This is a genomic window from Pseudarthrobacter cellobiosi (assembly GCF_023913815.1).
Taxonomy (GTDB): domain Bacteria; phylum Actinomycetota; class Actinomycetes; order Actinomycetales; family Micrococcaceae; genus Arthrobacter; species Arthrobacter cellobiosi.
This window is the reverse complement of the sequence record NZ_JAMXBK010000017.1, coordinates 1-112,918: the sequence shown is the minus strand read 5'-3', so window position 1 is coordinate 112,918 and position 112,918 is coordinate 1. Positions and strand designations below refer to the sequence as shown.

The 112,918-nt window shown below is 65.8% G+C and carries 101 protein-coding genes and 8 pseudogenes (1 of these 109 cut by a window edge); 55 read left to right on the top strand and 54 right to left on the bottom strand.

Features of this window, described 5'->3' with window-relative positions; genetic code table 11:
* Positions 1-206 carry the end of a diacylglycerol/lipid kinase family protein gene (locus NG701_RS03435; protein WP_252564561.1) on the top strand. The gene continues 712 nt to the left of window position 1, outside the view, so the window shows 206 of its 918 coding nt (coding positions 713-918); its start codon lies beyond the left edge, outside the window; its stop codon occupies positions 204-206.
* A gap of 73 nt (positions 207-279) precedes the next feature.
* On the opposite strand, the gene NG701_RS03430 is transcribed toward NG701_RS03435, so the two are convergent.
* On the bottom strand, positions 280-1,119 hold the full coding sequence (locus NG701_RS03430; RefSeq protein WP_252564559.1) for an ACT domain-containing protein: 840 nt from the start codon (positions 1,117-1,119) through the stop codon (positions 280-282).
* Between the two features lie 148 nt (positions 1,120-1,267).
* Here NG701_RS03430 and NG701_RS03425 point away from each other — a divergent pair.
* Positions 1,268-2,350, top strand: a pseudogene (locus NG701_RS03425) (FUSC family protein).
* Between the two features lie 61 nt (positions 2,351-2,411).
* On the opposite strand, the gene NG701_RS03420 reads toward NG701_RS03425, so the two are convergent.
* The 6 genes from NG701_RS03420 to purB form a co-directional block, all read right to left on the bottom strand.
* Positions 2,412-3,038: a thymidine kinase gene (locus NG701_RS03420; RefSeq protein WP_252564557.1), complete on the bottom strand. Its 627-nt coding sequence runs from the start codon at positions 3,036-3,038 to the stop codon at positions 2,412-2,414.
* 136 nt (positions 3,039-3,174) lie between these two features.
* Positions 3,175-3,609 carry an acyl-CoA thioesterase gene (locus NG701_RS03415; protein WP_082575848.1) on the bottom strand — a complete coding sequence of 145 codons (435 nt, stop codon included), beginning with the start codon at positions 3,607-3,609 and terminating at the stop codon, positions 3,175-3,177.
* 76 nt (positions 3,610-3,685) lie between these two features.
* On the bottom strand, positions 3,686-4,189 hold the full coding sequence (locus NG701_RS03410; protein ID WP_252564554.1) for a GNAT family N-acetyltransferase: 504 nt from the start codon (positions 4,187-4,189) through the stop codon (positions 3,686-3,688).
* 96 nt (positions 4,190-4,285) lie between these two features.
* The gene (locus tag NG701_RS03405) at positions 4,286-9,175 is read right to left on the bottom strand and encodes an NAD-glutamate dehydrogenase (protein ID WP_252564552.1); all 4,890 of its coding nucleotides are present in this window, start codon (positions 9,173-9,175) and stop codon (positions 4,286-4,288) included.
* A 115-nt stretch (positions 9,176-9,290) separates the two neighbouring features.
* Positions 9,291-9,962, bottom strand: a complete 672-nt coding sequence (locus NG701_RS03400) for a histidine phosphatase family protein (protein ID WP_252564551.1) — start codon at positions 9,960-9,962, stop codon at positions 9,291-9,293.
* 218 nt (positions 9,963-10,180) lie between these two features.
* Complete coding sequence (gene purB / locus NG701_RS03395) at positions 10,181-11,623, bottom strand: adenylosuccinate lyase (RefSeq protein WP_252564549.1); 1,443 nt, start codon at positions 11,621-11,623, stop codon at positions 10,181-10,183.
* A gap of 490 nt (positions 11,624-12,113) precedes the next feature.
* Here purB and NG701_RS03390 point away from each other — a divergent pair, with 490 nt between their 5' ends.
* Positions 12,114-13,631: a hypothetical protein gene (locus tag NG701_RS03390; RefSeq protein ID WP_252564547.1), complete on the top strand. Its 1,518-nt coding sequence runs from the start codon at positions 12,114-12,116 to the stop codon at positions 13,629-13,631.
* Positions 13,632-13,675: 44 nt separating this feature from the next.
* Here NG701_RS03390 and NG701_RS03385 read toward each other — a convergent pair whose 3' ends face one another.
* Complete coding sequence (locus tag NG701_RS03385) at positions 13,676-14,104, bottom strand: phage holin family protein (RefSeq protein WP_252564545.1); 429 nt, start codon at positions 14,102-14,104, stop codon at positions 13,676-13,678.
* 83 nt (positions 14,105-14,187) lie between these two features.
* Between NG701_RS03385 and NG701_RS03380 the strand changes: the two genes are divergently transcribed.
* The 5 genes from NG701_RS03380 to NG701_RS03360 all read left to right on the top strand — a co-directional run bounded on the left by NG701_RS03380 (position 14,188) and on the right by NG701_RS03360 (position 19,883).
* Complete coding sequence (locus NG701_RS03380; protein ID WP_252564543.1) at positions 14,188-15,306, top strand: histidinol-phosphate transaminase; 1,119 nt, start codon at positions 14,188-14,190, stop codon at positions 15,304-15,306.
* A gap of 149 nt (positions 15,307-15,455) precedes the next feature.
* Positions 15,456-16,736: a thiamine pyrophosphate-dependent dehydrogenase E1 component subunit alpha gene (locus NG701_RS03375; RefSeq protein ID WP_252564541.1), complete on the top strand. Its 1,281-nt coding sequence runs from the start codon at positions 15,456-15,458 to the stop codon at positions 16,734-16,736.
* On the top strand, positions 16,736-17,716 hold the full coding sequence (locus tag NG701_RS03370; protein WP_252564539.1) for an alpha-ketoacid dehydrogenase subunit beta: 981 nt from the start codon (positions 16,736-16,738) through the stop codon (positions 17,714-17,716). Before NG701_RS03375 ends, NG701_RS03370 begins: the two co-directional genes overlap by 1 nt.
* A gap of 58 nt (positions 17,717-17,774) precedes the next feature.
* The gene (locus tag NG701_RS03365) at positions 17,775-19,247 is read left to right on the top strand and encodes a dihydrolipoamide acetyltransferase family protein (RefSeq protein ID WP_252564537.1); all 1,473 of its coding nucleotides are present in this window, start codon (positions 17,775-17,777) and stop codon (positions 19,245-19,247) included.
* Between the two features lie 27 nt (positions 19,248-19,274).
* Entirely contained in the window at positions 19,275-19,883 is a 609-nt protein-coding gene (locus NG701_RS03360; RefSeq protein ID WP_252564535.1) for a phosphatidic acid phosphatase, read from the top strand.
* A gap of 13 nt (positions 19,884-19,896) precedes the next feature.
* Here the strand turns inward: NG701_RS03360 and NG701_RS03355 are convergent, their stop codons facing one another.
* From NG701_RS03355 to NG701_RS03335, 5 genes are all read right to left on the bottom strand, one after another.
* Entirely contained in the window at positions 19,897-20,115 is a 219-nt protein-coding gene (locus tag NG701_RS03355; protein ID WP_252564534.1) for a hypothetical protein, read from the bottom strand.
* 41 nt (positions 20,116-20,156) lie between these two features.
* Positions 20,157-20,585 carry a universal stress protein gene (locus tag NG701_RS03350; protein ID WP_252564531.1) on the bottom strand — a complete coding sequence of 143 codons (429 nt, stop codon included), beginning with the start codon at positions 20,583-20,585 and terminating at the stop codon, positions 20,157-20,159.
* A gap of 54 nt (positions 20,586-20,639) precedes the next feature.
* On the bottom strand, positions 20,640-21,944 hold the full coding sequence (locus tag NG701_RS03345) for an aminotransferase-like domain-containing protein (protein WP_252564530.1): 1,305 nt from the start codon (positions 21,942-21,944) through the stop codon (positions 20,640-20,642).
* A gap of 56 nt (positions 21,945-22,000) precedes the next feature.
* Positions 22,001-22,864 carry a hypothetical protein gene (locus NG701_RS03340; RefSeq protein WP_252564528.1) on the bottom strand — a complete coding sequence of 288 codons (864 nt, stop codon included), beginning with the start codon at positions 22,862-22,864 and terminating at the stop codon, positions 22,001-22,003.
* 195 nt (positions 22,865-23,059) lie between these two features.
* Positions 23,060-23,617, bottom strand: a complete 558-nt coding sequence (locus tag NG701_RS03335) for an NAD(P)H-dependent oxidoreductase (RefSeq protein WP_252564526.1) — start codon at positions 23,615-23,617, stop codon at positions 23,060-23,062.
* 120 nt (positions 23,618-23,737) lie between these two features.
* Between NG701_RS03335 and NG701_RS03330 the strand changes: the two genes are divergently transcribed.
* The 6 genes from NG701_RS03330 (at position 23,738) to NG701_RS03305 (ending at position 31,865) form a co-directional block, all read left to right on the top strand.
* The gene (locus tag NG701_RS03330; protein WP_252564524.1) at positions 23,738-24,346 is read left to right on the top strand and encodes a TetR/AcrR family transcriptional regulator; all 609 of its coding nucleotides are present in this window, start codon (positions 23,738-23,740) and stop codon (positions 24,344-24,346) included.
* A gap of 360 nt (positions 24,347-24,706) precedes the next feature.
* Entirely contained in the window at positions 24,707-25,690 is a 984-nt protein-coding gene (locus NG701_RS03325; RefSeq protein ID WP_252564522.1) for an ABC transporter permease, read from the top strand.
* Between the two features lie 2 nt (positions 25,691-25,692).
* Positions 25,693-26,667 (top strand): ABC transporter permease, encoded by a 975-nt coding sequence (locus NG701_RS03320; RefSeq protein WP_252564520.1) that lies wholly within the window; start codon positions 25,693-25,695, stop codon positions 26,665-26,667.
* The gene (locus NG701_RS03315) at positions 26,664-28,895 is read left to right on the top strand and encodes an ABC transporter ATP-binding protein (RefSeq protein ID WP_252564519.1); all 2,232 of its coding nucleotides are present in this window, start codon (positions 26,664-26,666) and stop codon (positions 28,893-28,895) included. The genes NG701_RS03320 and NG701_RS03315 overlap by 4 nt, the downstream gene beginning before the upstream one ends.
* 49 nt (positions 28,896-28,944) lie before the next feature.
* Entirely contained in the window at positions 28,945-30,663 is a 1,719-nt protein-coding gene (locus NG701_RS03310) for an ABC transporter family substrate-binding protein (protein ID WP_252564517.1), read from the top strand.
* Between the two features lie 143 nt (positions 30,664-30,806).
* The gene (locus NG701_RS03305) at positions 30,807-31,865 is read left to right on the top strand and encodes a Gfo/Idh/MocA family protein (protein ID WP_252564515.1); all 1,059 of its coding nucleotides are present in this window, start codon (positions 30,807-30,809) and stop codon (positions 31,863-31,865) included.
* 72 nt (positions 31,866-31,937) lie between these two features.
* Here NG701_RS03305 and ald read toward each other — a convergent pair whose 3' ends face one another.
* Positions 31,938-33,056 (bottom strand): alanine dehydrogenase, encoded by a 1,119-nt coding sequence (gene ald, locus NG701_RS03300; protein ID WP_252564513.1) that lies wholly within the window; start codon positions 33,054-33,056, stop codon positions 31,938-31,940.
* Positions 33,057-33,289: 233 nt separating this feature from the next.
* Between ald and NG701_RS03295 the strand changes: the two genes are divergently transcribed.
* On the top strand, positions 33,290-34,507 hold the full coding sequence (locus tag NG701_RS03295; protein ID WP_252564511.1) for a PucR family transcriptional regulator: 1,218 nt from the start codon (positions 33,290-33,292) through the stop codon (positions 34,505-34,507).
* A 75-nt stretch (positions 34,508-34,582) separates the two neighbouring features.
* Here NG701_RS03295 and NG701_RS03290 read toward each other — a convergent pair whose 3' ends face one another.
* From NG701_RS03290 to ptsP, 4 genes and pseudogenes are all read right to left on the bottom strand, one after another.
* Positions 34,583-34,978 carry a helix-turn-helix domain-containing protein gene (locus tag NG701_RS03290; RefSeq protein WP_252564509.1) on the bottom strand — a complete coding sequence of 132 codons (396 nt, stop codon included), beginning with the start codon at positions 34,976-34,978 and terminating at the stop codon, positions 34,583-34,585.
* A 269-nt stretch (positions 34,979-35,247) separates the two neighbouring features.
* Positions 35,248-35,990: pseudogene (locus NG701_RS03285) on the bottom strand (DUF8817 family protein).
* Positions 35,991-36,105: 115 nt separating this feature from the next.
* Complete coding sequence (locus NG701_RS03280) at positions 36,106-36,384, bottom strand: HPr family phosphocarrier protein (protein WP_056341927.1); 279 nt, start codon at positions 36,382-36,384, stop codon at positions 36,106-36,108.
* A 67-nt stretch (positions 36,385-36,451) separates the two neighbouring features.
* Positions 36,452-38,137: a phosphoenolpyruvate--protein phosphotransferase gene (gene ptsP / locus NG701_RS03275; RefSeq protein WP_252564505.1), complete on the bottom strand. Its 1,686-nt coding sequence runs from the start codon at positions 38,135-38,137 to the stop codon at positions 36,452-36,454.
* A gap of 161 nt (positions 38,138-38,298) precedes the next feature.
* Here ptsP and NG701_RS03270 point away from each other — a divergent pair, with 161 nt between their 5' ends.
* From NG701_RS03270 to NG701_RS03255, 4 genes are all read left to right on the top strand, one after another.
* Entirely contained in the window at positions 38,299-39,027 is a 729-nt protein-coding gene (locus tag NG701_RS03270; protein WP_252564503.1) for a TetR/AcrR family transcriptional regulator, read from the top strand.
* Positions 39,028-39,076: 49 nt separating this feature from the next.
* A complete protein-coding gene (locus tag NG701_RS03265; RefSeq protein ID WP_252564499.1) occupies positions 39,077-41,149 on the top strand; it encodes a PTS mannitol transporter subunit IICBA in 2,073 nt (690 codons plus the stop codon).
* Positions 41,149-42,312 (top strand): mannitol-1-phosphate 5-dehydrogenase, encoded by a 1,164-nt coding sequence (locus NG701_RS03260; protein ID WP_252564498.1) that lies wholly within the window; start codon positions 41,149-41,151, stop codon positions 42,310-42,312. The genes NG701_RS03265 and NG701_RS03260 overlap by 1 nt, the downstream gene beginning before the upstream one ends.
* 131 nt (positions 42,313-42,443) lie before the next feature.
* The gene (locus NG701_RS03255; RefSeq protein ID WP_252564496.1) at positions 42,444-42,965 is read left to right on the top strand and encodes a GNAT family N-acetyltransferase; all 522 of its coding nucleotides are present in this window, start codon (positions 42,444-42,446) and stop codon (positions 42,963-42,965) included.
* A gap of 18 nt (positions 42,966-42,983) precedes the next feature.
* Here the strand turns inward: NG701_RS03255 and NG701_RS03250 are convergent.
* The 3 genes and pseudogenes from NG701_RS03250 to rraA form a co-directional block, all read right to left on the bottom strand.
* Positions 42,984-44,444, bottom strand: a pseudogene (locus tag NG701_RS03250) (sugar porter family MFS transporter); the annotation flags it as partial.
* A 392-nt stretch (positions 44,445-44,836) separates the two neighbouring features.
* Positions 44,837-46,498, bottom strand: coding sequence for an MDR family MFS transporter (locus NG701_RS03245; RefSeq protein ID WP_252564492.1), 1,662 nt, complete (start codon positions 46,496-46,498; stop codon positions 44,837-44,839).
* 140 nt (positions 46,499-46,638) lie between these two features.
* Positions 46,639-47,130 carry a ribonuclease E activity regulator RraA gene (gene rraA, locus NG701_RS03240; protein ID WP_252564490.1) on the bottom strand — a complete coding sequence of 164 codons (492 nt, stop codon included), beginning with the start codon at positions 47,128-47,130 and terminating at the stop codon, positions 46,639-46,641.
* 138 nt (positions 47,131-47,268) lie between these two features.
* Between rraA and NG701_RS03235 the strand changes: the two genes are divergently transcribed.
* The 6 genes from NG701_RS03235 to NG701_RS03210 all read left to right on the top strand — a co-directional run bounded on the left by NG701_RS03235 (position 47,269) and on the right by NG701_RS03210 (position 52,851).
* Positions 47,269-48,573: an MFS transporter gene (locus tag NG701_RS03235; protein WP_252564488.1), complete on the top strand. Its 1,305-nt coding sequence runs from the start codon at positions 47,269-47,271 to the stop codon at positions 48,571-48,573.
* A gap of 104 nt (positions 48,574-48,677) precedes the next feature.
* Positions 48,678-49,286: a TetR/AcrR family transcriptional regulator gene (locus NG701_RS03230; RefSeq protein ID WP_252564486.1), complete on the top strand. Its 609-nt coding sequence runs from the start codon at positions 48,678-48,680 to the stop codon at positions 49,284-49,286.
* A gap of 287 nt (positions 49,287-49,573) precedes the next feature.
* Positions 49,574-50,773, top strand: a complete 1,200-nt coding sequence (locus NG701_RS03225) for an NAD(P)-dependent malic enzyme (protein ID WP_252564484.1) — start codon at positions 49,574-49,576, stop codon at positions 50,771-50,773.
* 118 nt (positions 50,774-50,891) lie between these two features.
* Positions 50,892-51,392 carry a DUF456 domain-containing protein gene (locus tag NG701_RS03220; RefSeq protein ID WP_252564482.1) on the top strand — a complete coding sequence of 167 codons (501 nt, stop codon included), beginning with the start codon at positions 50,892-50,894 and terminating at the stop codon, positions 51,390-51,392.
* A gap of 35 nt (positions 51,393-51,427) precedes the next feature.
* Positions 51,428-52,393, top strand: a complete 966-nt coding sequence (locus tag NG701_RS03215) for a hypothetical protein (RefSeq protein WP_252564480.1) — start codon at positions 51,428-51,430, stop codon at positions 52,391-52,393.
* Positions 52,394-52,473: 80 nt separating this feature from the next.
* Positions 52,474-52,851, top strand: coding sequence for a nuclear transport factor 2 family protein (locus NG701_RS03210; RefSeq protein ID WP_252564478.1), 378 nt, complete (start codon positions 52,474-52,476; stop codon positions 52,849-52,851).
* A gap of 44 nt (positions 52,852-52,895) precedes the next feature.
* Here NG701_RS03210 and NG701_RS03205 read toward each other — a convergent pair whose 3' ends face one another.
* On the bottom strand, positions 52,896-53,549 hold the full coding sequence (locus tag NG701_RS03205; RefSeq protein ID WP_252564476.1) for a LysE family translocator: 654 nt from the start codon (positions 53,547-53,549) through the stop codon (positions 52,896-52,898).
* A gap of 104 nt (positions 53,550-53,653) precedes the next feature.
* Between NG701_RS03205 and NG701_RS03200 the strand changes: the two genes are divergently transcribed.
* Positions 53,654-54,109 (top strand): Lrp/AsnC family transcriptional regulator, encoded by a 456-nt coding sequence (locus tag NG701_RS03200; RefSeq protein WP_082575850.1) that lies wholly within the window; start codon positions 53,654-53,656, stop codon positions 54,107-54,109.
* Positions 54,110-54,140: 31 nt separating this feature from the next.
* Here the strand turns inward: NG701_RS03200 and NG701_RS03195 are convergent, their stop codons facing one another.
* From NG701_RS03195 to NG701_RS03185, 3 genes are all read right to left on the bottom strand, one after another.
* Positions 54,141-54,653 carry a hypothetical protein gene (locus NG701_RS03195; protein ID WP_308291937.1) on the bottom strand — a complete coding sequence of 171 codons (513 nt, stop codon included), beginning with the start codon at positions 54,651-54,653 and terminating at the stop codon, positions 54,141-54,143.
* 137 nt (positions 54,654-54,790) lie between these two features.
* A complete protein-coding gene (locus tag NG701_RS03190) occupies positions 54,791-56,275 on the bottom strand; it encodes a WXG100 family type VII secretion target (RefSeq protein ID WP_252564472.1) in 1,485 nt (494 codons plus the stop codon).
* Positions 56,276-56,373: 98 nt separating this feature from the next.
* Positions 56,374-56,832: an Lrp/AsnC family transcriptional regulator gene (locus tag NG701_RS03185; protein WP_252564471.1), complete on the bottom strand. Its 459-nt coding sequence runs from the start codon at positions 56,830-56,832 to the stop codon at positions 56,374-56,376.
* 323 nt (positions 56,833-57,155) lie between these two features.
* Here NG701_RS03185 and gluQRS point away from each other — a divergent pair, with 323 nt between their 5' ends.
* Both gluQRS and NG701_RS03175 read left to right on the top strand, forming a co-directional pair.
* Positions 57,156-58,037, top strand: coding sequence for a tRNA glutamyl-Q(34) synthetase GluQRS (gluQRS, locus tag NG701_RS03180; RefSeq protein ID WP_252564469.1), 882 nt, complete (start codon positions 57,156-57,158; stop codon positions 58,035-58,037).
* A gap of 72 nt (positions 58,038-58,109) precedes the next feature.
* The gene (locus NG701_RS03175; RefSeq protein WP_252564467.1) at positions 58,110-58,796 is read left to right on the top strand and encodes a phosphohydrolase; all 687 of its coding nucleotides are present in this window, start codon (positions 58,110-58,112) and stop codon (positions 58,794-58,796) included.
* Here the strand turns inward: NG701_RS03175 and NG701_RS03170 are convergent.
* The 8 genes and pseudogenes from NG701_RS03170 to NG701_RS03135 all read right to left on the bottom strand — a co-directional run bounded on the left by NG701_RS03170 (position 58,777) and on the right by NG701_RS03135 (position 66,716).
* A complete protein-coding gene (locus tag NG701_RS03170) occupies positions 58,777-59,043 on the bottom strand; it encodes a hypothetical protein (protein WP_252564666.1) in 267 nt (88 codons plus the stop codon). The genes NG701_RS03175 and NG701_RS03170 overlap by 20 nt on opposite strands.
* A gap of 91 nt (positions 59,044-59,134) precedes the next feature.
* Positions 59,135-59,479 (bottom strand): annotated as a pseudogene (locus NG701_RS03165) (low temperature requirement protein A); the annotation flags it as partial.
* A gap of 392 nt (positions 59,480-59,871) precedes the next feature.
* Entirely contained in the window at positions 59,872-61,188 is a 1,317-nt protein-coding gene (locus NG701_RS03160; RefSeq protein ID WP_252564465.1) for an ATP-binding protein, read from the bottom strand.
* Between the two features lie 207 nt (positions 61,189-61,395).
* Positions 61,396-61,644, bottom strand: a complete 249-nt coding sequence (locus tag NG701_RS03155) for an SCO4226 family nickel-binding protein (RefSeq protein ID WP_252564463.1) — start codon at positions 61,642-61,644, stop codon at positions 61,396-61,398.
* 180 nt (positions 61,645-61,824) lie between these two features.
* Entirely contained in the window at positions 61,825-63,360 is a 1,536-nt protein-coding gene (locus NG701_RS03150; RefSeq protein ID WP_252564461.1) for an amino acid permease, read from the bottom strand.
* Between the two features lie 39 nt (positions 63,361-63,399).
* Entirely contained in the window at positions 63,400-64,854 is a 1,455-nt protein-coding gene (locus NG701_RS03145; protein WP_252564459.1) for an aspartate ammonia-lyase, read from the bottom strand.
* An 8-nt stretch (positions 64,855-64,862) separates the two neighbouring features.
* Entirely contained in the window at positions 64,863-65,963 is a 1,101-nt protein-coding gene (locus NG701_RS03140; RefSeq protein ID WP_374208646.1) for an asparaginase, read from the bottom strand.
* An 18-nt stretch (positions 65,964-65,981) separates the two neighbouring features.
* Positions 65,982-66,716, bottom strand: coding sequence for a FadR/GntR family transcriptional regulator (locus tag NG701_RS03135; protein ID WP_252564458.1), 735 nt, complete (start codon positions 66,714-66,716; stop codon positions 65,982-65,984).
* 216 nt (positions 66,717-66,932) lie between these two features.
* On the opposite strand from NG701_RS03135, the gene NG701_RS03130 reads away from it, so the two are divergent.
* The 3 genes from NG701_RS03130 (at position 66,933) to NG701_RS03120 (ending at position 71,411) form a co-directional block, all read left to right on the top strand.
* Complete coding sequence (locus tag NG701_RS03130; RefSeq protein WP_252564457.1) at positions 66,933-69,758, top strand: PAS domain-containing hybrid sensor histidine kinase/response regulator; 2,826 nt, start codon at positions 66,933-66,935, stop codon at positions 69,756-69,758.
* 145 nt (positions 69,759-69,903) lie between these two features.
* Entirely contained in the window at positions 69,904-70,170 is a 267-nt protein-coding gene (locus tag NG701_RS03125; protein ID WP_252564455.1) for a helix-turn-helix transcriptional regulator, read from the top strand.
* On the top strand, positions 70,167-71,411 hold the full coding sequence (locus tag NG701_RS03120) for a type II toxin-antitoxin system HipA family toxin (RefSeq protein WP_252564453.1): 1,245 nt from the start codon (positions 70,167-70,169) through the stop codon (positions 71,409-71,411). Before NG701_RS03125 ends, NG701_RS03120 begins: the two co-directional genes overlap by 4 nt.
* A gap of 33 nt (positions 71,412-71,444) precedes the next feature.
* Here the strand turns inward: NG701_RS03120 and NG701_RS03115 are convergent, their stop codons facing one another.
* Entirely contained in the window at positions 71,445-72,062 is a 618-nt protein-coding gene (locus NG701_RS03115) for a uracil-DNA glycosylase family protein (protein ID WP_056342023.1), read from the bottom strand.
* 118 nt (positions 72,063-72,180) lie between these two features.
* Between NG701_RS03115 and NG701_RS03110 the strand changes: the two genes are divergently transcribed.
* Complete coding sequence (locus NG701_RS03110; RefSeq protein WP_252564450.1) at positions 72,181-72,687, top strand: hypothetical protein; 507 nt, start codon at positions 72,181-72,183, stop codon at positions 72,685-72,687.
* Here NG701_RS03110 and NG701_RS03105 read toward each other — a convergent pair.
* The 6 genes from NG701_RS03105 to NG701_RS03080 all read right to left on the bottom strand — a co-directional run bounded on the left by NG701_RS03105 (position 72,684) and on the right by NG701_RS03080 (position 78,771).
* A complete protein-coding gene (locus NG701_RS03105) occupies positions 72,684-74,147 on the bottom strand; it encodes an amidohydrolase (protein ID WP_252564449.1) in 1,464 nt (487 codons plus the stop codon). The two genes, NG701_RS03110 and NG701_RS03105, sit on opposite strands and share 4 nt — an antisense overlap.
* 109 nt (positions 74,148-74,256) lie before the next feature.
* Positions 74,257-74,643 (bottom strand): RNA-binding S4 domain-containing protein, encoded by a 387-nt coding sequence (locus tag NG701_RS03100; RefSeq protein WP_252564447.1) that lies wholly within the window; start codon positions 74,641-74,643, stop codon positions 74,257-74,259.
* A gap of 99 nt (positions 74,644-74,742) precedes the next feature.
* Positions 74,743-75,396: a GntR family transcriptional regulator gene (locus NG701_RS03095; protein WP_252564445.1), complete on the bottom strand. Its 654-nt coding sequence runs from the start codon at positions 75,394-75,396 to the stop codon at positions 74,743-74,745.
* Positions 75,397-75,512: 116 nt separating this feature from the next.
* Positions 75,513-76,520, bottom strand: a complete 1,008-nt coding sequence (locus tag NG701_RS03090; protein WP_252564443.1) for a transketolase family protein — start codon at positions 76,518-76,520, stop codon at positions 75,513-75,515.
* A complete protein-coding gene (locus NG701_RS03085; protein ID WP_252564656.1) occupies positions 76,517-77,383 on the bottom strand; it encodes a transketolase in 867 nt (288 codons plus the stop codon). The genes NG701_RS03090 and NG701_RS03085 overlap by 4 nt, the downstream gene beginning before the upstream one ends.
* 50 nt (positions 77,384-77,433) lie before the next feature.
* Positions 77,434-78,771, bottom strand: coding sequence for an MFS transporter (locus NG701_RS03080; RefSeq protein WP_252564441.1), 1,338 nt, complete (start codon positions 78,769-78,771; stop codon positions 77,434-77,436).
* A gap of 187 nt (positions 78,772-78,958) precedes the next feature.
* On the opposite strand from NG701_RS03080, the gene NG701_RS03075 reads away from it, so the two are divergent.
* From NG701_RS03075 to NG701_RS03060, 4 genes and pseudogenes are all read left to right on the top strand, one after another.
* Positions 78,959-79,783, top strand: coding sequence for a sugar phosphate isomerase/epimerase family protein (locus NG701_RS03075; protein ID WP_252564439.1), 825 nt, complete (start codon positions 78,959-78,961; stop codon positions 79,781-79,783).
* A 25-nt stretch (positions 79,784-79,808) separates the two neighbouring features.
* Positions 79,809-80,585: an SDR family NAD(P)-dependent oxidoreductase gene (locus tag NG701_RS03070; protein WP_252564437.1), complete on the top strand. Its 777-nt coding sequence runs from the start codon at positions 79,809-79,811 to the stop codon at positions 80,583-80,585.
* 44 nt (positions 80,586-80,629) lie between these two features.
* A pseudogene (locus NG701_RS03065) lies at positions 80,630-82,354 on the top strand (dihydroxyacetone kinase family protein); the annotation flags it as partial.
* Positions 82,355-82,405: 51 nt separating this feature from the next.
* Positions 82,406-82,915: an RpiB/LacA/LacB family sugar-phosphate isomerase gene (locus tag NG701_RS03060; protein ID WP_305884613.1), complete on the top strand. Its 510-nt coding sequence runs from the start codon at positions 82,406-82,408 to the stop codon at positions 82,913-82,915.
* Here NG701_RS03060 and NG701_RS03055 read toward each other — a convergent pair.
* On the bottom strand, positions 82,912-83,916 hold the full coding sequence (locus tag NG701_RS03055) for an aldo/keto reductase family protein (protein WP_252564435.1): 1,005 nt from the start codon (positions 83,914-83,916) through the stop codon (positions 82,912-82,914). The two genes, NG701_RS03060 and NG701_RS03055, sit on opposite strands and share 4 nt — an antisense overlap.
* An 80-nt stretch (positions 83,917-83,996) precedes the next feature.
* Positions 83,997-84,680, bottom strand: a pseudogene (locus tag NG701_RS03050) (aldo/keto reductase); the annotation flags it as partial.
* On the opposite strand from NG701_RS03050, the gene NG701_RS03045 reads away from it, so the two are divergent.
* Positions 84,663-84,857: a hypothetical protein gene (locus NG701_RS03045; protein WP_252564431.1), complete on the top strand. Its 195-nt coding sequence runs from the start codon at positions 84,663-84,665 to the stop codon at positions 84,855-84,857. The pseudogene NG701_RS03050 and the gene NG701_RS03045 sit on opposite strands and share 18 nt — an antisense overlap.
* A 60-nt stretch (positions 84,858-84,917) precedes the next feature.
* Here the strand turns inward: NG701_RS03045 and NG701_RS03040 are convergent, their stop codons facing one another.
* Positions 84,918-85,682 carry a hypothetical protein gene (locus NG701_RS03040; protein ID WP_252564429.1) on the bottom strand — a complete coding sequence of 255 codons (765 nt, stop codon included), beginning with the start codon at positions 85,680-85,682 and terminating at the stop codon, positions 84,918-84,920.
* Between the two features lie 216 nt (positions 85,683-85,898).
* Between NG701_RS03040 and NG701_RS03035 the strand changes: the two genes are divergently transcribed.
* Positions 85,899-86,300 (top strand): YchJ family protein, encoded by a 402-nt coding sequence (locus NG701_RS03035; protein ID WP_252564427.1) that lies wholly within the window; start codon positions 85,899-85,901, stop codon positions 86,298-86,300.
* Here the strand turns inward: NG701_RS03035 and NG701_RS03030 are convergent.
* The 4 genes from NG701_RS03030 to NG701_RS03015 all read right to left on the bottom strand — a co-directional run bounded on the left by NG701_RS03030 (position 86,297) and on the right by NG701_RS03015 (position 90,113).
* The gene (locus NG701_RS03030; RefSeq protein WP_252564426.1) at positions 86,297-87,088 is read right to left on the bottom strand and encodes a M48 family metalloprotease; all 792 of its coding nucleotides are present in this window, start codon (positions 87,086-87,088) and stop codon (positions 86,297-86,299) included. The genes NG701_RS03035 and NG701_RS03030 overlap by 4 nt on opposite strands.
* 51 nt (positions 87,089-87,139) lie before the next feature.
* Positions 87,140-89,170, bottom strand: a complete 2,031-nt coding sequence (locus NG701_RS03025) for an acyl-CoA dehydrogenase family protein (RefSeq protein ID WP_252564425.1) — start codon at positions 89,168-89,170, stop codon at positions 87,140-87,142.
* 63 nt (positions 89,171-89,233) lie between these two features.
* Positions 89,234-89,536 carry a hypothetical protein gene (locus NG701_RS03020; protein ID WP_252564423.1) on the bottom strand — a complete coding sequence of 101 codons (303 nt, stop codon included), beginning with the start codon at positions 89,534-89,536 and terminating at the stop codon, positions 89,234-89,236.
* 172 nt (positions 89,537-89,708) lie between these two features.
* Complete coding sequence (locus NG701_RS03015) at positions 89,709-90,113, bottom strand: PepSY domain-containing protein (protein ID WP_252564421.1); 405 nt, start codon at positions 90,111-90,113, stop codon at positions 89,709-89,711.
* A gap of 151 nt (positions 90,114-90,264) precedes the next feature.
* Between NG701_RS03015 and NG701_RS03010 the strand changes: the two genes are divergently transcribed.
* From NG701_RS03010 to NG701_RS03000, 3 genes and pseudogenes are all read left to right on the top strand, one after another.
* Positions 90,265-91,725, top strand: a complete 1,461-nt coding sequence (locus tag NG701_RS03010; RefSeq protein WP_252564410.1) for a DUF3375 family protein — start codon at positions 90,265-90,267, stop codon at positions 91,723-91,725.
* 2 nt (positions 91,726-91,727) lie between these two features.
* Positions 91,728-92,528 (top strand): annotated as a pseudogene (locus tag NG701_RS03005) (DUF4194 domain-containing protein); the annotation flags it as partial.
* 281 nt (positions 92,529-92,809) lie between these two features.
* The gene (locus NG701_RS03000) at positions 92,810-96,277 is read left to right on the top strand and encodes an ATP-binding protein (protein WP_252564409.1); all 3,468 of its coding nucleotides are present in this window, start codon (positions 92,810-92,812) and stop codon (positions 96,275-96,277) included.
* Positions 96,278-96,383: 106 nt separating this feature from the next.
* Here the strand turns inward: NG701_RS03000 and NG701_RS02995 are convergent, their stop codons facing one another.
* Positions 96,384-96,929, bottom strand: coding sequence for a TetR/AcrR family transcriptional regulator (locus tag NG701_RS02995; RefSeq protein WP_252564407.1), 546 nt, complete (start codon positions 96,927-96,929; stop codon positions 96,384-96,386).
* Entirely contained in the window at positions 96,926-98,911 is a 1,986-nt protein-coding gene (locus NG701_RS02990; protein WP_252564405.1) for an MFS transporter, read from the bottom strand. The genes NG701_RS02995 and NG701_RS02990 overlap by 4 nt, the downstream gene beginning before the upstream one ends.
* A gap of 212 nt (positions 98,912-99,123) precedes the next feature.
* Between NG701_RS02990 and NG701_RS02985 the strand changes: the two genes are divergently transcribed.
* The 5 genes from NG701_RS02985 (at position 99,124) to NG701_RS02965 (ending at position 104,316) form a co-directional block, all read left to right on the top strand.
* Entirely contained in the window at positions 99,124-100,209 is a 1,086-nt protein-coding gene (locus NG701_RS02985; RefSeq protein WP_252564404.1) for an iron-siderophore ABC transporter substrate-binding protein, read from the top strand.
* Positions 100,210-100,219: 10 nt separating this feature from the next.
* On the top strand, positions 100,220-101,341 hold the full coding sequence (locus NG701_RS02980) for a FecCD family ABC transporter permease (protein ID WP_252564402.1): 1,122 nt from the start codon (positions 100,220-100,222) through the stop codon (positions 101,339-101,341).
* Positions 101,342-101,424: 83 nt separating this feature from the next.
* Positions 101,425-102,462, top strand: coding sequence for a FecCD family ABC transporter permease (locus tag NG701_RS02975; protein WP_252564653.1), 1,038 nt, complete (start codon positions 101,425-101,427; stop codon positions 102,460-102,462).
* Position 102,463: 1 nt separating this feature from the next.
* Positions 102,464-103,279, top strand: coding sequence for an ABC transporter ATP-binding protein (locus NG701_RS02970; RefSeq protein WP_252564650.1), 816 nt, complete (start codon positions 102,464-102,466; stop codon positions 103,277-103,279).
* Positions 103,276-104,316: a siderophore-interacting protein gene (locus tag NG701_RS02965; protein ID WP_252564400.1), complete on the top strand. Its 1,041-nt coding sequence runs from the start codon at positions 103,276-103,278 to the stop codon at positions 104,314-104,316. The genes NG701_RS02970 and NG701_RS02965 overlap by 4 nt, the downstream gene beginning before the upstream one ends.
* Before the next feature lie 220 nt (positions 104,317-104,536).
* On the opposite strand, the gene NG701_RS02960 is transcribed toward NG701_RS02965, so the two are convergent.
* Both NG701_RS02960 and NG701_RS02955 read right to left on the bottom strand, forming a co-directional pair.
* Positions 104,537-104,974 (bottom strand): glycoside hydrolase family 16 protein, encoded by a 438-nt coding sequence (locus NG701_RS02960; RefSeq protein ID WP_256471872.1) that lies wholly within the window; start codon positions 104,972-104,974, stop codon positions 104,537-104,539.
* 205 nt (positions 104,975-105,179) lie between these two features.
* Positions 105,180-105,449, bottom strand: a complete 270-nt coding sequence (locus tag NG701_RS02955; RefSeq protein WP_252564396.1) for a hypothetical protein — start codon at positions 105,447-105,449, stop codon at positions 105,180-105,182.
* A gap of 555 nt (positions 105,450-106,004) precedes the next feature.
* Between NG701_RS02955 and NG701_RS02950 the strand changes: the two genes are divergently transcribed.
* Positions 106,005-106,868, top strand: coding sequence for an SGNH/GDSL hydrolase family protein (locus tag NG701_RS02950; protein ID WP_252564394.1), 864 nt, complete (start codon positions 106,005-106,007; stop codon positions 106,866-106,868).
* A gap of 321 nt (positions 106,869-107,189) precedes the next feature.
* Here the strand turns inward: NG701_RS02950 and NG701_RS02945 are convergent, their stop codons facing one another.
* Entirely contained in the window at positions 107,190-107,477 is a 288-nt protein-coding gene (locus tag NG701_RS02945; protein ID WP_252564392.1) for a YciI family protein, read from the bottom strand.
* 82 nt (positions 107,478-107,559) lie between these two features.
* On the opposite strand from NG701_RS02945, the gene NG701_RS02940 reads away from it, so the two are divergent.
* From NG701_RS02940 to rpsN, 5 genes are all read left to right on the top strand, one after another.
* Positions 107,560-108,051 (top strand): MarR family winged helix-turn-helix transcriptional regulator, encoded by a 492-nt coding sequence (locus tag NG701_RS02940; protein WP_056342119.1) that lies wholly within the window; start codon positions 107,560-107,562, stop codon positions 108,049-108,051.
* A 75-nt stretch (positions 108,052-108,126) separates the two neighbouring features.
* Positions 108,127-108,888, top strand: coding sequence for an SGNH/GDSL hydrolase family protein (locus NG701_RS02935; protein WP_252564390.1), 762 nt, complete (start codon positions 108,127-108,129; stop codon positions 108,886-108,888).
* A 253-nt stretch (positions 108,889-109,141) separates the two neighbouring features.
* Complete coding sequence (rpmB, locus tag NG701_RS02930; protein ID WP_056342125.1) at positions 109,142-109,378, top strand: 50S ribosomal protein L28; 237 nt, start codon at positions 109,142-109,144, stop codon at positions 109,376-109,378.
* On the top strand, positions 109,378-109,545 hold the full coding sequence (rpmG, locus tag NG701_RS02925) for a 50S ribosomal protein L33 (RefSeq protein WP_013602737.1): 168 nt from the start codon (positions 109,378-109,380) through the stop codon (positions 109,543-109,545). The genes rpmB and rpmG overlap by 1 nt, the downstream gene beginning before the upstream one ends.
* Before the next feature lie 4 nt (positions 109,546-109,549).
* Positions 109,550-109,855, top strand: a complete 306-nt coding sequence (gene rpsN / locus NG701_RS02920; RefSeq protein WP_026266887.1) for a 30S ribosomal protein S14 — start codon at positions 109,550-109,552, stop codon at positions 109,853-109,855.
* 613 nt (positions 109,856-110,468) lie between these two features.
* On the opposite strand, the gene NG701_RS02915 is transcribed toward rpsN, so the two are convergent.
* The gene (locus tag NG701_RS02915; RefSeq protein WP_252564388.1) at positions 110,469-110,810 is read right to left on the bottom strand and encodes a YciI family protein; all 342 of its coding nucleotides are present in this window, start codon (positions 110,808-110,810) and stop codon (positions 110,469-110,471) included.
* A gap of 357 nt (positions 110,811-111,167) precedes the next feature.
* On the opposite strand from NG701_RS02915, the pseudogene NG701_RS02910 reads away from it, so the two are divergent.
* The 3 genes and pseudogenes from NG701_RS02910 to NG701_RS21305 all read left to right on the top strand — a co-directional run.
* Positions 111,168-111,723 (top strand): annotated as a pseudogene (locus tag NG701_RS02910) (ISL3 family transposase); the annotation flags it as partial.
* 79 nt (positions 111,724-111,802) lie between these two features.
* Positions 111,803-112,144, top strand: coding sequence for a class I SAM-dependent methyltransferase (locus tag NG701_RS02905; RefSeq protein ID WP_252564386.1), 342 nt, complete (start codon positions 111,803-111,805; stop codon positions 112,142-112,144).
* Positions 112,033-112,401, top strand: a complete 369-nt coding sequence (locus tag NG701_RS21305) for a class I SAM-dependent methyltransferase (protein ID WP_374208648.1) — start codon at positions 112,033-112,035, stop codon at positions 112,399-112,401. Before NG701_RS02905 ends, NG701_RS21305 begins: the two co-directional genes overlap by 112 nt.
* 241 nt (positions 112,402-112,642) lie before the next feature.
* Here NG701_RS21305 and NG701_RS02900 read toward each other — a convergent pair.
* On the bottom strand, positions 112,643-112,918 hold a 276-nt coding region (locus NG701_RS02900; protein WP_252564384.1), incomplete at its 5' end, for a hypothetical protein.

Below are 112,918 nucleotides of genomic sequence, written 5' to 3'. Positions count from 1 at the left end.
GGGGGAAATTCGGGTGGTTCTCCGTAGTGGCCGGCATGATCGGCAAGGGCCGCGGTAAAGACACGTCCGTGGAGTACTACCAAGGCAAGTCCGTGGAAATCACGCTTGAGCACAATGACGATTACCAGCTCGACGGCGACCACGAAGGCGACGGAAAGCACGTCCTGATGACCATTGAGCCCGGCGCGTTGACCATCCGGATATAACCCAACTAGGTAGCGCTATCTGTCGTTTTGAGGCCCTATAACGACAGATAGCGCTACCTACATTGGCTGGGACCTACATGCGGGGTGCTGGCGCCGGCCGGTGGGCCAGGATTTCGGCGAGCTCGGCGAGCCGGTGCGCGCGGGCTGACTCGGCGGGCGTGAAGGGTTCGCCGGGACGGGCGAAGGTGATGGGTCCGTGCCAGGCGGTGGGGATCTTCAGGCGGGTGCCGGCGTCGTCCGCTTCCAGGGTGGCCTCTGCGGGGGTGAGGATGCGGGCACGAAGCAGCTCGGCGACTGCCAGCGGCAGCTCGTCCGGGGCGTCGGCGATCCTGGCCGCTAGGCTCAGCGCCTTCGTCTGACCGTCCGCCATGGCCAGCGCGGTGGTGGGCCAGACCCGCGAACTTGAGCCGCCGCCGTCGTGCAGTGCCTCCAGCAGGTGCCGTTCACAGAGGTTCCCCGGCGCCGAGAGCACAAACTCGTCCAGCACGCCGCCGGCAACAGGGTGAACGTGGATGCTGAGGATATTGGTGTCCAGGCGGGCCAGCGCCCGGGTGATCTTCTGCAGCGAACCCGGGTGGTCCTGCAGTACTGTGCGCGCCCGCCACAACGCCGGTGCGCTGCCCAGCTTCCTGTGGTGCCGGAGCGCCGGCGCGTGCAGCCAGCCGCGGAGCATCCGGGCGGCGGAGGGCTCCGCCACCCAGATCACCAGCACGGTGGCCGTGAGCGTGAGGACCAGCACCTTGGCAAGATACGGCAGGTGCGTTCCCACCACGAGGGCGTGGACCAGCAGTTCGATCGGGAGCATAACGGCCACGTTGGCCAAGGTCAGGCGGGCCTTGGTGGGTTCCGGCATCAGGCCGCAGACTTCACAGCTCAAATCAGCCGCGGCAGGGTTCCTTGCGGTGGGCTTCATGCCTCAAGGATCACAGGGTGGTGTTTCGGCGGCGTTGCCCTGCCGTTCCGATTGTGGGAACAGGCTGCGGCGTAGGATCGATGGGGACGTCAGCGCGGCAGCCCGCCAGTGATGTACCGGTTGCACTGCAGGAAGGCGCCATCAGCACGTGAAGATCCTCGCTGAGATGTTCAGCATCGCTCCCGCCAACAAGGACCACCACCCGGCCCTCCGGTGCGCCGTGGGCGTGTTTGTCCCGCTCCTGGCGCTGGTGCTGCTTGGCCGGCTGGACCTCGCGATCTTTGCCTCTTTCGGCGCATTCACCGGGATCTACGGCCGTGGCGAGCCGCACGGTTCGCGATTCTTCCTTCAACTCCGCGCCGGCCTGCTGATGCTGTTCGTCATCCTCCTGGCCTCGCTCGCGGCCCGCGCCGGCGGTGCCTGGGGACTGGACGGGGTCAGCACCACCTGGCTCCTGGTCCTGGCCACTACCATGGTGGCCGGCGGGTGTTCCGTGGCAATCTCCTGGCTTCGGCTGCGGCCTGCCGGGTCCCTGTTCCACATCTTCGCCTTCGCGGCCATTGCCTCGATCCCCAACCAGCCGCGTCTTTGGGAAGGCATGCTGGTTGCCGTCCTCACCACCGCCCTCTGCCTGCTGATCGGCTTCTCTTCGCGGCTCCTGCCCAGCCACCGCACACGCTGGGTCTGGCCGCGCCCGCTCCGCCGCACTCCGGATGAGCGGCGGACGGCCTGGCTGGAGGGTCTGGGCTATTTCGTGGCGGCCGGGCTGGCCGGTTCGTTGGCCACCCTGGCCGGCCAAAGGCTGGGTTTTGGCCACAACTACTGGGCCATGGTGGCTGCGGTGGTGCCGCTGGTGGGGCACACCACGGTGCACCGTGTCCGCCGCGGCGTCCAGAGGATCATCGGCACGGTGCTTGGACTCGTGGTGCTGGCCGGGATCCTGCTGCTGAACCTGGAACCGTGGCAGACCGTGCTGGTTATGGCTCTGTGACAGTTCGGTGCGGAGTTGTTCATTGCCCGCCAGTACCTGCTGGCGCAGGTCTTCGTGACGCCGCTGGCCCTGATCTCCACGCTCCTGGTGGCGCCGGCCTCGCCCACCAGCCTGCTGCGGGACCGGATCGTCGAGACGGTGATCGGCGCCGCCGTCGGGATCGCCGTAGTGCTGGCACCCGCGCTCTGGCGGCGGGTGCGGCGGGTGCCGGGTTCGGCGGGTTCGCCGGGCGTGAGCTGAGCCGGATGTAGTCCGGCGCCGGGAGGGTTGCCGGGCGGGGGTGCCGGCGCGGCGCCAGGCCTCAGGAGCCCAGCCGGCCGCCGGACTCTTCGAGGTAGCAGGAACCGCAGAGGGATTCGTACCAGACGTCCTGGCCGTCGATGGCGACCTGGTCGCCGTCGAACACCACGTCGTTGCCAACGCGCCGCGTGTTGAAGATGGCCTTGCGCCCGCACCGGCAAATGGTCTTGAGCTCTTCCAGCGTGTGGGCCACCTCCAGAAGCCGGCGTGATCCCGGGAACGCATGGGTCAGGAAGTCCGTCCTGATGCCGTAGGCCAGTACCGGGACGTTGTCCAGGACGGCGATGCGGAACAGGTCATCCACCTGGTCAGGCGTCAGGAACTGGGCCTCGTCCACCAGAAAGCAGGCCACCGGCTTCTGGTCCACGTGCTCCAGCAGCGCATCCGGGTCATCGCCGGCCGCATGGGCGGCGAAAAGTTCGCGCACGGGGGTGGCGGCCGAGAGCAGGAAGTCCACGGACCGTGTCATGCCCAGCCGGGACACAATGTCCGTATCGCCTTTGGTGTCCACGCCAGGCTTGGCCAGCAGGACGCGCTGTCCGCGCTCCTCGTAGTTGAAGGCGGCCTGCAGGAGCCCGGTGGACTTTCCAGAGTTCATGGCGCCGTAGCGGAAGTAGAGCTTGGCCAAGAGGGTCCTTTCAATGGGTCCGGCTATCGATCCTATGCCGTACGCCCCAGGGATCCATCGCAAACGGCCGGCATCCCGGCTGCCGGCACGCCCGCTCGGGTCTCGCCCGCCCCGCGCGGGGCCCGTTCCGCCGGCGTCAGTCCTGAATGAGGGTTTCCGTCAGGTGATGCGTGGGAATCCGGTCCCGCTCATAGGTGATTTCGGTGTAGCCGTGGGGCTCGGGCTTGCCGGCCGGGCTGAGGTTCACAAAGACGATCTCTTCGATGGTGAGGATGCTTTGGCGCGTAATCATGTTGCGGACTTCGGCGCGCATCGTCAATGACGTTCGTCCGAAGCGCGTCGCCGTCAGGCCCATTTCCACAAGGTCTCCCTGCACTGCGGAGCTCACGAAGTTGATCTCCGAGATGTACTTCGTGACCGCACGGCCGTTGCCAAGCTGGAGGATGGCGTAGATTGCGGCTTCCTCATCGATCCATTTCAGCAGGCTTCCGCCGAAGAGGGTCCCGTTGGCGTTCAGGTCCTCCGGCCGGATCCATTTGCGGGTGCGGAAGGTGATGTCAGTGGATTCCATATGGCGAGGTTAGCGTGCCGCGGCGCAGGTTACGTGGTGGCAGTTGTTGTGTAACGGGCCGCCGCCAGGAATTGGCTCAGGCCATGGCAGTGTGGGCGGCGCTGTGCGAGTCAATCGACTTGGCGTAGCAGTACGAGTGCTCCACGCCCACGTAAGCGCCAAAGTTGGGGACGGAATCGAAGCCGGAGTTCTCGTAGAAGTTCCGGCCGTCCGGCTGCGCCGAGCCTGCTTCGGCCTTAATGCGTGTGATGCCCTGCTTGTGCGCCTCCGCTTCGAGGGAAGCCAGGATGGAGCTGGCCACGCCAGAGCCGCGCGTATACGGGAGCACGTAGAGCCGCTTGATTTCGGCCGTGGCGCTGTCCAGGAGCCTGAGTCCGCCGCAGCCCACGGGCTGTCCCGAGCCTTTGTCGTACGCCACCAGGAACACGGCACAGTCAGCGCCCGACGGCGGGATCCCCGGTTCGTGGTCAGGGGTACCGAAGCGGGCGTCCAGTTCCGCCTGCTGGGCCCTGCGCAGATCGGCGCCCACGGGGTTGGCCCAGGTGACCTGCCTGATGTTGAGCCGTGGGTTGGTCTGCATGAGTGCCTCGTTTCGCTGAAGGGTGATGCAGATCAAGCCTACGAAGCCGCGGTTACCGTGGTGTTTCCTTGGCGTAAGCGTCCGGAGAACTAGGGGCTACCGGCGGACCAGGGTTCGCAGCAGCTTCAGGGCGACGGAGATCGAAGCGATGTCCACGTCCCCTGGTTTGGTCACTTCAGCAAACGTGTCCTTAATCCGGGCCAGCTGCTCCTGGTACCCGCGTTCCCAGGCCACGATACGTTCCACGGCATCGACTCCTGCAGCTTGTTGCGGAGTGGACTTCATGACGGACGTGGTCATGTCGGCGGCGGCCGAATAGGCATCGTCGCGCAGCGCCGCCCGGGCAAGGGCTTCCCAGCGGTTCGCCCTGGGGAGGTCCGTTATGCGAAGCAACAACCTGACCACGCCAATCCGCTCGAAGATTGCGAAATGCACGTCGATGATCGCGGTGACGGGCTCCCGGACTTGTTCCGAGATGAGCGAGATGTCCAGGAGAGCGAAGCTTTCCAGCAGATCAGACGCCCGCTTGCCGAGCTCCGCGGGCAGACCGACGCTGTCCCAGTGCGCCAGGCGGTCCTCCACAAGGTCAAGATCGGCCCCGCGCAAGTAGTGCGAGGTCTTGGTTCGCAGGATGTCGAGAGTCGGCTTGATGCGGGCCAAGGCTTCGGAGATCGGCTGGTCCCTGTGGTCATGGGTCACATACCAGCGGGTGGCGCGGTCCAAAAGCCTGCGCATGTGCAGGGCCACCCCGGCGCTTTCCTTGCTGGGGAATTCCGGGGGAAGTGCGGCGAGGGCCGCGACTATCGAATCCAGATCGTAAGCCTCCCGCAGGACCACGAAGGCCCTGGCAACGGCGGCGGCGCTGGCCGTGGTTTCCTCGATGGCGCGGAACGCGAAAGTAATTCCGCCGATATTGACGATGTCGTTGGCCATGACGGTTCCCACGATCTCACGGCACAGCGGATGCCTGTCCAGTTCGGCGCCGAAGCGTTCCACGATCTGGCGGGGGAAATAGCTGCGCAGGGCCTGGTGGAACCAGGGGTCGTCGGCGAGGTCGCTGGCGTTCAGTTCCCGGGCCAGTTCGATCTTGGCGTAGGCGGCCAGCACGGACAGTTCGGGGGAGGTCAGTCCTTCCCCGTGCTCCAGGCGGGCGTGCAGGGCCGCCGTGCTCGGCAACCCTTCGAGGTTCCGGTCCAGGTCGGCCGTGGTTTCCAGCCAGTCCATGGTCCGCTCGAACCCGGGGCTCCAGTTCAGCACGAGCTGCCGCTCGGCCACGAGGAGCGCGTTTTGCTCGGTGTTGTCCTTCAGGACGAGCCTGGCCACCTCATCGGCGAGCGAATGCAGGAACCCGGTCCGCTCCTCCCGGCGCATCAGTCCTGCCGCGATCATCGCATCGACGAAGATCTTGATGTTGACCTCGTGGTCGGAACAGTCGACGCCGGCCGAGTTGTCGATCGCGTCGGTGTTCAGGAGGACTCCGTGCAGCGCGGCTTCGATCCGGCCCCGCTGGGTGACGCCAAGGTTACCGCCTTCGGCGATGACCCGGGCCCGCAGTTCGTGTCCATTGATGCGGATGGCGTCGTTGGCCTTGTCTCCCACCTCGGCCTGGGTTTCGCTGGAGGCCTTGATGTACGTGCCGATGCCGCCGTTGTAGATCAGATCCACGGGGGCGCGCAGGATGGCCTGGAGGAGTTCCTGCGGCGCCATGCTGCTCCGGCCCCTTTCGAGGCCCAGCGCGACCCGGACCGGATCGCTGATCGGTACGGTCTTTGCGGACCGGGGGTAGACGCCGCCGCCCGCGCTGATGGCCCGGGCGTCATACTCGGCCCAGGAGGACCGGGGCAGCCCGAAAAGCCGCCGGCGTTCTGCATAAGAGGTGTCCGGATCGGGGTTTGGGTCCAGGAAGATGTGCCGGTGGTCGAAGGCCGCCACCAGCACGATATGGCGGGAGAGCAGCATCCCGTTGCCGAAGACGTCGCCGCTCATGTCGCCGATGCCCGCGACCGTGAAATTCTCCTGCTGCGTGTCCAGGCCCAGCTCGCTGAAGTGCTGCTTCACCGACGCCCACACGCCGCGGGCCGTGATGCCCATTTCCTTGTGGTCGTAGCCTACGGACCCGCCGGAGGCGAAGGCGTCGTCGAGCCAGAAGCCGTACGCGTGGGCCACCTCGTTGGCGGTGTCCGAAAAAGCAGCCGTCCCCTTGTCTGCGGCCACCACCAGGTAGTAATCGTCGCCGTCGTGCCGGACCACATTCTTGGGGGCCACCACTGTGCCGCCGTTTCCGGAACCAAGGAGGTTGTCCGTGAGATCGAGCATTCCCCTGATGAAGATCCTGTAGCTCTCCTGCCCCTCGGCCATCCATGCGGCCCGGTCAATCGCAGGATCCGGAAGCCGTTTGGCATAGAAGCCGCCCTTGGCCCCGGTGGGCACAATGACCGAGTTCTTGACGTTCTGGGCCTTGACCAGCCCCAGGACTTCGGTGCGGAAGTCCTCGCTGCGGTTCGACCAGCGCAGGCCGCCGCGGGCCAGCATGCCGAAGCGCAGGTGAACCCCTTCCACTCGCGGCGAGTACACCCAGATTTCGAACTTGGGCCTCGGAAACGGTGCGTTGGGGATGGCGGCCGGGCTGAGCTTGAAGCTCACATGGGGCCTGTCCAGGAAGTAGTTGGTTCTGAGTGTGGCCTCGATCAGGTTCATGAACGTGCGGAGCAGCCGGTCGGCGTCGAGGCTGGGGATTTCCTCGATCGCGGACATCAGTTCCTTCCTGGCGGCGGCCGTGTCGTGGAGGCGCCGGGTCCAGTCAATGCCGGGAACGAATTTGGCGTGAAACAGCGCAAGCAGTGCGTGCGTGGCCCGTGTGTTGGACAGCAGGGTGTCCGCCATGAAGCCATAGGAATTCAGGGTGCCCAGCTGCTGCAGGTATTTGGCGTAGCTGCGGAGGACCACGGCCTGGCGCCAGCTGACCGCCTCCCTGATCACCAAGGCATCGAAGCCGTCCGACTCGATGTCTCCGCGCATGGCCGCGCAGAACGAATCCGCCAGCAGCATGCTGGTTTCCAGGGGATCGATGCCGGGCGGGTACTTCAGCCCGAGGTCGTAGAGGAAGAGATCCTGGCCGCTGGCGCGCCGAAGCTCAAAAGGACGCTGGTCCAGCACCTCAAGCCCCAGGTTGTGGAGGAATGGCAGGAATCGGGTGAGGCTCTGGGCGCTGGTCAGGTAGAGGCGCATCCGCGCGTCCTCTGCCGGCGGCCGCGTGGCTTCCGGCCGGACATAGACAGTCAACAGAGGGTTGTCCAGCGCCCGCCCGCCCGTCCCGTCAAGGTCGAATTCCTCGAAGGCGGCGATGTCGCGGACCGCGTCCTCGGCGTCGTGGTCCGCACGGTAGCCGGGCGGAAACGAGCCCTGCCACAGTGTCGAGAGTCGCGCCGCCTCCTCTGCGGTGAATCGGTCACGGAGGGACTCGTCCAGGCCCTCCGTCCACGAGCGGCTTGCCGCCACTACACGCCGCTCCAGCTCCAGGGGGTCGACGTCGGGTGCTGGCGTCCCGGGGCCCAGCAGGATCCGGAAGAACACCCGGGCCATGGGGGAGTCGCCCAGCCGGACCTCGAACTCGATGGACGGGGATTTGAAGGCGTGCCTGAGTTCCTGCTCGATCCTGAGCCGGACCGCAGTGTTGTAGCGGCGCCGGGGAAGGAAAACCAGGGCGGACATGAAGCGGCCGATGCTGTCCGGCCGCAGGAAAAGCCGCGTTTGGCGGCGCTGCTGCAGGCGCAGGATCTCCGTGGCCAGCTGGGCCAGATCGTGCTCTTCCATATGGAACAGCTCGTCGAGTGGAAACGACTCCAGCACCGCCAGCAGTTCCTTGCCCTGGTGCGAGGCAGTCTTGAAACCAAGGTGTTCCTGCACGGCCAGGACCTTGTCCCGGACCACCGGAATGCGGCGTACGGACTGGCCGGTGGCGCCCGGGGCGAGCAGGCCCACAAAGCGCCGCTCTCCGGCCACGGCTCCGCCATCGTCGAGGATCCGAAGACGGATCTCGTCCAGGTAGGCGGGCCGGGGGACGGAGGAACGCAGATCCGAGGTAGCGAGCGTGAGTGCCCGCGGGCTGTGGAGGCTTGCCTCCCCGGGCCCCTCTGTGTGAGGTGCGCCGGAGGCCGGACCGGTCCCGCCTTCCGGACGGTCCTCCCGGAGCAGCCCCAGCCCTGCGCCCGCCCGCACGCGCAGGGCATCCCGGCCGCCCGCCGTCGTGCGCTCATATTCGCTGTAGCCGAGGAACACGAAGTTGCCGTTGTCCAGCCAGAGCAGCAGTTCCCGGAGCTGATCCGGGGCCGGGACCGTGGCGCTGGGGAATCCGTCAACGGAGCCGACGGCGGCCGTCACCTGGGCATGGATGGCTGGGAGGTCTTCGGCGACTGCCTGCACATCGGCGAGCACCCCGCGGAGGTTCGCGATGACTTCCTCGGCGCCCGAGTCCCCAGTCAGCCTGCCGATTTCCACGGCCACCCAGGTCTCCGTGGTCCGCTCCTGGTCCCCACCCAGCTCGTCCGGGCGGACGTCCGGGATTTCCGCGTGGCCCGCGTTCGCCGCTGTCAGCCCAGCCCGCGAAGGCCCATGCGCGACGTCCAGCAACGCATGCGTTTCAGGGTCCCGCCGCACCCGGAATGTCGGGTGGACGAGCAGCCGGATCGACGCGCTCTCCCTGGTCAGCTCGGCTGTCACCGAGTGAACCAGATGGGGCATGTCATTGGCGACCACCATCACGATGCTCGCATCGGTTTCGTTCAGGACCCCGACGACGGACTGTCCGGGAGCGCGGATGCCCGCTAATGCCGCGTGGTACCGAGCCCGCCGGCCCAGGGTCTCCGGACTGTAGTCCAGGAGGTCCTCCGCCGCGACGTGCTCGTAGTAGTCCGCGAAGAAGGAATCGTTGGCCTCGAACGGACCGGCAGCCCCTCCCTGGGCAGCCGGTGCGGTTTCGCGTGACATTCCACTGCGCCTCCACGGCAAGGGCTGGCACCACTGGCCGTGGTCCCCTGGGGAAGCCTCATGCCTGACTTCATCATGGACGCCCCGCTACATGGCGTCCAGTGTTTCCCAGCGGCTACGCGGCGCCGCCCGTGGGGTCCGCGGCGGTCGGATCCGCGAGAGCCAGGCCGCCCACCGGGCTCCCGTCCCAGTGGATCAGCTTCCAACCGGCGCCGGGGTCCCCTTCCAGGGCCACGATGCCCGTGTTGGACAGGACGTGGCGGGCCGCGAACTCATGGTCGGCGCCGGCGGCGCGGAGCCCGGTCCAGATGCGGATGGCAGCGCCGTGACTCACCACGGCCGCGACGGCGGAGCCACCATTGCTGGCCGTGCGCTCGGCAACCCGGTTGATGGCGGCGTCGTACCGTTCGAAAAACTCGTGGCCGTCCGGGCCGGCAGGCATCCTGCGGTCCAGGTCACCGGCTGCCCACGCGAACACTGTCCCCATGTAGCGCATGTGCGACTCGTGGTCGGTCAGTTTCTCCAGTGCCCCTGCTTCGATCTCGTGCAGCCCATCCAGGACTTCAACCTCAAGCCCGTGGAGCCGGGACAGCGGGGCGGCCGTGATCTGGGTCCGCAGAAGTGTGGATGCGTACACGGCGCCTATCTGCTCGTTGGCCAGGGATTGTGCCATGGCCTCGGCCTGGCGTTCTCCCAGCTCGGTTAGCCCCGGCCCCGGGTGGGCGGTGTCCAGCTGGCCGAGTACGTTGCCGGGGGTCTGTCCGTGGCGGATGAGGAGCAGCTTCATGACTCCAGTTTCGCATCCGGCGGCGAGATCCGGCGTCTGCCTGCCGGTCCGACGTCGAGCGTTCCTGCCCAGTTCGTTCCGCCCGAAAGCGGCAGGACACCGCGTGTCGCCCGGAAACGACCGATCCTGATCGAGCAACTGGGCGGGAACAAACAAGCGCCGGGCCCCCTCAGGAGCCCGGCGCCGCCGGCGTACTTCTTGTGCCCGTGCGGACTTGTTTACTTGAGGTGGTCCACCAGCTGGTCCGCGATGCCGGTGTACTTGCCCGGTGTGAGGGCGAGCAGCCGCGCCTCGGCCTCGGGGGAGAGGCCCAGGCTCTGAACGAATTCCTGCATGCGGGCGGCATCCACACGCTGGCCGCGGGTGAGGTCCTTGAGCCGCTCGTACGGGTTTTCCATGCCTTCGACGCCGGCAATCGCCTCGGCGCGCATGACCATCTGGATGGCCTCGCCCAGGACTTCCCAGTTGGTGTCCAGGTCCCCGGCGAGCACGTCTTCGGCAACATCGAGGCGGTCAAGGCCCTTGGCCACGTTGGAGATCGCCAGGAGGGAGTGGCCGAATGCCACACCGATGTTGCGCTGGCTGGAGGAGTCAGTGAGGTCGCGCTGCCAGCGGGAGGTCACCAGGGTGGAGCCCAGCACGTCCAGGAGTCCGGAGGAGATCTCCAGGTTCGCCTCGGCGTTCTCGAACCGGATGGGGTTGACCTTGTGCGGCATGGTGGAGGATCCGGTGGCGCCGGCCACGGGGATCTGGGCGAAGTAGCCGATGGAGATGTAGCTCCACATGTCCGTGCAGACGTTGTGCAGGATCCGGTTGAACCGGGCGACGTCGGCGTAGAGCTCGGCCTGCCAGTCGTGGCTTTCGATCTGGGTGGTCAGCGGGTTCCAGGTCAGGCCCAGGCCCTCGACGAAGGACTTGGCCACGTGCTGCCAGTCAGCGCCGGGAACGGAAGCGACGTGGGCTGCATAGGTGCCGGTGGCGCCGTTGATCTTGCCCAGGTATTCGGTCTTCGCGATCCGGTCCAGCTGCCGAGTCAGGCGGTGCGCGATGACGGCCAGTTCCTTGCCCAAGGTGGTGGGCGTGGCGGGCTGGCCGTGCGTGCGGGACAGCATGGGGACCGCGCGGTTGTCCTCAGCCATCTTGCTGATCTGGGTTACGAGCGCACGTGCGGCGGGCAGCCACACGTCCTCCACAGCGCCCTTGACGCCCAGGGCGTAGGAGAGGTTATTGATGTCCTCGGACGTGCAGCCGAAGTGGACCATGGCGGTCAGGTTCTCGATGCCGAAGGCGGGCAGGCGGCGGCCGATGTAGTACTCCACGGCCTTCACGTCATGGACGGTGACGGCTTCGATTTCGGCGAGCTCGGACACCGAGGCCGAGTTGAATTCGGTGACGATCGCGCGGAGCTTTTCCTGCTGTTCCGCGGTGAGCTGACCTGCGCCGGGAAGGACATTGTTGCTTGTCAGGTGGATGAGCCACTCTACTTCCACGGCCACGCGGTCACGGTTCAGGGCTGCTTCGGACAAGTAGTCAACGAGGGGCGCGACGGCGGACTGGTAACGGCCGTCCAACGGACCCAGGGCGATCTGGTCCGGTGACGCGGCGAGGGCCAGGCGTCCGGAGGGCGTGCGGGTATCAGCTGTGGCGGCAGTTTCAGGCATGTGCTGATTCTTTCATGAACTCTTCAGTGCCGCTTAGCGGTCCGTCTGATGTGAACAGCGGCGTGACTTGTCCACATAGCCGACGGCGGTGCTTCCGCCGTGTGGGCGGCGTTCCGTAGCGTCGGGGTTCAGGAGTTGGCCTTGGCGGACGAGAAGTTCGGGCGGGTATCCGGGAGGGGGGAACGGGCATGGGCAGTGACGTGACGGCAGCCGACATGGCGGCATGCATGTCCCGAGGTTATGAGGTTCAGCAGTTGGCGGCCCGGGTTGACCTTTGCTTGGGGAGGGTGGAAAAGGTTCTCGGCGGCTTTCGCGAGATCCAGCTTTTGGACTGGCAGTCACCTGCCGGGAGGGCGTACAGGAACTCGGTGGCTCTGCAGGAGGTGGCTCTAGGGAGGGCGAGGGTACGGCTCGAGGACGCGCTGGCTTCGGTGAAACGCCACGCGCAGGCGGTGGGAACGTCCGCCGGCAACCCGGCGGGGCGGTACTGATGGCCGAGGTGACGCCCTCCGGCAGCGGCGGCCCTATCCAGCTGACAGGGCCTGCCGTGGACGGGGGCATGGAAATCAGGGGCGGAATTGGCGGCATCGCATTCCAGTTCGAGGAACTCATGGGCGGGGCGGAGAAGCTCGACGCCGCTGCGGGGGAGCTGGCTGCCGTGGAAGTGGAGGTTCGCCACATCTGGGAAGACCTGTGCCCGTACCAGGATGCAGCGCGTCCCACCGGAACGGCGGCCCTGATTGGCGTCGGAGAGGCGCAGTGGAGCGTCCAGGCCGTCCGTGCGGAGCTGCAGGGAATCAGCAGCCAGGTGCGGGACTGCAAAAGGGACTACGAAACGGCGGAAGCGTGGGCGGGATTCTCGCGCGGAATTGGCGGCGGACTGACGAGCCCCGAAACCCTTGGCAGGCAGGCGGTAGACCTCGGCTTGGGTCCGGTTCCCAACAGGGAAGTCACGGAACTCGCCGTGGGACCTATTGCCATAGCTGCCTTGCTGGCAGTCTCCCCGGAGCGCTTTTGGGTAGCGCTCGCGGCAGACCTGGCGGCGGGCAGGCATATTGCGGCGGCCGTACCTTTGCTCGCCGGTGTGTCCGGGCGTTCAAACCGAATCCTTCAGCCGCGTTCGGTCACGTTGGAAAAGAAGGAAACGCTGCCCATTGAATTCGACGGTTCTCCGGCTGCGTTGTTGGAACGGGCACGGATCATCGATGAACGCGGTGAAGGCTACATCGAAGTCGTCGAAGTGGATAACGGGGGACAGAAGGCCTACGTGGTGGTCATTCCAGGAACGCAGGCCGGACGTGAAATTGGCGGCGTGAATCCCTTCGACGAAGCCGGCATCGTTGAAGGGCTGGGCCACAACTCCGCAGAAGTCAACGCAGCGGTGTTGCGTGCCTTGCAGGCTGCCGGCGCGGAAAAGGGGGCACCCGTAGTGGCCGTGGGTTACAGCCAAGGTGGAATCCATGCAATGAACCTTGCGGCCGACGATCTATTCCTTAACGAGTACGACATGAAATATGTCCTCACCGCAGGGTCTCCCGTGGGTGGCATTGTTCCGGACGCCGACGTCACTGCTCTTCACCTGGAGCACAGGCAGGATTGGGTGCCCGGCACTGACGGTACACCGAACCCGGACGCCCGAAACCGGGTTACGGTGACCCTCAACAGCCCAGTAACCACGCCCGAAGGTGGCGAATTCGGTATTGGGCCGGGCCACAATCTCAACAACTACCAGGGAGCCGCGCGGCTCGTCGCAGCAAGCGACGATCCCTCTCTGATGGCGTCAACCGCGGTTCTTGCCGGCGTCCTGGGGGCAGGCGGCACAGCAACGGCCACCCGCTTCGCGCTGTCCCGTTCGAAGCCTCCCGAGACCGCGATGGCCCCTGGGGCGGTGCCAACGCCCATGGCGCAGGCGCCACCTCAGCCGCCGCAACCCTCAGCGCAACCGTCCTCACCCCAGCCGGTGCGACGTGATAGTCCGGGGCCGTCGCCGCAGCCGACACAGCGCTAAATGATGCTGCTAGGCAATCCGGCCGAGCAGATCTGGCTCGCCGGTCAGCGCTTGCCGGCGCCTGTCAGCCGCCCGGCAACCAGCGAAATGAGCGTGATGATGATGGCCGCGAGTACGGCCGTCCAGAAGAACGAGTCGATGGTGAAGTTCACCGGCGTGTAACTGCTGAGCCAGGACGTCAGATACAGCATGGCGGCGTTGATGACGATGGTGAACAGGCCCAGCGTGAGGATGGTAATGGGCAAGGACAGGAAGCTGACCAGGGGGCGGACAAACGCGTTCACCACGCCGAAGATCAACCCGATAAACAGGTACGCGAGAACGACGCCGATGGTCTCCGTGCCCTGCGTGACGCCCGTGGTGGCCACCACCTCGGTAGTGGCGGAAGTTGAGATATCCAGGCCCGGCAGTATCCAGCTGGCAATCCAGAGGGCCAGCCCGTTGATGAGGACTCGAACAATAAAAGAGCGCATACGCCCATGCTGTCACACTGCCCCTGAGCCCCGCCTGTGCGCCCGCCCAACCCCTGCCGTTCAGGCGAAGTAGGCTAGTTTGCATGACTTCATCAGAGATCCTGCCTGGCGAAATCCAGCCGCGCCCCGTGGTTGGCCGGCTACCCCGGTACGCCGCAGGAAAGCCTCCCGTCGCTGTGGACGGGCTGGCCAGCTACAAGCTGTCCTCCAACGAGAACCCCCTACCCCCTCTTCCTGCAGTGCTGGAGGCAATTTCCAACCAGACGGACTTCAACCGCTACCCCGATCCCCTCAGCAGCAAGCTTCGTGCGGCGCTCGCCGAGTTCCTGGCAGTGCCGGCCGAGGACGTGGTCACCGGCGCCGGAAGCCTTGGCGCCCTCAACCAGTTGCTGTCCACGTTCGCCGGCCAGAACGACGACGGCAAAGCGGACGAGGTGATCTATGCGTGGCGGTCCTTCGAGGCGTATCCCATCAGCGTGGGCCTTGTGGGTGCGGAGAGCGTCCGCATTCCGCTGACGGCCGAGGGACGCCACGACTTGGATGCCATGGCTGCAGCCGTAACGGTCCGCACCAAAGTCATCCTGCTCTGCACCCCGAACAACCCCACCGGCCCCATCCTGACCACTGCCGAAACGGAGCGGTTCATCCAGGCGGTCCCGTCCGACGTCGTGGTGGTGATTGATGAGGCGTACCAGGAGTTCGTCCGCGCCAACGATGCCGTGGACGGCATCGCGATGTACCGCAAATACCCGAACGTTGTTGTACTCAGGACGTTCTCCAAGGCGCACGGGCTGGCCGGCCTGCGCGTGGGCTACAGCGTCTCGAACCCTGTGCTGACCCAGTACTTGCGCGTGGCGGCCACACCCTTCGCCGTGTCACAGATCGCTGAAAATGCAGCCATTGTGTCGCTGCAGAATTACCCCCTGGTTGTAGAAAGGGTACAAAGCATCGTGGACGAACGAACCCGCGTAACCTCCGGACTGCGCGAACTCGGCTGGTTCGTACCCGAGGCGCAGGGCAACTTCGTCTGGTTGAACCTGGGCGAAAACAGCTCGGAATTTGCCGAACTGGCGGGCACGCAGGCGCTTTCGGTGCGAGCCTTCGGCGGCGAAGGCGTGCGGGTCAGCATCGGCGAGGCAGAGGCCAACAGCCGGTTCCTCGATCTCTGTGCAAACTATACAAAGGCGCCACGACGTTCCTAGCGCTTAACATGCATCAGGAGCGGCACCTACTGAAGATAAAGTAAGGACCAGTAAGCCAATATATATGCCAACACGGGAATGCATTCCTCTAGCGGCATATATCCCAGCGACATTGCAATGCATCCGCATGCGGCAAGCAAGGAGACGGTATGGGCGCCACACATCTGCCCTCCACCGAGTTCGATGAGACAGCGGCAGACGACCAACTCGAGGCTGAGGCCGAGGCCCAACTGGGCAGTCCCGTCGAGCCTATGGTGCAGCTGCTGGCGCCTGACGGGACCCTGGGGACGGATCCGGTCTTCTCCGCGTATGCGGATCGGCTGGACGGTGAAAAGCTGCGTGGCTTCTACGCTGACATGGCCAAGATACGCCGCTTTGATGTGGAGGCAACCGCACTCCAACGCCAAGGCCAGCTGGCCCTGTGGGTCCCGCTGACCGGCCAGGAGGCCGCGCAGATCGGCTCCGGGCGGGCCAGCCAGCCGCAGGACTACATCTTCCCCACCTACCGCGAGCACGGCGTGGCGCTGACCCGCAATGTGGACCTCGCGGAGCTCCTACGCCAGTTCCGCGGGGTTTCGAACGGCGGCTGGAACCCGAAGGACACCAACTTCCATCTCTACACCCTGGTCCTCGCCGCGCAGACGCCGCATGCCGTCGGCTACGCAATGGGGATCCAGCGGGACCAGAAGGCGGCCGCCGCAGTCGCCGCTGATGGGGCGCAGGACCGGCCGGCCGAGCCCAAGGCCGCGGTGATGGTCTACTTCGGTGACGGGGCCAGTTCCGAGGGCGATGTCCACGAATCCATGGTGTTCGCCGCCTCCTACAACGCGCCGGTGGTGTTCTTCTGCCAGAACAACCACTGGGCCATCTCCGTTCCCAGCTCGGTGCAGACCCGCATTCCGCTGTCCAACCGCGCCAAGGGTTACGGTTTCCCGGGAATCCGGGTGGACGGCAACGATGCGATCGCCGTCCACGCCGTGACCGAGTGGGCGCTCGAACATGCCCGCGAGGGCAAGGGGCCGGTGCTGATCGAGGCGTTCACCTACCGCGTCGGTGCGCACACCACGGCTGATGACCCCACGAAGTACCGGGAATCCGCCGAGGAAACCATATGGCGGGCCAAGGATCCGCTTGACCGCCTGGAAAAGTACCTCCGTGCCCAGGCGCTGGCCGATGACGCGTTCTTTGACCAGGTCAAGGCCGACGGCGACGAACTCGCCGCCTACGTCCGCAAGACCACCTACGACCTCGAGACCCCGGACATCCGGACCGCCTTCGCCAACACCTATGTCGAGGCCCACCCCCTGGTGGCCGAGGAATTGGCCTGGTTTGAGGAGTACAGCGCAGGCTTCGCCGAAACGCCGGAGCACAACAGCGCTGAACCTGGCAGCCCGGACCCGGATGAAGCAGCGACAGGAGTGGCCCGCTGATGACCACCATGACCGTAGCCAAGGCCATTAACGAGGGCCTGCGCGCCACCCTGGACAACAACCCGAGGACCCTGCTCATGGGCGAGGACATCGGGGCCCTGGGCGGCGTCTACCGCGTCACCGACGGCCTCCTCGCGGAGTTCGGCGCGGACCGCGTGGTGGACACCCCACTCGCGGAGTCCGGCATCATTGGCACCGCCATCGGCCTTGCCCTGCGTGGCTACCTGCCCGTCTGCGAGATCCAGTTCGACGGGTTTGTGTTCCCCGGCTTCAACCAGATCACCACCCAGCTGGCCAAGATGCACGCCCGCAGCAACGGCAACCTCACCGTTCCCGTCGTTGTGCGGATCCCTTACGGCGGCGGCATCGGCTCCATTGAGCACCATTCGGAATCACCCGAGGCGCTGTTTGCCCACACCGCAGGCCTGCGCATCATTACACCGTCCAACGCCCACGACGCCTACTGGATGATCCGGCAGGCCGTGGAGTGCCAGGACCCCGTGATCGTCTTCGAACCGAAGCGCCGCTACTGGCTCAAGGGCGAGGTTGACACGGAGTCGCCCGGCGCGTCGGCCGATCCCTTCAAAGCTCACGTGCTCCGCGAGGGCACGGACGCCACCGTGGTGGCCTACGGCCCGCTCGTGCCGGTCGCCCTTGCCGCAGCAGACGCCGCGGCCGAGGACGGCCACAGCATCGAAGTCATCGACCTGCGCTCCATTTCGCCGATCGACTTTGACACCGTCACGGCGTCCGCCAAGAAGACAGGCCGGCTCGTGGTGGCGCATGAGGCACCGACCTTCGGCGGCATCGGCGGCGAGATCGCGGCCCGGATCAGCGAACGGGCATTCCTCTCACTGGAGGCGCCCGTGATCCGGGTGGGCGGCTTCCACATGCCGTACCCGGTGGCCAAGGTCGAGGAAGACTACCTCCCCGACATCGACCGCATCCTCGAGGCGCTGGACCGCGCCCTGGCCTACTAGGCGCAGGCACCTTCCCCGCCCACGCATCCCGCTCACGCTTGCCGCGAAAGAGGACATCATGACTCTGAACAAGTTCAATCTGCCCGACGTGGGCGAAGGCCTTACCGAGGCGGAAATCGTCGCCTGGAAGGTCAAGCCGGGGGACACCGTTGCCATCAACGACGTTCTGTGCGAGATCGAGACCGCCAAGTCGCTCGTTGAGCTGCCGTCCCCCTTCGCCGGCACCGTCACCGAGCTGCTGGTTCCCGAGGGCGTGACCATCGACGTCGGGACCGCCATCATCAGCGTCTCAGACGCCGTCTCCGGTGACCCGACGCCGGCCGATGTCCCGGCCCCTGCAACTCCGGTCCAGCCGTTGTACGGCAAGCTTCCCGCGGACGACGACGGCACTTCAGGCAGTGCCCTGGCCGGCGGTCCGCTGGTGGGATCGGGCCCCAAGGCCGACGCCGTCAAGCGCCGTCCCCGGAAGGCGGCACCTGCCGCCGAGGCCCGGTCAGCACCGGTCCCGGCGATTTCGACAAGCTCAATCACCGAAAACCCGGTGGTCGAGCCTGTCGAGACCCAGACGAGCTCAACCACCGGAATGGTCGATGACCGGCCCACTCTCGGCGGAACGATCACGGGCCTCGTGAACCGCGTCCTGGCCAAGCCTCCCGTCCGCAAGATCGCCCGGGATCTGGGGATCGATCTCGCCGATGTGGTGGCCACCGGCTCCCGCGGCGAAGTCACGCGCGAGGACCTGGTCAGCTACCAGTCCCAGCGCGATGCAGAGCTGGACCAGGCCGAGGGCTTCTGGGGCAAGGCAGGCAAGCCGCAGGACCAGCGGATTGAACGGATTCCGGTCAAGGGCGTCCGCAAGGCGACGGCCAAGGCGATGGTGGAGTCGGCTTTCTCCGCGCCGCACGTGAGCATCTTTGTTGATGTTGATGCCAGCCGCACCATGGAATTCGTCAAGCGGCTGAAGGCTTCACGCGACTTTGAGGGAATCAAAGTCTCACCGCTGCTGATCCTTGCCAAGGCCGTCATTTGGGCTGCAGCCAGGAACCCCAGCGTCAACGCCACCTGGGTGGACAACGTGGACGGGACCGATGCCGCGGAGATCCAGGTCAAGCACTACATGAACCTCGGCATCGCCGCAGCCACCCCGCGCGGGCTGATGGTTCCCAACATCAAGGACGCCCAGGACCTGTCGCTCAAGGAACTGGCACTGGCCCTGAACAACCTGGCCACCACAGCCCGGGCGGGCAAGACCCAGCCCGCCGAAATGCAGGGCGGAACGCTCACCATCACCAACATCGGTGCGCTGGGCATTGATACCGGAACGCCGATCATCAACCCGGGTGAAGTGGCCATTGTTGCCTTCGGAACCATCAAGCAGAAGCCCTGGGTCCTGGATGGAGAGGTCATCCCGCGCTGGATCACAACGCTCGGCGGCTCGTTTGACCACCGCGTGGTCGACGGTGACCTGTCCGCCCGCTTTATGGCCGACGTCGCCGCGATCCTTGAGGAGCCAGCGCTCCTGCTGGATTAGGACGCCGGGACTAAGAACATCAACACTGTGAACCAAGCCGCCATTCGGTCCAGGAACCGCACAGCCAGATGGCTGACCGAGGTGTTCCAACCGCCGGTGGTGGTGACGCTTCAGCTGCTTATCAGCCCTGTGGTCGAGGCCGGATTCCCAGGCACCATCGGCTATGGAGCCTTGGCTGCGCTGTTTGTGTGCATACTGCCGCTCATCGTGCTCCTGGGGCTCGTAAGGCTGGGCAAGGTCACGGACCACCACGTCAGCAACCGCAAACAGCGGGCACCCGTACTGCTCATGGCGCTGGCCTCCGTGGTCGCCGGCCTGATGGTGCTGCAAGCTGCCGGTGCACCGCGAAGCGTGATGGTTATGGTGCTGGCCATCGTCGGCGGCATCATTGTCTTGGCCGCCGTGAGCCCCTTCTGGAAGATCAGCGGTCACGCGGCGGGGGTGTCGTTGGCGGCAGTTATTTCCGTCCTGATGCTCGGTCCGGCCTCGCTGCCGTTACTCCTGTTGGTTCCCGCCGTCGGCTGGTCCCGGGTGGTGCTCCGCGCGCACACCCTGGCGCAGGTGGTGGCCGGTTCGCTGTTCGGCGGGATAGTGATGGCAGTCCTGTGGTGGCTTCTGCGCGGCTGGCTCCTCTAGCGGAAGCCTAGTGTCAGTAGCCGTAGGCGGAGTAGGCGGTCATCATCTCGACCATCTCGGGATTACCCGCCATGGCGCCAGCCAAGGCAGGCAATGTGGCGAACATCAGGCCGCCCAGAACCAAGGCAATGCCTGAGAGGGCCGCGAAGAATTTCCAGTCGCCGCGCAGCACGCTCTCCAGGGTCTCCGGCAGGAGCAGCCCCGGCGCGATGAGGTTGGGGGCGCTGTCCACGGAACCGTCATTCAGCAGCGCAATGACGCGACCGTTGCCAGTTAGTCGGCGTCGTAGGTGTTGGCGATGTAGACGTCGCACGGGGCGTTGTGGGCCACGCTGTTGGCCACGCTTCCCAGGACCCGGCCAATGCCGCGCATCCGCCGGTTGCCCACCACGATCATCTTGGCGTCCAGGCGCTCGGCTTCCTTGATGAGCGCTTCGGCAGGCTTGCCGCGGGCGGCCGAGTAGGTCACCTTGATGGAGCCGGCCAGGGCCTCGGCCACTGTCTTGGCAACATGCTCGGCACCGTCGGCGTCGGAAACGATCCACTGGTCGCTGCCCGTGCCGAAGATCTCGGTGCGGTCGCTGTCGAAGGCTGAGACGACGTGCAGCGAGGCGCCCACGGCGGCGGCGAGATCCCGGGCCGATTCGGCGGCCTTCTTGGCGGTGCCGCTGCCGTCAACCCCGACAACAATAATTCCGCTCATGCTTTGTACTCCTTGTTCGGTATGAATTCTTGGCCACACTCAGTCCGGCCAACGTTACAGCGCTGTAAGGGCCTCGCGCAGTACCGGGGCCAAGCGGCGGACACCTTCCTTGATGGCGTCGGGCGGCACCGCGCTGAACGCCAGCCGCAGCTTATTGGACGGCGTATCTGACGAGGTGAAGGCAGCCCCCGGGATAAAGACGACGCCGGCGTCGATCGCCTTCTGCAGCAGGGGATAGGTGTCCACGCCCTCCGGCAGCGTGACCCAGACGAAGAAGCCGCCCTCCGGGCTGGTCCAGCTGGTGCCCGCAGGCATGTGTTCGTCCAGGGCCGCGAGCATGGCCGTGCACCGTTCGGCGTAAAGCCCGCGGTAGGTCTCGATCTGGCCCCTCCAGTCATAGTCCCGGAGGTAGGCGGATACCAGCATCTGGTTCAGGGTCGGAGGGCACAGTGTGACAGATTCGGACGCCAGATAGTAGCGCCGCTGGAGGTGCTCCGGGACCAGAGCCCAGCCGATGCGCAGACCAGGGGCAAAGATCTTGGAGAAGGACCCCATGTAGATGACATCAGCCGGGTTTGCCGCGCGGAGCGGTGCCAGCGGCTCCCCGTCGAACCGGAGGAGCCCATAGGGGTTATCTTCGAGAACCAGAATATTCGCGTTCCGGCATATATCAACAACCCGCTGGCGGCGTTCCTGTGCCAGCGTGATCCCTGAGGGGTTGTTGAAGTTGGGGATGGTGTAGAGGAACTTAATGTTCTTCCCGGCTGTCTGGAGGGCGGCGATCCGGGCCTCCAACAGCTCAGGCACCAGGCCGTCGTCGTCCATCTCCACGGTGGCCACCTCCACCTGGTAGGCCTCAAAGGTATTGAGGGCGCCCACATAGGTGGGGTTTTCCACCAGCACCACGTCCCCCGGGTTGCAGAAGACCTTGGCGGCCACATCCTGGGCCGACTGGGAGCCTGCGGTGATCACCACATTCTGCGGGAGCGCGTCCAGAATTCCTTCTGCCGCCATCACCTCGCAGATCTGGGTGCGCAGTTCTTCCGTGCCCTGCCCGCCGCCGTACTGCAGGGCCGTGAGCCCTTCGTCGGCGATGATGCTTGCAGCCGTGGCGGCCAGCCGCTCAAGCGGAAGGGATTGCAGGTACGGACTGCCCCCGGCAAGGGACACCAGCCCGGGGCGCATCGAGATGTCAAAAACGTCCCGCACTGCTGACTGCTTAATGTTGGCTGCGCGCTCCGAAAACAGCGCCTCGTGGGGATGGGCGGCGCGGTGGGCGGACGTGGCCGCGCGCTCGATGGCATCAATGGCTTCGGCCGGTAACTGCACTGCGCCGGCATCAAGTGTTTCGTGGGTCACATACTCAGGATACAGCCAGCAGTTGCCGATCAGGCAACATCTGTTGATCAATGGCGCTACTTGAGGCGTAGTGCGTCGGCGAGCCTCACGCCGTTGACGTAGACCTCGGCGCGGATGGCGCCCACCGAGGCGATGGCAGTCTGCGTGAGTTGGGCCTCGATGCGCGGGATGTCGCACACCCCCGCCGGTCGGATCGAGCCGGACAGGTAGACCGTCACGGCCGTGCCGTCGAAGGTGCCGGACAGGAACGTCAGGGTTGAGCTGGACAGGGAGTTGTACAGGCCGGGGGCAGGTTCTGCGGCGCTGTCCAGCAGGGCGCGCATGGCGTTGGCCAACGGTTCCGCGGATCCGGCCACGGTGCGGCGGGCGCCGGCCAGGCTGTCGTTGCAGCCAAAGCGCACACCTCCCGCCCCGCCGTCGTCGAGCAGTACGTAGTAGGCAGTCACCGTCTGGGATCCGCCGGACTGGACAGGGTCCGGCTGGGCCGGGGGCGGCGCCGAGGGCTCGGGGGCCGGCGAGGGGCTTGCTCCGACGGCACCAGTCGTACCGGATGCCGCGCCGACTCCGGGCGAAGCCGTTCCGGACGAGGGGGTGGTGCCGGAGCTCTGCTCGGGTGTTCCGGGCGTCCCGCCGGAGGCGTGGCCCGAGGGCTCGGGGGGCGAAGCGGCGGACGGGCCGGTGGTTTCGGCGGGCACAGCGGTGACCGGCGGGGGTGCCTGCGGCTGGGGAATTGGAACCAAGGGCGGCTGGGCGCGGTCGGAGTGTTCAATGGTGGTTGCGCCGGGCGCGACACTGCTCCCGGCAGACGGGTTGGGGGTGGGGGCGCAGCCTCCCAGCCACAGCGGAAGCGTAAGTGCTGCCGCCGTCGCCATCAGCCTTCCGGCGCTCCGCCTGCCTGACATGTCCGCACCGCGTTCCATCCCCGAATGCTTTCCGTGCATTAACGTTACGGCGGTCTCTCAGCCCTGAAAATGCCCGCGAGGTACCGGTTGGAACAAGACTTGGTCACACGTACGGGCGTGAGCGCCAGTCCGCTCACGGTGCGATAACAAATGCCCCGGCCACCATGCGGTGCCGGGGCATTTGGCTGCTTGGCGCTGCTGCGTGCGGCTGCCTTACGCTGCCGGCTGGGCGGCGGCGAGTGCGTCGAAGACGCCCTTGATCTGCTCCACTACCTCGGCATCGTCCTTCGGGTGCAGCTCGGCAAAGCGGACCATGGAGCCAGGGACGGCGAGCTTGACGTCCTCGAGCACCTGGGCGCCGGCAATGCCCACTGCCTTGCGGGCTTCGTCCTGTGCCCACACGCCACCGAACTGGCCAAATGCGGTACCGACGACGGCGGTGGGCTTGCCGGAGAGGGCGCCGGCACCGAAGGGGCGGGACAGCCAGTCGATGGCGTTCTTCAGCGATGCGGGCACGGTGCCGTTGTGTTCCGGGGTCACCAGGAGAATGGTGTCGGCGTCGTTGGCGGCTGCGCGGAGGGCGGCGGCAGCGGCAGGAACCTGGCCCTCGACGTCGATGTCCTCGTTGTAGAACGGGATGTTGCCCAGGCTTTCGTGGATGACCACGTCAACCTGGTCGGGAGCGTTCAGCTGGATGGCTTCGGCGAGCTTCTGGTTGGTGGATTCGGCGCGCAGGCTGCCAACAAGGGTAAGGACGGTGCTCTTCGACATACGGACTCCTTTAGTGGGCCGCGGCGGGACCGCTGGCCGGTGGAAGGGTGGAGGCTTGGTGCCTTCATGGACTAAACGGACCGTAGTCCGATTATTATTCCCGGGGCTAGGATATGGACTGTGAGCTTTATCCCGCTGCTGCCCGGTTCGCTCTCCGGCCCGCCCGCTGAGCGCAGTGATGCTGCCCGGAACCGTGAGCGGCTGTTGGGCGCGGCGCGGGAGCTGATTGCCGAGTGTGGCCCGGACGCCCTGACCATGGACAGGCTGGCCGAGCGGGCCGGCGTGGGCAAGGGCACCGTCTTCCGCCGATTCGGCAGCCGCGCCGGGCTGATGATGACTCTGCTGAGCGATTCCGAGGCCGCATTCCAGGCCCGCTTTATGTTCGGCCCGCCGCCCTTGGGGCCGGGCGCCCCGGGCCTGGAGCGGCTGATCGCCTTCGGTGCGGAGCGGATCGCGTATGTGATGGAGCATGGGGACCTGGCGAGGGCGGCCGAGGCTTCGGCCCGTAGCCGCTACGAGGTCCCGGCAGTCAAGCTGTGGCAGCGCCACATCGAGCTCCTCCTCCGGGAGGAGGGCCTGGATGCGGATCCGCTGCTGATGGCCATGTCGCTGACCGCAACACTGGATCCGGACCGGCTCCTCCACGCCGTCCGTGTCCAGGGCCTGGCGCCCGAACGGCTGACTGACTCCTGGCGGGAACTTGTCACGCGGGTGGTCCGCGGGCGGTAGGATACGCCTAAATCCAGTGGCTCGTCCAGTCAAATCAATTCCACTGAATTATTCATAACAATCTGATACGGAGCGCACGGATTCCGCGCAGGCGCCCGCATTTCGGACGCTACTCTGTGGTAGTTTCCTCTGGAATGTGACCCGCAACATAGTCCACCCGGACTTGCTCTGCGCTGGTCGCGGGAGGCCGGCTACACGCTGGTGGGGACCCGGTGGCGGCGAGACCCGTTGCTGGCCGGGAAATCGGAAGGATCTGGAACGTGGATGTAGTGAAGGCAGAAAATCCGTTGCCGGCCCAGGGGCATCCCCTGGAGTGTTCCTCCAGAATCCCGGCGGCAACGATCCTGAAGTAGCTGCCACATGATCAGGTACCTCGCCAAGCGCGGCATCACCTACGTCTTCATGATTTTCCTGACCACGTCAGCCGGCTATTTCCTGGCGGTCAGCTCCCTCAAGCCAGCCCTCCTCGAACAGGAACGGATTCCCCGTCCCACCCCCGAGCAGGTCGCCAATTCCATGCGCCTGAAGGGTCTGGATCCGGACCTCAGCCCATGGGAGCGCTACGTTGAGTGGCTCACCGGGATCGTGACCCGCTGGGACTGGGGACGCAGCCCCAACGGCGCCTTCATCAACGCTGAATTCGGGGATCGTGTGTGGATCTCTACGCGGCTCTTCCTCGCATCCATAATCCTGACGCTGGTCATCGGCGTCGCCCTCGGGGTCTACTCGGCGGCCCGGCAGTACAAGTTCCAGGACCGGGTGATCACGTCCTACAGCTACCTCGCGTACATCGTGCCCGCCCCCATTGCCTACTTCCTGGTTCAACTCGGTGCCATCAACATCAACGAAACCGTCGGGGAGCGCATCTTCTTCGTGACAGGCATCTCCACGCCCGGCATGCAACCCGGGTGGGCGCAGTTTGTGGACATGGTGGCCCACTATGCAGTTCCTACCATCGCCATCACGCTCGTCGGCTGGGGTTCGTACCAGATCGCGCAGCGCCAGTACCTGCTGGACAACGTCAATGCGGACTTCGTCCGGACGGCACGGGCCAAGGGGCTCACCCGGAACCAGGCCATCACCCGGCACGCCCTCCGGGTTTCCTTCATCCCGGTCGCCCAAAGCATCGCCTTCACTATCCCGGCCATCTTCGCCGGCGGCTTCTTCGCCGAGAAGATCTTCGCCTGGCCCGGAGTGGGGTCCTGGAGCATTGACGCCATCTCGCTGCAGGATGTGAATGCGGCCACGGCCACCCTCGCCTACGGCTCGGTCATCTTCGCCCTGGGCGCCATCCTCGCCGACTTCGCCACCACGCTTGTTGACCCGAGAGTGAGGGTGCAGTAGCCATGACCAACCTCAACGCCGTTGATCCGGCAGCCGTGGCGCAGGACGCGCACCTCGAAAATGCCGACGTGGTGATCGCCAAGTCCACCATCATTTTCCGCCGCTTTATGCGGAACAAAACTGCTGTCGCCGGGCTGGCGGTTTTCCTGGGCCTCACCACCTTCTCCTTCGTCGGCGGGTTCTTCACTCCTTGGGACAAGGAGACCATCGACCCGTTCAATATCGGCATGCCGCCTTCCGGCGACCACTTCCTGGGCACGTCGCAGGCCGGGATTGACCTCTACGCCATGACTGTCGAAGGCACCAGGATCTCCATCATGATCGGCCTGATTGTGGGCTTGGTGTCCGTCCTGGTTGCCGCGGTCTACGGCTGCACCATGGCCTATTTCGGCGGCAAAGTGGACAAGGTGATGCTCTTCGTCCTGGAGGCCCTCATCATGATGCCTGCCCTGCTGGTGGTGGCGGTGGCCACCAGCGGCGGAGGGGACGGCCTGAAGAAGAACCTCCCCAGCTGGCTCCTGCTGATTATCGTGCTCCTGGTGTTCAGCTGGATGGGGACCGCGCGGCTTATCCGCTCGATGTCCATGTCGCTGATGCAGCGGGACTTCGTCAAGGCGGCGCAGTACATGGGCGTCCCGCCGCGGCGCATCGTGTGGCGGCACCTGGTCCCCAATATCGGCTCCCTGCTGGTCCTGGACATCACCCGCGGCGTCACCGGGGCCATCCTGGCCGAAGTGGCTTTCTCCTTCATCGGCATCGGGATCAAGGTGCCCGATGTGAGCCTCGGCGTGCTGATTGGCGGCGCCACGTCCCAGGTCCAGACCTTCCCCTGGATGTTCTGGGTCCCGCTCACCGTGATGTTCCTGCTCACGGGGTCCCTGGCCATGATGAACGATGGCCTGCGTGACGCCTTTGACCCGAGCTCCAGCTCGGTTGGCCGGGCCAAGAAGAACAGCGCAGAGAAGAAGAGCAAATGAGCACCTTCCTTGAGCCGGCTGACCCGGCCTCCACAGCCGCCGAGCGGCTCCATGTCGCCGGTCTCCACTCGCCGTCGGACGCTGTCCTGTCCGTCCGGGACCTGAACGTCAGCTTCAACTCCGAAAACGGGGCTGTGCATGCCGTTCGGGGCGTCAACTTCGATCTCATGCCCGGCAAGACGCTGGGAATCGTGGGGGAGTCCGGGTCCGGCAAATCGGTAACATCGCTTGCCATCATGGGCCTACTGCCCTCCACTGCCGAGATCTCCGGCTCGGTCAGGCTCAAGGGCAAGGAACTGCTGGGCCTCAGCGACAAAGCCATGTGTGCCTACCGCGGCAACGACATCGCCATGGTGTTCCAGGACCCGCTGTCCTCCCTGACCCCCGTGTACACGGTGGGAACGCAGATCACCGAGGCCCTCACCATCCACAACCCGGGCATGAGCAAGGCGGCGAAGGAAACCCGCGCCGTCGAACTCCTGGCAATGGTGGGCATTCCCAGCCCTCGGAACAGGCTCAGGGCATTTCCCCACGAGTTCTCCGGCGGCATGCGCCAGCGCGTGATGATCGCCATCGCCATCGCCAACAACCCGCGCGTTCTGATCGCGGATGAGCCGACGACGGCCCTGGACGTCACCATCCAGGCCCAGGTGCTTGAGGTGCTGCATAAGGCGCAGGAGGAAACGGGCGCCGCCGTCGTGATGATCACGCACGATCTGGGCGTGGTGGCGGGCATCGCCGACGACATCATGGTGATGTACGCCGGGAAGCCTGTGGAAACCGGCAGCGTGGATGACATCTACTACGATCCCCGGATGCCCTACACGATGGGCCTGCTCGGGGCGGTGCCACGGGTGGACGTCGCGGAGAAATCCTCGCTGGTCCCCATCGACGGCATTCCGCCGAACCTGCTCCACACCCCCACCGGCTGCTCCTTCGCGCCGCGGTGCCCGCTGGTGACCGACGCCTGCCTGGACGGCGAGCCCGCTTTGAGCCCGGTTCCGGGAACTGGCTACCACCAGGCGGCCTGCATCAAATCCGGTTCCCTCGGCGGGGACGTGGATGTCCACGAGATCTTTTCCGCCCCGCCGGTCCCGGTCTCGCGCTTTGACCTCATCCCACGCGGGGAGCGCTCAACCGTGCTGGAACTCAGGGATGTCCGTAAGCACTTTCCGCTGACCAAGGGTGCCCTGCTCAAGCGGAGCATCGGCACGGTGAAGGCCGTGGACGGCCTGAGCTTCGACATCCGCGAAGGTGAGTGCTTCTCCATCGTGGGCGAGTCCGGTTCGGGCAAGACCACCACCCTGCTGGAAATCATGGAGTTCCATAAAGACCAGGACGGCGAGGTGATCATCGGCGGCATCAGCAACAAGCAAGCCGCCGACGCCAAGACCAAAAGCGCCATGCGCAGGGAAATGCAGATGGTTTTCCAGGATCCCACCGGCGCCCTTGACCCCCGCTTCACCGTCTACGAGGTCCTGGCCGAGCCGCTCCAGAACGCCGGCATGGATAAGCGGGCCATCAAGAAACGCATCATGGAACTGATGAATCTGGTGGGCCTGCAGCCGGACCACGTCAACCGGTTCCCCAATCAGTTCTCCGGCGGCCAGCGGCAACGCGTGGGCATCGCTCGGGCACTGGCCGTAAACCCCAAACTGGTGGTCCTGGACGAGCCCGTGTCCGCGCTGGATGTCTCGGTCCAGGCCGGCGTCATCAACCTCTTGGACAAGCTCCGCGCGGAGCTGGGCCTCAGCTACCTCATGGTGGCCCACGATCTGTCCGTGGTCCGCCACATCTCCAACCGGGTGGCTGTGATGTACCTGGGCAAGATTGTGGAGATCGGGGAGGTGGACCGGGTTTTCGACAACCCACGCCACCCGTATACCCGCGCGCTGCTGTCCGCGATCCCTGTCCCGGATCCGCAGTTCGAGCGCACGCGGGAGCGGATCATCCTACAAGGGGACCTGCCGTCTCCGCTGGATGCCCCGAAGGGCTGCAACTTCGCCACACGCTGCCCCGTCTTCGCGGCGCTTCCCGCTGCCAAGCAGGAGAAATGCCTGACCCTGGAGCCCCCGCTCGAGGCCGTGCAGCCTTCCGCTGCCGTGCAGATTTTGGAAGCCGGCCCGGCGCCTACACCGGATCAGCAGTTCGCCTGCTTCTTCCCGGATGGTGAACTGGACGAGCACATGCTGGTGGTCCACGAAACGGCGGAACCCCATGCACCCTAGATTTTTTCGACCCATCACAAGCACCACCCGCACCTATGAAGGGAAAACCATGAGGAATCTGACCAAGATCGGCGGCGCAGCGGCCATTGCCGCAGCCCTGACGCTGACGGCCTGCGGCGGTGGAGGAACACCCACCGGACCGGAAACCGCCAAGGGGCAGGGAACGGGCAGTGACCTGGCCAAGCTCATCAGCATCAACGAGAAGCCAGCCGCTGATCTTGAGCCTGGTGGCAAGGTCACCCTGCCGCTGGGCAGCATCGGGCCGGATTTCAACGGGTTCTCCAACAACGGCAACAGCTCGGACAACTCCGCGATGATGGCCCCGATCAACCCGGTGGCCGTGAACAGTGGCGGCATCGGCGGTTGCTGGAAGGTCGACTTCGTCGGAAAGGCAACGCCGAACAAGGACTTCTGCGAGTCCGTGGAGAGCAAGGTGGTGGACGGCAAGCAGACCGTCACCATCAAGGTCAACGACAAGGCCACGTACAACGACGGCACCCCGATCGACATCAAGGCCTTCCAGAACACCTGGAACATCCTGAAGAGCCCGGATGCCGGCTACGACATTGTGAGTTCGGGGGCCTATGAATTCGTTGAGTCCGTCGAGGCTGGCAGCAGCGACAAAGAAATCATCGTCAAGACCACCCAGCCGGTTTACCCCGTGGATTCGCTCTTCTTCGGTCTGATCCACCCGGCCGTGAACACGCCTGCCATCTTCAACGAAGGCTTCGTGGGCGAAATTCACCCGGAATGGATGGCCGGCCCCTTCAAGCTGGACCAGTACGATGCCGCAGCCAAGACCGTGACCATGGTTCCCAACGAGAAGTGGTGGGGCACCAAGCCGGTCCTGGAAAGCGTCGTCTTCCGCCAGCTGGAAACCAGCGCACAGATCGCTGCTTTCAAGAATGGCGAGATCGATGCCATGTCTGCCAACACCATCGCCCTGTACAAGCAGCTTGAGGGCACCAAGGACTCCGAGGTCCGCCGTGGCCAGCGCCTCTTCGCCGGTGGCATGAACATCAATGCCCAGAAGATCACCGACGTCGCCGTCCGCGAGGCCATCTTCGCCGCAGTTGACCGCGAGGCCCTCCGCAAGGTCCGCTTCAATGGCCTGAACTGGGAAGAGCCCAGCTCCGGTTCCATGATGGTCCTGCCGTTCTCGGACTACTACCAGGACAACTACCCTGTGAAGGAAACCGGCGCGGACGTCGCCAAGAAGGTCCTGACCGACGCCGGTTACGCGCCGAACGCCGCCGGAATCATGGAGAAGGACGGCAAGCCCGCCGCCTTCAAGATCAGCAACTTCGGTGACGACCCCACCACCCTTGCCTTCACGCAGACCCTGCAGAAGCAGCTCCAGGCCGGCGGCATGGATGTTGGCATTGACCAGCGTGCCTCGGCGGACTTCGGCAAGGTCATCGGCGGCCGCGACTTCGACATGAGCGTCTCCGGCTACACCGTTGGCCCGGATTCCACCGATGCCGTCAAGCAGTACTACGACTCCAAGGTCAACGAAAACGGTCTTGGCGACGCCGAACTGGACAAGAAGATCGCCGATCTCGCGTCCATCGAGGACAACGCCGAGCGCAACAAGGCAGCCATGGAGGTTGAAAAGGAGCACATGGCCAAGTACTTCTCCATGGGTGTTGTGATGAACGGCCCGCAGATCTCCTTCGTCCGCACCGGCCTGGCCAACTACGGCCCGTCCCTGTTCCAGAGCCTCTCCCAGGTTCCGGACTGGTCCACCCTGGGCTGGATCAAAAAGTAACACCCTCCCTGCAACGCTCTCTCACTTAACGCAGGGTTTTAGCCAACGCTCTCTCACTTCCGGCAGGTCATCCGCGGGGAAGTGAAAGAGCGTTTGGCTTTAACCCAGATTAACTGCGAGAGCGTTGGGGTACGGTTTTGCCTATGACCGCGACTGAAGCTGAACGCACTATCCGCACCGCCGTCGTCGGCTATGGACTCTCAGGGAGCGTTTTCCACGCGCCGCTCATCGCAGCGGATCCCCGCTACTCGCTGGACGTCATCGCCACGTCCGACGCCGGCAGGCAGGCTGCCGCGACGCAGCGGTACCCGGGGGTCAATACAGTGCCCGACGGCGACGCTGTCCTTGCGCTGGCCGGGGACCTTGACCTTGTGGTGCTGGGGACCCCGCCGGCCACCCACTTTCCGCTGGCGAAGGCTGCCCTGGAGGCGGGGCTCGACGTTGTGGTGGACAAGCCTTTCGCCGTCAGCAGTGGCGAGGGGCAGGAACTGATCGCCCTCGCGGAGCGGCTGGGCCGCGTTCTCACCGTGTTCCAGAACCGGCGCTGGGACGGCGATTTCCTCACGGCCCGGAAGCTGCTGGCCGGCGAATCGCTGGGCAGCGTGACCCGCTTTGAATCCAGTTTCGAACGCTGGTCCCCGGACATCTCCAAGGCATGGAAAGCCAGCGCCACGGCAGCGGATGGCGGTGGCGTGCTGTTCGACCTCGGAACGCACCTCATCGACCAGGCGCTGTTGCTGTTCGGACCGGCCGCCGTGGCCCACGCGGAACTGCAGGCGCGGCGTCCGCACGAGAAGGTGGACGATGACGTTTTCCTGGTGCTCAACCACGAGTCCGGGGTGACCAGCCACCTGAGCATGAACATGCTCTGCGCCCAGCAGGGCCCGCGGTTCCGCATCCTCGGATCCACAGGCGCCTTCACCAAGCACGGGATCGACCCGCAGGAGCCCTACATCGTTGCCGGCGGCAGCCCTCTGGACGCGGAATACGGTGTGGAGGCGCCGAAATGGGCCGGATCCCTGGGCCGCGACGGCCATCTCGATGCCCTGCCCACGGAGCGCGGTGCCTACCCTGAGTTCTACACGCTGCTGGCGGACAAGATCCTCGACGGCGGAACCGCCTCTGCGCTGCCCCTCCCGGTGGACCCGGCAGACGCAGTCGAGGTGCTGAAGATTATCGAATCAGCCCGAAAGTTGGTTTAAGTTCAATCGACTGCTCCACAAGCGCCGTTTTGAGTCCCCATAAGGGCGCTTGTGGAGCAATCGATGGGGGTTCTAGGCAGAAACCAGTTCGTGCCAGTCCGAAACGAGGGGCAGGTTGTGCGCCTCGGAGACCGAGCGGTGAGCAACCTTGCCACCGGCGATGTTCAGGCCTGCGGCGAGGGACGGGTCGCGGTCGAATGCGGCCTTGACGCCCAGGTTGGCCAGGGCCACGGCGTAGCGCAGGGTGACGTTGGTCAGCGCGTAGGTGGAGGTGTTCGGGACGGCGCCCGGCATGTTGGCAACGCAGTAGAAGATCGTGTTGTGGACCTTGTACGTCGGTTCCTGGTGTGTGGTGGGGTGCGTGTCCTCGAAGCAGCCGCCCTGGTCCACCGCGATGTCCACGAGCACGGAGCCGGGCTTCATCCGGGAGACGAGCTCGTTGGTGACCAGCTTGGGTGCCTTGGCGCCCGGGATCAGCACGGAGCCGATGACGAGGTCGGCGTCGACGACGGACTTCTCGATCTCGTAGGAGTTGGAGGCAACCGTCTTGAGTCGGCCCTGGTACTGGGCATCCAGTTCGCGCAGGCGGTTGATGTTGATGTCCAGGATGGTCACGTCGGCACCGAGGCCCAGGGCCATCGCTGCGGCGTTGGTGCCGGCAACACCGGCGCCCAGGACAACCACCTTGGCGGGGCGGACGCCCGGTACACCGCCGAGCAACACGCCCTTGCCGCCGGCCGGAGCCATCAGCGAGGTGGCGCCCACCTGCACGGACAGTCGCCCGGCAACCTCGGACATGGGGGCCAGCAGCGGCAGCGTTCGGCCTTCCTGCACGGTCTCGTACGCGATGGCGGTGACGCCGGAGTTGATGAGCGCCTGCGTCAGTTCCGGCTCGGCGGCGAGGTGGAGGTAGGTGAAGAGGATCAGGCCCTTGCGGAAGCGGTGGTACTCGGCCTTGATGGGTTCCTTGACCTTCATGACCATGTCGGCGCGGGCCCAGACGTCATCGGCCTCGGTAACGATTTCGGCGCCGGCGATCGCGTATTCCTCGTCCGTGATCCCTGAGCCCAAGCCTGCGCCGCGTTCCACCAGGACCGTGTGGCCGTGGGTGCGGAACTCGTGAACGCCAGCAGCGGTGATGGCGACGCGGAATTCGTTGTTCTTGATCTCTTTGGGGACACCGATGATCATTTGTGGCTCCATATTCTCAGGCCAGGTAGGCCCGAAATTGCGGGGGAAGTTGTGATTCCAGAATAAATCCGGTTGTGACCCAACTGACAGGAAAGCAGGGTCCGGGGCGTGCGAGATCCGCGTCATTCCGGTAATTTTTGCTTCCATGGGTCGACAAATGTTCAGCGTGAAGGCGTCAGGTGTCGCCTGCTGTTCGTTCGCCCGGATGCCTGCCGGAGCAGTAGGGTTACCCCATGCAGCAGGACGTGGAACAACTGGTGGAGCAGGTGGCGCAGAAGCTTGGGCGGGGACTGTCGCTGGAGGACCTGGACGGCCTGCTGCTCGCTTATAGTTCCAACCAGTCCCATGCGGACCGGGTCCGGGTGAACTTCCTGTTGAGCAAGCGGGTCCCGGCCGATGTCAGCGCCTGGCAGCTTTCCCACGGCATCGCTACGGCCGTCCGTCCGGTAGCGATTCCGGCCAACCAGGAGCTGGGGATGCTGGGCCGGGTGTGTGTTCCCCTGATGGTGCGCGGTTTCCGCGTCGGCTACCTCTGGGTGCAGCAGGACTCGGCAGAGGAAAGCCCGACGGCGATCCTCTCCCAGTTGCCGGACGTGACCCCTGAGATCGAGCTGCTTTCCGCCCTGCTGCTGGACTCCAACACTGCCGAGTCCGAGTTCCGGCGGGGCCGCGAACGCGAGTTCCTGGCCGCCTGTTCCGGCGAGGCCAACGCAGTGGCCGCTGTGGCAGGCTGGAAGGAAATCCAAGGCAAAGGGCCGTGGCAGATGGTCACGGTGCTCGACGCTGATGGCTGGGCCGGCGGGCCGGACCCCATCGCCTCCACGTTGATCCACCGGTCGGCCGCCCTGCAGGCCACCGTGGGAGTGGACGTGGCGCTGTTCAGCGCCGGCACGGATACCCATTCGGTGGTGCTGTTCCGTGAGTCTGTGGGCCGGGCCAACCATGCCCAGGTGCTGGTCCACTACCAGCTGGAGCTGGCCAAACGCTCGGGCCGGCCCGTGCACCGCATCATCCTGGGCATCAGCGAGGGTTTTGCCAAGCCACGCGAGCTTGCCGAGGCCTACCGGCAGTCCAGGATGGCGGCGCAGGCGGCAGCTGTGGACCCCCAGCTCGGCGAACTGGTGGACTGCCGTGCTACCGGGGTGTACCAACTGCTCGCATCGGCGGGCGGTGGAGCCGGCGCCTGGGCTGACTCCGGGTCCGTTTTTGTGCGGATGCTGGAGGACCACGACCGCAATGATGAGCTTCTCCCCGTACTTGAGCTCATTTATGACAACGACGGCTCAGTCCAGGACGTGGCCACCAAACTCCACCTGCACCGCAGCAGCGTCTACAACCGGCTGGGCCGCATCCGGCAGCTCCTGGGCGTGGACCCGCTGAAGGGGATGCCCCGGCTGGAACTCCATGCGGCACTGAAAATGCGGCGCTGGGCGGCGCGCCCGCGGATCTAGCTCGCGCGCCGGGACCCAACGCCCGGGGACCCAACGCCCGGGACCCGCCCACGTCTGAGCCAGCTCACGCCGGAGCTAGGCCTGCTCTGGCTGCTCTTGCTGTTCAAGCTTCTTCTGCCGGTCCAGCCAGGCCATGATGGCCGCCAGCCTGATCCGGCGGTGCGTGCCACGGTATTCCACGGGGATCTCGCCGCGATCGGTCATGTTGCGCAGGTACGTGTGGGAAATCCCGGCGAGTTCGGCAGCCTGTGAGGTGGTGAGCATTTCCTCCACGCTGCTGACGGTCACCGCTTCGCCGCGGCTCAGCCGAGCGAGCAGGTCCACGACGGCGTCCCTCGCTTCACCCGGGAGGCGGTGGACGGTGCCGTCCACAAAGACCGTAATGTCGTTGCTGTCCCGGAGGGAACGCGCGAGGTTCAGGGCGTCGTCGGCGGGCAGGCCAGTCGTGACGCGTGGAGCTATGAGTGCCATGCCAGAAGCCTAACCCGAGCACCTCCTGGCTTGATCCGATCCGATCCGGGCCTCGCCTAGCCCAGACCCCCGCCCACGCCCGCGCTTCCGGAGGATTCTGCTCAATCATTCCGATCCACGCGAAGGCAGGCCCCGGAATGGCGCGGCCGCTTCTCCGGAACGCGCGAATGATGGAGCAGAATCCGACGCCCGCGCCGCACTCCAGCCACGGCAGGCACTTTCAGGAGTGAGGTCTCGGCGGGCTTTCGGGCTTTCGAAAAGCCTAGATCTCACGTTTGGAGTCCGCGGCGGAGCTCGTCTGCATTCGCCAACTCAGCTGCAAGCGCCTGCCGCGCCTCGGCGTCGAGTTCCAGGGCGTCGACGCTGTCCAGCACAGACCGGGCCAGCGAGTGGTTGCCGGTCCGCTCATGCAGCTCGGCGAGGTACACCAGCAGCGGCAGCTTCTCGGCGTCCGTCGCCTCCGGATGCCGCTGGAGCCCAGCCTCGATCACGGAGATTGCGGTCGCCTCGCTGCCATGCGCGTCGCCCTGCCGCGCCGCGTTCAACAGGACCCGGTCGAGCCGCCCCGCCGGAGCGGACACCGACCCGGAAGCCCCAGCCGACCCGGAGGCATCAGGGGCATCCTCGGAATCACCGAGTGCGCTCACCCGCAGCCAGTTGCCGCCCGGATCCACCACCGAAAAGCCGGCCGTGGTGCCCTGCTTGCGGCGCGGGCGGGTGATCCGCGGAATTCCGGAGATCGGCAACTTTCCGTAGGCGGCCCGCAGCCCCGCGGCGAACTCGTCGAAGAGCAGGCCGGTGTCCGGCACCAGCAGGATCACGCTGCCCAGCGAATTTTCGGGCTCGAAGCTTTCCACCCCGAAAAAGTGCAGGTCGATACCGCCACGCGTGAAGCACATGTAGGGATTCGGCCGTTCCTGCCGGACGTGACCTGGAAGCCGAGCGCTTCGTAGAACGGCGCCACGTCGTCCAGGCGGCGGCACGGCAGGATGGGGACGGCACGCTCGTTCATACCCTGAACCTACTCTCGGGGAGCCCTGGGCGTCGCCCGTTTCGACGGTTCCCTGCCCACCAGTTGTTTGCGAGCGTCGATCCGGCAGGGAACCATCGAAACGGCGAAGCAGAAGCTATTCGGCGTCGAGGTCCGTTTCCAGGAGCTTGACCAGCGAATCCAGTGCCGCGTCGGCGCCGTCACCTTCAGCGCGGAGCACCACAACATCGCCCTTGGCGGCGCCCAGGGTCATCAGCGACAGGATGCTCGAAGCGTCCAGCGCGTCGTCCTCCGGGTCGCCCTGCATGGCAATGGTGACCTCCACTCCCACGTCTCCGGCGGCTTCCGCAAACAGTGCGGCGGGGCGCGCGTGCAGGCCGGAGCGGCTGGCGATGGTGGCGATGCGTTCGGGCATTGTTCCTCCTGGTGGGTGCTTCTTGGTGTCTGGCTAGAGCGGCGGGCGGTTAGTCAGAGGCGTGTGCTCAGAGGCCGAGTTCTTCGAGGACGGGCAGTTTTTCCCGCACCCAGGCCTTGGCTTCGGTGGCGCTGGGCGCGGACAGGGCCAGCTTGGCCAGCTGCTGCGCCTCAGCCAGCGTGACGGTCTTCAGCACCGCGGCCACGGCGGCAAGGGACCGCGCGGTCATGGACAGGGTGGTGACGCCAAGCCCGGTAAGTACGACGGCGAGGGCCGGGTCAGCGGCCGCCTCACCGCAGACCCCCACGGGTTTGTTGTGGCCTTCCGCGCGGGAACCTTCCACCGTCAATCCCACCAGGCGCAGCACGGCAGGCTGCCACGGGGTGTTCAGGTTGGCGAGCGGGCCCAGCTGGCGGTCCGCCGCCATGGCGTACTGGGTGAGGTCGTTGGTGCCCAGACTGGCGAAGCCCACCTCGCGCAGGATGGATTCTGCGGTCAGGGCTGCGGACGGCACCTCCACCATGACGCCCGGGTTGGTGATCCCGGCAGCGGTGCACATCGAGGCGAAATGGGCGGCCTCCTCCGCGGTGGAAATCATCGGGGCCATGACCCAGACGTCAGCCTCCGAGTCCTTCTCCGCGAGGGCGATCGCCTGCAGCTGGCGCTCCAGAACACCCGGCGTGGTGAAGTCGGTGCGGTAGCCCCGGACGCCGAGGGCCGGGTTGGGCTCGGTGGCGTCGGTGAGGAACGGCAGCGGCTTGTCGGCACCGGCATCGAGCGTGCGCAGGACAACCTTCTTGCCGGGGAAGGCGTCAAACACGCTCTTGTACGCTGCTGCCTGCTCTTCCACAGACGGTTCGGTATCGCGCTCCAGGAAGCAGAATTCCGTGCGGAAGAGCCCCACGCCCTGCGCGTTGAGGCTGGCAGCGGCCACGGCATCCTTGCCGCCGCCCACATTGGCGAGGAGCGGCACCAGGTGCCCATCCGCCGTCGTGCCGTTGCCTTCAAACATGGCCAGCAGGGACGCGTTGGTTGCCCAGGCCTCGGCTGCGGCGCGCTGGGCGTCATCCGGGTCCACGGTGATGGAGCCTGCCGCGCCGTCCACAAACACCTCGGTGCTGTCGGCCAGTTCGTCCACGCCTGCGGCGGCGACGACGGCGGGCAGGCCGAGGGAGCGGGCAATGATGGCGGTGTGGGACTGCGGTCCGCCGCCGGCTGTGACGAGGGCCAGCACCTTTTCGGGGTCCAGCGTGGCCGTGTCCGCGGGTGCCAGGTCCTCTGCCACGAGGATGAACGGCGTGGAGGAGGAAGGGATGCCCGGGGCGGGCACGCCCCGAAGCTCAGCCACGATGCGGGCACGGACGTCCAGGACGTCCGTGGCGCGTTCGGCCATGTAGCCACCGAGGTTGTGCAGCATTTCGGAGACCGAGGCGCCGGCCTCCCAGATGGCGCGCTGCGCCGAGGTGCCGCGGGCGATCAGCTTGGCGGCGTTCTTCAGGAGCATGGTGTCCTTGGCCATCAACGCCGTGGCCTCCAGGACGGCCTTACCGTCTCCACTGGCGGTTTCCGCGCGGGCTTTGAGCTCGTCATGGACGGCGGCCGCTGCCGCCTTGAGCCCGGCGATGGCTTCTTCGGCTGACGTGCCGCCGGCCAGCTGCTCGCCTGCGGGGGGTTCGCTGATCGGTTTGGGCATCTGCCGGACGGTTCCGATGATGCGGCCGGGGCTGACGCCAACTCCTGGGAAGGTCTGCACTGAAGGTCCTCGTTCTCTGCCGGTAGCCAGGCTCGCCTAGGTTTATCCCGGCGCCATGCCGGGGCCGCCGCGACCACTGTGTGCGAGGGCGGAAACGTGCCTGAAAAAATTGTATGTGATTCAGTTCATATAGCAATGCTATAGGTGATAGGGTAGCGGCTATGAGTTTGGATGGCCAGCTTCCCCCCAAAATGCGTCTGCTGCGTGCAGCGGCCGAGTTGCTGGCAAAATCCGCGGGAGCATCCGTGTCCACCCGCCAGATCACGCAGCTGGCAGGGGTTACGGCGCCCACCCTGTACCACCACTTCGGTGACAAGGAAGGTCTTTTCGACGCCGTCGTCGCCGCAGGATTTGAGGAGTACGTTGCGGGCGAGAGGGACTTCGCCCCGTCCGGAAACCCGCTGGAGGATATCCGGCGGATGTGGGATAACCATGTCCAGTTCGGGCTCAAGCAGCCGGAACTGTACCTGGTGATGTTTGGCAATATCCGCCCGGAAAGCCGCCCCGCCATCGTTGCTGATGCTGAGGCGCTCATGGAGGAGATGCTGAATAAGGCAGCGGCCGCGAGCCAGCTGGACGTCCAGCCGCGCGAAGCAGCCAGGTCCATCCTGGCCGCCAACGTGGGTGTGACCCTGATGCTGATTGCGGAACCCGCCGCCGAACGGAACCTTGAACTGTCCATCATGACCCGGGACGCCATGATCTTTGCGGTGTCTGCGGCACATGCCGAAGGGGCCGCGCCGGAAGACTCCGGAAAGTCCTCGGTGGTGGTGGCAGCGATTGCCCTGAATGCCGCGCTTCAGGCATCGCACTCAGACCAGCTCTCAAGCTCGGAACTCAAACTGTTTCTCGAATGGCTTCACCGAATCTCCACCAGCACGTCGTCGTAAGTATCGGACCCATCCTGCGCTGCAGCAGGAATGACGGTTAGGAAAGCACATGGCAACAGAGACAGTTGCGAAACCCCGCACCAGCCTGCGGGTCGGCGTCCAGAAGTTCGGGACGTTCCTGTCCGGCATGATCATGCCCAACATTGGCGCGTTCATCGCGTGGGGGCTCATCACCGCCCTCTTCATTGAGAAGGGCTGGATCCCGGTCCCGGCCTTGGGCGGCTTCGGCACCAACGCCGAAGGAGCACCCAATGTGGGCCTGGTTGGCCCCATGATCACCTACCTGCTGCCGCTCCTGATCGCCTACACCGGCGGCCGGATGGTCTACGACGTCCGCGGCGGCGTGGTGGGAGCCATTGGCACCATGGGCGTCATTGTGGGCGCCGGCATCCCGATGTTCATCGGCGCCATGATCATGGGCCCCTTGGGCGGCTGGACCATGAAGAAGATCGACCTCCTGTGGGAGGGCAAGATCCGCCCGGGCTTCGAGATGCTGGTCAACAACTTCTCGGCCGGTATCTGGGGCGCGCTGCTGGCGATGCTGGGCTTCTACGGCATCTCGCCGCTGGTTCAGGCCTTCAGCACCGGAGCCGGCAACGTGGTCCAGTTCCTGGTCAACAACGGCCTGCTGCCGCTCACCAGCATTTTCATCGAGCCCGCCAAGGTGCTGTTCCTGAACAACGCCATCAACCACGGCGTGCTGACCCCGCTGGGCATCCAGCAGTCGCTGGAGCAGGGCAAGTCGATCCTGTTCCTGCTCGAAGCTAACCCCGGTCCCGGCATGGGGATCCTGCTGGCCTACATGTTCTTCGGGAAGGGCCTTGCCAAGGGTTCGGCCTCCGGCGCAGCGATCATCCACTTCCTCGGCGGCATCCACGAAATCTACTTCCCGTACGTCCTGATGCGCCCGCTGCTGATCCTGGCCGCGATCGCCGGCGGCATGACCGGCATTGCCACCCTGGCCATCACCAACTCCGGACTCGTCGCTCCGGCGGCGCCTGGCTCGATCATTGCCGTGTTCGCCCAGACCTCCCGTGACAGCTACGTCGGAGTGATCCTCGCGGTGGTGCTCGCCACCACGGTATCGTTCCTGGTGGCCTCGGTGATCCTGAAAACCACCAAGCACAGCGACGAGGTGGACCTGAACGACGCCACGTCCAAGATGGAAGCGATGAAGGGCAAAAAGAGCTCCGTCTCCTCAGTGCTGACCGGCGCCGGTGCAGGCGTGGGCACAGCTGTCCTCGCCGGCCCCATCAAGAACATCGTGTTCGCCTGCGACGCCGGCATGGGCTCCAGTGCCATGGGCGCCTCGGTGCTGCGGAACAAGATCAAGGCTGCCGGCTTCCCAGACGTCAAGGTCACCAATGCGGCGATCGCCAACCTCAGTGACACCTACGATGTTGTGATCACCCACCAGGACCTGACCGAACGCGCCAAGCCCGTCACGTCCAGCGCCGCGCACTTCTCGGTGGATAACTTCATGAACAGCCCGCGGTACGACGAGATTGTGGAGCTGGTCAAGGAGCACAACACTGAAGGCGCAACGCCCGACGCCGGTGCTACAGCCGGTACCGCCGGCGCCGCAACGGCCGCCGGCCACGGCGCGCACGTTGCCAGTACCCCGGTGGATTCGGCACCCGCCGCCGGCAGCGGTACGGCACCAGCCGAGGCTGCGGAGACGGCGGCGCCGTCGGACATCCTCGTGGCCGACAGCGTCATCCTCAACGGCACCGCCACCACCCGCGATGCCGCCATCGACGAAGCCGGCCAGCTCCTCCTGGCCCGCGGCGCCGTGGACGAGGGCTACCTCGCGGCCATGCACGAGCGCGAGGAATCCGTGTCCACCTACATGGGCAGCTTCCTGGCCATCCCGCACGGCACCAACGCCGCCAAGGACCACATCCTGAAGTCCGCGGTGTCCGTGATCCGCTACCCGGACGGCATCGACTGGAACGGCAAGCAGGTCAAGTTCGTGGTGGGCGTGGCCGGCATCAATAACGAACACCTGCACATCCTGTCCTCCATCGCGAAGGTCTTCACCAACAAGGCCCAGGTGGCCCAGCTGGAAGCGGCGACGTCCGTTGAGGAAGTCCTGGAGCTGTTCGGAAAGGTGAACGCATAGTGAAAGCGGTACATTTCGGAGCGGGGAACATCGGCCGAGGCTTTGTTGGGCTGCTGCTGCACCAGGCCGGTTATGAGGTGGTCTTCGCGGATGTCGCGGAGGCGCTCATCGACCAGTTGGCGGCAGCAGACAGCTACAACGTCCACGAGGTAGGGGAGAGCCCCACCGTCCGGACGGTGGACAACTTCCGGGCGCTGAACTCCGGCACGCAGGAAGCTGAGCTGGTGCGGGAAATCGCGACGGCGGATATCGTCACCACCGCCGTGGGGCCGCACATCCTGAAGTTCGTGGCGCCCGCCATCACCAAGGGCATCGCGGCGCGGGCCGCCGGGCTGGCGCCGCTGCAGGTGATGGCTTGCGAGAACGCCATCAACGCCACGGACATCCTGCGGGCCGAAGTCGCCGCGCTCTGGGACGACGCCGCCGGCTCCCTGGACGACGCCGCGGTGTTTGCGAACACCGCCGTGGACCGGATCGTGCCCAACCAGGCGCCGGGCCAGGGCCTGGACGTCACCGTGGAGACGTTCTACGAGTGGGTCATCGACCGGACTCCCTTCGCCGGGCGCGCGCCGGTGATCCCTGGGGCAACGTTCGTGGACGAGCTCTCGCCCTACATCGAGCGGAAGCTCTTCACCGTGAACACCGGGCACGCCTCCGCGGCGTATCTCGGGTTCGAGGCCGGCCTGGAGAAGATCTCCGATGCCATGGCCGACCAGGACGTCGCGGAAGACGTCCGCGCGGTCCTGGAGGAAACCAAGCAGCTTCTCGTGGCCAAGCACGGCTTCAACAACGACGAGCAGGAAGCCTACGTCCAGAAGATCCTGGTCCGGTTCTCCAACCCGCACCTGCCGGACACCGTGAACCGGGTGGGCCGCGCCCCGATGCGCAAGCTCAGCCGGCATGAACGGTTCATCGGCCCCGCGGCTGAACTGGCCGAACGCGGGATCGTGCCCGAGGCGCTCCTGGGTGCCATCGCCGCGGCCCTGCGCTTCACCGACCCCGCCGACGCCGAGTCCACCGAGCTCGCGCAGATCCTGGCGTCCTCATCGGCGGCAGACGCCACGGCCAGGATCACGGGGCTCGCTCCGGAGCACCCGCTGTTCGCGGCCGTGTCCACGCTGGTGGAGGAGCGCCAGGCGGAAGGTGCGAAGGCCCCGGCCTGACCCCCTCTCACTTCCTGCGGGTTTTTGGCCAACGCTCTCTCACATGGATGAGAGAGCGTTGGCGTTTAAGGCACCGAAAGTGAGAGAGCGTCTGAACGATAGGCGCGCTGGCCCTGTGGAATGCTGGGGAGATGACCACGAACCCCGGCGCCCCGACCCCCCTGCTGACCGCCGACGTCGACGGCGGGACCTTCCGCCTCAGGCACGCCGTGTCCGCGGACCTGCCCGCCATCGTGGCGCTGCTGGCCGACGATTCCCTGGGCGCCAGCCGCGAAATGGGCCACGAGATGGCGCCGTACGAGCGGGCTTTCGAAGCGATCGACGCCGACCCGTCCCATTTGCTCGTGGTGGGGGAGTACGCGCCGGCTGGGGCAGCTGACTGCACCGTGGTGGCTACCTTCCAGCTGAGTTTCCTGCCCGGCATTTCGCGGCAGGGCTCATGGCGTTCGCAGATTGAGGCGGTCCGCGTGGCGGGCAGCCTTCGCGGCCAAGGCATGGGAAACCTGCTGGTGCAGTGGGCGATTGACGAGTCCAGGCGCCGCGGCTGCACGCTGATGCAGCTGACCACGCACAAGTCACGCACGGCGGCCCACAGGTTTTACGAGCGGCTGGGCTTTAACGCGAGCCACGAGGGCATGAAGCTCACGCTCTGACAGCCCGGCCCGGGAGCATCAGCCCTTGGCGGATCCCTTGGGCACAAACAGCGTCTCCGCCTGCTCCAGGGACATGCCGTTGGTCTCCGGCACCTTGAACATCACAAAGAAGAACGACGCCGCGGCGAACAGCGCGTACATGGCGTAGGTCAGGGGCAGGGAAGCTGCGGCCATCACCGGGAAGCTGAGCGTGATGGCAAAGTTGGCCACCCACTGTGCGGCTGCGGCCAGGCCCAGGGCTCGGGCGCGGATCCGGGACGGGAAGATCTCACCAAGGAGGACCCAGACCAGCGGGCCCCAGGACGCGCCGAAGCTGACCACAAAGATGTTGGCCGCCACGAGGGCCACCGGACCCCAGGCACCCGGGAGGGAGATCTCGGAACCTGAACCGATCGCGGCAGAGAACGCCAGCGCCATGGTGCCCAGTGAAACAGCCATCCCGATGGACCCGGCCAGGAGAATGGGCCGGCGGCCGATCCGGTCCACCAGGGCGATGGCCACCAGCGTGACCAGGATGTTGGTGATGGAAGTTGCCACCGAGATGGTGAGCGAGTCCTTCTCCTGGAAACCGACGGCCTTCCACAGCGTGGTGGAGTAGTAGAAGATCACGTTGATGCCGACGAACTGCTGCAGGACGGAAAGGACGATGCCCACCCAGACCACTGCCTGCAGGCCGAAGGTCTTGCCGCGGAGCGAGCCTTTCTGGCCGGACAGCTTGTCCTCTTGGATGGCGTCCTGGATCTCGCGGATGTGCCGGTCGGTGTCCTCGGACGGGGCGATGGAGTCGAAGACCTTGCGGGCTTCGTCTTCTTTGCCCTGGAACACCAGGAACCGCGGGGATTCCGGGAGGGTGTAAGCGATCCAGCCGTAGACCACGGCAGGAACCGCTGCGGCGAGGAACATCCAGCGCCAGGCTTCCAGGCCCAGCCAGAAGGCCTGGTCCGCGCCGCCGGCGGTGGCGGCGAAGAGCGCGTCGGACAGGAGTGCGGCGAAGATACCGGTGGTGATGGCCAGCTGCTGCAGCGACGCCAGCCGGCCACGGACCTGCCGCGGGGAAATCTCGGAAATATACGCGGGTGCGATCACCGAGGCCAGGCCGATGCCCAGGCCGCCCACCAGGCGCCAGAAGATCAGGTCCCAGACGCCGAAGGCGAAGCCGGTTCCGATGGCGCTGACCAGGAACAGCAGCGCGCCGAGCTTCATGGCGGGGATGCGGCCGTACCGGTCGGCGACTTTGCCGGCGAGGAAGGCGCCTGCCGCGCAGCCCAGCAGGGCGATAGCCACGGCAAAGCCGGTGACGGCCTCGGAGAGCGCGAACTCGTCCTTGATGGCGTCCACTGCACCGTTCACCACGGAGGAGTCGAAGCCGAACAGGAAGCCGCCCACCGCGCCTGCGAGTGCCAGCCAGATCACCCGCGGCGGGATCTTGGCGGTGGTCTGCTCCTTGACGGTGGGCATGCTGCTCCCTGGGTTTGGGTTTGGGTTTGGGTTTGGGTTTGGGTTTGGGTTTGGGTTTGGGTTTGGGTTTGGGGTTTGGGGTTGGGTGGATGCGAGTGCGGACGTCGTCGGCTGCGGTACCGGCTCACAGGCCGGCGCACACGCGCTAAACAGTGTGGCACGTCACCGCCCGCCGTTCCACTTGCGACTTGTACCCTCCGAAACAGAAAGACGACGAAGGCGGGGTGTACCGCCGTCGTCGTCGTCTTCCACCTCCGTAAGGGGGGGCCGGTGCACGCGTGCGTCACGCAGGGCACCCTTTTAGCCCGGCCAGCACGGAAAAGGCCCGAATTTCCGCGGAACGACCACGGCAGGCAGCCCAAAAGACTGCCTGCCGTGACAGGACTCCGCTCAGCGCGCGGAACCCGGGGGAGCTAGTGGGCCGCCACCGCAGCTGTGTCTCCCCGCGGGGAGACCTTCGGATCCGTCAGCTTCTTGTTCGGCAGCGCAAAGCTGATCAGGAACGCGATCCCGGTGAGCACGGCCGCGGTGATCATCACGGTGTCGATCGCGTAGGCGAAGCCCTCCGTGATGGGCCGGGTGAGCACGCTGTTGGCCGTGTGGAGCCAGCTGGTGTCATTGAGCGATTCGTTCGATGCCCCGTTCTGGAAGAACTCGTAGAGCTTGGCGTTGGCGGGGTCCGCGGCCACCGCCGGGTCGCGCAGCACGGCCTGGTAGTCCGGGCTGGACATGGCTGACTTCATCGTTTCGGCGATCCGGCTCGCGGCCAGGCTGAACAGCATGGAGATGAACACGGCCGTGCCCACCGCGCCGCCCATGGACCGGAAGAATGCCGCGGAGGAGGTTCCCACACCCATGTCCTTCGGCGGCACGGAGACCTGCATGGCCAGCGTAAGCGGCTGCATGCAGAAACCCAGGCCCATGCCGAAGAACACGGCGATCACGCCGGGAACCCAGAGGCCGGTGTCCACGCCCAGGGACAGTCCCATAACCAGCGCGGCGGCGGTGAGGATGCCCGTACCCACGATGGGGAAGATCCGGTACGTGCCCGACGCCGAAATGGTGCGGCCCGCGGTGATGGAACCGGTCAGGATGCCGAGGGTGAAGGTGATCATCATCAGGCCGGCTTCGGTGGGTGTGAGCCCCTTGACCAGCTGCAGGTACATGGGCAGCATGGCGATGGCGCCGAACATGCCGATGCCGATGATGAAGTTCAGCAGCGAGGACAGGCCAAAAGTAGCGTTCCGGAAGAGCCGGAGCGGGATCAGGGCGTAATCTCCGGCGCGTTTTTCGGCCAGCAGGAACCAGATGATGCCCACCGCGCCCAGGCCGTAGCAAAGGAAGGAGTTCAGCGACGTAAAGCCCCAGCTGCGGCCCTGTTCCGCCACCAGGAGGAGCGGGACGATGGCGAGAGTGATGGCGGCTGCGCCGAAGTAGTCGATCTTCTGCTTCACGTGCTTGGCCGGCAGGTGCAGGAACATAAACACCACGGCCAGGGCCGCCAGGCCGATGGGCAGGTTGATGAAGAACACCCAGCGCCAGCCGTCAAAGCCCAGGATGTTGGCCGAACCTGCGAACGCGCCGCCCACCACCGGGCCGAGCACGGAGGAGATGCCGAACACCGACATAAAGTAGCCCTGGTATTTGGCCCGGTCCTTCAGCGACACAATGTCGCCGATGATGGTCAGCGCGAGGGCCAGCAGGCCTCCGGCGCCCAGGCCCTGGACGCCGCGGGCGATGGCCAGTTCGGTCATGGAATGCACTGAGCCGGCGTAGAGCGAGCCGACCAGGAATATGACGATCGCGATCAGGTACAGCGGACGCCGGCCGAAAATATCGCTCAGCTTGCCGTACAGCGGCGTGCTGACCGTGGACGTGATGAGGTAGGCGGTGGTGGCCCACGCCTGGAGCGACAGCCCGTCGAGGTCGTTGGCGATGGTGTAGATGGAGGTGGACACGATGGTCTGGTCCAGCGATGCCAGGAACATGCCCAGCATGAGCCCCACCATCACGGTGACGATCTGACGCTGTGTCAGGGTTTCGCCGGCGGCACGCTCAGCGGTAGTTTTGGGCACGGCTTCTCCAGGAAAGAATAAGGGATCACGCTCGATAGTTGCTTTCAGTAACTATGTTAGTTCCCGTTTCATTCCCGCTGCCAGAGATTCTTGCGGAAGCGGAGCGCCGCCCGGGCCCCCGCCCAAGCTGGAGGACCCGATCAGCGCTCCACGAGGATGCCGTCCGGATCGCACCAGACGGTGACGCCGGGACGGAAGGTCACGCCGTCGAGCACTACATCCACGTCAACTTCACCGGCGCCGGCCTTGGCGCTCTTACGCGGGTTACTGCCCAGCGCCTTGACGCCCAGGTCCAGTTGGGCGATCGCCTCGCGGTCGCGGATGGCGCCGTTAATCACGACGCCGGCCCAACCGTTCGCCACGGCGCTCTCGGCGATCATGTCCCCCATCAGGGCTGTGCCCAGCGAACCGCCGCCGTCCACCACCAGCACGGCGCCATTGCCGGAGGTGGCCAGGGTGGACTTGACCAGGGCGTTGTCCTGGAAGCAGCGGATGGTCCGCACCGGGCCGCTGAAGTGTGACCGGCCGCCGAGGGACTGGAACTGGAGTGATACGGACGCCAGTTCCTCGCCGCGCTCATCGTACAGATCGGCGGTGTTGGGGCCGTTGGTGTTGCCAGCAGATGCGGTCATTGGATCTCCAGGTGTTCAGTGTCGTGGGGCTGCGCGCTGTCCATAGCCACACAAGGCAAGCGCCGTATGACAAGCGGGGCGATGCAGCCCACGATAGTCTGATTTTCAGAATCACCAACCGTTCCAGGGGGAACCAGCATGAGCCTGTCCGACACACCCGCAGCACCGGATCCCAGCGCTGCGTCGGCTCCCGGAGCGGGATCGGAAAGCTCGACGGCGGCGCTCGCCGAGCCGACGCAGAAGGTCACCGCGCGCTGGGTGACCGGGCTGGTGCTGGTCAATGTGGGCATTAACGCCGCCTTCTTCGGCCCCATCAATGTGTTCATCGGCCAGCAAGCCATCAGCATTGACGCCCTCAACAAGGAAGCCGTCCTGTCCCTGGTGACGGGCTGTGGCGCCGCCGTCTCACTGGTGGCCAACCCGCTCTTTGGGGCCCTGTCCGACCGGACGGTCTCTGGTTTTGGCCGGCGTGCCCCGTGGGTCCTGGCCGGCGCCATCCTGGCCACGGCTGCGTTGCTGGCGATGTCCGGAGCCACGGCCGTGGCCCTGATGGTCCTCTTCTGGAGCCTGGTCCAGCTGGGCGCCAACGCAGCCTACGCGGCCATCACCGCTGCCGTGCCGGACCGCGTGCCGGTCCTGCAGCGCGGCGGAGTGGGCGGGCTGGCAGCCATGGGCCAGACCCTGGGAATCCTGCTCGGCGCAGTTTTCGGCGCGGTGGTCTCCGGAAACTTCATGGTGGGGTACACCATGTGTGCGGCCGCCCTGCTGTTCTCCGTGCTGCCGTATCTCTTCCACCGGAACGATCCGCCGCTCCCGCGGGAGGCCCGGCCGCCGTTCACCTGGACCGGGTTCCTGCGCGGTTTCTGGATCAGCCCTGCCCGCCACCCCGACTTCGCCTGGGCCTGGCTCACCCGCTTCCTGGTCAACGTGGGCAACCAGCTCACTATCGTCTACCTTCTCTTTTTCCTCCGGGACGTCATCAAGCATGAGGACCCGGCCCTGGGTGTCCTGATGCTCACGGGCATCTACGCGGTGATGGTCATGATCACCGCAGTGCTGGCCGGACCGTGGAGTGACCGTGTGGGCAAACGCAAGCCGTTTGTGATCGGCTCCTCCGCCACAATCGCCTTGGCGGGGCTGATCATGGCCTTTTTCCCGGTGTGGCCGGGGGCCCTGGTGGGGGCCGGTGTGCTGGGCATCGGCTTCGGCGCCTACCTCGCAGTGGACTTCGCGCTGCTGACCCAGGTGCTCCCGAAGGCTGCTGACCGGGGCAAGGACATGGGGGTCATCAACGTGGCCAACTCGCTGCCGCAGGTGTTCGCCCCGCTGATCGCCTTCCTCTCCCTGCAGTTCCTGGGAGGGTACGTCACGCTGTTCACCACGGCCGCCGTCATCGGCCTGCTGGGCGCTGTGTTCGTGGTCAAGATCCGAGGGGTCGACTGATTCCGGCTTTTGCCTGTGCCGCGTATAGTTGAGGCGGACTGCAGGCACACGGGATGGGGACTCTCCCTGCCGCTGCACCATAAGAACACAACCCCGGAATCCTGATGCCCGAGACCCTTTCAGCCCATCCGTCCATGGCCGCCCGGCCCTCCACGCCGCGTCAGCGGCTGCGCTACACGCGCGTCCTTGAGTCTGCCGCAGGGTTTGCCCGCAAAGGGCTGGAGTCGGTGGACCTCACGGAAATTTCGGAAAAGTCCGGTGTGCCGTTGGGCACCGTCTACCGCTATTTCCCCACGGCCAACCACCTGATGCTGTCCCTCTACCGCCAGCAGCTGGACGAGCTTCAGGGCAGGGCCCGCACGTCGGCGGCCAGCTTCGGTGGCCGCGCCCTCACTGGCGTGGTGATGGAGATCTTCCATATGCGGGTGATGCAGCCGGCAGTCGAACAGTGCCTGAGCCGCTGCGTGTACCTCAAGGACAAGGACACCACGGCGCTCCTGCATGAAATCGATGCCCTGAGCGAAACGGCTGTAGCCACCGCCTCTGACGACGCCGTAGCAGCCCGGGTGCTCCTGCTGACCGTCACTGGTCTGGTCCAGTCCGTCCGTAACCGTCGGCTCTCGCTGTTTGAGGCCGAAGAGGACCTCAAAATGGCCTGCACCTTGCTTGCTCCGGTGGCTGCCGGGGCCCGGGCTGCCCACCGATCGGCGTAACTGGTCTAGACCAGTCGGCCAATAAATACGTCTTTATGCCGTGACGTGTCTCACAAAATTGCCTGACAAAACGATTTGTCACACTCCCGGAGCCTCGAATGCACTTTCTGGAGCGTGAGCGCTGTTTATTATGGCAGGACCGGAGTGGCTGGCAACCCGCATCTGCAAGGGCTTCACCCCGGGCCCGCCACCTCTGGGCCCAAGAAGCAACGAATTCCACCTTGAGCCTCCCTGCGCTTGAGCCTTTCTGCGCCGTGCGCCCACGGCTAGCCCCAGGAGACAACGACGTGTCCATTGACGTAATCGCACCTACCGACAATTCAGCAGCCACCGCCCTGACCGAGGCCGAGATCTTCGACGCCCACCAGGGCGGGAAGCTCTCGGTGACCAGCACGGTCCCGCTGTCCAACAAGCGCGACCTGTCCATCGCCTACACCCCCGGTGTGGCCGAGGTCAGCCGCGCCATCCACAACAACCCGGATCTCGCCAAGACCCTCACCTGGGCGCAGCGCCTGGTGGTTGTGGTCAGCGACGGCACCGCGGTGCTGGGCCTGGGCAACATCGGCGCCGCCGCCTCACTGCCCGTGATGGAGGGCAAGTCCGCCCTGTTCAAGACCTTCGGCGAGCTGGATTCCATTCCCCTGGTCCTGAACACCACGGACGTTGACGAGATCGTGGAAACCCTGGTCCGCCTTCGCCCCAGCTTCGGCGCGGTCAACCTCGAGGACATCTCGGCCCCCCGTTGCTTCGAACTCGAAGAGAAGCTCATCGAAGCCCTGGACTGCCCCGTCATGCACGATGACCAGCACGGCACCGCCGTGGTGGCCCTCGCCGCCCTGACGAACGCCGCCAAGGTCACCGGCCGCGGACTCGCAGACCTCCGCGTAGTGGTTTCCGGCGCCGGAGCCGCCGGCATCGCCGTCGCCGAAATCCTGCTCGCCGCCGGCATCACGGATGTTGTCCTGCTCGATTCCAAGGGCGTCATCAACCGGGAGCGGGCCGACATCGCCGCAGACCCGCAGAGCAAGAAGTCCCAGATGGCAGGGCGCAGCAACCCCCGCAGTGTAACGGGCGGCCCCGGCGAAGCGCTGCTTGGCGCTGACGTGTTCATCGGGGTTTCCTCCTCGAAGCTGGACGAGGCGCACCTGAAGCTGATGAACGCCGACTCCATCGTGTTCGCCCTCTCCAACCCGGACCCCGAAGTCCTGCCCGAGGTGGCCGCCAAGTACGCCGCCGTGGTGGCCACCGGCCGCAGTGACTTCCCCAACCAGATCAACAACGTGCTGGCCTTCCCCGGAATCTTCCGCGGCGCGCTGGACGCCGGTGCCCGCCGGATCACGCCCGCCATGAAGCTTGCCGCGGCCCGCGCCATCGCCGAACTCGCGGAAGCTGACCTTTCGGTGGACTACATCGTGCCCAGCCCGCTGGATCCGCGCGTTGCCCCGGCCGTGACGGCCGCGGTCGCCGCAGCCGTGGAAGCCGAGTAACCACCGCAGCCACGCACTGACACAACGCCCGACGGCGGTGCCTCCCCGCGCAGGGGACGCACCGCCGTCGGGCGTTAAGCGGCGAAGCTGACCGCAGTGCCGCCCTAAACTGGGGCTCATGAACTCCGAAACCGTGGTGAGCATCCTGTGCGGCCTGGCCATCCTGGTGGGCGTGGCGGGCACCATCATCCCCATACTGCCCGGCAGCTTCCTGATCGGGCTCAGCCTGCTGGCGTGGGCCATCTGGGGCGGCGCCGGAACCACAGGCTGGGTGGTCTTCGCGGTGGGGATGGTATTTGTGCTGGCCGGCATGGCCGCCAGCGCCGTGCTGACCGGCCGGAAGCTCAGGCAGCACAGCATCCCCAACCGCAGCGTGGTGATCGGCCTGGCGGCGGGCGTGGCCGGCATGTTCATCATCCCGGTGGTGGGGCTTTTTGTGGGCTTTGCCGTGGGCCTGCTGCTCAGCGAATTCCTCCGCACCCGGAACTTCGGCACGGCAACTTCCACCAGCTGGGCAGCCCTCAAAGCCACCGGGCTGGGCATGCTGGTGGAGTTCGGACTGGCGTGCCTGGCGGCCAGCACCTGGGTGATCGGGCTCTGGGTCGCCGCGGCCACGTAGGGCGTGCCCATCGGTCCGCCACGTAGCATGGAGAGATGACCGTGGGGGATGCCAGAGGACCGATCTACCGGGACATGCGTGACCTGACGCCGTTCGGGAACGTCCACATGCAGACCCCCGTCCGGGAGCTCGCCGGCAGCGTAGGCGGGCTGATCCACGGAGTGCTGGGCGGCCGGGATGCCGCGCTGATTGCCGTGGACGGCGACGTTCCCAGGCTCAAGCGGATGCCCGGAAAAGCGGCCAAAGCCGTGCATGATGCCATCTTCACCAGTAAGGAACCGGAGCGGCTCATCGCCCTGGGCCGCGCCTATCCGGGCTGGGCCGGGCTCTGCTCCGTTATGGCCGGCCTCCTGGCGTACCAGCACGGCGGCTACCTGCGCGCGTCCGAACTCCTCCAGCGCGGCCTGTCCATCAGAAACGACGACGACGCCAACCAGTATGCGGCCACGTACCTCGCGCGTGTGGTCACCCGGGTAGAGGTTGCCGAGCGTATCGAAGTCCCCGTGCTGTTCAGCCAGGAATCGGTTTTCCTGGCACTGTCGCACTCCTTGAGGGAGACGGGCCAGCTGGAAGCCGCGCTGCAGACGGTGGCCGGGTTGCCGCCGTCGTTGCCCTCAGCCTTGGCTCGCTGCGCACTGGCGTTCGCGCTGGGACGCGACAAGGAAGTGGTGATCTGTACGGAGGGGCTGCTGAACTCCGACGACCTCTCGGCGGCCCTCCTGCTGCTCCGCGGGCGGGCGCTCCGGCGGCTCGGCGCCCACGCAAAGGCGCACGACGCCCTGAAGGAGGTGCTCCGCCGTCGGAAAACCGACGTGGTGCTCCGCAACGACGCCCTCACCGACCGTGCCCTGCTGGTGCTCGACAACGGCCGCAAATCCCTCAACCCGCGGGACTGGCTCCGCGGCAGGCCGGCGGAGCTGGAAACGTTCGAAGTCATCCGCAAGGACATTGACGAGCGCCGGCTGTGGGAGCAGGAGTGGGAAAACCTGGACGGGAAATAGACTCCGGTTGCGGGCGGCCTTACGGACCTGCCTAGTGGACCTGCCTTGTGGCCCAGGCCGCCCCGGAGTACAACGGAGGCATGAGCGACGCAGCCCGGTCCTGGATGGAAAAGTACATCGCGGCGTGGACCACCAACAACCCGGAGGACATCGGGTCTCTGTTCACCGAAGAAGCCGTCTACGCCACCCGCCCGCATGATGTCGATGCCTGGCGGGGCCGCGAGCAGATCGTGGACCGCTGGCTGGAGGCGCGGGACGAACCCGGGGATTGGACGTTTGACTGGACGCTGTTGGGGACGGATAGCGGGCTGGGGACCGACGGCGGGCTGGCCTTTGTGCAGGGTTTCACGGACTACCTTGGTGATAGTCCCAGCTACGACAACTTGTGGGTCATCCGCCTTGAACCGGACGGTCGGGCGTCCGAGTTCACGGAATGGTTCATGGAGCGCAAGGCCTAGGTTTGCTGCTGAGCTCGCCCGAAACGCTGTGCCCGAAGGTGGCGTCAGACCTGCCCGGTGAGCCCGGCAACCAGCGGAACCAGCTGCTCGGAGAGGAGCGCCACGCCGAGGGCAACCATGATGATGCCGCTGGCCAGGGTGACTGTCCGCGCGGCGCCGGGCCGGGACTGCAGGAGTTTGCGGGCCAGCAGCGCCACACAGGTGTAAACGGTTCCGGCCAGCAGGACAAAGGTCAGGCCCAGCAGGCCGGACTGGACGGGGACCGGGAGGGAGGCCTCCGGGCTGACGAACTGCGGCACCAGCGCCACATAGAACAGCAGCCCCTTGGGGTTGATGCCGCTGGTGCCCATGCCCTGAAGGAAGGTGCGGAGCTGGTTGGCGGGCTTCCCGACGGCGTCTGCCGCACTGAAGGAGGCTCCGCGCCAGGAGCGGAGGGTGCTGATGCCCAACCATAGTAGGTAGCCCGCGCCCGCTACCGTAAGCCAGCCCAGGACACCCGGCAGGCCGGACAGCAGGGCTGCGAGACCTGCCACCATCAGCAGCGTGTGCAGGACGTAGCCGCCGCAAAGTCCGGCCACGGCCGGGACAAAGCTGCGCTGCCGCAAACCGGCCGTGATGGAGTACGCCCAGTCCACGCCGGGGGTGCAGGCAAGGGCGACTGCCACCACCACAAAGGCGAAAAACAGCTGGGGATTCATGGTGGGCTCCTGTCCGATAGGTACAGGACAAACCTTATGAAGTTTCCGGCCATAAGTGCTTACCCTTTTCGCCGACCGGAAGCCGCAATTGGTAAGATATTTGCGTGATTGACCATATTGACAGAAACATTTTGCGCCACCTCAAAGAAGATGGCCGGATGACCGCCACGGCGCTGGCCGCGAAGGTCGGGCTCACGGTGGCGCCATGCCACCGGAGGCTTCGGGACCTGGAGACGTCAGGCGTGATCCGCGGCTACAAGGCGGACATCGACCCGGCCGCCGTCGGGCTCGGTTTCGAGGCCATTGTGTTTGTGACTTTGCGCCAGGTGGACCGCTCCACGATGGAGATCTTTGAGAACCGGGTGGCAGACAACCCCAACATCGTGGAGGCGCAGCGGCTCTTCGGCTCCCCGGACTACCTGCTGAAGGTCATCGCCGAAGACCTGCCTGGCTACCAGCGCTTCTACGACGCCGAGCTCACGTCACTGCCCGGGGTTGAGCGGCTGACGTCCACGCTGGTGATGAAGAACCTGAAGTCCAACGCGGGGCCGCCGGTGTAGCGCGAGGGCGTTTGTTCTGCGTTGCGTTGCGTCAGTCCGTGGGGCGGACGTGGACGATGATCACCTGGGTGTCCTTGCCGCCGTCGTACCGGAGGTCGTAGTTCACGTCCAGGCCCGTGGAGGTGCCGGAGGTGACGGAGAAATCGGTCTTTCGTTCCGGGTCCCGCTGGGCACCGGCGATCCAGCGTTCGGCGGAGTCGGCGTCGATCCCGTACCGCGCCACACCGTCCCGGATGAGCTCAAAATACTCGTCGGGCGAGTCGGCGGTGAGGAAGTAGGTGACCTCGCTGAAGTCCGGCCGCTTGTTCGTGGTGTTCAACCGGATACGGTCCGTTTCGCCACTGATCTCGCCGCTCGGAGCAACGATGGTGAGCTTGATCTTTCCCGAGTCCTTGGTATTGATCTCGGGCCCATAGCTGTCTTCCGTGACCCGGACAGCAGCCTTTTCCAGCCTTCCCGAGCTCATGTCCAGCCGCGCGGTCTTGGATTCGCGGATCTGGTCCACGCCGGCAGCGTCGAGGGTGGAAAATTCCGAGGTGCTCATGGTGCTCCCTTGAGAGGTCGGTTCGTTCGTGGTGCCACTGATCTGGCAGCCCGTCAGGGCAAGGCAAGCGGAAAGGGCAAGGAGTACGACGGCGGGCCGCCGCCGCTGGCGCCGAGGTGCGGTTGGGCATGTGGTCTTCACTGGTGGACCTCCGCGCCGAAGCCATCCACAAAGCGGTCCATGATGCCGGGGATGTTGTTGGTGGGGCGGTGCTGCTCCACGCGGTCGTTGAAGTCCGAACCGATAATTTGTTCTGCACGTGCGGGATCCGTCGCCAGGAGGTTCTGGTAGGCCGGGAGGGTGTCCTGCCGGATGAGCTCCCACCGCTGGTCCGCGTTGGAGACGTTCCCGTCGGGGAACCCTGTGGTGAAGTCGGTGCGGAACTGGGTGGGGTTGTCCCAATTTGTGAAGGGCACGTTTTCCGGGCCGGGACTCTCCACGCTGAAGGTGTAGGGAAAGACTTCCGGGTAGCTTTTTGCGCCCGGGATGGACGGCTCGCCGGCCAACGTGACCATGTACGTTATGGCCTCTCCGCCAGGGTGGATCCGCATTTGGTCGTAATCGTCCGCGATGATCTCGTTCTGCTCGCGGTACAGGAGGGCGGTGTTGCCTTCCTGGATCAGATCCGGGTCGCCGGAATCGATCTTGGCCCACTCCTCGGCGGTACCGGTGTCGATGGCGCCCGAGTCCCGCAATCTGTTGATTTCCTCGATTCCGCCGTTCATGTAGGCCTCATGTTGGCGGGCTTGGTCCAGGAAGATCTCCTTGTTCATATCCAGCATGCTGGTCTCGTAATAACGGATCTCCTGGTCGGTCATGCCTGCGAGCTGTTCGATCTGGTCAAGGATGGGGAGCGGGATGTCCGAAGCCGGATTGTCCGCGATCTGCTGGGCGAGGTCCCGCAGCATGGCCATGTCCTTGAAGCCGCCTGCGAAGGACGGGCCGATCATGTTGGCCATGCCGGCCCACTGCAGGTCCGGGTTGGAGAGGTACGCCCGGCCGTAGAAGTCGTAGACCTTCTTGATGGTCTCCCAGTTGTGTTCGGTGCCTTTGGAGGTGTCCCAGCTGGCGGGGTCGATGCCCATGTCCAGCATTGCCTGGTTGTTCCAGTAGTCGCTGAGGAAATCCGCGTCTTCCTCGGAGCTTTTGTCGATCAGCCCAGAATCGGCGGCAGCATCCATGGCGGCCTTTGCAGCCTCGGGGTTTTCAAGCGCCCAGTGCCTGAATTCCTCGCTGCCGAGGTAGGCCTGGCGTTCTTCGGGGGTTATGCCGTTCAGCCGGTCCGTCAGGTCCTGGGCAGCGCCGTCCCCGGAACCGCTGCCACCACTCCCGGAGCCGCCACCTGAACCGGCCCCGTCGCTGGCCTTCTCCTGCTCGTCGGCGTTGGCGAGCAGCGTCTTGGATGCCGACTCCAGCCCGGCCGTTGCGGACTTCAGCAGCAACAAGCACGATGACGTCCAGTCGCTGCGGAAGCGCTCGGCGTCGTGCCCTTTCCAGACGCCTGTGCCGATGACGCTGCTGAGCTGCTGGCCGAGCAGGCTCAACCTGGTGGCGCCGCCTGCCAGGTCCTTGGCGAGCTGCCGCAACTGGGCAACGTCGCCGCCGTAAAAGTTCCCCGCCATGTTTCCCCCTGAATGGATTCCCGTGCCAGCCTAGCTGCGATGCGTCCGCGAGGGCGATGGGGAGAGCTTCCCGTGCGGCCTGAAAGTCGGGCAATAATTCAGTCCCGCAGCAGTCCGGTGGTGCGGTACGGGATGACTTCACGCAGGAACATGCTGGTGGACGTCCGGACAATGCCGGGGCAGAGCCGGATCTCCTCGGACACGCGGTAGAGGTCGTCCGGGCTGGTGGCCACCACGCGGATCAGCAGGTCGGTGTCGCCGGCAGGCGCATGGCATTCCAGGACCTCGGGGATTTCTCGCAGGGCCGCGATGGCTTCGTTGAGGTGGCTCTGGTCCAGTTCGGCGCTGACGGCCGCCGCCACACCCCTGCCCAGGGCGGAGGGGAGCACTCGGCTGCTGTTGGGACGGAGAGCGCCCGACGCCGTCATCCGCTCCAGGCGCGACTGGACGGTCCCTCGCGCCAGGCCCAGCCGCTGGGCCAGCACCATGATGGGGACGCGCGGGTCCTCGTCCAGGGCATTGAGGATGCGCTTGTCCGTGGCGTCCAATTGCTGCAATCTGATCAGTTCCTGTCGGAGCTCGTGGTCTCTATTGGTCAGACTGACCAACGAAATGCTTGCCAGTTGTGCCAACTGTATGGCGTCTGCTCAAATTGTGGCAACAAGGGCTGAGGCTACCGCCGAATCCCGCAGGCTACAGGAACTCCGGCACACCACCCGGCAACTGGACACCGCCTCCCGCAAGGAGGACGCCGCTGATTGACACTTGTTCACACCACGGTCATTCTGCACACACGGCAAGAGCCCCTGAGCCACCGACGTCGGATCCTCGAAGTCATCGGTAGCTGAGGGGCTCTTGCTGCCCGGACTAGGGTTGATCCATGACCCCTGCCGGCCGCTTTGCCCCCAGCCCCTCCGGTGAACTGCATATAGGAAACCTCCGCACCGCGATGCTCGCCTGGCTGTTCGCCCGGTCCACCGGCCGCGACTTCCTGCTGCGCGTCGAGGACCTTGACCGGGCGCGGGCCGGCGCAGAGGCGGAGCAGCTCCGCGATCTGGAGGCCGTGGGCTTGACGTGGGACGGCGCCGTCGTGCGCCAGACGGACCGCGGCGCCGTCTACGCTGAAGCGATCGGGCGGCTGGCTGCCGCAGGCCTCACCTACGAATGCTTCTGCACGCGCCGCGAAATCCAGGAGGCGCCGTCAGCGCCGCACGCGCCGCAGGGTGCCTATCCGGGCACCTGCCGTGAGCTCGACCCTGCCGAGCTGGAGTTCAAACGCTCCACCCGGCCTGCGGCCATCCGGCTCCGCGCCGAGGTAGCGGAGTACGCCGTGCGGGATGTGCTGCACGGCGACTTCACCGGCCTAGTGGACGATTTTGTCCTTCGCCGCAACGACGGCGTCACCGCCTACAACCTGGCCGTCGTGGTGGACGACGCCGCACAGGGCGTCGACCAGGTGGTGCGGGGCGATGACCTGCTGCCTTCCACGCCCCGGCAGGCATATCTTGCGTCACTGTTGAATATTCCAATTCCGGAATATGCGCACGTGCCGTTGGTGGTGAATTCCGACGGCGCCCGGCTGGCCAAGCGCGACGGCGCCGTGACGCTGGCCGATCTCGCCCGTGCCGACTTTTCCGCCGCTGACGTGCGGAACCTCATCCTGCAGTCCCTGGGGCTGCCGGCCGGGACGCTGGAAAACGCACTCGCGGCCTTCCGGCCGGGTGCTCTTCCGCGGGAAGCTTGGGTCTGGACCGGCCACTAAGCAGCGCGCGAACGGACACTTGCGGCCACGCGGACGTGAGGTCACTTGCTGCCCTACGCGTAGGCTGGAGCTATGTCGGCACCCGAATTCACTGAAGCACAAATCCCTCAAGCGCGATTCACTGTCGAGACGGCGCGAGTCCTGGCCGAGGTGGCCCACAACCGGCAGAAGGACAAGCTCAAGAGGCCCTACCGTGACCACGTGATTGCGGTGGGTGATGCCCTGGCAGATTTCGACGACGATATCCGGATTGCCGGTTACCTTCATGACATTGCCGAGGACACTCCCATCACGCGGCAGGCACTGCTGGACATGGGCGTTTCCGAGCGGGCAGCGGACATCATCGAGCGGGTCACTAACAGGCTGCACGATAACCCCGATGACTATCAGGCCGGGATGCACTTCATTGCCGAGGACCACGACGCGGCACTCGTGAAGATCGCCGACAATGCCCACAATTCCCTGCCCGAACGCGTCAGGGCTCTGGCCGCGAAGTGGCCGGACAAGCCGCCGGTCACCAAGTACCGGGATGCCCGTCCGGTGCTGTATGCCGCCGTCGACGTTGAGGAAGTCCGCAAGATCCTTGCACGGATTAATCCCTGGCTGCTGAAGGAACTGGACGACAGGCTCGACGACGAAGACGACACGGACTACGAGAACCTCTCCTACGAGGAGGCTCCCGTCGCTGAGTCGGTCCCGGTGGTCGAGCCTGTCGATACCTTGGAAAAGGCGGACGCCACTACGGGCGAGGAGAAGTAGCCTCGGCTTGGAGTTTCGCCGAGGCAGCGTTCACGCGCTCTGCGCCGCGCCGCTCATCGATGACAATCGAAGCGCCCAGTGCCAAAACGATGACCAGTAGGCATACCGGGACCGAAACCCCGGCTGCCGCCAGGCCGATGGACCCGGCAAGGGCCACCATGATGCCGGCGGCGACGGCCAGCACCGTCCGGTCCCGGCCCATCATGATGCTGAACAGCCAGGTCAGGGTGAGCTTGAACAACGCCACCGGTACCGCGATGCTGGCCACAGCCACCGCCAGCCGGAAGCATGAAGTAGATCCACCACATACGGAAGGCCAGGGCCCTGCCACCGAAGCCAACCAGGGCCGCGTCTACGCTCCAGCCGTGGTTGGCGGCAATGGCACGAAGGGTTTCTATCGCGCCGATGGGGCATTCTCCCAGGGCGATGATGGCGAGGAGGCTGTAGCGCTCGGCGATGTGGTGGGCGTGCCAAGGTGTCTTCGCCTTCCGTTCGGCGACGTACGGCGTGGCCATTTCAAGCATGATGAGGGGCGCCGTCATAAGGAAGGTGGTGGCGACGTCGGCCTCGATGATCAACACCGCAATCCACCCCAGCTGCACCACAGCGAGGTACTTGGCGTAGCGCAGGCAGGTTTCACGGCGGGCTGGGTCCTGCCTGGACGCGCGCACCCACTGCGTCATGAGGGCCAGACGCATGAGCACTAGCCTCCAACGATCACCCGGTTGTCGACGTGGTCTCATTCGACGATGGAGTGAAACAGCGGCTCGATGCCCATCGCCAGGATCAGGATGCCGATAATCCGGACCATGGTGACCAGCCGGAACACCCAGTCGTCGGTGTCGTAGGCGCTGGCGAACTGGCTGCCAGCCCCACCGAAGGCAATGACGAAGGTCAGGTCGAAAAATAGTTCCAGCGGGTGGCGGCCCGGTGCTTCTCATGCGGATCCCCGCCGCCCATGCCGGCGAAGGCATGCCGGAGGGGATTGGAGGACATGCGTCAAAGATTACCGCCAGCGCCTGGCCGGCTCCAGACCGCTGTTGCCTTCCTTCCAGTTCGTCCTGGGCCGGAGGTTTTAGACCCGCCCCAGCGCGTCGATGTCCTCAAGGAACAGCTCGTGGACTTCCTGGCTCACGGTGGTCCGGGTATCGCCGATCGCGTCGAGGTAGTCCTCCGTGCACGGCCCCTTCCGGACCGCCTCGCGGACTGAAACGCTGCCTGCGGAAGCCGCGCCGCCGTCGTCGTACACTGCCTTTTCCAGCGCGCGCTGGGAGGCGCTGCGGGCGGCGTACTCAATGTCCGCAGGGGAGAAGCCCTCGGTCCGTTCCACCAGGAGCTCCACATCCACATCGTCCACAACTGTGGCCGGGATGAAGCGCTGCCACATGGCTTCGCGGGCCTGGCGGTCCGGCAGGCCGATGGGGATGACGTAGTCGAACCGGCCGTGGCGCAGGAAGGCGGTGTCCAGCGCGCGGATGAAGTTGGTGGCGCAGACCAGCAGGCGGCCGGGCTGTTCGCGGAACGCCGGGATGATCTTCAGGAGCTCGTTGGTGACGCCCTGCAGGGGCGACGGCGGTTCACCCGAACGTTGGGAGGCGATTTCCTCCACCTCGTCGATGAACACCACGCAGTGCTCCAGCTCCGCGATCTCGAGGAACGTTTCGCGCAGGGCCCCGGCGAGGCCCTTGGGGTCGGAGGCCAGCCGGGACGGGAAAACCTCCACAAACGGCCACTCGAGCCGGGACGCGATGGCCTTCGCAAACGTGGTTTTGCCGGTCCCGGGAGGACCAAAGAGGACCACGGCGCGGGGCGGCACCACACCGTATTCATCCGCAAGGTCGGCCTCCGCGAGGGGCAGGACCAGCCGGCGCTCCAGGAGTTCCTTTTCCTTGCGCATGCCGGCCACGTTCTCCCACAGGTCGCGGGCGAGGATCCGGCCGCCCAGCTGGCCCAGTGCCCCCAGTTCCTGACGCTGGACGGGGATGGTCCGCTCGAAATAGCGCAGGTTCTTCTTGAGCGCGAAGCCGCGGCTGAGGAACGCCTCCACCCGGGTTTCCGCTTCCGGCATCAGCGCGGAGAGTTTGTTGAGCCCGTGCGGGGCCATGCGGTTTTCGACGGCGGCGAGCAGTGAGGTGCCGATCCCGCGCCCGCGGTATTCAGGCAGCGTGGCCAGGAAGACGATCCAGCCCTGGTCATGCGCGGCGCGTCCGACGGCGGCGCCCACCACCTGATCGCCCTGCACCGCCACCACCGCGTGGTCTTTCTCGCAGGATGCCAGCACCTCGGAGAGGGCATAGACGGGCTCCACATCAGTGGCCTTGAGCGACTCCCAGAGGTGCAGGATCCCGTCCAGGTCTGCTGAATGGAAATCCCTGATGCGCCAGTTGGTCATGCCGTGTCTCCCGGGTGGTTCGTCATTGAACGGGTCATTGAGCTTCGTCGTCGAACTGCAAAAGGCGCTGTGAGGCGCTCTGCTGAGCATAGGCGATCAGCCCTCGGCGAAGGGTTGCGGGAGCGTTGCATTACAAAAAGTACGACGGCGGCACCTGGGTTCCGTGTCCACAGAACCCAGGTGCCGCCGTCGTACTCTGCTGCCTGATCAGACCTTGATCGGAACGGGGTGGACCTCGTCGGCGGGGTGGCCCGCGCGCTCGTGGATACGCCGTACAGCTTCCTCTGAGGGGGCCTCGGACAGGCAGTAAACCAAACCTGACTCGGGATCTGCCCAGGCAGATTTGAAGTCAACGCTCTCGTCGCTTTGAATGGCGAGATCGGCGTCGTGGGCTGCTTGCAAAGCTTCCTGGGTGATTCCGACCATGTTGCGATGAACGTCCATGAATTCCGGCATGATACTGATGCTCCTTAACTGGGTTCGACGTTGAAACAGCAGGATGCGGCCGACGTTAGACCTGCGCCTGTCAGGCGTCAAGAGGACTGCGGAAGTGACGACGGCGGCGGCACCCGGGTTCCGTGGAAACAGAACCCAGGTGCCGCCGTCGGACGTCACGGCCAGCTGGCCGGCAGGGCGTTACTTCTTGAAGGACTCCGCGGGCGGGTTGGCGATGACGGGGGCGGTGCCGGTGAAGCCTTCGCGGGTTTCGGCGATCTCACGGATTCGTTGGCGGCAGGCGTACCAGCCGACGACCATGAGTGCGGAGGCGATGGCGGTGACGAGCATGGTGAGGGGTGAGTCGATGAAGACCATCACCAGGACGCTCGCGAGGAAGAGCAGTGAGAGGTAGCCGGTGTACGGGGCGCCGAACATACGGAAGGAGGGGCGTTTGAGCCAGCCTTTGTTCGCCCAGCGTTGGAGCTGGATCTGGCAGAGCGCAATGGTTGCCCAGGTCATGACGATGCCCACGGACGCGACGTTCAGCACGATTTCGAAGGCCTGTGCGGGTACGAGGTAGTTCAGCGGGACACCGAGGAGGGACACTCCGGCGGTGATGGCGATGCCGCCGTAGGGGACGCCGGCTTTGTTCATGCGGCCCGCGAATTTCGGGGCGGAGCCGTTCACGGACATGGACCGGAGTATGCGGCCGGTGGAGTATAGGCCGGCGTTGAGGGAGGAGAGCGCGGCGGTGAGGACCACGAGGTTCATGATGATGTCCACGCCCTGGATGCCGATGGAGCCGAAGAATGTCACGAACGGGCTGACGCCCTTTTCGTAGGACGTATAGGGCAGCAGGAGGGCGAGCAGGATGACGGAGCCGACGTAGAAGACCGCGATCCGGAAGACTACGGAGTTGATGGCCTTGGGCATGATCTTTTCCGGGTTTTCGGTCTCGCCGGCGGCGGTGCCCACGAGTTCAATGGAGGCGTAGGCGAACAGGACGCCTTGCATCAGGATGATCATGGGGAGCAGGCCGTTGGGGAAGATACCGCCGTTGTCCGAGAGGAGGCTGAGGCCCACCTGCTGGCCGTCCACGGGGGTGCCGAAGATGACGAAGTAGGTGCCCACCACGAGGAAGACCACCAGTGCGGCGACCTTGATCAGGGCGAACCAGAATTCCATCTCGCCGAACACCTTTACGGAGACGAGGTTCAGGCAGAGCACCACTACCAGGGCGATGAGGGCCCAGGCCCACTGCGGTACTTCGGCCATCCAGGGGATGTAGTTGCCGAAGAAGTTCATGTAGAGTGCGGCGGCGGTGATGTCCACGATGGTGGTGGTGGCCCAGTTGATCCAGTAGAACCAGCCGGAGACGAACGCGGCTTTCTCGCCGAAGAATTCGCGGGCGTAGGAGACGAACGAGCCCGACGACGGGCGGTGCAGGACCAGTTCGCCCAGCGCCCGCAGGATAAGGAACGCGAAGAAGCCGCAGACGGCGTAGGCGATGACGAGTGATGGGCCAGCGGCGTTGAGGCGGCCGCCGGCGCCGAGGAACAGGCCGGTGCCGATCGCGCCGCCGATGGCGATCATCTGGATCTGCCGCGGCTTGAGGTTCTTGTGGTACCCCTTATCCTCCGCGTGCAGGGCCGATTCAGAGGCGTGCGCCTGGGGCGGCACCGTGTGGTCCGTGACGACCTGCTTTTGGGCAGTGTCCTGTTGGGGAGTTGTCATGCGGTGTCCTTTGGGGGTGGTTGGGCGGGCGGGTAGGGACTATTTGCTGAGATTCGCCAGGCGCTCAGGACTGAGGAGTTCCTGGAGCTGGGCGGCGGTGAGCAGGCCATGCTCGAGCACGAGTTCGGCCACACCCTTGCCGGTGGCGAGAGCCTCCTGGGCGATGGCGGTGGCGGTGGTGTAGCCGAGGTGGGGGTTGAGGGCTGTGACCAGGCCGATTGACTGTTCCACGGTGATGCGGAGGTGTTCGGTGTTGGCGGTGATGTCCCGGACGCAGCGTGCCGTGAGGGTGCGGCAGGCGGCTTCCAGGTGGGAGATGCTCTTGTGGAGGCTGTGGACGATGATGGGTTCGAAGGCGTTGAGTTGGAGCTGCCCGGCTTCGGCGGCCATGGTGATGGTGACGTCGTTGCCGATGACCTCGTAGGCCACCTGGCTGACCACTTCGGGGATTACCGGGTTGATCTTGCCGGGCATGATGGAGGAGCCGGACTGGACGGCCGGCAAATTGATCTCGCCGAAGCCGGCGCGCGGGCCGGAGGAGAGCAGGCGGAGGTCGTTGCAGATCTTGGAGAGTTTCACGGCCACGCGCTTGAGCACGCCGGAGAGGTGCACGAAGGCGCCCACGTCCTGGGTGGCTTCGATGAGGTCGACGGCGGTGACCAGGGGGAGGCCGGTGACCTCGGCCAGGTGCCGGCAGGCTGCCTCGGCATAGCCGGCGGGGGCGTTCAGGCCAGTGCCGATGGCGGTGGCGCCGAGGTTGATTTCGTGGATGAGCAGCTCCGCCTCGGCCAGGCGCAGCCGGTCCTCGCCGATGGTGATGGCGTAGGTGCCGAACTCCTGGCCCAGCGTCATGGGGACGGCGTCCTGCAGCTGGGTGCGGCCCATCTTCACCACGGTGCGGAATTCCAGTGCTTTGGCGGCGAAGGCCTCTTCGAGTTCGGCCAGTGCGTCCAGCAGTTCCCGGCCGGCGAAGATGGTGCCCAGTTTCACGGCGGTGGGGTAGACGTCGTTGGTGGACTGGCTGAGGTTGACGTGGTCGTTGGGGTGCAGGCGGGCGTATTCGCCTTTGGGGTGGCCGAGGATTTCGAGGGCGCGGTTGGCGATGACCTCGTTCGCGTTCATGTTCGACGACGTCCCGGCGCCGCCCTGGATCACGTCCACCACAAACTGGTCGCTGAGCTGGCCGTTCATCACGTCGGTGCACGCCTGCTCGATCGCCTGGCCGCGTTCGGCGTCCAGCAGTCCCAGTTCGCGGTTGGTGCGGGCGGCGGCAAGCTTCACGGCGGCCAGTCCCCGGACCAGGTGCATGTTGGAGGACAGCGGCTGCCCGGTGATGGGGAAGTTTTCCACGGCGCGGAGCGTGTGGACACCCCAGTAAGCTGCGGCGGGGAGGTCACGGTCGCCCAGCAGGTCATGCTCGGAGCGGGTTGCGGCCGAGGTGCCGGCCGCGTTGGTGCCGGCGGCTGACGTGGTGGCCTTGTTGGGAGTGGTCATGGGGGTCCTCACAGGGCTTCGTTGACGGGCGTGGACAGGAAATCGGTGGCCTGCAGCAGGCCGACCCGATGGCCGCCGCCCAGGACGGGCGCGGTGCCGATCCCTGCGAGCGGCGCGGTGTCCACGCCGAGCGCCTCCAGCATGCGGACGGTGACGGGCATCCTGGCGCGGTCGCCGCCGTCGGAGATCTTTACCGCGATGGCGCGGCCGTCCGGCAGGCCCACCAGCTGCACGCCTTCAAAGCCGTCCTTCGCCACTATGCCGGGTGACAGGCGCATCAGTTCGGTGACGTCCCGGCGCTCACCGGCCACCATGTCGGGGTGCTGCTGCATGGCCAGGCCGACGGCGGCTTCCGCGGTCAGTGGCGCGTGCCCGCCGCCGTCGGAGGTGCTGTTGGCGGTGTTGCCAGCGGCGCTGTTGCTGGCGGCGGCGATGCGCCCGAATGCGCGGGCCATGCCCCGGAGGGTCAGGGCGAAGAGCGGGGTGCCGCAGCCGTCCGTGCTGAGGGCCAGCGGCGCCTCGCCGGTCAGCTCGGTGACGGTGCTGGCGATCAGCTGCTGCAGCGGATGGGACGGGTCCAGGTAGCCCTTGACCGGCCAGCCGTTGATGACGCAGGTGGCGGCCATGGCGGCGTGCTTGCCGGAGCAGTTCTGCGTGAGCCGGGTGGCGTGCCCGCCGGAACGCAGCCATTCCTCGCGCTCGGTGGCGCCGTACGGGAGGTCGGTGCTGTTCTCCAGGTCGCTGGGGGCCAGGCCGTGGAGTTCAAGGATGCGCAGGGCCCCGTCGCGGTGCCTGGCGGCGCCGGAGTGGCTGGCCGCGGTCAGCGCCAGGAGGCCGGCCGGGAGGTCCAGGCCGGCACGGACCAGGGCCACGGCCTGCAGCGGCTTGAGCGAGGAGCGCGGGTAGAAGGGGGCCAGCGGATCGCCGGCCGCTGCCAGGGTGGAGCCGTCCGGCGCGGTGGCGATGACCGAGCCGTAGTGGATGCTCTCCACCAGGCGGTCGCGGGTGGCCACGGCCAGGGCGGCGTGCTGCGGGAGACCGCTGGATAACTGGCCGTCCATTGCGTCGAAGGGAGCCGGCAGGGCAGCGGGAATGGCAGGGGCTGGCATGGGGTCCTTGGGTGGCGGTTACTGGTTGAGGATGGAATCGAGCGCGACGCCCACGGCGTGCAGGTGCGCGGCCATGGCGGCGCTGGCTTCGTCCGCGGAGCCGGCCTCGATGGCGGCGAGGATCCGCTGGTGTTCCACGTCCGAGGCGTGCTGGCGGTCCGCCACCATGTTGAGCGTTTCGGACTGGTGCGCCAGGGCGCCCCGGATGTCCCCGACCACGCTGGCGAACACCCTGTTGCGGCTGGCGCGGGCGATGGCGGCGTGGAAGCTGGAGTCCAGGGAAACCCAAGATTCGGGGTCTGTTTCCGCGGTCATGGCGTCCACGATGTGCCGGAGCGTTTCCAGCTGTTCGTCGGTGCGGCGCTGGGCGGCGAGTCCGGCGGCGGGTACCTCGATGTGCGGCCGGGCTTCGGTGAGGTCCCGGGCCGAGTATTGCCCCAGCGTTAGGTCATTGGCCACCTTGTCGGCCACAACGAAGGTGCCCTTGCCGGTTTTGGTGACGGTGAGGCCCAGGGCGGTGCAGGAACGGAGGGCCTCGCGGATGACGGAGCGGCTGACCCCGTACTGATGGGCGAGGGTGGCTTCGGAGCTGAGCTTGCCGCCCACGGCCGCCCTGCCGGACTCGATGTCGGCGCGGATGGCGTTGAACACCGCTTCGGCAGCGCTGAGCCGGGCCAAGGGCTGGGCTCGGAGGGACAGCTCGCCGGGGGATTCCGCAGGCTGTCCTGCTATCCGGCTGTCTGACAGGTTCATATATAAAATATGGCACGGGTCACACGGGCTGTCAATCGGGCCCGGGACGGGGTTTCCCGGCGCAGGCTGACTCCAGGATCAGGGGCCGCGGGAGCGACGTCGCTGTCCAGCCTCTAGGGCGCATCCGGGGCTGGCGGATAAGCTGTGTGTGGGGAGGCCCGTCCGGCCGACCGGGTGCGCGGCGGCGAAGGCCGTCGACGTTTGTTGGGGGCTGAAATGGAACAGGCAGTCAAGGGAAACGATCATGCGGATTTCTACCAGGAGCTGGTCGAGGCGGCGCCGGATGCACTGCTAAGGGTCGGTGCGGACGGTTCTATTGTCTTCGTCAATAACCAGACGGAACAGCTCTTTGGTTACCGGCGGGACGAGTTGCTGGACAGGCATTACGGGATGCTCCTGCCCCAGCAGTTCGAAGGCCAGTTTGCCGGCACCAGTGATGATTTCGCGTCCGGGCAGCGGATACTCCGGATCGGGACCGGCCTGGGCCTGTTCGGCGTGCACCGCGACGGGACCGAGTTCCCCATCGAAATCAGCGCCGCCGCTCTCGGGGACGGTCCGGGCGCGGACATCGTCGCCTCCGTCCGGGACGTGAGCGAACGCCGCCGCACCGACAGCGAGCTGCGGGATGCCCTTTCGCTGCTCGGCGCCACCCTGGAATCCACCGCCGACGGCATCCTGGTGGTGACTGCCGACGGGAGGATTGCCGGTTCCAATGAACGGTTCGCCGCGTTGTGGGGCATCCCGGCGGATCTGCTGGATTCCCATGACGACGGCAAACTGATCGGTTTCGTCCTGGACCAGCTCTCCGATCCGGGCAGCTTCATGCGCAAGGTCCAAGAGCTGTATGCCGATCCGGGAGCGGAGAGCCTGGATGTGCTGGAATTCCGTGATGGCCGGACGTTTGAGCGCTACTCCCGGCCCCAACGGGTGGGGGATGACATTGTCGGCCGGGTCTGGAGCTTCCGTGATATCACGGCCCGCCGGCGTGCACAGGACCGGGCCCGTGAAGCCATCGCAGAGCTGGAGGGTCTCGGCGCGATCGTTAGTTCCTCTGTCGACGCGATCATCGGCATCACCCCGGAGGGTGTGATCACCAGCTGGAATCAGGGCGCCGAACGGCTGTACGGGTATGGTGCGGACGAGGTGGCAGGCCGGGACGTCCAGTTCCTGATTCCGGATCATCTCCGCCTGAGCGAGGAGGCGTTGCTCGCTGATGTCCGGGAGCGCGGTGTAGCGCGGAGTTTCGAGGCGGAGCGCGTGCGCAAAGACGGGACGACGGTCCCCGTTTCCGTGACTATTTCACCCATCCGGGCCGAAGGCGGGGGCGTGCGCGGGATGGCGCAGATTGTCCGCGACGTCACCGGACAGCGGCTCGCAGCGGCAGAGCTCCTGGCTGCGCGGGAGGCGGCGCTTGAATCGAGCCGGTTGAAGTCCGAATTCCTGGCGACGATGAGCCATGAGATCCGGACACCGATGAACGGCGTCATCGGCCTGACCGCTTTGTTGCTGGAGACCCCGCTGGATGAGACGCAGCGCCGGTATGCCGAAGGGGTGAGGGGCGCGGGCGAGGTGCTGCTGGCCCTGATCAACGACATCTTGGATCTGTCCAAGCTGGAGGCCGGGAAGGTCGATCTGGACATCGCAGCCTTTGATCCGCGGCTTCTGGTGGAGGAGGTGGCGGGCCTGGTGAGCGAGTCCGCCCGCGCCAAAGGACTGGAACTCATCGCCTACTGCCGCCCGGAGGTGCCGGCGCGGCTGTCCGGAGACGTCGGACGCATCCGGCAGGTCCTGCTCAATCTTGCCTCCAACGCCGTAAAGTTCACGCCGACCGGGGAAGTGTCCGTTCGCGTGCAGCCCGTTGACCTTCATCCCCGTGGGCCTGCGGTGCGGTTTGAAGTCCGTGACACCGGGATCGGAGTTGAGCCAGAAGATCATCTGCGCCTGTTCGAGTCCTTTTCCCAGGCCGATTCCTCCACCACGCGCCGGTACGGCGGGACCGGTTTGGGGCTGGCGATCTCGCGGCGGCTGACCGAAATGATGGGCGGGGAAATCGGGCTGACCAGCGCTCCAGGTGAGGGCAGCACCTTCTGGATTGTGCTCCCGTTGCAGCCCGCGGTGGACGCCGGGGGCATCGACGAGGCGGCGGTCCGCTTCCCGGATCTGCTGACCGGAGTCAGGGTCCTGGTTGTGGATGACAACGCGACCAACAGGCTGGTGCTGGAGTCCCAGCTCAGGACGTGGAACATGGACCCGGACACCGTCGGCGATGCGCGCGCTGCCCTGGACCGGTGCCGGGATGCGGCCTTCGCCGGACGGCCCTTCGACGTCGTCGTACTGGATATGTGCATGCCGGAGATGGACGGGCTGGAGCTGGCGCGGGCCATCAGCGCCGACGGAGTTCTGGCTCCTACCTCCCTGATTATGCTGACGTCAACGCCGCAGATGGATCCGGCTGAGCTGGCAGCTGCGGGTGTCCGTGAATGGTTGATGAAACCGGTGCGCAGTTCTGAACTCTACGACCGTCTTCTGCGGCTGAGGGGAGGAACGCAGGTGGCCGAACGGCTTTCGGCCCGTGGTGTGCCGGAGAAGCAGAGCATCCCTTCCCGGGGACGCGTACTGGTAGTGGAGGACAACGAGGTGAACCAGCTCGTTGCCCGGGAGATGGTGAAAAGACTGGGCTACCTGGTTGACGTTGTGCCCGACGGGGCGGAAGCCGTCTCGGCCATTGCAGCCGTCTCCTACGCGGCCGTGCTCATGGACTGCCACATGCCGGTGATGGACGGTTTTGAGGCCACCAGGACCATCCGCAAGGGCGAGGTGACGGGGCATCTGCCCATCATTGCTATGACCGCAGGCGCCCTGGACGAAGACCGTGAGCGGTGCCTCGCTGCCGGCATGGACGACTACCTCACCAAACCCGTCGACCCCGCCGCCCTGGAGGCGACCCTCGACCGCTGGGTTCCGCCGGCCCCGCGGCTGGCGGGGGAAGCGCCAGCGGTGGATCCGACGGCGCTAAACCAGGCACTTCCGCCGACACCGTAAAGTCCACGTCGTCGGTCAGGGGAAGGTTCCCTCGTGATTATAGGCACGGTACGTTCGTTCCGATTTTTCTCTATGCTGGAGCGAGTTGCCGGTCTAGAATCAGAACACAGCTAGAACGGCACGATCGTACCTATTGGAGATGCCCATGGCGAATGCATTCGGGGACCGGCTCGCAGGTGAAGTCCGGACGCGCCGGGCAGCCTTAGGCCTCACCCAGCAGGATCTAGCCGACATGGCCGGAGTCTCCGAGCGCTTTGTCCGCTTCGTCGAGCAGGGCAAGCCCAGCATCCAGCTGGACTCACTCACCGCCGTGCTGGAAACATTGGGGCTCGAGCTCCGGCTGGCCGCCCGGACCAGCCACGCCGCCCGCGCCCTCGCTGGCCACGGCAAGACCCAAGAAACAAACCCATGAAGCACCGCGTCGCGGACATCTACAAGGCCGGGGTGCTGGCAGCCCGGCTCGAACGGCACGACGGCGGCACCCGGTTCAGCTACGTGCCGGCGTACCTCGCGTCCGGGGGACCCGCCGTCGCCAGTTCCCTGCCGCTCACCGCCGAACCGGTGCTGTCCTCGGCGGGCGCAGCGCCGCCCTATTTCACCGGCCTCCTGCCGGAGGGCCGCCGGCTTAACGCGCTGCGGCGGTCCATCAAGACCAGCGCCGACGATGACCTGTCCCTGCTGATCGCCGCTGGCGGGAACCCGGTGGGCGACGTCCAGATCATAGGCCACGGCGAGCCGCTGGATTCCGACGAGCACGCTGTCCAGCTGGATCCCAAGCTGCCGGTGGACTTCGACAAGTTGCTCGGCGATCCGGACCTGATCGACCCAGTGGCGCTGGCCGGTGTGCAGGACAAGCTGTCTGCCGGCATGATCTCGCTCCCTGTGGCCAGCGCCGGCAGGCGGTTCATCCTTAAGCTCAACGCCCCCGAATTCCCGCATGTGGTGGAGAACGAGCTGGTGATGTTCCGGTATGCGGCCAGGCTGCGGATTCCGCTGAGCCGGGTCCGGCTGATCCGGGACGTCGCGGGCCGGCCAGGGCTCCTGGTGGAACGCTTCGACCGGGTGCCCATCTCCGGCGGCGGGCCGGACGACGTCCGGCGGCTGGCGGTGGAGGATGGGGCGCAGGTCCTGAAGCTCTACCCGGCGGACAAGTACAACGTGGCTTATGGGCAGGTCTGCCATGCTCTGGCCGATTATTGCTCGGCGCCTCTCCCGGCTCTCCGGAACCTGGCGGTCCAGGGGGCGTTTGCGTGGCTGAGCGGTAACGGGGACCTGCACGCCAAGAACGTTTCCATGGTCCAGCAGCCGCATGGCGAGTGGACCATCGCCCCGGTCTACGACATTCCCTCCACCGTGGTCTACGGGGACAAGACCCTTGCGCTGACCCTGAACGGGAAGCGGAGCGGGATCTCGCGCCGCCACTTTCTTGGCTGGGCCAAGGACCTGGGACTGAGTGACCGCACGGCCGCCCAGGTGCTGGAGCTTGCACTGAAGGCGTCAGGTCCGCTGATCGCCGACCTGGAGTCAGGCGCAGCGTTCGCGGGGCTCGGAGGTCCGGCGAAGAACGACGACGGCGGCTCGCCGTTCCCGGACATGGTCACCAGGGCGTGGGTGAAGGAGCTGAAACACCGGCGGAGGCTGCTGGAAGGCTGAGGCAACCGCGGTGACTGCCGCCGTCGTGCGTGGCTAAAGGTGCTGGATGCCTGCCCGCTGCATGGCGTCCTTGTAGACGTCCACGCTCTTGGCGAGGAGATCCTCCTGTTTTGCTTCGGAAACAGCAAAGGCCCGCCCGCCGAGCGCGCTGGCCTTGTAGATCTTGATGCCGCTGTTCTTCAGGGATGAATGGTAGGTCTTCTCGAAAAGGGTGAGGAATGTGGAAGCGTCCGTGCCGTGGGCGATGACTGCGGAGACACGGCGGTTGATCTTCAGGAACTGCCGGAAGGGCCGCAGGCCGTCGGTCTTCTCCTGCACGTTCAGCGCCGACGGAAGCTCCGGATCCCGCACCCACGGGTACGCGTTCCACGGCATCACATAGCGCGGATCAAGCTCGGCAAGTTCGTAAATCTGGGTGGCGCGGCGGGCGGCTTCGTCGTCGTTGAAATGGGAGACGAAGCCGGATTCGGTGCCCTTGCCCGGACTGACGTGGAGGCTGACGATCCGGCATTCGTCCTCGTCGTGCACGGGGTCGATGTAGGGGACGACGGACCCTGGCTTCTTTTCCATCAGTTCATCGCAGAGCTGCGTTACCGCCGCGATGTTTGGTTCCTGTAGCAGGGCCTTTTTTTCGTCCCAGTCAATCGTCACGATCTCTCCCTCAGCAGCACGGCGTCCAGAAACAGGCGTCTTAACCCACTCTACGCTTTTGGGCGTATGGGTGCGCAGTGCAAGTTTGCTCCGGACCGGCGCCTGGCCGGGTAACGTCATGATGATGAACAGGAAAACGCTCAAGTCCGACGGCTTTGCCGGCTTCCGGAGCTTCGACAGCCTTGAGATCATCAGGGTTCCGCAGGGCACCGGGGTGTTCGCCGTTCTTCGGCCGAATGAGTTCGAGCCGCACTTCCTGAAGATCAGCACCGCCGGGACCTTCAAGAAAAAGAATCCCACTCTGCCGGCGGACGCCATATGGGCGGAATGGGTGGACGGCGCCGACATTCTCTACCTTGGCAAAGCCGGGCCGGGAAGCAAGGGCAACCGCGGCCTTCGGAACCAGATCAAGGAGTTCCTGGATTTTGGGCGGGGCAGGCCGCCGGGCCATTGGGACGGCCGCCTCATCTGGCAGCTGACCCACACGGATGAACTCATCATGGCGTGGAAAGAGGTGCCCGCCGAAGAAGTAAACCAAGCCGAGGCCGCGTATCACGCAGCCTTTATTGCGGAGCATGGCCGGCTGCCGTTCGCGAATCTCGTGCAGGCCAAGGTGCGGAACTAAGCCAGGCCGCCGTCGTACGTGAAGCGGCCGGCCACCAGCGTTGCCGCAACCGGCATGGCGGCGAATTCCGGGTCCGGCGAGGCCAGCGGATCGGCGTCGAGCACCACCAGGTCCGCCGGGTCCCCGGCCCGGAGCCGGCTCCGGCCCCTAGCTGAAGCGGCAAGTGCCTGCCGTCGGCTGATGCATTCCTGGGGATGCCACGGCCCGCGGGTGTCCTGCCGGGACCGGGTGCTGGCCGCGGACATCGCAGCCCAAGGATCCAGCGGCGCAACCGGCGCGTCCGAACCCAGCGCCAACGTGGCTCCGGCGTTGAGCAGCGACCTCAGCGGAAACGCCCGCTGCGTGCGGCCGCCCCAGTTGGCCTCCGCGGCGTCGCGGTCATCCAGTGCATGCCCCGGCTGCACGCTTGCCGTAACCCCCAGACGCCCAAAGCGGGCCAAATCCTCCGTCCGGACAAACTGCGCGTGTTCAATCCGGCCGCCGATCCCTGCTCGCTCGAAGGCATCCAGCGCCACCTGGTTGGCGCCATCCCCGATCGCATGGACCGCCGGGACAAAGCCGTACTCCCGCGCCCGGCTAAGCAGGGACAACAAGTCATCAACGTTGACAGTCAGCAGCCCGTAGCCGCCGTCGGGGTAGGGATCCACACAAAACGCCGTCCGCGTGTTCAGCGAACCGTCAATGAGCACCTTCAGCGGGCCGGCGCGCAGGAGCCCCTTGCCGCCGTCGAGCTCCAGGCCCGTGCGCATGCCGTCGTGGTGGGCCCGCTCCAGGTCCTCCGGGTAGACACCGGCGTCCACCCTCAGGCTGTTGAGTCCACCGGCAAAGCGGCGCAGCCAGACGTCACGGTTCCAGGTCATTTCAAAATCAACGACGCCCACAATGCCCCGGGCGGATGCTGCTTCTGCGGCATCGCGGACCCAGCCGTCCACCACTGAGTCCGGAAGTTGGCCCAGCTCACGGGTCAGCGCAAAAGCAGGTTCCTCCCGCAGCAGGCCGCCGGCGTCAACCTCCACCCCAAACCGCCGGGCGGCTGCGCTGTTCAGCCAGACAGAATGCAGGTCGTGGCTGATCAGGGCGGTGGCCTGGCTGCCGGTGGCGGCGTCGAGCATTTCCAGGGTGGGGACGTCCGCCCACAGGGCGTCGCGGAAGCCCACCCCCACCGTGGTGACCGAAGGATCGGTGTCGCGAACAGAAAGTCCGACGTCGGCCGCCGCCTCTCGCGCGGATGCGGCGGCGGACAGGTCCAGCCTGCTTGAATGCAGCGCCCACTGGGTCATGTGGACGTGCTCGTCCCAGAGCCCCGGAATGACGTAGCGCCCGTCCAGGCTGACCACGCGGGCGTCGCCCGGGATCCCGGCGCCGGCACTGATCCGGGTCACCACGCCGTCAACGATGTAAAGGTCCGAGACTGTGTCCTCGCCGGGCTGTCGGACGGAGGTCAGGACGATGTTGTTCACAGTTTCAATTCTGATAGCTCAGTCGCGGAGCAGGACTCTGACCCGACGGGAACATTGATGAAGGGTTTCACAGCAGTCCCCACGTACCGACGCTGCTGGCCTCGAGGGCCTAGGTTGCGGGGCCCTTGAGCCGTTCCATCTCGCGGCGGTCCTTCTTGGTGGGACGTCCCGCGCCACGGTCGCGCTGCGGGAGGCCCAGTGCCGGCGCCACCGACCTTGGCGGCGTGTGGTCGGTGAAGCAGTGCGAAGCCACCTCTGCGCCGACGCGTTTGGCGATCAGGCGGCGGACTTCGAGGGTGCGTTCGAAGCCGGACATCCGCACGGTGACGGTGTCGCCCGTGACCAGAGTGGCCGAGGCTTTGGCCGGGCTTCCGTTCAGCCGCACGTGCCCGGCCCGGCACGACGCGGTGGCGGCAGAGCGCGTCTTGTAGGCGCGGATCGCCCACAGCCACGCATCAATGCGGACGCTGGCGGGGGAGGACGGAAGGATGGTCATGGCTGGCACCGAGTATACGGCGTCGGTCTCCTACGGTCCCTCCCGGAAAATACACGGCCGCGAGCGGCAGGCTGCCCGGGCTGTTCTAAGTCCGCTGCCCTACGCCACAAGGTTCGCAGCAGCGGTGTCCATGTGCTCGCGGATTGTGTTCCGGGCCAGCGAGGCGTCTCCGGTCTCGATGGCGGTGACGATGTCGTAGTGCCGGTCCACGCTCATGTTCTTCACACCCTTGTCCCGGCCCGCGAACATGATGGACATGCGGATGGACCCTTCCAGCGACTCCCAGGAATGCAGCAGGGTTTCGTTGCCGGTCAGGCGGCACAGGGTCCGATGGAATTCCAGATCCGACTCGATGCGTTCCTGCAGGCTGGCCTGCTCTGCGGCGGCCATGGCTTCAATGGCGGCCCGCAGCGAGGTGATGACGTGCTCCCGGTCCGGGAGTTCGCACAGGGTGCGGGCCGCCAGGGATTCAAGGGCTGCCCGGACGGAGTAGATGTCGCGGATTTCCTTCTCATCCAGGTGCCGGACGGAAAGCCGGCCCCGGGGCCCGGGGGAGAGGAGGCCTTCCTGTTCGAGTTGGCGCAGCGCTTCCCGCAACGTGCCGCGGCTGATCTGGAGCATTTCCGACAGCTCGGTTTCCACCAGATGCCGCCCCGGTTCCAGCTCGCCGCTGGTGATGGCGGCGCGCAGTGCCGAGAGGGCCTGCTCGCGAAGGCTCTTCTTTTGCAGTCCCAGCAGCGTTGCTCCGGCCATCGTGGTACTTCCTCAATGTCAGTGGTCAACTGTTTACAGTCGATGTGTTAACTGTCGATGGTACGCCAGAAGCGCGGCGCCAGCTGGTACGGCCCCGCGCTTCCGGCGAAACGCTTCTACTTCAGCTCGGCGAGCACTTTTGCCACGATCTTCTGGACCGTGAGTCCGTAGCGGTCGTGGAGCGTCGGGAGCGCGCCGGCGTCGAGGAACTGGTCCGGCAGCGCCACCGGCACCACGCGTTTGCCAAGTCCGGCGGTGACGATGGCGGACGCAACCGTTTCGAAGAGGCCGCCGATCACGCTGTGGTTTTCCAGGGTGATGGCGAGCCGGTCGGTGTTGATTTCGGCCAGGACGGTGGCGGCGTCGAAGGGTTTGATGGTGGGTGTGTGGACGACGGCGACGTCCACGTTGTGTGCCGCGAGGGCTTTCGCTGCCTGCAGGGCGCGCATGGTCATCAGCCCGGAGGAGATGAAGACAACGTCGTTGCCGCCGCGCAGAACCTTGGCTTTGCCGAGCTCGAAGGTGTAGTCGTATTCGTCCAGGACCGTGGGCACGTTGCCGCGGAGCAGGCGCAGGTAGGTGGGTCCGTCGCTGGCGGCGAGTTGGGGGACGGCCTGCTCGATGTCGATCGAGTCGCAGGGGTCCACGATGGTCAGGTTGGGCATGCCGCGGAAGATGGCCATGTCCTCGGTGGCCTGGTGGCTGGGTCCGTAGCCGGTGGTAAGGCCCGGGAGCCCGCCGACGATGTTGACATTCAGGTTGGGTTCGGCGCTGTCGAGGCAGAGGAAGTCGTAGGCGCGGCGTGCGGCGAACACGGAGTACGTGGAGGCGAACGGGATGAGCCCGGTTTCGGCCATGCCTGCGGCGGCGCCGAAGAGGAGCTGTTCGGCCATGCCCATCTGGAAGAATCGTTCGGGGTACGCCTGGGCGAAGATGTGCATGTCGGTGTATTTGCCGAGGTCCGCGGTGAGGCCGACAATTTTGTCGTTCTCCTGCGCGGCTTTGACGAGCGCATGCCCGAACGGTGCGGAGGCAGTTTTCTGGCCGGGGTCGGCGAAGGACGCGATCATTGCCGACGTCTTCAACTTCGGTGCGGGTCCCGTGGAAACGGCTGCGGTGCTCATCGGGCGTCCTTTCCTTCGTATCCTGCGGTCAGCTGTTCGCGGCAGGTCTGCCATTCGTGTTCTTCGATGCGCATAAAGTGCGCCTTTTCGCGCTCCTCCAGCAGAGGGACGCCGCGGCCCACTTTGGTGTCGCAGAGGATCACGGAGGGACGTCCGACGGCGGCGGCCTGGGCGGCCGCGTTGTCGAACGCTGCGAGGAGCGCGGCCATATTGTTGCCGTCCACACGCTGGGTGTACCAGCCGAACGCTTCCCATTTTTCGGTGACGGGCTCGGTGCGGAGGACGGTGTCGGTTTTGCCGTCGGCCTGGAGGGCGTTGATGTCCACCATGGCGGTGAGGTTGCCGAGTTGGTGGTGGTGGGCGCCCATGGCCGCTTCCCAGGTGGAGCCTTCGTCGAGTTCGCCGTCGGAGAGGAAATTGTAGATCCTGGCCGAAGAGCCTTGGTAGCGCAGGCCTAGGGCCATGCCGACGGCGATGGGGAGGCCGTGGCCCAGGGATCCGCCGGAGATTTCCATGCCGGGGGTGTAGGTGGACATCCCGGACATCGGCAGCCGGGAATCGTCCGAGCCGTAAGTTTCGAGTTCTTCCACGGGGATGATGCCGGCCTCTGCCAGCGCCGCGTAGTGCCCGATCGCATAGTGGCCGGTGGAGAGCAGGAAGCGGTCCCGGGCCTCCCATTCGGGGTCCTCGGCGCGGAAACGGAGCTGGTCCGAGTACACAGCGGCCAGCATGTCCGCGGCGCCGAGGGCCTGGCCCACGTAGCCCTGGCCCTGCACCTCGCCCATGTTCAGGGCATGGTGCCGGATCCGGTACGCCGCGGCGCTGACGCGTTCGAGGCGTTCTGAATCGGTCTCGTGTGACATTCGTTCCGTGTGGGGGAGTTCGTGCGTGTGCAGTTCGTGAGTCACGGTCATCAGACGCTCACCGACTGGGGGGTGCTTTTGGTGGCCTCATCCGCGAGCTGGCGCTCGCGCTTGCCCCAGGTCTCCCGGGTGACCAAGGCGGCCCACAGGCCGATGGCCGCGTAGAAGCTGAAGAGGATCGCAGGACCCATCCAGCCCAGGGAAACGAAGAGCAGGGTGGTGACGAAGGGCGTGAACCCGGAAACCATGGCCGAGATCTGGTAGGCCAGCGAGGCGCCGGAGGAGCGGGTCTTGGCCTGGAACAGTTCAGGGAACCACGCGCCCTGGGCGCCGGCCAGGGAGTTCTGGCAGACAGCGTAGGAAATGGCGACCGTGGCGATAATGGCAAGGAACATTCCGGTGTTGACCAGCAGGAACATGGGGATGCCGAAGAGCAACGCGAAGGCGGTGGACCAGATGTACAGGGGCCGACGGCCGATCCTGTCCGTGAGCCGGGCCCAGGCCATGGTGGCGAAGATGCCGATGGCCGAGGCGATGCAGAGGGCCACGAGGGTCTGGGTCTTGTCGGCCAGGTGCTGGGTGTGGAGGTAGGAAATCATGTACGTGATAGACACGGCATAGCCGGCGGTCTCCGCGATGCGCAGGCCGATGCCCTTGACGATGTTGCGCCAGTCAGTCTTGATGACCTCGATGATCGGGGACTTGACGATGGAGCCGCTTTCCTTGACCTCGTCGAAGACCGGTGATTCCGGGACCTTCGAACGGATGATCAGGCCGACGGCGACGAGCACGATGCTGGCCAGGAACGGGACACGCCAGGCGAGTTCGCCGCCCAGGTTCACGCTGACGAGGAAAACGAGGTTCGCAAGCAGGAGGCCAACCGGGAAGCCGGCTTGGACGATGCCCGTGTACTTGCCCTTGGACTTCCAAGGCGCGTGTTCGTAGCTCATGAGGATGGCGCCGCCCCACTCAGCGCCGAAGGCGAGGCCCTGGACCACTCGGACGAACACCAGCAGAGCCGGGGCCAGCAGGCCGACCTGCTCGTAGGTGGGCAGAAGCCCGATGAGGAACGTGGCCACACCCATGAGGATCAGGGAGGCCACTAGGACGGGCTTGCGTCCTACCTTGTCGCCCAGGTGGCCGCCGATGATGCCGCCGATGGGGCGGGCGGCGAAGCCGACGCCGAGGGTGGCGAAGGCTGCCAGCGTGCCCGTCACCGGATCCCCGGTGGGGAAGAACGCCGTGCCGAAGTACAGTGCAGCCGCGGTGCCAAAGCCGATGAAGTCATACGTCTCGATTACGGCGCCAACGCCGGACCCGATTGCGACGCGCTTTGCGTCCTTTGTGCCATGCACGTGGCCGCGCATTTTGAGAGCCTCATTGCTCATTGCTGAATCCCTTTCGAAGAGCGAGGAACGCTTCCGCACCGTCGCTGTCGACTGTTAACAAATGATATGCCATTGTGACCCGCATCATGCGTCAATGTCAACAGTCAATGTTTGAGGTTGACTGTCAACAATGAAATCATCTACAGTGATTCACATCACCACCCACTCGTTCAGAGGATCAACGACGATGTTCAATTCCCGACTCGGCTGCTCGTCCATCAGCTTCAGGCACCAAGACCTGCCGGCCGCTCTGCGGACCATCAGCGGCCTGGGATTCGACGAAATCGATCTCGGCGCCCTCCCGGGAGTATGCGATCACGTGCCGTACAACCTGGATGCAGCTGCCGTTACTGCGGTGACTGCGGAAGTTGCCGCCTCCGGCCTGCGCGTCCGTTCCGTCAACGGAGATATCGGCGATCTCAACGCAGTGCTCGACGACGGCCAGCAGGTTTCCCGCGAACGGCACCTCGAGGCGCTGCTCACGCTCGCCGCCAACACCGGGGCGAAGGCGCTGGTCCTTCCGTGCGGGGCGCTGAGCCACGAACCGGTTCGGAGCGTCGACGAGGACCTGGACCAAATTGCCGCCCAACTGATCCATGCCGGACAGCGGGCGGCGGAGTTCGGCGTCGAGCTCTGGACCGAATCCCTGCACTTCCTGAGGTTCTGTTGGAACCTGGAACGCGCGGAACTGCTGGCCGGGCGGCTGGCGGATACCGGCGTCGGAATTGTTATGGACTTCAGCCATATTGTCGCCGCCGGCGAAGATCCGCTGGAGTACCTCTCCCGCCACGAGGGCCGGATCTCCCACGTCCACCTCCGCGATGCCGTGCCCGGCAACATCAACCTCAGCATCGGCAACGGCCAGGCAGACTTCGCCGCCGGGCTCAGCGGCCTCGCGGCGAGCGGCTACACCGGCCACTTCTCCCTCGAGCTCGAAACCCGCGACGTCACGCACGACGAACGCCCCGCGGCCGCCGCCAAGGCTGCCAGCTACATCACCGACCTCATCTGACACAACACACCATCCAAGGAGCATCATGAACACCACCATCCAGCGCACCGCCGTCCTCACCGGGGCAACCTCGGACCGCGGCATCGGCATCACCACCGCCCGCCGCTACGCCAGCCAGGGCTGGGCGGTGGTTATCCTGGACCTGGACGGCGAGAAGTCCGCAAAGGTCGCCGCCGACATCGGCAATGAGTTCAACGTGCCGGCATTCGGGCACGAGATCGACGTCGCCAACGAAGGCTCCGTCAACGCCGCCTATGCCGCCGTAAAGAAGGAGATCACCGCAGGGATCCTCCCCCCGGTGGGCGCCCTGGCCAACATCGCCGGCATCACCTCCCCGGTCCCGTTCCTGGAAACTACTCTGGACCTCTGGCACAAGGTGATGGACGTCAACGCCACCGGAACCTACCTGGTCACCAAGGCGTTCCTGCCGGACATGATCGAGAACGGCTGGGGCCGGATCGTCAACATGTCCTCGGTCTCCGCCCAGCGCGGCGGCGGCGTGTTCGGAAAGGTCCCTTACTCCGCCGCGAAGGCCGCGATCCTGGGCCTGACCAAGGCGCTGGCCCGCGAAATCGGCGCCACCGGCGTCACCGTGAACGCCATCACGCCCGGCGCCGTGGATACCAACATCCGCGTGGGCAGCACCGACGAGCAGGAAGCCGCCATCAACGCCGGCATCCCCTTGGGCCGGAACGCCACCACCGAAGAGATCGCGGCCGTCATCACGTTCCTGTCCTCCGAGGAATCCGCGTACCTCACCGGAACCACCATCGACATCAACGGCGGAAGCCACATCCACTAACAGCGCTCCACCCAGAAGACTAAGTCCACGTCAGAGAGCCCACCATGACCAAGATTTTCAACAATCCCTCCGAATTCGCAGAAGAGGCCCTGGCCGGATTCTGCGACATCCATTCCGGGCTGGTGCGTCAGGTCCCCGGCGGCGCCGTGCGGCGCCACCGCCCCGCCAAGCCCAAGGTGGCGGTCCTCGCCGGCGGCGGTTCCGGACACTACCCGGCGTTCGCCGGGCTGATCGGCACCGGACTGGCCGACGGGGCCGTGGTGGGCAACATCTTCACGTCGCCTTCGGCGCAGCAGGCCTACGCCGTGGCCAAGTCCGCGGATTCGGGCGCCGGCGTCATCTTCACCTACGGCAACTACGCCGGGGACGTGATGAACTTCGGCATGGCCAGCGAACGCCTCGCCGCCGAAGGGATCCAGGTCGAGAACGTCCTGGTCACCGACGACATCGCCAGCGCACCGCCGTCGGAATCCGACAAACGCCGCGGCATCGCCGGTGACTTCACGGTCTTCAAGATCATGGGCGCTGCAGCTGAGGCGGGCGCTGACCTGGCCGACGTCGTCCGCCTGGGCCGGAAGGCCAACAGCCTGACGAGGACCATCGGCAGCGCCTTCCACGGCTGCACGTTCCCCGGCGCCGACGCCCCGCTGTTTGCGCTTCAGGACAAGCAGATGGGCCTCGGCTTGGGAATCCACGGCGAACCCGGTCTGTTCGACACTGACTTGCCGTCCGCCAAGGAACTCGGGCAGGAATTTGTGGCCCGGCTGCTGGCCGAAACCCCGCCCGGCGCCGGCGACCGGCTCGCGGTGATCCTCAATGGGCTGGGGTCCACTAAGCACGAGGAGCTCTTTGTCCTCTGGCTGACCGTGGCCCCGCTCCTGCGGGACGCCGGCTACACGCTGGTGATGCCCGAGGTGGGCGAGCTCGTCACCAGCCTCGACATGTCCGGCGTCTCCCTCACCATCACCTGGCTGGATGCGGAGCTGGAACCGCTCTGGACGGCGCCGGCGGAAACCCCTGCGTACCGCCGGGGAACTGCCGCCGTTCAGTCAGGGGACGCCTCCGGCGAGGAAACGTCCGACGCCGGGACGGCCGATGCGCCATTCGAGGCCGACGCCGACTCCCGCACCTACGCCGTCCAGTGCGTTGCGGCGCTCGAAGCCGCCCGCCAATCGCTGCATGCGGCCGAATCACGGCTGGGGGACCTCGATGCCGTGGCCGGCGACGGTGACCACGGCCGCGGAATGGTCCGCGGGATCGACGCCGCCGCCACGGCAGGCGCCGCGGCCGGTACCCGAGGTGCCGGGGCGGGCTCGGTCCTGGTCGCCGCCGGTGACGCCTGGGCAGACAAGGCCGGCGGCACCTCCGGGGTTCTATGGGGTGCGGGGCTCCGCGCATTGGGCGAATCCTTGGGGAACCACAGGGTCCCTGGCGCCGAGGAACTGGCGGCCGGAATGAGCGCCTTCGCTGCCAGAATCACTGACCTGGGGAAGGCCGGACCGGGCGACAAGACCATGGTGGATGCGCTCCTGCCGTTCACGGAAGCCTTCACCCGGCTGGTGCAGGAGGGTGCAGAACCGCGTCAGGCCTGGGCCTCCGCGGCCCTTGACGCTGTGGCGGCGGCCGAGGCCACGGCCGCACTCCGCCCACTGAAGGGACGGGCGCGGCCACTGGCGGAGAAGAGCCTGGGCACGCCGGACCCCGGAGCAACGTCCCTCGCCATGATTTTCACCGTCATGGGGCCCTTCCTGGCAGGTTCGGGCCAGCCCGGCTCCAGCCAATCACGCATCACATCCAACCAGACCGCAAAGGGCGCTTTCATGACCATGGACCCAGCAACCCCCATTCCAGCAACCCCGGGACTGCGCCTGGTCCTCGGCGCCGATGAGGCCGGCGTCGACTACAAAAACCGCATCCTGGCCGACCTGCAGGACGACCCGAGGATCAGCGAAATCATCGACATCGGGGTCAACCGGAGCGATGCCCCGGCGGACTTCGTCAGGCCCTACCCGTACGTGGGCATCGCGGCAGGAGAGCTGATCCGCGACGGGCGTGCCGACCGTGCCATTCTGTTCTGCGGCACGGGAATCGGTGTGGCGATTGCCGCCAACAAGGTGGACGGAATCCGCGCCACGACGGCCCATGATTCGTTCTCCGTGGAGCGGTCCGTCCTGTCCACTGACTGCCAGGTCCTCACCATGGGGCAGCGGGTTGTGGGAGTGGAACTGGCCAGCAGGCTGGCCCGCGAATGGATCGGCTACACGTTCGACCCCACCTCGGCCTCGGCGGACAAGGTCAAAGTGCTCACGGACTTCGAAGGCTGCTCCTAGGCTTCCCGGGTGGCGGGGGACTTGGTCTGCGCCGGATCGCGTTCCGCGAGTGAGCCGATGGCGTCGTCGATCTTCTTCAGGACCTCAGGCTCCAGGACCACACCCGCGGCGCCCACGCTGTCAGCGATCTGCTCGGGGCGTGACGCGCCCACGATGGCGGAGGCCACGTTCGGGTTCTGCAGGACCCAGGCCACCGCAAGCTGCGGCATGGTGAGCCCGGCTTCCGAGGCGATCGGCTTGAGGTCCTGGACACCGGCGAGGACGTCGTCACGCATCCAGCGCTGGATCATCTTGGCCCCGCCCTTGTCATCCGTGGCGCGGCTGCCCGCAGGCGAAGGCCGGCCGGGGAGGTACTTGCCGCTCAGCACGCCCTGCGCCATGGGGGACCAGACGATCTGGGACACGCCCAGCTCCTCCGACGCCGGCACAACCTCAGCCTCGATGACGCGCCACAGCATGGAGTACTGCGGCTGGTTGGAGATCAGCTGGAAACCCAGTTGCCTGGACAGCGCGTGGCCGTCGCGGAGCTGGTCTGCGGTCCATTCGCTGACGCCGATGTACAGCGCCTTGCCCTGCCGGACGATGTCCGCGAACGCCTGCATGGTCTCTTCCAGTGGCGTCTCGAAGTCGTACCGGTGGGCCTGGTAGAGGTCCACGTAGTCCGTCTGGAGCCGGCTGAGCGAACCGTTGATCGATTCCATGATGTGCTTGCGGGACAGGCCCAGATCGTTTTTGCCCTTGGGGCCGGTGGGGCCGTAGACCTTGGTGAAGATCTCCAGGGACTCGCGGCGCTCGCCCTTCAGCGCTTCACCGAGGACTGTCTCCGCGGCCGTGTTGGCGTAGACGTCCGCCGTGTCAAACGTGCTGATGCCGGCGTCGAGCGCGGCCCGCACGCACTGGGTGGCGACGTCGTTCTCCACCTGCGAGCCGTGCGTCAGCCAGTTGCCGAACGTGATTTCCGAGACTTTGAGGCCGCTGTTTCCGAGGTATCTGAATTCCATGGTTTCCACGCTAGCGGAGATAGTTATTTAGGGAAAGGGCTTTCCGCAAACGCACGACGGCGTTGCGGCCGCCCCCGCGATCAGCGGCGGCGGAGTTCCGCGTACTCCAGGGAGGGCACTATCGCCCCGGCGTCGCGCTCCACGAAGTTGGTCCCGGGCGGCACCAGTTCGTCGATTGCATCCAGCACGGACTCCCCCAGGAGGGTGTCCGCTGCCTTGAGATAGGCCTTGAGATGGTCCTCGGTGCGCGGGCCGATGATCACACTGCTGACGGCGGGGTGGTTCAGCGCGAACCCGACGGACAGTTCCACGAGCGAGATTTCCAGCTTGTCGGCCAGCCGGGCCAGCGCGTCCGCAGCATGCAGCTTCCGTTCGCTGGACGGCCCGGAAATGTCGTAGCGTCCCGGGAGTGAATGGACGCGGGTTGGCGGTTTCCCGGCATCGAGGACAAACTCGCCGGACAGCCACCCCCCGGCCAGCGGACCGTACGCCAGCACGCCCAGGCCGTACTGCTGCGCGATGGGCAGGACATCGCGCTCGTTGCCGCGGACCAGCATCGAATAGGGGACCTGGTTGGCAACGGGCGGGATCAGGTGGTTCGTGGTGGCCAGCCACTGGGCTTCCACGAGCTGCGCCGGGGTGAACACCGAGGTGCCGTAGTAGAGGATCTTTCCCTGCCGGATGAGGTCGTTCAGGGCGGTGATGGTCTCGAGCACGTCGGTGTTGTAGTCCGGCCGGTTCGCCTGGTGCAGATCGATCCGGTCTGGATGATGCGGATGCTTTCATCCGCGCCGGACCGCCCGAACACACGAAGTTCGCTGAGGCTCATTCCCCGGCTCCTCACGATCGATTTCCCACGCGGATTGCTGTGGATCGTCACGACGCTACACAAATTCGGCGGTGTGCTGCAGGAAAGCGCCATGGTGCTTCGCTTTTCGTAGCACGGGGTAACGCGGGCCGGGGCAGTGACGGTTTGTGACGGCCCGGGAGCCGCACGGTCCTCAGCTCCGGTCGGCAGGCAGCTTGGCCTTGAGGACGTTCGCGTGGCCGGACAACGACACCAGCGAGCCGGTGTCCAGCAGGGACAGGGGCGCGGGGGCGGGCGGCTTCGTGAAGGAGCGGGCGGCCCCAAGGCCGGCGCTCTCACGGCTGGGGTCGCGGTTGGAATTGTCCCGCGCAGGGTTGTCCTGGTGCAGCGCCGACTCCACCAACGGAGCCACCGCTTCCACCTTCGCTGCGGGAACGGAGGGGCCGGGAAGATCGCGGACCGAGATCTTGATTTCGGGGACGGCGGCCCGGGCGCGCGCCATGGCCCGGGCATCCGCTTCGGCCACCGCGGCAGCCCAGTCCTCGGCGAGCACCGGGGGTTCCTTGCGGGCCGCGGTGAGCAGCGGGTGATGCTCCACCGCATGGTGGAAGCGGGGCCGGAGTTCGGAGGGTTTCAGGAAGGTGCGGGCGTCTTGAAGGGCTTTGCGCCAGTCGCGCGGCGCGCTCACTGCGGCCGGGGCGGCAGCGCCGTCGTCGTGCGTTTCAACGGGGGCGCCCGACGGCGGCACGGACTCCCCGGTCAGGCGGACCAGGGGGAGGGCTTCGTGTTTGGGGAGCCGCCCAAAGAGGGCCATTACGGTCAGCACAAACAGCCGCCCGGCGCCCGCAAGCAGCAAGGTGATGACCACCAGCAGGAACAGGCCCAGGAACATCAGGAGCGCCAGGCCGAGCGTGCCGAAAAAAGTCAGGTTGAGAGCGATCGTCGTTGAATCTCCCACGTCATCTCTCCTCTCTGCCGGCGGCGGAGTCCGTCCCGGCACTCATCACCACGGGCAACAGCCCTCCTCCACCTTACGGACTATTTTTCGGTCCTGCCGCTCCCGGGCGGGGTTCGTCCGAGGTTGTTTCGAAGCTGTTACCGGATATGACCACACCGGCCGCGGCCTATAGTCGGAAGGGACCCACAAGGTCCGGACAACCGCGACAGGAGCACCATGCCCGAGAATCCGATCGACGCCGGCCCCTGCGCTTGCCTGTCCGGCGAGGCCTACGCGGATTGCTGCGGGCGGTTCCATAATGGCGGGGCCGAAGCCGCCACGGCGGAGCAGCTGATGCGCTCCCGCTACAGCGCCTTTGTCCTGCTGGACGCCGAATACCTCCGGAAAACCTGGCACCCGGATACTGCACCTTCGGACCTGGACCTGGACCCGGCCATGGAGTGGCGCCGCCTGGACGTTCTGTCCACGAGCCGCGGCGGCCCATTGGATACTGAGGGGACCGTGGAGTTCAAAGCCCACTTCCGGCACAACGGCGAACGCGGAGTCCACCACGAAACCAGCCGCTTCGTCCGCGAGAACCGCCGCTGGTACTACGTCGACGCCGTGATGCTCGCCTAGCCCCCGTTGTACGTTTCGTCCGGCGTGAAGCCTGCCCGGTCCACCTTGCGGTGGAAGTGCATGCCCGCCAGGCCGCCGAGCACGGCACCCACCAGCGCGACCAGGGCCACCACAACGGCGGCAATGATGCTGGTGAGCGTCAGTTCGCCTTCGTTGATGGGGATCCGGGGGAAGCTGTTCAGGTTGGCCAGGACGTTGAACTGCTGGCCGGCGATGATGCCCAGCAGAGCAATCACCACCGCGGCAATAAGCGCCCAGATCCACACCATAAAACCCTGCCGGGCGCCGTTGAACCGGGCCATCCGGCCGGCAACGTAGCCGCCGGAGTAGTAGGAGACGAACAGGACCACCAGCAGGACAATGATGCCCACCAGCCCGACGGCGCCGTTGGTCGTCACCTGGTTGACGGCCTCGTTCACGTCGGTGTTGTTCGCCAGGCCTACCGCGGTTCCGGCTGCGGCCACAAAGGCTGTGAGCAGGACGGCCATGCCGGTGGCAGCGAGCCAGCCGAAAAAGGCCGAGCCCACTTTGATGCCGCCGAACTGTTCCTTCTCCCTGGCCACGGCCGTCTGCTGGTCGGTCAGGCGCGGATCCGTCAGGCGTGGATCCAGCACCGAAGCGTCGGCCACCGGCGCATAGTCCCGCTCGGCATACGGCGCCGGCGTCTGATCGAAGGCGCGCGTGGGCTCGCTATTGGCGAAGGCTTGGTCACGAGCAGTTTCATTCCGTAGATTCTCGTTCCGCGTCGTTGGCGGAAATTTGTCCTCGGGGTCCGTTTGGTTGCTCATGGGTCAACTCAACCACTGGCGACCAGCGATAACAAGCCTGCTTATGAGTTGCTAGCGGTACTTCCGGTGCAGGTTCTCCTTGCTGGATGCCCCCGGCGTCGCATCGGCGATCCACGGGCCGGTGCCCTCCGACTGATCCAGTACGCCCGCCTCAAGCCAGGTGTAATCCCCGGCCAGGACCTTGCGCGAGAGGATGTGGTCGCCGTCGTCCGTGTTCCGCCACAGCTGGTCAAAGTACTCGTCAATGCGGACGCGGGCCTGCTCACAATATGCCTCTGCAAGTTCGTAGGCACTGGCGGCACGTTCGGGCGTGGTGCGAAGGATCATCTCTGCCCGGGTACAGCAGGCGGCCATGGCGAACAGCTCGGCGCCGATATCCACCACCCGGCCCAGGAACGCCTGCTTGTACTCCAGCTTCGCCTGCCAGCGCCCCATGCCGTAGAACGTCTGGCGGGCCAGCCGGCGCGAGGACCGTTCCACAAAGCGCAGTTGCTTGGCCAGCCTGCCGAAGTCGCTGTAGGACCGGGGGTCCATTCCGGCGCCGGCCACCAGTTTGGGCAGCCAGCGGGCATAAAAACCTGAAGCCCCGACGGCGGCCCGCGCCTTGTCCTGGAGGCTCGCGTCCACGGACGCAAGGTCGCCGGCGGCGGCAAGGTGGGCATCCACCGCTTCGCGGGCGATGAGCAGTTTCATGATCTCCGAGGAACCCTCGAAGATCCGGTTGATCCGGAGGTCGCGCAGCTGCTGCTCGGCCGGAACCGCACGTTCGCCCCGGGCTTCCAGGGACTCCGCCGTCTCGAAGCCACGGCCACCGCGGATCTGGACCAGTTCGTCGGCGATCCGGCAGCTGATCTCCGAGGACCACAGCTTGGCCAGGGCCGCCTCGATCCGCACGTCTTTCTGCCCGGCGTCCGCGAGTTCCGCGGACAGTTCGAAGACGGCATCCAGGGCGAAGGCGGACGCGGCGATGAAGGCGATCTTCTTGCCCACTGCCTCATGCTTGCCCACCGGCTGGCCCCACTGGGTGCGGGCGTTGGACCATTCCCGGGCGATCTTCAGGCTCCAGCGCCCGGACGCGACGCACAACGCCGGCAGGGCGAGCCGACCCGTATTGAGCGTGGTGAGCGCGATCTTCAGGCCCTGGCCCTCACGTCCCAGCCTGTGGGCCGCGGGCACGCGCACCTGGTGGAACCGGGTGACGCCGTTTTCGATGCCACGCAGTCCCATAAAGGTGTTGCGGTTCTCCACCGTGATGCCGGGGGAGTCCATTTCCACCACAAAGGCGCTGATGCCGCCCTTATGCTCGGTGCCGTCCGCATCGGTGTGGGCCGGCACCACGGCCATCACCACCACAAGTTCGGCAATCACGCCGTTGGTGGTCCAAAGCTTCACGCCGTCCAGGACGTAAGTCCCGCCGTCGTCCGTGGGAACCGCAGTGCTGCCCATCCGCGCAGGATCGCTGCCCACGTCCGGTTCCGTCAGGAGGAACGCCGTAATGGCCCCGGCGGCGCAGCGCGGAAGATACTCGAGTTTCTGCTCCGACGTGCCAAAGACCTTCACCGGCTCCGGAACGCCGATTGACTGGTGCGCGGAGATCAGGGCGCCGATGCTCGGGTGGACACTGCCGAGCAACGCCAGGGCCCTGCCGTAGTAGACCAGGGACAAGCCGAGTCCGCCGTACTCCTGCGGGATCTTCATGCCAAAGACGCCAAGGCCCGCCAGGCCCTGGAGGTACTCGTCCGGGATCCTGGCCTCGCGTTCGATCACGCGGCCGGACATGGTGCGGGCGTACTCGGTGAGGCGCTCCATGAAGGCCTCACCGCGTTCCACGTCATCGGCTTTCGCTTTCGGCCAGGGGTGGATGAGGCTGAGGTCGAAATTCCCCAGGTAGAGTCCCTTGGCGAAGCTGGGCCGGTCCCAGCCGAGCTCGCGGGAGGCTTCAGCAAGTGCCCGGGCATCCGCTGCGGTGGCTTCGGGCCCGATATTGGCCGCGGCGACGGGGACTTCGGCGTCCGGGGCGTCCGTGGCAGGAAAATCGGTGGCAGGTGGGTTCGTGGCGGGACTGTCAGTGGCGAAGCTCATAGGGTATCTCCTCTGACCGGGATGTCCGGTTCAAGCCATGGATCCGCCGGGTTGGAGAACCCTTCAGCTGTCTCTCAACATTACCCGCGGGTAGCTTCCAGTGCTAGGGGATGGCTGACCCTGGAAGTCCCCGGGGATCTCCACGGTGGAGGCGTGGTGGACCAACCTGTCCCAGCCGTGGTTGATCCCGTGGACCACCGTCAGCAGCGTGGTGGAGGCGAGGAACCAGGCGAACTTGCCTACCCCCACCAGAACCAGGGCCAGGAAGCCCGCTGTCAGGACGAAGCCCACCAGAACCAGGGCAAACACCAGGGTTCCGATGAACACCATGGTGGCCGTCTCCACTGCACTTAAGTCGAACTGCATTGTTCCCCCTGCTGCGCCGTTGCTTCGGTTGAGATCAGTAGCATGAGCGTAGGGGGTGCTTAGGTGTCCCAGCCAGACCTGCCCAGCCGTCACGGCGGGTTGATACGGGATCGCAATGCTACCGGGACGTAGGTCACGGAGCGGTCGCGGAAGTCACTGTCCGCGCTTGCCCTTAGTCGTCGTCGAACTCCGGGGCGTCCTGGTTCAGGACCGCGAAGTCGGCGCCGAGCCCCACTTCAACCTCGGAACCGTTATCCAGCCTGACTTCAACCTCGTAGGCCACGTTCCCGTCACTTTCCCGTTCCACCTCGATGACACTGCCTTGGCCCACCCTGGCCAGCGCGGCGTTCGCGGCCTGGTCCCGGTCAGCAGTGTCAAGTGGTGCGAGATTGGCATCGTCGTCCTGGCTGGAGCCCGTAGCGGTGGACACATGCGAAGATCGGTCGACGTTGACCCCGATCATGCTCAAGGGCAGATCTCCGCTGGTCCGGGTGCTCGCGGCGACCGCCACTGTCGCGCCACCCAGAATGACAGCCGCAGCCGCCAAGCCGGTGATCAGTACAGCTTTTTCACGCATGACAAACTCCTCTCAGGTGATCTAAATAGTGTGCTCCCGCGGCCAGCAAGGTACAACGACTATTCGGTCGCGGGGCCTGCGTTAACCTTGTAGTTGGCAGTTTTCGCGATCCGCGCTGCCCAACCATCCCCCAGCAGCTGAAGGAGAGCGCGTGCCCCGCTCCGCCAGGTCATCCGCTGACGCGATCAGTGCCCGGCTCCGGGACCTCGAACTCCTCACAAAGGGACCCGCCTGGGCCCTGACGCGCTCGGCGCCGTGGGTGATCGCGGTGCTGCAGGCCTCCTTTACCCGCACCCGTCCGCAGCTGCCGCTCGAGGAGTTCCACGCCGACGTCGACTCCTTCCTTGAGCAGCTCCGGCGTCAGGAACCCGGGCTGGGTGGTGTCGCCATCGGCACGTCGTCCGGCAGGAACTATGCGGACGAGTGGACACGCAAGCATTTCCTGACCCGTCGCAACCAGTCGGGGCAGATCGTGTACGAGGTCACCGAGCCGGCCGCCCGCGTGCTTGCATTCCTGGACAGCCTCTCCAGCGAGCGGTCCACGCTGAACGGTTCCCGGCTGGGCACGCTCCTGGGCGACGTGGAGAAGCTGGCCAACGAGACCAATCCGGACCAGAGTGCCCGGCTGGAATCCCTTGAGGACGAGATCGGCGAACGGCAGCAGCTGATCCAGGACATCAGCTCCGGCGACTTTGACGGCCTGCTGGACGACGACGAAGCGGTGGAAGCCGCCGGGAACATCCTGGACCTCGCTGCCGGCCTGCCCGCCGACTACAAAAAGATGCGCGACCGCATCGAGGAACTGGTGGGCGAGCTGCGCAACCAGATCATCGAGGAGTCGCTGAGCAAAGGCGCCACCATGGCGCAGGTGCTCGACGCGGACAAGCGGCTGCGGCAGAGCCCCGAGGGCAGGACCTTCCGCTCCTTCACCGCATTCTTGGAAGACCCGCAGCAGCAGCTCCGGTTCCGGTCGGCGATCGGTGAGGTCCTCAGCCGGCAGTTCGCCGACGACCTTTCGCCGGAGGACCGCGAGACGCTCAAGAACCTGGTGGCCGAGCTCCGCCACCAGCACAGCCAGATCCAGCGGATTTACGGCAAGCTCAGCGAAAGCCTGAACACCTACGTCCAGAGCGACGACTTCCGCCAGTCCGTCCGTCTCCGGAAGGTGCTGCGCGAGGCCGAGCAGGCCATCAGGTCCCTGCCGTATGAACGCGAACGGCCGGGACTGGTCCGCGGTCCGGTGCTGTTCAACGCCGGGTTCGAATCGCTGGCCATGGTCAAGCTGTACGACCCGGACGAGTTCGCCGTGCCGCCCAAGCTCGCGGATCCCATTGCCTTCAGCGACTCGGACCGCGTGCGTTCGCCGAGGACGGGCAAAGCACGTCCCGACGCCATCCGGGCCGCCGTGGCCGGTGCGTCCACCCTGGCCGAAGCGTGGGCGCAGCTGCCGGCCGAAGAGCAGCACATCAACTCCATCCGCGCACTCCTCTCGCACGCCCTCCAGGATGGCGCGGCCTTTGACCGCGATGCCTGGGATGGCCTGGACTACGAACAGATCGACGGCACCACCCGCACGGCGTACCTGCCGGTGGTCACCCTCAAGAAGGATTGACGATGACTGAAGAAATTACGACGGCGGCGCCCCCGGCGGTCGACCCCGAAACTGCGGTGGGCGAGCCTGAAATTCCGGTGGTCCAGCGCAGCGGCGGAGTCACGCCCCGCGACACGTTTGTGGACGGCGCCGCACTGTTTCCCGGCGACACCGGCGTGCTCTCGATGAAGGTGCGCCAGGCGCTGGTCAAGCTGCTCAAGGGTCCGTACGTCGACGGCGGACGCGACGAAAAATTGTGGACCACGCTGCTGGATAACCAGATCATCCTGCGCAGCCGCCTGTCCGAGCTGTTCCTGACCCTGCAGCTGGACCACGAGCGCAAGATCGCCGTCCTGCGCCCGGTGGATCCTGAGGCCATCGGCGGCAGCAGCCGGTCGAGCATCCTACGCCAACAGCGTGCGCTGAGCAGGGTGGAGACCATCGTGCTGCTCCGCCTGCGGATGCTGCTGGACCGCCACGTCACGGCCCAGACCGATGCCACCATCACCCGGGAGGAAATCGCTGACCTCGTGGCCCACTACCAGCCCGCCGGACAGCAGGACGCGCTGCGGGATTCGGACGTGGTCACCCGTGCCATCACCAAGCTCCTGGCCCGCCAACTGCTCCTTACTACTAGCCTGGACGACGTCTACACCATCTCCAACGCCCTCCCGCTGGCCCTCCCCTTCGAAAACATCGGCGACATCCCCGCCCAAATCGAAGCCCTGGTAGCAGCCACGACAGATCCGACGGGCACAGAAGCGCTGATAGAGCTCGACGTCGACACAGGCGGTGAGGACGACGACGCCGATGCCGCCCCCGCCCCTCCGCCGGGCGGCTCTGCTGCAAGCAGCGAGCCGCCCGGCTCCGACAGCGGCCCAGAACTACCCGATGCTCGCAAGCTCGCATCGGGGCCCTCGTCCAGTTCCTCAGATGCCACTCCCTGGGCGGCATCGGCGTCGTCGTCCTTGGGTGCGCAGGTTCCGGGCACGAGCGACGACACCGGGGACATGCGGCAGCATGCGTCTAAGCGAGGCGCGAGCGAGCATGCAGAGCATGTGTCCGGTGGTGGCGCGATTGGCGACCACGAGGAAGGGAACGACAAGTGAGCATCGCAACCATGCTGCCGATGGGTGAGCTCACGAACCCCGGCCAGATGCGCCTCGCCTTGGTGCAGGTGGTCAACTGGGGCACGTTCCATGGAGCCCACACGATGCACGTGGACCGGAACGGAACCCTGCTGACGGGCAACTCGGGCGTGGGCAAGTCCACGCTGTTTGATGCCATGCTGCGGGTGTTCGATGCCCGGCCGCGCTCCAACGAGGCCGCGGCCCAGCGTGCCGGCGGTGCTGTGGAGGACAAGAGGACCACGTTCACGTACATGCGCGGCAAGGTGGGCGACAAAGCGGTGGGCGAAGGCTCGGCCAGCGCGTTCCAGCGCCCCGGTGCCACCTGGTCCGCCGTCGCCCTGACATTCGATAACGCGGCGGGCACGCGCATCACGGTGTCCGCCTTGTTTGACCTGCCCAAAAACGGCACGGAGTCCAGCGTTGGGCGTTTCTACCTGATCGACAGCAAGCCGCTGGACCTGCCGGCCATCGAGGACATCGCCGACAAGCGCTTCACCAAGGCTGCGCTGGAGACGATCTTCCCGGACGCCCAGATCTTCGATGTCCACAAGGCCTTCGCGGAGCGTTTCCGCCGCCTCCTGGGCATCAGTTCGGACCAGGCATTGCCGCTGCTGCGTGTGATCCAGGCCGGCAAGGGCCTGGGCGGCAGCGTCAATACCTTCTTCCGCGACCAGGTCCTGGACGCCCCCGCCACCCTCGCCGCGGCCGATGACGTGGTGGAGGAATTCAGCAACCTCATGTCCATCCGGCAGCGGCTGGAGGACGTGCGGCAGCAGCGGGACCAGCTGGCCCCCGTGCCCGGCCTGAACAAGGAATACGCGCAGTCGCTGCTGGATGCGAACCGGCTCCGTGAGCTGTCGGGCGAGGAGTTCGAAGCCTACAAGCAGCAGCTCGCCGTCACGGTGCACCAGAAAACGCTGGCCCGGTTCAAGGAGCTGGCCCAGGCGAAAGCCAAGGAGCTGGGCGCGGAACGCTCGGTCCGCGACGGGCTGGCCATGGAACTGCGCCAGCTGGAGACCGATTACAACAACCAGGGCGGCAACGCGATCTCCGCGATCGAGCAGTCGCTGGACAACGCCAGGGTGGGTCTGCGGCTCCGCGAACAGGTGGAGGAAGCGGCCCGCAAGGCCCTGTCCGACGCCGGGCTGCAGCTGGAGTGGACCGCTGAAGGTTGGGAACAGGCCCACGAGCAGGCTGCCGCAAGGTCGGCCGAGCTCAAGGATGACTCCCAGGCCCTGCAGGAGCTCCGCTTCGAAGCCTTCGACGGCCACGCCACCAAAAAGCGTGAGCTGGCGGCGGCCCAGCAGGAGCTGCTGTCCCTGAAGACGCGCAAGTCCCTGCTGCCGCCGTCGAGCATTGAAAACCGTGCGGCCATCGCAGCGGCCACCGGCGTTCCTGAAGACCGGATGCCGTTCGGCGGCGAGCTGATGGACCTCGCTGAGGGGGAGGAGCAGTGGCGGCCGGCGGCGGAGCGCGCCCTCCGGAATCTCGCCACCACGTTGCTGGTCCCCGGCGAACATTTCGCCGCGGTGACCCGCTACCTGAACGACAACAAGGTACGCGGTGCCCTGCGCGCCGTTGACGTGTCCAAGCCGCTCGCGGGCGGCGCCCTCGCCGTGGAGGACGCGCACGACGGCGACTTGCTCACCAAGCTGGACATCCTCGCCAGCGGCGCGGTGGCGGACGCCGGGGAATGGATCCGGGAGCGGATCGCCCTCGATTTCGCCTACCCGTGCGTCGAGGACCCGAATGAGTTGGCCACCCTGGACAAGGGCCTGAGCTTGGGCGGTGTGGTCAAACGCAACCGGCACACGGTAGAGAAGGACGACCGGTTCACCAGCCGCCAGGACTACGTACTCGGGTTCGACAACGCCGCCAAGCTGGAGCTTGTGGCCGCCCAGGTGGAGGACCTGCAGCAGGAACTGGCCAAGGCCGCCGAGCTGGCGCAGAGCCGTGAAGAGTCGCACCAGGGCATGAGCCGGCAGCTCGACGCCCTCCGCCGGATCGCGGAGGACCACCGGCCCTGGGAACAGGTGTCCGCGGCCGTCGCCGCCGATGAACTCGCCAGGATTGAACAGCGGCTCAAGGATGCCCTCGCGGCCCAGGCCGACCTGGAACCGCTGCGGGCCAACATCGAAACGGCGCGGCAGAAACACCAGGCCAGCACCGAAGCCGCAGCCGTCCTGCAGAGCGAATACAAGGCACTGGACCGGCAGCTGAGCACCGCCGATTCGCTGCTGGAAGCCGCGCGTGCCCGCCTAGAGCAGGCGCCGCCGTCGGCCGCCACCGTCACCGCGCTTGAACCGTACTTCACCGATTTCGGCGACGTCGGCGAGATGCATGAGCTGGACAACCTGGCCAACCGCGTTCGGACCGCGCTGCTCGGGGAGCTGCACGCCGCCGAGACGCGCGGGCAGGCAACGTCCGAGCGGTTGACCCGGATCTTCGAGGGTTTTGTGCGCGAGTGGGGCTCCGCGATCTCCGCGGACCACGGCACCTCCATCGGGGCCGCGGGGGAGTTCGAAGGCCGCTACCACGCCATCATCAGCGACGGCCTGCCCGCCCAGGAGTCCGAGTTCCGGCAGTTCTTCAACCAGCGCACGCATGAATCGTTCAGCACGCTGCTGCACCTGCTGGACGAGGAGCGGCGGTCCATCACCAGCCGCATCCTGCCGCTCAACGGCATCCTGTCCGAGGTCAACTTCCACGAGGGCAGCTTCCTGGAACTGGACATCAAGCAGACCCTGCCAGCCACGGCCAAGCAGTTCAAGGACGCTATCCAGAACGCGCTGAAGGCACGGCATACGCGGCCCGCCCGCGCGGGTTCCGGCCCGGAAACCGGGGGAGGCGACGACGCCGAGCTCACCGCCCGGTACAAGACCCTCGAAACGCTCGTAAAGCGGCTCGGCTCGCCCACCCCCGAGGACCGGCGCTGGCGTGCCGAAGTCTTGGATGTCCGCGGGCACCTGTTTATCCAGTGCAAGGAGCACCGGGAGGTGACCGGGCCGGCGTCGGGCAAGAAGGGCGGCGGCAAGCGGACGGACGTCTACATGCATGCTGACACCGGCTCCATGTCCGGCGGCGAGCGGCAGCGCTTCACGGCGTTCATCATGGCCGCGGCGCTGAGCTACCAGCTGGGCATCGCCGAGCAGGGGTTCACCACGTACGGCACCGTGATGATGGATGAGGCGTTTGTGCTGGCCTCGGAGGAGTTCGCCGGCGCCGGGATCAAGGCGCTGCACGAGTTCGGATTCCAGCTGCTGCTGGCCGCTCCGGAGAACGTGATCGACCTGTCCCGGCACCTGGGCTCCGTGACGGAGATCCTGCGGGACAAGCGCACCAACCGCTCCGGCGTGCTCACCGCCCCGGTGATCCGGCCCAGGCCCGGCGCGGAAGGTCAGTGGCGGTCCGAGGCGAACCCCGTGGACATCGTGCTTCGCTGACCCGGACGCTCTCTCACCTTTGGGGCCTTTTTCGCCAACGCTCTCTCACTTGCCTCAAGAAAGTGAGAGAGCGTTGGTGGTTTTCGGGCCAACGGTCAGAGAGCGTCTACTCGGCGGCGGTGCAGGCGTCGATCTGGGCCTGGACGATTGCGCCGTAGTGTCCCACCAGCTCGTCAAAGTTCCAGCCGTCGAAGAGGCCCAGGGTGCGGACGGCCTCACCGAATCCGGTCATCAGGGCCACCACGGTGGAGGCGAACCGCCGCTCCGGTGTTGTGTCCCCGATCAGGCTCGCGATGGCGGCGAGGTACCTTTCGCGGACATCCGTTCGAGCTGTCTCGGGGTCGGGAGAGTCCAGAACGGCGAACGGGATGATGGCCCAAGGCTCCTGCATTCCGCGTTCCCGGCGCATCAACACACGGAAGACGAGGGCCCTGCCGAGTTCCGACGTCGGGACCTCCAGTTCGGCGAGCTGCGATTCGTCGGGCCGGACGGCGGCATAGAGCTTTTCCTTGGAGACGAACAGTTTCATGACCAGGGCCGCCGAAACGCCAGCGTCCGCGGCTATGTCCCGCACCGTGACGGCACGGTAGCCGCGTTCCCCGAAAAGCCGCCCGGCGGCGCTGAAGATCGCGTCGTGGCTGCGGCTGCTCATGCGCCCACCGGCTCCATGGACTTTTCCTCCACACGCGGCGCGGCGAGATGAACGGTGACAGAGCGGTTGTCCACCGCGAGCTTCCGCGCCATAGCCTGATGCGTCGCCGGATCAACCATGGTCACGATGTAGCGGCCGGCGAGGGGCAGCGGAAACGCATACGCGCCGTCGTCGTCCGAAACGGCGGTGGCCACGTAACCCCCGCTTGCCTCAAGGAGCGTCACCACCGCGCCGGCCACAGCCGCGCTTCCGGCCGTGACCAGTCCGCTGATCTCGAGCCGGTCCCGAAGCAGGAAGTTCTGGTGCCGCGTGCGGCCGTCGAAGTCGAAGATCTCTTCCATCGGCGCCCAGCCTGCTGCATTGGTGACCATGAGGTACTTCCCGGCACCGGGGAGGGCCACCGAATAGTTGCCTTCCGTATCCACCCGGCTCCAGTCCACCGGCTCGCCGGCGGTCTGGAGTACGGTCACGACGGCGGGGGTGACGGGGCGGTTGTCAGGTGCAAGGACGCGCCCCTGCACCACGATTTCGGCCGTATTGACGGAGGCAGCGGTGTTAGTTGCGGATAGCCGGTGAGCTGCTGTGGCCTTCGGAATGAAGACCGTGGCCACTACCGATGCTGCCGCTGCCAGCGCGGCCAGCCAGAACGCGTCCTTGAACGCATCGAAGGACGGGAGCTGCACGGCCCCCACCGTCATGCTGACCGAGGTGAGGACCGCGGCAACCGCTGCGCTCGACGTCGAGGTGCCGATGGACCGGACCAGGCTGTTCAGTCCATTGGCCGAGGCCGTTTCGGTGATCGGCACCACGCCCATGATCAGTGTGGGCATGGCGGCGTAGGCGATGGCTGTGCCGACGCTGACCACGGTTGAACCGATGATGACCCACGCGATGGAGTCGTAGAAGAAGACGCGGCTCACGTAGCCCACAATCATCACGATGGCTCCGGCGATCAGCGCAGACTTGCCGCCGAAGACGCGGATGATACGTCCGGAAACAGGCGCGAAAATCACCATCGCGAGCCCGGACGGGACCATGCACAGCCCTGCGGTGATGACGTTCAGCCCGAAACCGTAGCCCGTGGCGGTAGGCAGCTGGAGCTGCTGGGTGGTGAGGAGCATGTTGGCGAACATGGCGAAGCCGATGAGCAGTGAGGCCACGTTGGTCATGAGCACCGGCCTGCGGCCCGATGTCCGCAGGTCAACCATCGGCTGGCTGACTTTCAGCTCGTACGGGACCCAAGCAGCCAGGAGTATTGCGGCCGTGAGGAACAGCAGCAGCACCGGCTCCGAGCCCCAGCCCCAGGCGCCGCCTTTGGAGATCGCCAGCAGCAGGGCAGCCAGGGCTGCGGAGAGCACCAACGCCCCCGCGTAATCGAAGCGCCCCGGCGTCCGGACCTTGGATTCCGGGACCACCAGCGCCACGGCAACAAGCAGCAGTGCGCCGGCGGCAGCGGACACCCAGAAGATCGAAGCCCACCCCAGGCTCTCGTACAGCACTCCCGCCAAGGGCAGGCCCATGGCGCTGCCGATTCCCAGAGTGGCGCTCATCAAGGCAACCGCGGAGCCCATCTTCTCCTTGGGCAGTTCATCGCGCATGATGCTGATGCCCACCGGAATCAGGGCCGAAGCGAAGCCCTGGAGCGTCCTGCCGATGACCAGCCACAGGAAGGACCCGCCAACCGCGGCAATGACCGAACCGGCCACCATGATCGCCAGGCAAACCACCATCATCTTGCGCTTGCCGTACATGTCCGCGCTGCGGGACACGATGGGCGTTGCCACGGCGCTGGCGAGCAGGGTGGCGGTCACCAGCCAGGAGGCGTCGTCGGCGGTGATACCCAGGATCCGGGGGAAATCCGGAAGGAGCGGCACCACCAGTGTTTGCATGAGGGCCACCACCGTGCCGCTAAGGGCCAGGACGGCGGTGATGGCGGACGGGGACGGGCCCCGGGTGGTGTTCAGGGCGTTGGAACGCGGCATCAGGTGCTTTCGGGTGTGGACTGGGAAGGGGCTCGGCGCGGTGAACGCACGTTTACCCCCCCAAAGAGTGAACCACCGTTCACCCCCTGCCGGCAATGACCTGCTGCTATTTGGTGCGTCACATAAATCAATTACGCAATACAAAGCTTTTCTAATTATGAGCAGGCTAGGCTACCCTTACTTAGGTTCGCATCATTCACCTAAGGAGTTCCGTGACTTCCCCCCTCTTCTCCGGCCCGAGTGCCACCCGCCGCACGCTGTTCAAGTCCGCCGGCAAGGCAACGGCCGTTCTGGCTGCCGCGGCACTCACGCTGTCCGCCTGCTCCACCGGCCCCGCGTCCTCGACGTCAGACGCCAGCAGCTCCAGCAGCTCGCAGTTCCCGGTCACCATCAAGCACGTCTTCGGTGAAACCACCGTCAAGGAACAGCCCAAGCGCGTAGTCACCGTTTCCTGGGTCAACGACGATGTTGCCCTTGCCCTCGGCGTAGTTCCGGTGGGCGTCCCCAAGAACGAATGGGGCGGCAACGAGCAGGGCTCCACCCCGTGGAAGGATGCGGCGCTGAAGGAACTCGGCGCCGGCTTCGGTTCCGACAAGGCTCCGGTCCAGTTCTCCGAAGCTGACGGCATCAACTTCACTGAGATCGCCAAGCTGACCCCGGACGTCATCCTGGCCGCCTACTCCGGCCTGACCGAAGAGGACTACAAGAAGCTCACCGAGATCGCACCGGTGGTGGCCCACCCCGCGGTTGCCTACGGAACCTCATGGCAGGATTCAACCTCCATCATCGGCAAGGCACTGGGCAAGGAGGCTGAGGCTACCAAGCTCATCGCCGATACTGAGGCCACCGTCAAGACGGAAGCTGCCAAGTACCCGCAGATCGCCGGCAAGAGCTTCGTCTACGGTTACACCGATCCCTCGGACCTCACTGCCACGGGCTTCTACACCGCCAATGACAACCGTCCGAAGTTCCTCTCAGCTATCGGGATGAAGCTGGCCCCAGTCGCCGAGAAGGCTTCAGCCGGCTCCAAGGACTTCTTCGTGCCGTGGGCCGCCGAGAAAGCCAACGAACTTGAGGCCGATATCTTCCTGAGCTCGGTTGAGGATACCGCGACCGCCGCGGCCGTCAAGAGCGACCCCCTGCTGGGCCAGATTCCGGCCGTCAAGAACGGCGCGTTCGTTGCAGATGCGGACAAGAGCCTGGTCCTGGCAATCTCGGCCTCCTCGCCGCTGAGCCTGCCGTGGGCGCTGGACACCTTCCTCCCGCAGCTCGCCACCGCCGCGGATGCAGTGAAGTAAGCACCGCTCCATGACGGAAAGTACGACGGCGGCACCCGCCGGACAGCGCGAACGGACACTTGGGACCCCGATCGGGTCGCAACGAGGGCACCAACTGTCCGTTCGCGCCGGTCGATTGGCTAGCGCCGGCGGGAAGGCCAGAACCAGGCAGACTGCCTGGCTGCTGGCCGCCGTCGTCGTACTTTCTTTATTAGCCGCCGTTTCCCTGGCCATCGGCGCCCGGGGCCTTTCCCTGGCCACTGTGTGGCAGGCGCTCACCCAGTTCGACGCCGCCAACGGGGACCACGCCGTGGTCCACGCGCGCATCCCCCGCACCGTCCTCGGCATACTTGCCGGCGGTGCCCTGGGCCTGGCCGGCGCCGCCATGCAGGGCGTTGCCCGCAACCCCCTGGCAGATCCGGGCATTATGGGCGTAAATGCCGGAGCCGCGCTGGCCGTGGTCACCGGCATCTACCTTTTCGGCGTCACCTCCCTGAGCGGCTACATCTGGTTCGCTTTCATCGGCGCCGGAGCCGCCGCCGTCGTGGTCTACCTGGTCGCGTCCATGGGCAGGGACGGTGCGACGCCGGTCAAGCTCGCCCTCGCCGGCGCCGCGCTCAGCGCCGGACTCTATTCCCTGATGAGCGTCATTCTCGTCTCCAGCCAGGACACCCTGGACCGCTTCCGTTTCTGGCAAGTGGGCGGAATCTCCGGCCGCGACTGGGCAGTGGTGCTCCCGGGCCTCCCGTTCCTGGCCGTCGGGGCACTAATTATTCTTGGCACCGGCCGCATCCTCAACAGCCTCGCGTTGGGTGACGACATCGCCCGCGGCCTGGGCCAGCGTGTGGGCCTGAGCCGGGGAGTCACCGCCCTGGGCATCGTACTGCTGTGCGGTTCCGCGACGGCATTGGCAGGGCCCATCGGCTTTGTTGGCCTGGTCATTCCGCATGCGGGCCGGTCACTCACCGGCCCGGACTACCGCTGGATCCTGCCGTTCTCCCTGGTCCTCGCTCCGGCACTTTTGCTCGGCGCGGACATTGTCGGCCGCGTTGTGCTGCTTCCCGGCGAGATTCCGGCCGGGATCATGACTGCACTTGTTGGTGCGCCGGTCTTCGTGTGGCTCATCCGCCGCGGCAAGGGGGCCGGGCTGTGACCACCTCCACCCGGCGCGAACTGGCAGATAACGCCCTCAAAACCGCGAAAAGAGGGGATTATCTGCCAGTTCGCGAACCCCTGATGCGCCGGACCATCCTGAACCGGACCGCCGCCCTGGCCCTCGGCGTCGTGATCATGTTCGCCGTGTACGTGCTCCTGGGCAGCTACACCGTGACCATCCCGGACTTTTTCAAGATCCTCATCGGACACCTGACCGGCGGCGAAAGAATCCCGGGCGCAAGCTTCATTGTCATGGAGAACAAGCTGCCCCGGGCCGTCATCGGCGTGATGATCGGCGCCGCGTTCGGACTCTCCGGCGGCCTCTTCCAGACCATGCTCCGCAACCCGCTGGCCAGCCCGGACGTGATCGGCATCAGCTACGGTGCAAGCGCGGCCGCGGTCACCGCCATCGTGATCTTCGGCGCCACCGGTCCGGCCGTGTCCGGAGCGGCGCTTGGCGGCGCGCTGGGCATCGCAGCGCTGATCTACGCCATCTCCCGCGGACCGGCACTGGGCTCAGGCGGCGGCATCCGGGGGAACGCCGCGGGCAACCGGCTGATTCTGGCCGGTGTGGGCATCGCCGCCGCCCTGCATGCGGTGGTCAACTTCATGATGACCCGCGCGGACATCCGCACGGCAGCCGACGCACTCGTCTGGCTCAACGGCTCCCTCAACTCCGCCAACTGGGACCGGGCGGGCATGCTCTCGCTGGCGCTGCTGATCCTGGTCCCCGCCGTAATCGCCCTTGCCGGGCCGCTGCGCATCCTGGAACTCGGCGACGACGCCGCGGCCGGGCTGGGCATCCGCGTCGGGTTTACCCGCCTCGCCGTGGTGGTCACCGCCGTCGCACTCGCCGCGGTGGCGACGGCGGCTGCCGGGCCGGTCTCGTTCGTCGCCTTCCTGGCCGGCCCGATCGCCCGGCGCTTCACCCGCAAGGCCAGCCTCCCGGCGTCGGCCCTGGTGGGTGCCCTGATTGTCCTCACCGCCGACTACGTCGCGGCCAACCTCGCCCCCTTGCTGCTGGACGGCACCGTGCTGCCCGTCGGTGTTATCACGGGCGCGCTCGGTGCCCCGTTCCTGCTGTGGCTTCTGGTCACGGCCAACCGAAAGGATGCCTGACATCGCCGTTCTTAGCGCCCAGGACCTCACCCTGAAATACGACCAGCGCTGCGTGGTGGACGGCCTCACGGCGGAAATCCCCGAGGGCAAGGTGACCATGATTGTGGGCGCCAACGCCTGCGGCAAGTCCACGCTGCTCCGCGGCCTGTCCCGCCTCCTCAAACCCGCCTCCGGCACGGTGACCCTGGACGGCAAGGACATCCACGCCCGCCCGGCCCGTGAACTGGCGCGCACCCTGGGGCTCCTCCCGCAGCACCCCACGGCGCCGGACGGCATCGCTGTCCGCGACCTCGTGGGCCGCGGCCGGTATCCGCACCAGGGCTTCTTCCGCAGCTGGAGCACGGAGGACGACGCCGCCGTGCAGCGCGCGCTCGAAGCGACGGAAACGCTGGAACTCGCTGAGCGGAACGTCGATGAACTGTCCGGGGGCCAGCGCCAGCGCGTCTGGATCGCCATGGCGCTCTCCCAGGAAACCGACGTGCTCCTGCTGGACGAACCCACCACTTACCTGGACCTGGCGCACCAGGTGGAAGTCCTGGACCTGGTCACGGATCTGAACCGCAAGCGCGGCACCACCGTGGCCATCGTCCTGCACGACCTGAACCTGGCGGCACGCTACGCGGACCACGTCATCGCCATGAAGGGCGGCGAGATCGTGGCCCTGGGTGACCCCATAACTGTTGTCACCGAAAAGCTGGTCCGCGACGTTTTCGGCCTCGAGTCCCGGGTGATTCCCGATCCCGTCTCGGGCACGCCCCTGATTATCCCCATCGGCCGCCACCACACCGCCGCAACCGAACTGGAGCTCGTTTCATGAAGACCCGCGACATCGCCGCCACCGAGCCCATGACCCTGGCTTTCGAGGTGACCGTTTCCTCGGTGCAGGAGCTGAGCCCCAACTTCCGACGGATCACCTTCGGCGGCTACTCGCTGCGGGACTTCGGCGTTCACGGCGAGACCATGGACCTGCGGATCAAGCTGATGATCCCGTCCATGGCGTCCGACGGCACGAAGCTGCCCCTGCCGGTCTTCGAAATGGCGCAGTCCGGCTGGTACCGGGAATGGCTGGCCATGGACCCCGCCGTGCGCGGCTCCATGCGCACCTACACGGTCCGTCAATCCCGGCTTGATGCCGTTTATCCGGAAATTGACGTTGACTTCGTAATGCATTTCGACGCCGAGGGACACGGCGGTCCCGCCGCGAACTGGGCCCTGAACGCCAAGCCGGGCGACGCCATCACCCTCATCGGCCCCAACAACCGCGCCGCCCACTGCGTCACGGCCGAGATCTACTCCGGCATCGAGTGGCGGCCGGGTATGGCCCAGCGTGTCCTGCTCGCCGGCGACGAAACCGCCATCCCGGCCATCTCCGCGATCCTCGAAAGCCTGCCGTCCTACATGAGCGGCCACGCCTTCCTTGAAGTACCGGAGGCCGGTGACTTCCTGGATCTCAAGACGGACGCCGACGTCGACATCACCTGGCTTGCCCGCGGTGCTGCCATTGGCCGCTCACGCCCGCACGGCGAGCTGCTGCAGCAGGCAGTGCGCACGGCAGTTCCCGTTCCCGGCTGGGTGGGCATCAAAGCGTCCGACGCCGGTGCGGGCCCGGAGCCCGAAGACGTCAACGTGGACGTGGACATCCTCTGGGAGACGCCGGCGCGGATGGAGACAGCCGAAATCGAGGCCACCAAGAACCCCGCCATGCCTGCCGGCGCCATGCCGTTCTACGCCTGGATCGCCGGCGAGGCCGCCGTTATCAAGGACATGCGGCGGTACCTTGTGCGCGACGTCGGGATCGACCGCAAGCAGGTTGCGTTCATGGGGTACTGGCGTCAGGGCAAGGCCGAGGTCTAGGCCCGTCGTGTGTTCCGGATCTTGAATGCCGCGGCTCTGGCGAAAAAGGTCCAGGCAGCGGCTTGACAGACATAGAAGAGTCGACCGCTGGAACTCGTCAGGTCCCGGTGGGTCTTTCTCATTTACTTCGTTGCCGCTCAGAGACTTGCGGCACCCCGCGAGTCGGCCCCGCGGCTATTCCAACCGTTCCCCGGCGAGCCCTCAGCCGGAAAGGCCTGTCTTACCGGTAGACGCGGACCCAATCGACCTGCATCTGCGAGGGCTTGGTGGCGGAGCCGTCCGGGAACCAATCCAGCTGCAATGTCTGCTTCATGGCGACAGAGGGCTGGTGCGCCGGGTTCGTGTCAGTGAAGGTCTTTACTCCGTCGACGTATCCGGTGATGCCGGCCGGGGTCCACTCCACCGCGTAGTTGTGCCACTGTGTGCTATCGACGGGCGTCGCCGTTGTGGTCTGGAAATCCGCTCCACCACAGGCGTAGTGCAGGAAGAACCTCATCACGGAGGTGACTGTGCTGCCCTCGGCATAATCGATCTCGGCACAGTTCGGGGCACTGTTGTTGTTGAGGATCAGGACCGGGTGGTATTTCGGGTCCCGTGCATTGGTTTTCATGCGCGTTTCCCAGCGGCCATACTTTTGTTCCGCGAACTTTGCCGACATGCCGCCAGTGGTGCCGGCCGCGTCTCCGCTAACGGTGGCCACGCCGTTGGCAACCGACCAAGCCTGGGGACTGCGCAGGCCTTTGCCTGCATGCCCTGCACTGTTATAGACACTCCATTTCGTCCGGTCCGGTGCGCCGGTGTTGGAGAATTCGTCGCCCGTCAGGACCGGGCCCCAACCGAAGGCGGTAGCTGCCTGCGCACCGTCACCCGTCGTCGCGAGACTTTGGCTGGCTGGGGGCACCACCGTCGCCGGGGCCGCGGCAGGCGCGGGCGCTGGCGCCGAGGTGACGGCTGCCACCTGGGTTGCCGCCGCCGAAGCGGGGGTCTGGCCGCTGCTCGAAGCCGTGGGCGCCGGAGATGCTGCGGCTGAAGACGCCGCGGCTGCGGCAGTTGCGGCTGGAGTGGCAGGTGCGGACGCGCGGCCAGCCGAGGATGGGGCAGATGCCCCATCGGTCGTAGGGGCTAGGCCGCATCCTGTCAGGGACAAAGCACCCATGGTCGTTACGATGGCTATTTTCTTGAACAAGATACCTCCGGGCTCAGGACTGGAAGAAACGACTGATGCGCTTGAGGCGATGACGAGTGCGGAAAGCATCCCTGGGCCCCTTGGCAGGGCCGGAGCTAGCAGGCGCCGAAAGGGCGCATCGGGGTTCCAGTGATCGGCCGCCCGGGGCCCTGCATTGGGGCCAGCCGCCAACGTTACCTGATCGTGACCATCGGTCGCAAAAATGTGACAGAGGCTGAGCAGCTGCTGATGATCAGACCTATCTGGCCCCGATTCGTGGACTCCGCCTATATCTGTTGCCTGCGGTCAGCCATGTACTGCCACTATCTGGAAACCCAGCCAAACCGCGCAACTTGGGTGGGGATTCGGCCCAAGCCAGCGGCGGCGGCTCGATGGACACGCCTTGCACCCGGCACTGGTTCGCAACCGCTCCCTCGCACTCTGCCTCTAGATCTCAACCCTTCTGCATATCCTGTTGCTGTCCGTTTACCTTGGCGTTTCATTGGGCGGTTACTTTCAGTGGATGGGTTCTAATCCTTTACTTTCGGACCGTGAAGGCCGGCGGGTGTTTGTCGCTTTGGGGGACTCGTTTACAGAAGGTGTTGGGGACCGGGATGAGCGGCTGCCCAACGGGGTCCGGGGGTGGGCTGACCGGGTGGCGGAGAGACTGGCCAAGGCTGAGCCGGGGTGGGAATATGCCAACCTGGCCATCAGGAGCAAGCGCCTGCGTCACGTCATCACCGAGCAGCTGGAACCGGCGCTGGCCATGAAGCCCACGCTGATCACGCTGTATGCCGGCGGAAATGACATCCTGGACATCGGCACGGACATGGCTGCCCTGATGGACGAGTACGAGGACCTCGTGGCGCGACTCGCCGGGACCGGGGCCACGGTGGTCCTGTTCACCGGCTTCGACGTCAAAGTCTCGGCCGTTCTGGAGCTGCTGAAGAAGCGGAACACGGTCTACAACGAGCGGGTCCGTGAGATCGCCGCGAGATACGGGACGGTCCTGGTGGATTACTGGTGCCTGGACGCCTTCCATGACCGGCGGATGTGGGACTCGGACCGCCTCCACATGTCCAAGGCGGGCCACAAGTACCTCGCCGGGCAGGTGCTGGACCAGCTCGGGGTGCCCCACAAAATCCGGCTCAAGGACTGGGACCCGCCGGTGCGGCTCAGCCTGCGGGAGTGGGAGCAGCGGCAGCGGCGTTGGGTGAATGACTGGGTGCTGCCGCTTTTTGGCCGCAAAATCAGGGGCGTCACGCTGGGGGATACCCTCGCGCCGCGCTGGCCGGAACCCGTCAAGGTGCCGCGGAAGCGCGGGCTGAAGAAGCTGATGGACCGGGACGCGGTGCTCAAGAACAGCCCGAAAGCAAGTGGTTTGTAAACATCTGTTGATTTGTGTGCAACATCACAGATACTTGCGGCACTGACGACGACTCAACGCGTCAGCTCTAGTCCGCTCAGCGCTGCGTGGACCGTTTGGGTGCGTGAACCGCCGCCGTCGAGATGCCAGCGTGAACGCGGAATCCCCAACCTGCCCCTTCGGCACGCGGCGTTCAGATGCGACAGGTCGGCCCGCGCCAGTCGCGGAGCTGTTCGTGACCTGGGAGCCGGACAAGGCGCAGCTGCTGGTTCTGGAGCAGTAGGTGCTTCCGGGGAACTGCCGGGCAGTTCCCCGGAGCCTGCTGGCGCAGGGGCCAGGGGCCTAGGTGTCCAGCAGGTTTTCGTAACCCACCGCCACGGTCGTGGCGGTGAATTCGATAACTTCGAACTCGGCCACTCCGTTGCTGTAGAAAGGGTCCTTGGCCAACGCAGCATCCAGTGTGGTTCGGTCGGCCTTGGATAACAGCACACCGCCCACCGCCGGAACCAGGCGTCCGGACGCAAGGAACACGCCGTCGTCGAACGCCTGCTTAACCCACGCCATATGCGCAGGGCGGTGATAGTCCACGATGTCTTCGGGCACCTTGTAGGTCAGCGATACAACAAACATAAAGTCAGCCTACCCGGATGGGTCCACGGGAACTGGTGCGTCACTTGAACGCTCAACCACGCTCTGCTTCTAGAATGGACGCATGACCGAACCGCGCTGGCTCAACGCCGACGAACGCCGTGCCTGGCTGGCACTCCTGAGCATCAACACGCTGCTGCCGGCTGCCCTGGACAACCAGCTCCACACCGCCGGCAAGGTGTCCCTGTTCGATTACAACGTCATGGCCATGCTGTCCGAAGCCGAGGGCCGCTTCCTGCCGATGAGCCAACTGGCTGCCCGTACGAGTTCGTCGCTTTCCCGGCTCTCGCATGTGGTTGCCAAACTGGAGAAGCGCGGATGGCTGGAGCGGCGTCCGCACCCCCGCGATGCACGGGTCACCACCGCACACCTGTCCGACGTCGGGATGGCCACTTTGGAGGCACTCGCACCGGGGCACGTGGAGGCGGTGCGCACCAAGTTCCTGGACGCCCTGACGGAACGTGACGTCAATGACCTTGCCCGCATCGGCGAAAAGATCGTTGCCCGGCTGGACGATGACCACTGGATCCTGCGCGAGACCGAAAGCCGGCCATAAGCCGTCGCCCTGATGGACACCGTCCGGACAGGCCCCGCCTTGGTTGCTCTCGGCAACAAATGAAAGACTGACGCCATGGACTTTTCGACCCGTTATGTAGCGCTCGGCGACTCTTTCACGGAAGGGGTCGGGGATGACGATCCGAGCCGCCCCAACGGCGTCCGCGGCTGGGCGGATCGCGTGGCGGAGCAGCTGGGCGCGGCGGATCCCGGCTTCGGCTACGCCAACCTGGCCATCCGCGGCAGGAAGCTCCGCCAGATCATGGCAGAACAGGTGGACGCCGCCGTCGAACTTAACCCCACCCTCGTGACCATTTACGCAGGTGCCAACGACATTCTGCGGCCCAAGATCGACATCGACGATCTGCTGGCCGAGTACGACGCCGGCATCCGCAAGCTGGCGGCCACCGGCGCCACAGTGGTGATGTTCACCGGCTTCGACGCGCGCGGCTCGAAGGTCTTCAGCACCATGCGCGGCCGCACCGCCATCTACAACGAACTGGTCCGCGGCATTGCCGGGGACCATGGAGCGTTGCTGGTGGATTACTGGCGCTTTAACGAGTACTACGACTGGGGCATGTGGGCCCAGGACCGGATGCACATGTCCTCCGCCGGGCACGCCAACATGGCCAAACGCGTCCTTACCGTCCTGGAGCACGACCACTCGATCGAAGTCCCGCCCATGACCCCGGTGCCCGAGCTGAACCGGGCCGAAGCCCTCCGCGCAAACGCGCGCTGGGTCCGCGAATTCGCCGGCCCCTGGGTGGTCCGCCGTGTCACCGGCAAGTCCTCGGGCGACGGACTGGCGCCCAAGTACGCCCAGCTCACGCGCCTCTGAAGCAGCGCCCCCTTATACACCGTCCGAGCACGGATTGGTCTTTAATTGCGTGAACTCGTAGACTTGGTGAGCGCTAAGTGCGCGGAGCGTGCGCAATTGCTCCGGTGGCCCGGTAATTTTCTCCAGGGTAGCCGGTAGTTAGGGGCTCAAGTTGCGTGACTAACCGTTCACCCTGATCACTTTGGGTCGCACTTAGCCGCATGATCCTGCAGCAGATATGCGGATCATTACATTCAATTCTTGAGGAGAAGTCATGGCAGCACACTGCCAAGTGACCGGAGCCGAGCCGGGCTTTGGGCACAGCATTTCGCACTCGCACCGTCGCAACAAGCGTCGGTTCGATCCGAACATCCAGAAGAAGCGCTACTGGGTTCCGTCCCTGCGCCGTAATGTCACGCTGCAGCTTTCTGCAAAGGGCATCAAGACCATCGACGTGCGCGGCATCGACGTAGTCGTCGCCGCCATCCTTGCTCGGGGAGTGAAGCTCTAATGGCTAAGGACAAGGACGTACGTCCGATCATCAAGCTCAAGTCGACTGCGGGCACGGGTTACACCTACGTGACGCGGAAGAACCGTCGTAACGACCCGGACCGTATGGTTCTGAAGAAGTACGATCCCAAGATCCGTCAGCACGTCGAATTCCGAGAGGAGCGCTAAACACATGGCTAAGAAGTCAATGATCGCAAAGAACGAACAGCGTAAAGTCATCGTTGAGCGTTACGCCGCAAAGCGCCTCGAACTGAAGAAGGCTCTGGTTGACCCCAACTCGACCGACGAAGTTCGCGAAGCTGCACGCCTCGGCCTGCAGAAGCTTCCCCGCAACGCGTCGCCCGTCCGTCTGCGTAACCGCGACATCATCGACGGCCGTCCCCGCGGTACCTTCCAGAAGTTCGGTATCTCCCGTGTTCGCTTCCGCGACATGGCTCACCGCGGTGAGCTCCCGGGTATCACCAAGTCTTCCTGGTAATCCAGCACCGCTGATTCCAGCTGCTTGAGAAGGGCCGGCAACCGTTTGGTTGCCGGCCCTTCTGCGTTTAAGTCTTGCGGTGATCGAGCTCCCCCTGTGGATCGAGCCCCGTCTGGTGATCGAACTTGTCGAGATCCCGCGCAGTGTTGGCCGTTGTGCTGCAGCACACAGAAGTCACGTACGACGGCGGCGCCCGGTTTTGGGTGCCGATGCCGGCTTTGGGCCCGGAATGGCGGGGTTTCGANACCAGCCGCCCATGGACTGCGTTGCACCTCAAAGCCGCGCACCCGCCTCGCCCCGCGCACAGCCGAAGAAGCGGCACCGGCCCCAACCCGCCGCCGTCGTACACCACACAGGCTCCGCTCCGAGCGTCCAGGCGACGAGCGCAGGACCTGACAGTGAATTTCGGCACATTCCCGCACCTCACGCTGCAATGTCGCATGCGAGGAACCGGACTCGTTCAACGGGGAGGCTGCTCGGGTCATCTGCCTGTGCAGTCACCGTTCAGTCCCAGTAGGTAGTAGATACACGGACGTCGTCCCTGATCCTCACAGGAACCTCGCCGGCTGACCTGCCGACCGACTTCGATCGACTCTGGCTGGGGTTGCCCTCGTCAGCTGGCCGGGTCGTACTGGAACTGCCGGACCTCTTGCGAGCAGCGGCAGGCGACGGCGATCTTCGCGGCCCACCCGAGTGCCGCCTCCCGCGAGGGCAGCTCGAGAACGGTGTAGCCGCCGTTGGGCACCTTGTGGCCTGGGTACGTGCCGCCGGTGACGGTGCCGTCACCGGCCACGTGCACCGGGTCTACGTCCTCATCGATTCCGCCGCCGAAGACGTAAACGCCCGCCGCCTTGGCCTCGGCGATGACGGCATGTGAGGCTTCGACTACGGCCTCGAAGTCCTCCTCGGGGAACGCCATGGCCTCACCGGGGAACGAGATCAGGTATTTCGTCATTCGAGGACTCCTCTGCTCCGGCGGCGCCATCCGTCGGCTCTTCTGTGCGGCACCGCTCTGGTGCCCAGACCGATTATGGCTCCGGCGCCCGACCCGTGGTCAAGGTAGAGCTCGCGACCGACCCGCAGAACCTGCTCGAGCGGTACCGTCTGAAAGCGCGTCCTTAGGCGCGTGCCCGCGGAGAAGGGGCGGCCATGGATCGCGTGGACACGACCGTGGTCGGTGCGGGGTACGGGCGAGGCTCCAGATGATGGAGGTTCCTACGCCATCCATCCAGGAGACCTCGACGTGCTCGACGCTACCCCCACGACCGCTTTCGCCTGTCCTGATCTGACCACGTTCCGTCGGCTCGACTAGCTGGGTCTGAAGGTCACCGGGCTGCGGCCCGAGCCCGATCGTGCGGTGCTGGCGGTCGGGTCGTCGAGCTCCGCGATTCGATCGACCGGTGATGCCGACGTTGCGGGCTTGAGAGCATGGCGCGGGACACGGTGACGCGGGAGTTGGCGCACGAGCCGTTGGGGTGTCGTCCCAAGGTCCTCAAGGACACGATCCGCCGGCACCGGTGTATCGACTGCGGGTACGCGTGTCGCCACACCCGGCGTGGCGACAAGTACGTCACCGTGGTCATCGACCTCACAACGATCCGTGAGGGCACCGGCCCCGCCCGCCTGCTCGACGTGGTCGAGGGCCGCTCGAAGAAGGCGTTCATTTCCTGGCTGGCCGAGCGACCCACGGCTTGGCGCGACGCCGCGATGAACAGGTGCACCGCATTCAAGACTGCTGCCGCGAAGAGCTCCCCGGGGCGGTCGCGGTCCTGGATCCCTTCCACGTGACCCTCCTGGCCGGCGAGGCGCTCGATGAGGGCCGGCGTCGGGTCCAGCAGGCCATCCATGGCCACCGCTGCCGCACCGGTCCGTAGAGGGCACCTCACACGAATAGGCAAACTCTGCCCGGAAAGCATCGATTACTGCCGCCCACCATAGGGTGGCTGCATGACGGACGCAGAGGTCGAGATCGCGTACTCAAGGAGAGCCGCCGAGTACATTGCCAGATTTGGGTCGGTCGAGTCCACGCATCCGGCTGACCGGAAGCTCATAGCTGAGTGGGTCGCACCTCTGGTGGGGCCAGTGCTGGACGTAGGATGCGGGCCCGGCCATTGGACCAAGTTCCTCGCGGACCAAGGGGCCGCGGTCGAAGGAATCGATTTGGTGCCGGCTCTCTCATCAAGCAAGCAGAAGCGACTTTCCCCGGAATCCCATTCCGCGTCGCCTCCCTCACGAGTCTCGGAGTTCCCGAAGGATATGCATTCGGCATCCTGGCTTGGTACTCGCTAATCCACTTTGCCCCCGACCAGGTTCCCTCCGTTCTCCGGGAGCTGGCACGGCGCCTAACTCCTGGCGGGCTTCTCCTACTAGGAATGTTTGAAGGCGACGAAATCGCGAGATTTCCACACGCTGTATCGCCTGCATACTCCTGGCCCGTGGGGGAACTAACTATGATGCCTGGTGCCGCCGGCTTCGAAACCATCTCGCATCAGAGACGAACTGATCCTGGTCATCGGCCAGCAGGGATGCGCACAGGTGCACGATAAGGCGAACCTACAACAAAGCAGAGGTTCCGAGCTGCCACCGGAGAGGCCACAGCCTTGGTCGTCTCGGCTGCTGGCCATTCCTCGCTGGATGTGATCCACACAACACAAACTTGTTCTGGCCAATTACTGAACCGGGACCCCGGTGAGCCCCCCAGATTCCCCGCCACGACGCGGATCCTGGGGGCATAGGGCCTGTTGTGGGGGTGGATTTGCGGTGGGGGTTGGGTGGGTGTATTGTTTTCTAAGTCGCCGCGAGGGGAACAGCGAAGAGCTGGTTACCGCGGGCGGCCAAACCCCCTAATTCAAGACCAAATGTTGGTTGTTCTTTTGAGCGCCTCGGTTTGGTGGGGATGTGTTTTCTGCTGGTGCGGGTCCTGGAATATGGATTTGCATCGGGGCGGGAAACCGGGTAAGTTTGAAAAGTTGCTCCGGAGCGATCCACGGCCGAATGGTTGGTTGTGGTGGTGCCGGGTGTGTCTGTTGTTTGAGAACTCAATAGTGTGCCAAGTTTGTTGAT

Excerpts from the sequence above, each read along its gene's own strand:
- NG701_RS03060 (WP_305884613.1), top strand. The coding sequence starts at position 82,406 with ATGACCATGGACCCAGCAACCCCCATTCCAGCAACCCCGGGACTGCGC.
- rraA (WP_252564490.1), bottom strand. The coding sequence starts at position 47,130 with ATGACCGCATCTGCTGGCAACACCAACGGCCCCAACACCGCCGATCTG.
- NG701_RS03430 (WP_252564559.1), bottom strand. The coding sequence starts at position 1,119 with ATGAAGCCCACCGCAAGGAACCCTGCCGCGGCTGATTTGAGCTGTGAA.
- NG701_RS02915 (WP_252564388.1), bottom strand. The coding sequence starts at position 110,810 with ATGACGAAATACCTGATCTCGTTCCCCGGTGAGGCCATGGCGTTCCCC.
- NG701_RS03390 (WP_252564547.1), top strand. The coding sequence starts at position 12,114 with ATGGCCGAGGTGACGCCCTCCGGCAGCGGCGGCCCTATCCAGCTGACA.
- NG701_RS03140 (WP_374208646.1), bottom strand. The coding sequence starts at position 65,963 with ATGCCAGCCCCTGCCATTCCCGCTGCCCTGCCGGCTCCCTTCGACGCA.
- NG701_RS03280 (WP_056341927.1), bottom strand. The coding sequence starts at position 36,384 with ATGCCCGAACGCATCGCCACCATCGCCAGCCGCTCCGGCCTGCACGCG.
- NG701_RS03210 (WP_252564478.1), top strand. The coding sequence starts at position 52,474 with ATGAGCGACGCAGCCCGGTCCTGGATGGAAAAGTACATCGCGGCGTGG.
- NG701_RS03215 (WP_252564480.1), top strand. The coding sequence starts at position 51,428 with ATGACCGTGGGGGATGCCAGAGGACCGATCTACCGGGACATGCGTGAC.
- NG701_RS03235 (WP_252564488.1), top strand. The coding sequence starts at position 47,269 with ATGAGCCTGTCCGACACACCCGCAGCACCGGATCCCAGCGCTGCGTCG.
- NG701_RS03265 (WP_252564499.1), top strand. The coding sequence starts at position 39,077 with ATGGCAACAGAGACAGTTGCGAAACCCCGCACCAGCCTGCGGGTCGGC.
- NG701_RS02905 (WP_252564386.1), top strand. The coding sequence starts at position 111,803 with ATGACGGACGCAGAGGTCGAGATCGCGTACTCAAGGAGAGCCGCCGAG.
- NG701_RS02975 (WP_252564653.1), top strand. The coding sequence starts at position 101,425 with ATGCGCCGGACCATCCTGAACCGGACCGCCGCCCTGGCCCTCGGCGTC.
- NG701_RS03130 (WP_252564457.1), top strand. The coding sequence starts at position 66,933 with ATGGAACAGGCAGTCAAGGGAAACGATCATGCGGATTTCTACCAGGAG.
- NG701_RS02940 (WP_056342119.1), top strand. The coding sequence starts at position 107,560 with ATGACCGAACCGCGCTGGCTCAACGCCGACGAACGCCGTGCCTGGCTG.
- NG701_RS03385 (WP_252564545.1), bottom strand. The coding sequence starts at position 14,104 with ATGCGCTCTTTTATTGTTCGAGTCCTCATCAACGGGCTGGCCCTCTGG.
- NG701_RS02955 (WP_252564396.1), bottom strand. The coding sequence starts at position 105,449 with ATGCGGCCTAGCCCCTACGACCGATGGGGCATCTGCCCCATCCTCGGC.
- NG701_RS03020 (WP_252564423.1), bottom strand. The coding sequence starts at position 89,536 with ATGCAGTTCGACTTAAGTGCAGTGGAGACGGCCACCATGGTGTTCATC.
- NG701_RS03055 (WP_252564435.1), bottom strand. The coding sequence starts at position 83,916 with ATGGAATTCAGATACCTCGGAAACAGCGGCCTCAAAGTCTCGGAAATC.
- NG701_RS03255 (WP_252564496.1), top strand. The coding sequence starts at position 42,444 with ATGACCACGAACCCCGGCGCCCCGACCCCCCTGCTGACCGCCGACGTC.
- NG701_RS03025 (WP_252564425.1), bottom strand. The coding sequence starts at position 89,170 with ATGAGCTTCGCCACTGACAGTCCCGCCACGAACCCACCTGCCACCGAT.
- NG701_RS03075 (WP_252564439.1), top strand. The coding sequence starts at position 78,959 with ATGTTCAATTCCCGACTCGGCTGCTCGTCCATCAGCTTCAGGCACCAA.
- NG701_RS03320 (WP_252564520.1), top strand. The coding sequence starts at position 25,693 with ATGACCAACCTCAACGCCGTTGATCCGGCAGCCGTGGCGCAGGACGCG.
- NG701_RS02960 (WP_256471872.1), bottom strand. The coding sequence starts at position 104,974 with ATGTCGGCAAAGTTCGCGGAACAAAAGTATGGCCGCTGGGAAACGCGC.
- NG701_RS02990 (WP_252564405.1), bottom strand. The coding sequence starts at position 98,911 with ATGCCGCGTTCCAACGCCCTGAACACCACCCGGGGCCCGTCCCCGTCC.
- NG701_RS03125 (WP_252564455.1), top strand. The coding sequence starts at position 69,904 with ATGGCGAATGCATTCGGGGACCGGCTCGCAGGTGAAGTCCGGACGCGC.
- NG701_RS03370 (WP_252564539.1), top strand. The coding sequence starts at position 16,736 with ATGACCACCATGACCGTAGCCAAGGCCATTAACGAGGGCCTGCGCGCC.
- NG701_RS03375 (WP_252564541.1), top strand. The coding sequence starts at position 15,456 with ATGGGCGCCACACATCTGCCCTCCACCGAGTTCGATGAGACAGCGGCA.
- purB (WP_252564549.1), bottom strand. The coding sequence starts at position 11,623 with ATGCCTGAAACTGCCGCCACAGCTGATACCCGCACGCCCTCCGGACGC.
- NG701_RS03205 (WP_252564476.1), bottom strand. The coding sequence starts at position 53,549 with ATGAATCCCCAGCTGTTTTTCGCCTTTGTGGTGGTGGCAGTCGCCCTT.
- NG701_RS03175 (WP_252564467.1), top strand. The coding sequence starts at position 58,110 with ATGTCGGCACCCGAATTCACTGAAGCACAAATCCCTCAAGCGCGATTC.
- NG701_RS03035 (WP_252564427.1), top strand. The coding sequence starts at position 85,899 with ATGCCCGAGAATCCGATCGACGCCGGCCCCTGCGCTTGCCTGTCCGGC.
- NG701_RS03090 (WP_252564443.1), bottom strand. The coding sequence starts at position 76,520 with ATGAGCACCGCAGCCGTTTCCACGGGACCCGCACCGAAGTTGAAGACG.
- NG701_RS02995 (WP_252564407.1), bottom strand. The coding sequence starts at position 96,929 with ATGAGCAGCCGCAGCCACGACGCGATCTTCAGCGCCGCCGGGCGGCTT.
- rpsN (WP_026266887.1), top strand. The coding sequence starts at position 109,550 with ATGGCTAAGAAGTCAATGATCGCAAAGAACGAACAGCGTAAAGTCATC.
- NG701_RS03195 (WP_308291937.1), bottom strand. The coding sequence starts at position 54,653 with ATGAGCACCTCGGAATTTTCCACCCTCGACGCTGCCGGCGTGGACCAG.
- NG701_RS03110 (WP_252564450.1), top strand. The coding sequence starts at position 72,181 with ATGATGATGAACAGGAAAACGCTCAAGTCCGACGGCTTTGCCGGCTTC.
- NG701_RS03160 (WP_252564465.1), bottom strand. The coding sequence starts at position 61,188 with ATGACCAACTGGCGCATCAGGGATTTCCATTCAGCAGACCTGGACGGG.
- NG701_RS03155 (WP_252564463.1), bottom strand. The coding sequence starts at position 61,644 with ATGCCGGAATTCATGGACGTTCATCGCAACATGGTCGGAATCACCCAG.
- rpmG (WP_013602737.1), top strand. The coding sequence starts at position 109,378 with ATGGCTAAGGACAAGGACGTACGTCCGATCATCAAGCTCAAGTCGACT.
- NG701_RS03015 (WP_252564421.1), bottom strand. The coding sequence starts at position 90,113 with ATGCGTGAAAAAGCTGTACTGATCACCGGCTTGGCGGCTGCGGCTGTC.
- NG701_RS03310 (WP_252564517.1), top strand. The coding sequence starts at position 28,945 with ATGAGGAATCTGACCAAGATCGGCGGCGCAGCGGCCATTGCCGCAGCC.
- NG701_RS03350 (WP_252564531.1), bottom strand. The coding sequence starts at position 20,585 with ATGAGCGGAATTATTGTTGTCGGGGTTGACGGCAGCGGCACCGCCAAG.
- NG701_RS03080 (WP_252564441.1), bottom strand. The coding sequence starts at position 78,771 with ATGAGCAATGAGGCTCTCAAAATGCGCGGCCACGTGCATGGCACAAAG.
- NG701_RS03135 (WP_252564458.1), bottom strand. The coding sequence starts at position 66,716 with ATGAACCTGTCAGACAGCCGGATAGCAGGACAGCCTGCGGAATCCCCC.
- NG701_RS03315 (WP_252564519.1), top strand. The coding sequence starts at position 26,664 with ATGAGCACCTTCCTTGAGCCGGCTGACCCGGCCTCCACAGCCGCCGAG.
- NG701_RS03085 (WP_252564656.1), bottom strand. The coding sequence starts at position 77,383 with ATGTCACACGAGACCGATTCAGAACGCCTCGAACGCGTCAGCGCCGCG.
- NG701_RS03340 (WP_252564528.1), bottom strand. The coding sequence starts at position 22,864 with ATGGAACGCGGTGCGGACATGTCAGGCAGGCGGAGCGCCGGAAGGCTG.
- NG701_RS03405 (WP_252564552.1), bottom strand. The coding sequence starts at position 9,175 with ATGTCACGCGAAACCGCACCGGCTGCCCAGGGAGGGGCTGCCGGTCCG.
- gluQRS (WP_252564469.1), top strand. The coding sequence starts at position 57,156 with ATGACCCCTGCCGGCCGCTTTGCCCCCAGCCCCTCCGGTGAACTGCAT.
- NG701_RS03335 (WP_252564526.1), bottom strand. The coding sequence starts at position 23,617 with ATGTCGAAGAGCACCGTCCTTACCCTTGTTGGCAGCCTGCGCGCCGAA.
- NG701_RS03145 (WP_252564459.1), bottom strand. The coding sequence starts at position 64,854 with ATGACCACTCCCAACAAGGCCACCACGTCAGCCGCCGGCACCAACGCG.
- NG701_RS03380 (WP_252564543.1), top strand. The coding sequence starts at position 14,188 with ATGACTTCATCAGAGATCCTGCCTGGCGAAATCCAGCCGCGCCCCGTG.
- NG701_RS03190 (WP_252564472.1), bottom strand. The coding sequence starts at position 56,275 with ATGGCGGGGAACTTTTACGGCGGCGACGTTGCCCAGTTGCGGCAGCTC.
- NG701_RS03270 (WP_252564503.1), top strand. The coding sequence starts at position 38,299 with ATGAGTTTGGATGGCCAGCTTCCCCCCAAAATGCGTCTGCTGCGTGCA.
- NG701_RS03290 (WP_252564509.1), bottom strand. The coding sequence starts at position 34,978 with ATGGCACTCATAGCTCCACGCGTCACGACTGGCCTGCCCGCCGACGAC.
- NG701_RS02980 (WP_252564402.1), top strand. The coding sequence starts at position 100,220 with ATGACGGAAAGTACGACGGCGGCACCCGCCGGACAGCGCGAACGGACA.
- rpmB (WP_056342125.1), top strand. The coding sequence starts at position 109,142 with ATGGCAGCACACTGCCAAGTGACCGGAGCCGAGCCGGGCTTTGGGCAC.
- NG701_RS03030 (WP_252564426.1), bottom strand. The coding sequence starts at position 87,088 with ATGAGCAACCAAACGGACCCCGAGGACAAATTTCCGCCAACGACGCGG.
- NG701_RS03220 (WP_252564482.1), top strand. The coding sequence starts at position 50,892 with ATGAACTCCGAAACCGTGGTGAGCATCCTGTGCGGCCTGGCCATCCTG.
- NG701_RS03150 (WP_252564461.1), bottom strand. The coding sequence starts at position 63,360 with ATGACAACTCCCCAACAGGACACTGCCCAAAAGCAGGTCGTCACGGAC.
- NG701_RS03120 (WP_252564453.1), top strand. The coding sequence starts at position 70,167 with ATGAAGCACCGCGTCGCGGACATCTACAAGGCCGGGGTGCTGGCAGCC.
- NG701_RS03230 (WP_252564486.1), top strand. The coding sequence starts at position 48,678 with ATGCCCGAGACCCTTTCAGCCCATCCGTCCATGGCCGCCCGGCCCTCC.
- NG701_RS02950 (WP_252564394.1), top strand. The coding sequence starts at position 106,005 with ATGGGTTCTAATCCTTTACTTTCGGACCGTGAAGGCCGGCGGGTGTTT.
- NG701_RS02965 (WP_252564400.1), top strand. The coding sequence starts at position 103,276 with ATGAAGACCCGCGACATCGCCGCCACCGAGCCCATGACCCTGGCTTTC.
- NG701_RS03325 (WP_252564522.1), top strand. The coding sequence starts at position 24,707 with ATGATCAGGTACCTCGCCAAGCGCGGCATCACCTACGTCTTCATGATT.
- ald (WP_252564513.1), bottom strand. The coding sequence starts at position 33,056 with ATGATCATCGGTGTCCCCAAAGAGATCAAGAACAACGAATTCCGCGTC.
- NG701_RS02945 (WP_252564392.1), bottom strand. The coding sequence starts at position 107,477 with ATGTTTGTTGTATCGCTGACCTACAAGGTGCCCGAAGACATCGTGGAC.
- NG701_RS03070 (WP_252564437.1), top strand. The coding sequence starts at position 79,809 with ATGAACACCACCATCCAGCGCACCGCCGTCCTCACCGGGGCAACCTCG.
- NG701_RS03305 (WP_252564515.1), top strand. The coding sequence starts at position 30,807 with ATGACCGCGACTGAAGCTGAACGCACTATCCGCACCGCCGTCGTCGGC.
- NG701_RS03400 (WP_252564551.1), bottom strand. The coding sequence starts at position 9,962 with ATGAAGCTGCTCCTCATCCGCCACGGACAGACCCCCGGCAACGTACTC.
- NG701_RS03100 (WP_252564447.1), bottom strand. The coding sequence starts at position 74,643 with ATGACCATCCTTCCGTCCTCCCCCGCCAGCGTCCGCATTGATGCGTGG.
- NG701_RS02935 (WP_252564390.1), top strand. The coding sequence starts at position 108,127 with ATGGACTTTTCGACCCGTTATGTAGCGCTCGGCGACTCTTTCACGGAA.
- NG701_RS03295 (WP_252564511.1), top strand. The coding sequence starts at position 33,290 with ATGCAGCAGGACGTGGAACAACTGGTGGAGCAGGTGGCGCAGAAGCTT.
- NG701_RS03415 (WP_082575848.1), bottom strand. The coding sequence starts at position 3,609 with ATGGAATCCACTGACATCACCTTCCGCACCCGCAAATGGATCCGGCCG.
- NG701_RS03365 (WP_252564537.1), top strand. The coding sequence starts at position 17,775 with ATGACTCTGAACAAGTTCAATCTGCCCGACGTGGGCGAAGGCCTTACC.
- NG701_RS03095 (WP_252564445.1), bottom strand. The coding sequence starts at position 75,396 with ATGGCCGGAGCAACGCTGCTGGGACTGCAAAAGAAGAGCCTTCGCGAG.
- NG701_RS03410 (WP_252564554.1), bottom strand. The coding sequence starts at position 4,189 with ATGCAGACCAACCCACGGCTCAACATCAGGCAGGTCACCTGGGCCAAC.